78 protein-coding genes, 1 pseudogene and 1 CRISPR repeat array are annotated in these 86027 nt (G+C 62.7%); of the genes and pseudogenes, 37 read left to right on the top strand and 42 right to left on the bottom strand.

The genetic code is table 11. The features are described from left to right. Nucleotides 1-137: 137 nt before the first annotated feature. Nucleotides 138-944, bottom strand: coding sequence for a methyltransferase domain-containing protein (locus tag WD767_13905; protein MEX2617186.1), 807 nt, complete (start codon nucleotides 942-944; stop codon nucleotides 138-140). A 261-nt stretch (nucleotides 945-1205) separates the two neighbouring features. Further along, complete coding sequence (locus WD767_13900; GenBank protein MEX2617185.1) at nucleotides 1206-2177, bottom strand: ABC transporter transmembrane domain-containing protein; 972 nt, start codon at nucleotides 2175-2177, stop codon at nucleotides 1206-1208. A 444-nt stretch (nucleotides 2178-2621) separates the two neighbouring features. On the opposite strand from WD767_13900, the gene WD767_13895 reads away from it, so the two are divergent. Then, entirely contained in the window at nucleotides 2622-4217 is a 1596-nt protein-coding gene (locus WD767_13895; protein MEX2617184.1) for a GMC family oxidoreductase N-terminal domain-containing protein, read from the top strand. Between the two features lie 31 nt (nucleotides 4218-4248). Here WD767_13895 and WD767_13890 read toward each other — a convergent pair whose 3' ends face one another. Beyond that, entirely contained in the window at nucleotides 4249-5445 is a 1197-nt protein-coding gene (locus WD767_13890) for an LLM class flavin-dependent oxidoreductase (protein ID MEX2617183.1), read from the bottom strand. Between the two features lie 333 nt (nucleotides 5446-5778). On the opposite strand from WD767_13890, the gene WD767_13885 reads away from it, so the two are divergent. The 4 genes from WD767_13885 to WD767_13870 all read left to right on the top strand — a co-directional run bounded on the left by WD767_13885 (nucleotide 5779) and on the right by WD767_13870 (nucleotide 9078). Beyond that, a complete protein-coding gene (locus tag WD767_13885; GenBank protein ID MEX2617182.1) occupies nucleotides 5779-6747 on the top strand; it encodes a peptidyl-alpha-hydroxyglycine alpha-amidating lyase family protein in 969 nt (322 codons plus the stop codon). 234 nt (nucleotides 6748-6981) lie between these two features. After that, nucleotides 6982-7191, top strand: a complete 210-nt coding sequence (locus WD767_13880) for a cold-shock protein (GenBank protein ID MEX2617181.1) — start codon at nucleotides 6982-6984, stop codon at nucleotides 7189-7191. A 126-nt stretch (nucleotides 7192-7317) separates the two neighbouring features. Beyond that, nucleotides 7318-7548 carry a hypothetical protein gene (locus tag WD767_13875; GenBank protein ID MEX2617180.1) on the top strand — a complete coding sequence of 77 codons (231 nt, stop codon included), beginning with the start codon at nucleotides 7318-7320 and terminating at the stop codon, nucleotides 7546-7548. A 273-nt stretch (nucleotides 7549-7821) separates the two neighbouring features. Next, nucleotides 7822-9078 (top strand): DEAD/DEAH box helicase, encoded by a 1257-nt coding sequence (locus WD767_13870; GenBank protein MEX2617179.1) that lies wholly within the window; start codon nucleotides 7822-7824, stop codon nucleotides 9076-9078. 16 nt (nucleotides 9079-9094) lie between these two features. Here the strand turns inward: WD767_13870 and WD767_13865 are convergent, their stop codons facing one another. The 3 genes from WD767_13865 to WD767_13855 all read right to left on the bottom strand — a co-directional run bounded on the left by WD767_13865 (nucleotide 9095) and on the right by WD767_13855 (nucleotide 11833). Further along, on the bottom strand, nucleotides 9095-10438 hold the full coding sequence (locus WD767_13865) for an MmgE/PrpD family protein (protein ID MEX2617178.1): 1344 nt from the start codon (nucleotides 10436-10438) through the stop codon (nucleotides 9095-9097). A 64-nt stretch (nucleotides 10439-10502) separates the two neighbouring features. Then, a complete protein-coding gene (gene wrbA / locus WD767_13860) occupies nucleotides 10503-11102 on the bottom strand; it encodes an NAD(P)H:quinone oxidoreductase (GenBank protein ID MEX2617177.1) in 600 nt (199 codons plus the stop codon). Nucleotides 11103-11131: 29 nt separating this feature from the next. Next, nucleotides 11132-11833 (bottom strand): pirin family protein, encoded by a 702-nt coding sequence (locus WD767_13855; GenBank protein ID MEX2617176.1) that lies wholly within the window; start codon nucleotides 11831-11833, stop codon nucleotides 11132-11134. A gap of 134 nt (nucleotides 11834-11967) precedes the next feature. Here WD767_13855 and WD767_13850 point away from each other — a divergent pair, with 134 nt between their 5' ends. Then, nucleotides 11968-12879: a LysR family transcriptional regulator gene (locus WD767_13850; protein MEX2617175.1), complete on the top strand. Its 912-nt coding sequence runs from the start codon at nucleotides 11968-11970 to the stop codon at nucleotides 12877-12879. A 4-nt stretch (nucleotides 12880-12883) separates the two neighbouring features. Here WD767_13850 and WD767_13845 read toward each other — a convergent pair whose 3' ends face one another. Continuing rightward, nucleotides 12884-13900 carry a lactonase family protein gene (locus WD767_13845; GenBank protein MEX2617174.1) on the bottom strand — a complete coding sequence of 339 codons (1017 nt, stop codon included), beginning with the start codon at nucleotides 13898-13900 and terminating at the stop codon, nucleotides 12884-12886. Between the two features lie 59 nt (nucleotides 13901-13959). Then, nucleotides 13960-14880: an SDR family NAD(P)-dependent oxidoreductase gene (locus WD767_13840; GenBank protein ID MEX2617173.1), complete on the bottom strand. Its 921-nt coding sequence runs from the start codon at nucleotides 14878-14880 to the stop codon at nucleotides 13960-13962. 129 nt (nucleotides 14881-15009) lie between these two features. On the opposite strand from WD767_13840, the gene WD767_13835 reads away from it, so the two are divergent. Then, nucleotides 15010-15927, top strand: coding sequence for an enoyl-CoA hydratase/isomerase family protein (locus tag WD767_13835; GenBank protein ID MEX2617172.1), 918 nt, complete (start codon nucleotides 15010-15012; stop codon nucleotides 15925-15927). 38 nt (nucleotides 15928-15965) lie between these two features. Here WD767_13835 and WD767_13830 read toward each other — a convergent pair whose 3' ends face one another. Beyond that, nucleotides 15966-18116: a CoA transferase gene (locus WD767_13830; GenBank protein MEX2617171.1), complete on the bottom strand. Its 2151-nt coding sequence runs from the start codon at nucleotides 18114-18116 to the stop codon at nucleotides 15966-15968. Here WD767_13830 and WD767_13825 point away from each other — a divergent pair. From WD767_13825 to WD767_13810, 4 genes are all read left to right on the top strand, one after another. After that, entirely contained in the window at nucleotides 18115-19467 is a 1353-nt protein-coding gene (locus WD767_13825) for a serine hydrolase domain-containing protein (protein ID MEX2617170.1), read from the top strand. The genes WD767_13830 and WD767_13825 overlap by 2 nt on opposite strands. Before the next feature lie 12 nt (nucleotides 19468-19479). Continuing rightward, complete coding sequence (locus tag WD767_13820) at nucleotides 19480-20493, top strand: 2-dehydropantoate 2-reductase N-terminal domain-containing protein (protein MEX2617169.1); 1014 nt, start codon at nucleotides 19480-19482, stop codon at nucleotides 20491-20493. Nucleotides 20494-20502: 9 nt separating this feature from the next. Next, nucleotides 20503-22038: a carboxylesterase/lipase family protein gene (locus WD767_13815; GenBank protein ID MEX2617168.1), complete on the top strand. Its 1536-nt coding sequence runs from the start codon at nucleotides 20503-20505 to the stop codon at nucleotides 22036-22038. A 296-nt stretch (nucleotides 22039-22334) separates the two neighbouring features. Beyond that, nucleotides 22335-22535, top strand: a complete 201-nt coding sequence (locus tag WD767_13810) for a hypothetical protein (protein ID MEX2617167.1) — start codon at nucleotides 22335-22337, stop codon at nucleotides 22533-22535. A gap of 31 nt (nucleotides 22536-22566) precedes the next feature. On the opposite strand, the gene WD767_13805 is transcribed toward WD767_13810, so the two are convergent. The 8 genes from WD767_13805 to cas9 all read right to left on the bottom strand — a co-directional run bounded on the left by WD767_13805 (nucleotide 22567) and on the right by cas9 (nucleotide 31012). Further along, entirely contained in the window at nucleotides 22567-22740 is a 174-nt protein-coding gene (locus WD767_13805; GenBank protein ID MEX2617166.1) for a DUF3012 domain-containing protein, read from the bottom strand. An 82-nt stretch (nucleotides 22741-22822) separates the two neighbouring features. Beyond that, nucleotides 22823-23176, bottom strand: coding sequence for a DUF1428 domain-containing protein (locus WD767_13800; GenBank protein ID MEX2617165.1), 354 nt, complete (start codon nucleotides 23174-23176; stop codon nucleotides 22823-22825). A gap of 64 nt (nucleotides 23177-23240) precedes the next feature. Beyond that, nucleotides 23241-23714, bottom strand: a complete 474-nt coding sequence (locus WD767_13795; GenBank protein MEX2617164.1) for a VOC family protein — start codon at nucleotides 23712-23714, stop codon at nucleotides 23241-23243. A gap of 31 nt (nucleotides 23715-23745) precedes the next feature. After that, the gene (locus tag WD767_13790; protein ID MEX2617163.1) at nucleotides 23746-24228 is read right to left on the bottom strand and encodes an SRPBCC family protein; all 483 of its coding nucleotides are present in this window, start codon (nucleotides 24226-24228) and stop codon (nucleotides 23746-23748) included. After that, complete coding sequence (locus WD767_13785; protein MEX2617162.1) at nucleotides 24225-24848, bottom strand: TetR/AcrR family transcriptional regulator; 624 nt, start codon at nucleotides 24846-24848, stop codon at nucleotides 24225-24227. The genes WD767_13790 and WD767_13785 overlap by 4 nt, the downstream gene beginning before the upstream one ends. Before the next feature lie 76 nt (nucleotides 24849-24924). Continuing rightward, nucleotides 24925-26604: direct repeats of the CRISPR family, unit length 36 nt; unit sequence GTTGCGGTTTGACCTCGTTTCCCCATCGGCTAAACT. Nucleotides 26605-26675: 71 nt separating this feature from the next. Continuing rightward, entirely contained in the window at nucleotides 26676-27005 is a 330-nt protein-coding gene (gene cas2 / locus WD767_13780; protein ID MEX2617161.1) for a CRISPR-associated endonuclease Cas2, read from the bottom strand. Further along, entirely contained in the window at nucleotides 27006-27926 is a 921-nt protein-coding gene (gene cas1, locus WD767_13775) for a type II CRISPR-associated endonuclease Cas1 (GenBank protein MEX2617160.1), read from the bottom strand. Beyond that, on the bottom strand, nucleotides 27923-31012 hold the full coding sequence (gene cas9, locus WD767_13770) for a type II CRISPR RNA-guided endonuclease Cas9 (GenBank protein ID MEX2617159.1): 3090 nt from the start codon (nucleotides 31010-31012) through the stop codon (nucleotides 27923-27925). The genes cas1 and cas9 overlap by 4 nt, the downstream gene beginning before the upstream one ends. Before the next feature lie 446 nt (nucleotides 31013-31458). On the opposite strand from cas9, the gene WD767_13765 reads away from it, so the two are divergent. After that, on the top strand, nucleotides 31459-32556 hold the full coding sequence (locus WD767_13765) for a 3-deoxy-7-phosphoheptulonate synthase (GenBank protein MEX2617158.1): 1098 nt from the start codon (nucleotides 31459-31461) through the stop codon (nucleotides 32554-32556). A gap of 40 nt (nucleotides 32557-32596) precedes the next feature. Here WD767_13765 and WD767_13760 read toward each other — a convergent pair whose 3' ends face one another. Next, nucleotides 32597-33091 (bottom strand): response regulator, encoded by a 495-nt coding sequence (locus WD767_13760; GenBank protein MEX2617157.1) that lies wholly within the window; start codon nucleotides 33089-33091, stop codon nucleotides 32597-32599. A gap of 254 nt (nucleotides 33092-33345) precedes the next feature. Between WD767_13760 and mscL the strand changes: the two genes are divergently transcribed. Next, nucleotides 33346-33747 (top strand): large-conductance mechanosensitive channel protein MscL, encoded by a 402-nt coding sequence (mscL, locus tag WD767_13755; protein MEX2617156.1) that lies wholly within the window; start codon nucleotides 33346-33348, stop codon nucleotides 33745-33747. Nucleotides 33748-33824: 77 nt separating this feature from the next. On the opposite strand, the gene WD767_13750 is transcribed toward mscL, so the two are convergent. Further along, entirely contained in the window at nucleotides 33825-34571 is a 747-nt protein-coding gene (locus WD767_13750) for a TylF/MycF/NovP-related O-methyltransferase (protein ID MEX2617155.1), read from the bottom strand. A gap of 128 nt (nucleotides 34572-34699) precedes the next feature. Between WD767_13750 and WD767_13745 the strand changes: the two genes are divergently transcribed. Together WD767_13745 and WD767_13740 are read left to right on the top strand one after the other, a co-directional pair. Further along, nucleotides 34700-35614: a hypothetical protein gene (locus tag WD767_13745; GenBank protein ID MEX2617154.1), complete on the top strand. Its 915-nt coding sequence runs from the start codon at nucleotides 34700-34702 to the stop codon at nucleotides 35612-35614. Continuing rightward, on the top strand, nucleotides 35611-36030 hold the full coding sequence (locus tag WD767_13740; protein MEX2617153.1) for a hypothetical protein: 420 nt from the start codon (nucleotides 35611-35613) through the stop codon (nucleotides 36028-36030). Before WD767_13745 ends, WD767_13740 begins: the two co-directional genes overlap by 4 nt. A gap of 20 nt (nucleotides 36031-36050) precedes the next feature. Here the strand turns inward: WD767_13740 and WD767_13735 are convergent, their stop codons facing one another. Continuing rightward, on the bottom strand, nucleotides 36051-37199 hold the full coding sequence (locus WD767_13735) for an MFS transporter (protein MEX2617152.1): 1149 nt from the start codon (nucleotides 37197-37199) through the stop codon (nucleotides 36051-36053). Nucleotide 37200: 1 nt separating this feature from the next. Beyond that, nucleotides 37201-38535 carry a Rieske 2Fe-2S domain-containing protein gene (locus WD767_13730; GenBank protein MEX2617151.1) on the bottom strand — a complete coding sequence of 445 codons (1335 nt, stop codon included), beginning with the start codon at nucleotides 38533-38535 and terminating at the stop codon, nucleotides 37201-37203. A gap of 158 nt (nucleotides 38536-38693) precedes the next feature. Here WD767_13730 and WD767_13725 point away from each other — a divergent pair, with 158 nt between their 5' ends. Further along, nucleotides 38694-39743 carry an Ldh family oxidoreductase gene (locus tag WD767_13725; GenBank protein MEX2617150.1) on the top strand — a complete coding sequence of 350 codons (1050 nt, stop codon included), beginning with the start codon at nucleotides 38694-38696 and terminating at the stop codon, nucleotides 39741-39743. A 214-nt stretch (nucleotides 39744-39957) separates the two neighbouring features. On the opposite strand, the gene WD767_13720 is transcribed toward WD767_13725, so the two are convergent. Both WD767_13720 and WD767_13715 read right to left on the bottom strand, forming a co-directional pair. Next, nucleotides 39958-40269 (bottom strand): hypothetical protein, encoded by a 312-nt coding sequence (locus tag WD767_13720; GenBank protein ID MEX2617149.1) that lies wholly within the window; start codon nucleotides 40267-40269, stop codon nucleotides 39958-39960. Between the two features lie 160 nt (nucleotides 40270-40429). Then, a complete protein-coding gene (locus WD767_13715; GenBank protein MEX2617148.1) occupies nucleotides 40430-41329 on the bottom strand; it encodes a TauD/TfdA family dioxygenase in 900 nt (299 codons plus the stop codon). 136 nt (nucleotides 41330-41465) lie between these two features. Here WD767_13715 and WD767_13710 point away from each other — a divergent pair, with 136 nt between their 5' ends. From WD767_13710 to WD767_13700, 3 genes are all read left to right on the top strand, one after another. Further along, a complete protein-coding gene (locus WD767_13710) occupies nucleotides 41466-42296 on the top strand; it encodes a TauD/TfdA family dioxygenase (protein ID MEX2617147.1) in 831 nt (276 codons plus the stop codon). A 47-nt stretch (nucleotides 42297-42343) separates the two neighbouring features. Next, nucleotides 42344-43171: a universal stress protein gene (locus WD767_13705; GenBank protein MEX2617146.1), complete on the top strand. Its 828-nt coding sequence runs from the start codon at nucleotides 42344-42346 to the stop codon at nucleotides 43169-43171. Between the two features lie 133 nt (nucleotides 43172-43304). Continuing rightward, nucleotides 43305-43694, top strand: a complete 390-nt coding sequence (locus tag WD767_13700) for a DUF6165 family protein (protein ID MEX2617145.1) — start codon at nucleotides 43305-43307, stop codon at nucleotides 43692-43694. Nucleotides 43695-43713: 19 nt separating this feature from the next. On the opposite strand, the gene WD767_13695 is transcribed toward WD767_13700, so the two are convergent. Then, nucleotides 43714-45372, bottom strand: coding sequence for an adenylate/guanylate cyclase domain-containing protein (locus tag WD767_13695; protein MEX2617144.1), 1659 nt, complete (start codon nucleotides 45370-45372; stop codon nucleotides 43714-43716). Nucleotides 45373-45563: 191 nt separating this feature from the next. Here WD767_13695 and WD767_13690 point away from each other — a divergent pair, with 191 nt between their 5' ends. The 7 genes from WD767_13690 (at nucleotide 45564) to WD767_13660 (ending at nucleotide 54927) form a co-directional block, all read left to right on the top strand. Continuing rightward, complete coding sequence (locus tag WD767_13690; GenBank protein ID MEX2617143.1) at nucleotides 45564-46484, top strand: ABC transporter ATP-binding protein; 921 nt, start codon at nucleotides 45564-45566, stop codon at nucleotides 46482-46484. Between the two features lie 39 nt (nucleotides 46485-46523). Then, entirely contained in the window at nucleotides 46524-47237 is a 714-nt protein-coding gene (locus WD767_13685; GenBank protein MEX2617142.1) for an ABC transporter permease subunit, read from the top strand. Between the two features lie 7 nt (nucleotides 47238-47244). Next, on the top strand, nucleotides 47245-49296 hold the full coding sequence (locus WD767_13680; GenBank protein MEX2617141.1) for a Gldg family protein: 2052 nt from the start codon (nucleotides 47245-47247) through the stop codon (nucleotides 49294-49296). Between the two features lie 108 nt (nucleotides 49297-49404). After that, the gene (locus WD767_13675) at nucleotides 49405-51621 is read left to right on the top strand and encodes a mechanosensitive ion channel domain-containing protein (GenBank protein MEX2617140.1); all 2217 of its coding nucleotides are present in this window, start codon (nucleotides 49405-49407) and stop codon (nucleotides 51619-51621) included. 240 nt (nucleotides 51622-51861) lie between these two features. After that, nucleotides 51862-52827, top strand: coding sequence for a tripartite tricarboxylate transporter substrate binding protein (locus tag WD767_13670; GenBank protein ID MEX2617139.1), 966 nt, complete (start codon nucleotides 51862-51864; stop codon nucleotides 52825-52827). Between the two features lie 55 nt (nucleotides 52828-52882). Continuing rightward, a complete protein-coding gene (locus WD767_13665; GenBank protein ID MEX2617138.1) occupies nucleotides 52883-53317 on the top strand; it encodes a tripartite tricarboxylate transporter TctB family protein in 435 nt (144 codons plus the stop codon). A gap of 98 nt (nucleotides 53318-53415) precedes the next feature. Then, nucleotides 53416-54927, top strand: coding sequence for a tripartite tricarboxylate transporter permease (locus tag WD767_13660; GenBank protein ID MEX2617137.1), 1512 nt, complete (start codon nucleotides 53416-53418; stop codon nucleotides 54925-54927). A 21-nt stretch (nucleotides 54928-54948) separates the two neighbouring features. On the opposite strand, the gene WD767_13655 is transcribed toward WD767_13660, so the two are convergent. From WD767_13655 to WD767_13630, 6 genes are all read right to left on the bottom strand, one after another. Continuing rightward, nucleotides 54949-56454 carry an EAL domain-containing protein gene (locus WD767_13655; GenBank protein MEX2617136.1) on the bottom strand — a complete coding sequence of 502 codons (1506 nt, stop codon included), beginning with the start codon at nucleotides 56452-56454 and terminating at the stop codon, nucleotides 54949-54951. Nucleotides 56455-56547: 93 nt separating this feature from the next. After that, nucleotides 56548-57516, bottom strand: a complete 969-nt coding sequence (msrP, locus tag WD767_13650; protein MEX2617135.1) for a protein-methionine-sulfoxide reductase catalytic subunit MsrP — start codon at nucleotides 57514-57516, stop codon at nucleotides 56548-56550. A gap of 86 nt (nucleotides 57517-57602) precedes the next feature. Further along, on the bottom strand, nucleotides 57603-58379 hold the full coding sequence (locus WD767_13645; GenBank protein MEX2617134.1) for a fumarylacetoacetate hydrolase family protein: 777 nt from the start codon (nucleotides 58377-58379) through the stop codon (nucleotides 57603-57605). After that, nucleotides 58376-60400: an elongation factor G gene (locus WD767_13640; protein ID MEX2617133.1), complete on the bottom strand. Its 2025-nt coding sequence runs from the start codon at nucleotides 60398-60400 to the stop codon at nucleotides 58376-58378. Before WD767_13640 ends, WD767_13645 begins: the two co-directional genes overlap by 4 nt. Nucleotides 60401-60578: 178 nt before the next feature. After that, entirely contained in the window at nucleotides 60579-61517 is a 939-nt protein-coding gene (locus WD767_13635) for a 2-dehydropantoate 2-reductase (protein ID MEX2617132.1), read from the bottom strand. Between the two features lie 15 nt (nucleotides 61518-61532). Then, nucleotides 61533-62735 (bottom strand): pyridoxal phosphate-dependent aminotransferase, encoded by a 1203-nt coding sequence (locus WD767_13630; GenBank protein MEX2617131.1) that lies wholly within the window; start codon nucleotides 62733-62735, stop codon nucleotides 61533-61535. Between the two features lie 342 nt (nucleotides 62736-63077). Here WD767_13630 and WD767_13625 point away from each other — a divergent pair. Then, nucleotides 63078-63278, top strand: a pseudogene (locus WD767_13625) (chromate transporter). Nucleotides 63279-63331: 53 nt separating this feature from the next. Beyond that, nucleotides 63332-63958, top strand: coding sequence for a LysE family translocator (locus tag WD767_13620; GenBank protein ID MEX2617130.1), 627 nt, complete (start codon nucleotides 63332-63334; stop codon nucleotides 63956-63958). Between the two features lie 19 nt (nucleotides 63959-63977). Here WD767_13620 and WD767_13615 read toward each other — a convergent pair whose 3' ends face one another. Next, nucleotides 63978-64718, bottom strand: a complete 741-nt coding sequence (locus tag WD767_13615; protein MEX2617129.1) for a sulfite exporter TauE/SafE family protein — start codon at nucleotides 64716-64718, stop codon at nucleotides 63978-63980. Nucleotides 64719-64787: 69 nt separating this feature from the next. Between WD767_13615 and WD767_13610 the strand changes: the two genes are divergently transcribed. After that, complete coding sequence (locus WD767_13610) at nucleotides 64788-65558, top strand: SDR family NAD(P)-dependent oxidoreductase (protein ID MEX2617128.1); 771 nt, start codon at nucleotides 64788-64790, stop codon at nucleotides 65556-65558. A gap of 27 nt (nucleotides 65559-65585) precedes the next feature. Here WD767_13610 and WD767_13605 read toward each other — a convergent pair whose 3' ends face one another. Both WD767_13605 and WD767_13600 read right to left on the bottom strand, forming a co-directional pair. Beyond that, nucleotides 65586-66779, bottom strand: a complete 1194-nt coding sequence (locus WD767_13605; GenBank protein MEX2617127.1) for a mandelate racemase/muconate lactonizing enzyme family protein — start codon at nucleotides 66777-66779, stop codon at nucleotides 65586-65588. Nucleotides 66780-66807: 28 nt separating this feature from the next. Beyond that, entirely contained in the window at nucleotides 66808-67551 is a 744-nt protein-coding gene (locus WD767_13600; protein ID MEX2617126.1) for a sulfite exporter TauE/SafE family protein, read from the bottom strand. A 121-nt stretch (nucleotides 67552-67672) separates the two neighbouring features. Between WD767_13600 and WD767_13595 the strand changes: the two genes are divergently transcribed. Continuing rightward, entirely contained in the window at nucleotides 67673-68488 is an 816-nt protein-coding gene (locus WD767_13595; protein ID MEX2617125.1) for a sugar phosphate isomerase/epimerase family protein, read from the top strand. Nucleotides 68489-68675: 187 nt separating this feature from the next. Beyond that, the gene (locus WD767_13590) at nucleotides 68676-69074 is read left to right on the top strand and encodes a gamma-glutamylcyclotransferase family protein (protein MEX2617124.1); all 399 of its coding nucleotides are present in this window, start codon (nucleotides 68676-68678) and stop codon (nucleotides 69072-69074) included. A gap of 131 nt (nucleotides 69075-69205) precedes the next feature. Here WD767_13590 and WD767_13585 read toward each other — a convergent pair whose 3' ends face one another. Next, nucleotides 69206-70780: a hypothetical protein gene (locus tag WD767_13585; protein MEX2617123.1), complete on the bottom strand. Its 1575-nt coding sequence runs from the start codon at nucleotides 70778-70780 to the stop codon at nucleotides 69206-69208. A gap of 367 nt (nucleotides 70781-71147) precedes the next feature. Continuing rightward, on the bottom strand, nucleotides 71148-72539 hold the full coding sequence (locus tag WD767_13580) for a lipopolysaccharide biosynthesis protein (GenBank protein ID MEX2617122.1): 1392 nt from the start codon (nucleotides 72537-72539) through the stop codon (nucleotides 71148-71150). Nucleotides 72540-72904: 365 nt separating this feature from the next. Here WD767_13580 and WD767_13575 point away from each other — a divergent pair, with 365 nt between their 5' ends. Next, nucleotides 72905-74071 carry an acyl-CoA dehydrogenase family protein gene (locus WD767_13575; protein MEX2617121.1) on the top strand — a complete coding sequence of 389 codons (1167 nt, stop codon included), beginning with the start codon at nucleotides 72905-72907 and terminating at the stop codon, nucleotides 74069-74071. Between the two features lie 37 nt (nucleotides 74072-74108). Here the strand turns inward: WD767_13575 and nadC are convergent, their stop codons facing one another. Next, on the bottom strand, nucleotides 74109-74960 hold the full coding sequence (gene nadC / locus WD767_13570) for a carboxylating nicotinate-nucleotide diphosphorylase (GenBank protein MEX2617120.1): 852 nt from the start codon (nucleotides 74958-74960) through the stop codon (nucleotides 74109-74111). A 180-nt stretch (nucleotides 74961-75140) separates the two neighbouring features. Here nadC and WD767_13565 point away from each other — a divergent pair, with 180 nt between their 5' ends. Beyond that, entirely contained in the window at nucleotides 75141-76034 is an 894-nt protein-coding gene (locus WD767_13565; GenBank protein ID MEX2617119.1) for a tetratricopeptide repeat protein, read from the top strand. 16 nt (nucleotides 76035-76050) lie between these two features. Here WD767_13565 and cysC read toward each other — a convergent pair whose 3' ends face one another. The 4 genes from cysC to WD767_13545 form a co-directional block, all read right to left on the bottom strand. Then, a complete protein-coding gene (cysC, locus tag WD767_13560; GenBank protein MEX2617118.1) occupies nucleotides 76051-76743 on the bottom strand; it encodes an adenylyl-sulfate kinase in 693 nt (230 codons plus the stop codon). Nucleotides 76744-76880: 137 nt separating this feature from the next. Then, nucleotides 76881-77576, bottom strand: a complete 696-nt coding sequence (locus tag WD767_13555) for a glutathione S-transferase family protein (protein ID MEX2617117.1) — start codon at nucleotides 77574-77576, stop codon at nucleotides 76881-76883. Between the two features lie 204 nt (nucleotides 77577-77780). Then, nucleotides 77781-79148 (bottom strand): glutamate--cysteine ligase, encoded by a 1368-nt coding sequence (locus WD767_13550; GenBank protein ID MEX2617116.1) that lies wholly within the window; start codon nucleotides 79146-79148, stop codon nucleotides 77781-77783. Between the two features lie 24 nt (nucleotides 79149-79172). Continuing rightward, nucleotides 79173-79916, bottom strand: coding sequence for a 16S rRNA (uracil(1498)-N(3))-methyltransferase (locus tag WD767_13545; GenBank protein MEX2617115.1), 744 nt, complete (start codon nucleotides 79914-79916; stop codon nucleotides 79173-79175). Between the two features lie 81 nt (nucleotides 79917-79997). Here WD767_13545 and WD767_13540 point away from each other — a divergent pair, with 81 nt between their 5' ends. Beyond that, nucleotides 79998-80471: a GFA family protein gene (locus WD767_13540; protein MEX2617114.1), complete on the top strand. Its 474-nt coding sequence runs from the start codon at nucleotides 79998-80000 to the stop codon at nucleotides 80469-80471. Between the two features lie 25 nt (nucleotides 80472-80496). Further along, the gene (ubiA, locus tag WD767_13535; GenBank protein MEX2617113.1) at nucleotides 80497-81417 is read left to right on the top strand and encodes a 4-hydroxybenzoate octaprenyltransferase; all 921 of its coding nucleotides are present in this window, start codon (nucleotides 80497-80499) and stop codon (nucleotides 81415-81417) included. A 6-nt stretch (nucleotides 81418-81423) separates the two neighbouring features. On the opposite strand, the gene WD767_13530 is transcribed toward ubiA, so the two are convergent. Together WD767_13530 and WD767_13525 are read right to left on the bottom strand one after the other, a co-directional pair. Next, on the bottom strand, nucleotides 81424-82320 hold the full coding sequence (locus tag WD767_13530; GenBank protein ID MEX2617112.1) for a DMT family transporter: 897 nt from the start codon (nucleotides 82318-82320) through the stop codon (nucleotides 81424-81426). Continuing rightward, nucleotides 82321-83046 (bottom strand): hypothetical protein, encoded by a 726-nt coding sequence (locus WD767_13525; GenBank protein MEX2617111.1) that lies wholly within the window; start codon nucleotides 83044-83046, stop codon nucleotides 82321-82323. It abuts the gene before it with no gap. 62 nt (nucleotides 83047-83108) lie between these two features. On the opposite strand from WD767_13525, the gene WD767_13520 reads away from it, so the two are divergent. Next, nucleotides 83109-84623 carry a UbiD family decarboxylase gene (locus tag WD767_13520; GenBank protein ID MEX2617110.1) on the top strand — a complete coding sequence of 505 codons (1515 nt, stop codon included), beginning with the start codon at nucleotides 83109-83111 and terminating at the stop codon, nucleotides 84621-84623. Between the two features lie 12 nt (nucleotides 84624-84635). Next, complete coding sequence (locus WD767_13515) at nucleotides 84636-85976, top strand: amidase (protein MEX2617109.1); 1341 nt, start codon at nucleotides 84636-84638, stop codon at nucleotides 85974-85976. Nucleotides 85977-86027 lie beyond the last annotated feature (51 nt).

Raw genomic sequence — 86027 nt, 5'->3', positions numbered from 1 at the left:
CGGCGGCAAGGAAAAATATTCCCTCTTGCAACTTAACGCCTAATGGGTGTCACCGATTCTCCGATTCTCATGGAGATACTCACTATGTGATGGCCAGGTAGATCAACCGAACCGCCGATTTGCGCCATCAACTGAAATCAAGCGCCCGATGATTTGATGCCCCATGCTCTCGCCTTGAATACTATCGAGCCGTCTTTTGCGCGAGGGAGATCCTCGTTTAATTTATCTTTGAGTTGCTGTCGGGCTGCGGCATCGAGGTTCATGCAGTAACCCGGTGCTGGCCCTGCTCCCAGGGTGAATGGATACCAATAGTCTTCGAAATCTTTGAAAACTGTTGGCACCTCAATCGGCGTACAATTAATTGAAGTCAGGCCTACGCTCTGTACCAAGTCAGTTAAGATATCCGGCGTGCAAAAAGGAAAACGCCTATTCTCGTTAAGGCTCAGCGCACCGGGGTCGAGCGCTGTCGCGGCAGTCCAAAACGCACGCATAAACTCCACGCCGCCGCCGGGATAATCCCAGACGTAGAATCCTATTGTCCCACCGGGGCGGACTACCCGCTTCATCTCCGATAGTGCCAATTCCCTGTCGGGTATAAAATTCAACACTAGCGCAGAAGCAACAATGTCTCGACTCGCTGTCTCCAATGCGAGGGCCTGAGCATCCCCGACTTTGAATACGGCGCGCTCATCCGGCACGTTTTTTCGCGCGGTCGAGACAAAACCTTCGGACGGGTCTATGGAGATCAGGCTACGCGGGTTGCAGCGGTCCACGATCGTCGCTGATAGTGCACCACTGCCACAGCCTACCTCCAGCCAATCCAAATCGTCCGCCGCGCCTAGCCAGTCGAGAAAGAGCGGGGCGATACGTCGGCTCCAACGACCCATATAGGCTTCATAGCTGTCGCCAGCTTGCCATGCGTCGTGACGGGTTAGTTCAGCCATTAGTCGGACCTCCAATTGTGGTGCTCTTCGACCCACTATGCCGGATGCGACGTTACGCCCTTCTTCATGAACTGCACAGCCGATTCCCGTTCGGTATAAAGTCCGCTTCGAGTCAGCCGGTTGTTTGAATTGACGGGAAATACGGTGACGCTGCACCCCTGTAATGAATTTGGTAAACTGGCACTGTATTCTGCCGTTTCGACCATCCAGACCCCGATTACCAATGAGCTTGCGAATCTAGGCTGCGCCTGAGTCGGATGATTAACCGGCGTCGTATACCAGACGGTACTGCACGCGCATCATTGCCAGCCTTCGGTAGAAATTGAGCAGGTCGCGCGCCGGACTGGTCATTCGTTCGTAGCCGGACATGAAGGCGACGATGGTGCCGATCTCGGTCTGGCCCTGAATGACAAGCCAGCCCCCCACCATAAGGACGCTCAGCGGACCCATATGGTTGATCAGATTGTTGAGCCCCTTAGTGGCATGCTTGATCAACGCAAAGCGCAGGCGTAACCGGTATATCCGCTCGATGAAACTGTCTGGATCCGCATCCTTGCCCGCTTCACCGCGGCCGTTGCTGAGAACGCACTGGCCGAGCTCGCGCGCGGCCGTGATTTTCTTCTCCGACAGGCGGTTGAGAACAGGCTGAGACAGGGCGACCACGATCGTCGATGGGACAAGAAATGCGATGGCAACGGCTGCAATGATCGGCTCCACGGCCAGCATGTAACCGCCGACGCTCATAACGATACCGGCTTGCAGCAACGGAAATGCGATGGATTCGGCGACGAAGCCGCCGACCTTCTCGGCTTCTGAGGAAATAATCGACTGCGCCGTACCTTCGTCTGGATCGGCGTTGAAGTCGTCGCTGTGTGCTATCCTGGTGCGGAGGATTCGGGTGACGCCTTCGGCGACGCGGTCAAGATAGATATTGCGCAGGAACTTCAGGATTCCGTGCCCCGCAACGACAGCGAAATAGAGCCCGCCGAGCAGAACCAGCAGGCTCACGTCCTCGCCCGCCACTGCGCCATCGACAATCCGCCGCTGGAGCTCCAGTGGCACCAGCGTGATCGGGAACACCAGAACGGTAAGCAGGCACAATCGCACCTGTTGCTTCGCACTCACTTTGGAAACGTAAGTATAGAGCGACTTTGGCATCGTCTGGAGCGGCTTGTCGCGCACGGAGGGTAAAGCCGCGCAATACAACTCGGACAGCACCGTATTATTTGCCATGGAATTCTCCTCGACATGGGATGGCAGCGCGCGGCGACAGGTCATCTGCGGAGCATGCGCAGGAAGGCCACCGTAGATCGCAGCGACACGCGGTGGTTACCAATTACAGGGGCGCTGCACTATTTTTACTAAGGACAGAAAAATCGATCCATCCCTGAATTGCATACTACCGACTGGCATGGATTATCGGGTCAAACCCGATAATGACTGTGATTGGATATTATGGTGCAAGTTTATTATGCACACGAATTATGCCAAGGATGCAGGCAAGCCGCGTCTCCCCCGCCTTGTCCTGTCCGTCATTTCCTGTCACGTCACCCGGCGCGGGAGCCGGCGTGCGCAATGATACATGCGGATGGAATGGCGCGCCCGCCAGCCTTGTGAAGCCCGCGGCCCGGGCGGTACACTCGCCCGCTTTTCAACGATAACAGGGGATAGCGGTTAATGGCGGCGGATTATGTGATTGTGGGCGCCGGGTCGGCGGGGTGCGTGCTGGCGAACCGGCTGAGCGCGGGCGGCGACCGGGTCGTGCTGCTGGAGGCCGGGCCGAAGGACAGTCACCCCATGATCCATATTCCCGCCGGGCTGCGGTCCCTGCTGGCGCATCCGGTGCTCAACTGGAACTATTCCACCGAAGGCGAGGACGGCACCGGCGGCCGCCGCATCCACTGGCCGCGCGGCAAGACGCTGGGCGGGTCCAGTTCGATCAACGGCATGATCTATGTGCGCGGCAACCCGGCGGATTACGACGGCTGGGCGCAGCGCGGCTGCCGCGGCTGGAGCTTCGATGACGTGCTGCCCTATTTCAAAAAGTCGGAAACCTATCGCAACGGCGGCGACAGGGCGGTACGCGGCGACAGCGGCGAGTTGCAGGTCGAGGATTACCGCACGATCCTGCCGCTGACCCACAAATTCGTCGAAGCGGCGCAGCAGGCCGGTTTCCCGGTAACCGAGGACTATAACGGCAGGCAGCAGGCCGGCGTCGGCTATTGCCAGAACACCCGCATCGGCCGGCGGCGCGGCTCCACGGCCGCAACCTTCCTGAAGGCGGCGAAGAAACGCCCGAACCTGGAAATCGAAACCGGGGCAATGGCGACGAGGCTTCTGTTCGAAGGCCGGCGCTGCGTGGGCGTCGCGTTCCGCCAGCGCGGACAGGACCGTGAAATCCGGGCGGCAAAGGAAGTGCTGGTCTGCGGCGGCGCGGTGAATTCGCCGCATCTGCTGCAGATTTCAGGCGTGGGGCCGGGCGCGCATCTGCAATCCATCGGCGTCGATACGGTGCACGACCTGCCCGGCGTCGGCGGCAACATGTCGGATCATTACATCGTGCGGATTTCGCATCGGGTAAAGGATGCGGTCACGATCAATGAGCTGGCGCGCTTTCCCCGCGTCGTGCCCGAAGTGTTCAAATGGGTGTTCCAGGGCAGTGGCGCGCTGACCTTCGGCGCCACCAGCGCGATGGTGTTCTGCACCAGCCGCGAAGGGCTGGCCAGCCCCGACCTGCAGCTCCTGTTCGCGCCCTGCAGCTTCAGCGGCGAAGCCATCGGCGCCTTCGAGCGCCAGCCCGGCGCCGGTGTCGCGGTCTGCCCGACGCGGCCCGAAAGCCGCGGCAGCATCATGGCCGCCAGCGGCGACCCGTTTCAGGCGCCGCTGATCAGGCCGAACTACATGTCGGCCGAAAACGACAGCCATGTCATGCTGGCGGGAATCCGGCACACGCGGCGGATCCTCGAATCGCCGGCCTTCGCGGCGTTCTCGGGCGGTGAAACCCGGCCGGACCGGCCCATCGAAACGCCCGAAGACGCCAGGCAGTATGCGCGCGAAACCGGCACCACGATCTATCACCCGGTCGGAACCTGCAGGATGGGCGAAGACCCCCTGGCGGTCGTCGATTCGCGCCTTCGGGTACATGGCATGGCCGGAATCCGGGTCGTGGACGCCTCGGTCATGCCGGAAGTGACGACGGGGAATACCAATGCGCCGACGATCATGATCGCGGAAAAAGGCGCGGCCATGATTCTGCAGGACAATGCCGGCTGAACGCCGGTTTCGCGTCGTTGCTGACTGACTGTCAGTCGGCGGCTTCACCTTTCTTGCGCGCCTGATAGCGGTCGATTTCGCTCTGGATCGCGTCGGCCGCCTGTCCGACAAACCTGTCGCGATTGGCGAAGCTGAAATCGTAGCTGTAGTCGCGCATGTCGTTGCTGCGCTGGAAATGCGGAAAGACATACCGCGAGATCAGTTCGTAATTCCGTTTCGTCGCATCGAAATCGGCCCAGTTATGCGCCAGTTGCATCAGCGAGCCGAAGCCGCCGGCGCCCTTCAGCAGGGTTTCGATATATTCGATGGCGTCGTCCGGCGTGCCGATAATCGCATTCTTGGTTTCCATCAGCCATTCATACGGGTCGTCGATGCCGGCCGGAATGATCGGGAAGGTCGCGATGTCGCGGAAATACTGCGCGAAATTTTCCAGCCCGAACCGGACGTTCTCCCGCGCCTTCTCCCGCGTTTCGGCGATATGCATCAAGGTGACCAGCCGCCAGTTCCTGCGATGGACGGTCTTGCCGTTTTCCGTCGCCGCCTCCTCGCACATGCGCCAGTTCTCCGCATGCTTGGTCAGGGCCTCGTCGCCGGTGCCGCCGATCGACAGCATGCCCAGCCCGTGTTTGCCCGCCGCCAGCGCGCCCGACGGCGACCGCGCGCAGGCCACGGCCATTTCGGTCCGCGGCTGCGTATAGGGCCGAAGCTGCAGATGCGCGTCCCTTACCTCGAACCAGTCGGTTTTCTGCGTCACGGATTCCCCGTCCAGCAGCCGCACCAGAACGTCCAGCGATTCGTTCATCATGCGGCGCTGGGCTTCCGGGTCGATCCCCATGCGATAGGCGTCGCCGGTCAGCGCGCCCGGCCCCACCCCCAGCATGCACCGGCCCCGGGTCATGTGGTCGAGCTGCACCATGCGGCCCGCCACCGTGAACGGGTGGTGATACGGCAGCGACACGACGCCCGTACCCAGCCGGATGTGCTTCGTGCGTTCCGCCGCGCCGGCGATGAACATTTCCGGGCAGGCGATCAGTTCGTAACCGCCGGAATGATGCTCGCCGATCCATGCCTCGTGGTAGCCGAGCATGTCCAGATGCTCCAGTAGCTGCATGTCCCGTTCAATGGCCATGGTCGGGTTTTCGTCCATGGCATGGAATGGCGCCAGAAAGATACCGAATTTCAGGTAGTTGTCCGGAATCAGCGAACGTGCGTCTGCGGGGTCGGTCATGTATATTCCTCTTGGGCCCGGCGATTCGGAACCGTATCGTCGTATTTGATGACGCAATCATAGCGCAAAGCGAGGGGGCGCAGCCAGTCCATCTGCAGGGCAGGCGTCTTCTCCCCACGGATGCTCGCAAGCCGGGAAAGGCTGCGTCTCCCCACGGATGCTCGCAAGCCGGGAAAGGCTGCGTCGCGTTGGCTGTATGGGCGCGGGTGCTATATCTTCAACAAGACAGATCGGATTCATGTACCTGATTGGATCGCCAAACGCGATTCCAACCTCGCACGACCTGATCTAGTATCGTCGCGGCTTAAATCAATAATAACGGAGGGAATGGTCATGTCGGTCGTCATCGGAAGCGGCGATTACAGGTACAGGGTCGATACGGAATGGGGGAAACTGCCGGACGGCTGGTCGTTTACCGACGTTGCCGCGGTTGCCGTCGACCACAAGGACAATGTCTACGTCTTCAATCGGGGTGAACATCCGATGATCGTGTTTGACCGCGAGGGCAATTTCCTCCGGTCCTGGGGCGAAGACATCTTCTCCAAGGCGCACGGGCTGCATATCGGTCCGAACGAAACCCTGTACTGCACCGATGACGGTGACCACACGATGCGCGCCTGCACGCTGGACGGCAAGGTGCTGATGACCATCGGTACCTCAAACAAGCCTGCGCCATATATGTCGGGTCTGCCTTTCCACCGCTGCACGCACACGGCCTTGTCGCCGGACGGCGACATCTACGTGTCGGACGGCTACGGCAATCCCCGTGTCCACAAATATTCGCCCGACGGTAGGCTGCTGTTTTCCTGGGGTGAATCGGGGGTCGAGCCGGGACAGTTCAACCTGCCGCATAACATATGCTGCGATGCCGATGGCTGGGTCTATGTCGCGGACCGGGAAAACCACCGCATCCAGGTGTTTGACGGTAACGGCAAGTTCGAAACCCAGTGGCACAACATGCACCGGCCCAGCGGGCTGTGCATGGAAACCTGCTCGGATCCGTTGTGCTATGTCGGGGAAATCGGTCCAGGCATGCAGGTCAATATCGAGGCGCCGAATCTGGGGCCGCGCGTGACGGTGATGACCAACAAGGGCGAGGTGCTGGCGCGGGTCGGCGATATCCGCGCCGGGCGCGAACCGCATCAGTTCATTTCGCCGCACGGGCTGGCCGTCGACAGCCACGGCGATCTCTATGTCGGTGAAGTCGCCTTCACGGCATGGCCGCGCTTTCCCTTCGCCATGGGCAATCCACCGCCGGCCGACCTGCGCAGCATGCGGAAACTGGTCCGGGTCCGCGATTAAAGGGCGCAGGCGGAAAGCGGAAATACGGTTAATGGCGCGAGTTTCGATGGACTCTTGCCATTGACTTCCCACGGAAATTCTCTACATAGCAGGTATACGTGTTGCATTTGTTTTGTGTTACTTGAATAGCCGGTACGCCGATTAGCCTTGTTATCCCCTGACAATGTGAACGTTATGAACGCGTTGAAGCGTGGTGCGACAGCGCAGAGTTGAGACATGTTAGAGGAAATGACTATGGCTACTGGTACAGTTAAGTGGTTCAACCCGACCAAGGGTTTCGGATTTATCGAGCCGGAAGGCGGCGGTAACGACGCATTCGTTCACATCTCGGCCGTTGAGCGCGCCGGACTGCGCACGCTCAACGAAGGCCAGAAGGTCTCCTATGAGCTTCAGGCCGGTCAGAACGGAAAGTCTTCCGCGGAAGATCTCTCCGTCATCGACTAGTTAGGCTTGACGCCGCCTCCTGCTTCGGCGGGGGGCGGCTGTCGCTTGTTACAGTTGTCCTCGCCTGGCGAGGCATGGACCCGGCAATATGCCCGGTCGCTACTCAGATCAGATGGAAACCGGGCAATGGCTCGCAAGAAGCCCAAGGGCAAGGGCGCCGCGTTCATGGCGTTCAATGTTACCTATGAAGACGGTATGGTGACCTCGAACCGACGGATTTCGAGCGATCTGCTGGACCAGTCGTTCGGCGACTCGATCCAGGATCTCGCCCGCACCGCGATCGAGGATCAGGACAATGAAATTGCCCAACGCTCCGGCCAGCGCCGCGCGAAGATCAAGGCTATCGCCCCTGCCTGACGCCGCCGATGCTAAATTTCCAGTCAAACACGATCTGATCTGGCGTCAAAGCAATTTATCTTTACTTTCCAACAACAAAAGCGCTTTAGTGCCCGGAATAATACGCCCGTTCAGGCTAGGTTCAGGTCAGTCTCATTCCGGTACATGGGGGCGTTTTAAACAGACCGGCCTTCGCAATCGGCGGGCCGCGTCGATACAGCACGCATGATGCCTGTCACCGCGCCGCAAGCGACGCGCCGGTCGGGCGGTTCATTCGGGAAAGAACGGCGTTACATGACGGATTTCAAGGGCCTTGAACTGGCCGAACCGATTCTGAAAGCGATTTCGGGCGAAGGATACACATCCGCTACCCCGATTCAGGCACAGGCCATTCCGCCCCTGATGCAGGGCCGCGACCTTCTGGGTATCGCGCAAACCGGAACGGGAAAGACCGCCGCATTCGCGCTGCCCCTGCTGCACCGGTTGCTGCAGAATCCGGGACCGCGCCAGCGCGGCCAGGCCCGCGCGCTCATACTGGCCCCGACGCGGGAACTGGCGAGCCAGATAGCCGACAGCCTGCGCCGCTACGGGCGTCTTGCGCCGCTGCGCGCGGCGGTGGTTTTCGGCGGGTCTCCCAAGCGGGCGCAGATCAGGACCCTGAACCAGGGCGTCGATGTTCTGGTGGCGACACCGGGCCGTCTTCTCGACCTGATGAAACTGGGCCATCTCCATCTCAACGCGGTTGAAATCTTCGTCCTCGATGAAGCGGACCGGATGCTCGATATGGGCTTCATCCCCGATGTAAAGAAAATAGCCGCCGCCCTGCCCAGGCAGCGCCAGACGGTGATGTTTTCCGCAACGATGCCGAAATCGATCCAGGGGCTGGCCGACGGGCTGTTGCGCAACCCCGTCCGGATCGATGCCGCGCCGGCCTCGACGACCGTCGAAAAGGTGACGCAGCAGGTCTATTTCGTTCACAAGGACAAGAAACAGGCGCTGCTTGCCGAAATGCTGAAAGACGCGGCAATCAAAAGGGTGCTCGTCTTCACCCGGACACGGCGCGGCGCCGAACGCCTGTCCAATTACCTGGATAATTGCGGTATCAGGACGGACGCCATCCATGGCGAAAAAGAACAGAGCGAGCGGCAGTTCGCGCTGAGCGGATTCCGTTCCGGACATGTCCGGGCGCTGGTTGCGACCGATGTCGCCGCGCGCGGCATCGATGTTTCCGGCGTGACCCATGTGATCAATTTCGATGTGCCGACGGATTCGGAAAGCTATGTGCACCGCATCGGCCGCACCGCCCGCGCCGGGGCAACGGGCATCGCCATCTCGTTTTGCGACCGCGATGAACGCAAATATCTGCGCACGATAGAGCGCGAGACCAAACAGAACATGTCGGTCATTGCGGACCAGCCCTTCCATGCCGCCGACGTGGCGAAGGGCCCCGGCGATACAAAGCGCCGGCCGCAATCGAAGAAGAAACCGGCCCGGCACTATCGCGCCGCCGCGAAACCGGGTGGCCGGGCAAAGAAAGGCCGCGCCGCCTGACGCGTCGTTACGGCGGTTACCGCAGGCAATCGATCAGCGTGGCGATGTCCGATACCTGACGGAAGTCGTGCAGGATCGCGAGGCTGTCCGCGATCTGCCGGCTGTCCAGCGCATGCGGCGCCAGCGCCCTGTATTTCGTGTCGATATCCGCCCAGTCGATCCCCAGCATGCCCGCGCCGTTCGGTACATGGACGGTATCGGTCACCGACCGGCCGTTTTTTGTTTCGATGGTCACCGTCGCGCCCTGCCGGTAGGCGGCGATATTCTCCGTCGGTTCCGGTCCGACCCGCACCCTGTCGATGACCCGATGGATGGCCGGGTCGGCGATTTTTTCCGGGCTGGCATTGGCCCATCCGAAGGTCCGGTCCACGGCGCCCGCCGCGGTGAAATAGGCCGGGCTATGCGCCATGTCGATCAGGTTGGCCGGGTGCAGTGGCGGGGACAGCGCTTTCATGCCCGGGACGGATACGATGATCGCGGCGATATCGTCCGGCGCGATGTCGCCGGCGCGCGCGGCATTGGCCGCCGCCTCCGCCATGGCATGGTAATGGTGCCCGCCTGGCACCAGCTTGACCGCCATATCGGTAACGATATCCCAGTCCTGGCCCAGATCGCGTGTGATGCCGTCGCTGCTGCCGCCGCCGAAGACGGCGCAGAACCCCTTCGGCGCTTCAAAGATGCCGAGTTCGCCGGTATATCCCTTCTGCGCCGCCATCGCCGCATCAATGCCGGCCATCGTCGCCTGGCCGGCATGGTATTCGCGCGAAATGCTGGTATTCGCCGCCGCCCGCAAACCGCCCATGGAGGTGGATGTCAGCGCCAGCGTATGCGCCATCTGCGCGGCATTGAGTTTCAGCAGCCTGGCCGCCGCCACCGCCGCGCCAAAGGCCGCGCCCAGGCAGCCATGGAAACCGATGTTATTGATACCGTTGGTAACCGAGGCGCCGATTCGCCCGGCGGCCTCGTATCCGATGACCATCGCGGCCAGGATGTCCCTGCCGTTCGCTCCGGTCCGCTCCGCCAGCGCCAGCGCGGTGGCGGTCAGCGGCGTGCCGGCATGGACGATGTTGCGCAGGTCGCTGTCGTCGGAAGCCGCCGCGTCGCTCATCAGCGCGTTGGCGCGGGCGGCATAGATGGCGGGCAGTTTCGGGCCGTCATCGAACCAGACGGAAGCCTCCGGCGTGCCGCCCCGTTCCCGGGCAAGGTCCCGGATGATCGCCGCGGATTCGATATCCCTGCCGCTGGCGGCGCTGGCGATGGTGCTGGCGACCAGCATCGCGGCATGATCGACCGCCTGGTCCGGCAGGTCGCCATAGGTCGTCCGTGTGAGGAAGTTTCCGAAATCCACTGCAACTGTCATCGATACGCCCTTCTGAGAATCGGTTCCGGCGATGCGCCGTGTACGCACGCACCGCCGGATCGTCTCAGGCGGCGAGACGTTTGGCAATCCCGGCCACATGCCGGCCCTGATCGCCGGCCAGTTTCAGTTCGGCGGCCGAGGGTGTCCGCGACCCGTCCGCGCCGGCGATGGTGCCGGCGCCATAGGGCGAACCGCCGCGGGTTTCGCTGATATCGGACAGTTCCGGGCTGGCATAGGGCAGACCGACGATCACCATGCCGTGGTGGGCGAGCGTATTCCAGAAACTCGTGATCGTGGTCTCGTTGCCGCCGCCTGTTCCGGTGGAGGTAAAGACCGAGCCGACCTTGCCGATCAGCTTGCCGCTGATCCATAGTCCACCGGTCTGGTCCAGGAAATTGCGCATTTGCGACGCCATGTTACCGAAACGGGTCGGCGTCCCGAATATCACGGCGTCGTACTCCGCCAGTTCGCCTGGCGTCGCCACCGGCGCTGCCTGATCGAGCTTGAAGCCGTTCTTTTTCGCCGCTTCCTCGGGCACCAGTTCCGGCACCCGCTTGACGGTGACTTCGACGCCATCGACGTCGCGGGCGCCGGCCGCGACGGCTTCGGCCATGGTCTCGATATGGCCATAGGATGAATAGTAGAGAACGAGAAGCTTGGTCATGATGAATTTCCTTTGTGCGTTTGATTGAATCAGGCGGCCAGGTCGAACAGCAGAAATTCTGCCTCGCTGGTTGCGGTAATGGTGATGCAGCCGGGCGTCTCCAGGCCCATTCCGTCGCCGGACTGCAGCGGCTGGACCCCTACGGTAACCGCGCCATTCGCGATCTGGATCCAGGCCTTGCGTCCCGGCTTCAAGTCGAACGTCACCTGCTCGCCGGTATTCAGCAGCGACCCGTACAGGGATACATCCTGATGGATGGTCACCGATCCGTCGCGGCCGTCCCGGGAGCCGAGCAACCGCAACACACCCTGCCGGTCGGTATCGGGGAAGGCCTTCTGCTCGTAGCCGGGCGCCAGCCCCTGCGTTTCCGGTAATATCCAGATCTGCAGCAGCTTCACCTTCTCGCTTTGCGAAGCATTGAACTCGCTATGGCGGATGCCGGTGCCGGCGGTCATGCGCTGCACCTCGCCCGGCCGGATAACCGAACCGGTGCCAATCGAATCCTTGTGCTCCAGCGCGCCGTCCAGGACATATGTGACGATCTCCATGTCGCGGTGGCCATGCGTGTCGAAGCCGGCGCCCGGTTCCACGATGTCCTCGTTGATGACGCGCAATGCGCCGAAGCCCATATGCGCCGGATCGTGGTAATGACCGAAGGAGAAGCTGTGTTTCGTGTCCAGCCAGCCCAGATTGGCATGGCCGCGATGTTCGGAAAGTCGAAGTGTGTTCATGGTCGAAACCTCCGTTACGGGTATGTGTCTCTGTCTCTGTCTCTGTTGGTCACGAATATTGCCCCTACCGGAAAAATCGACAATAAGGATAAATATAGACATATTGTCCTATAAAATAATACAATTGGATTGCTATGGATAAATTTGCGGCGCTGCGTACCTATGTAACGGTTGTCGAGGCGGACGGGTTCGCCGCGGCGGCCCGGCTGCTGGGGCAGTCGCGTTCGGCGGTAAACCGGCTCGTTATCGCGCTGGAAGACGAACTTGGCGTCCAACTGCTGAACCGCACGACCCGCCGGGTTTCGGCGACCGCGAACGGCGTCGCCTTCTATGACCGTGCGAAGGCGATCCTGGCGGCGCTGGACGAAGCCGAACGCGACGTTGCGGAATCCCATGCGGCGGCGGTGGGCCGGCTACGGGTCAATGCGCCGATGTCATTCGGGGTGATGCATCTCGGCCGGGCGGTCGCCGACTTCATGGCGCGGCATCCGGGCCTCACCATCGAACTGAACCTCAACGACCGTTTCGTCGACATCATCGAGGAAGGCTTCGACCTCGCCATCCGCATCGCCGAACCGCAAGAGGAATCGACACTGGTCGATTTCCGTATCTGCGAGACGAAGCGGGCCCTCTGCGCGTCGCCCGAATACCTCGCGGCGCATGGCACGCCGCGGCATCCGTCGGAACTGCGGCGCCATCGCTGCCTGCATTACGGCAACCTTTCCAGTGGCGGGATGTGGCGGCTGAACGGGCCGGAGGGCAGCATCGGCGTCCATATAGACCCGGCGATGGTGTCCAATAACGGGCAGGTGCTGTGCGATGCGGCGGTGCGCGGCCTCGGCATTATCCTGTCGCCGAGTTTCATTTCGGGGCCGGACCTGCAGGCGGGACGGCTGGTGACCATCCTGCATGATTACAGGCCGCCGGAAGTCATTCTGTCGGCCATCTACCCGCCGACCCGGCACCTCTCCGCCAAAATCCGCCTGTTCACCGATTTCCTGATGGAACGCTTCGGCGGGCGGCCGTATTGGGATCTTGTGGAGTAGCGGCTTATCCCGCCGGGACGATGCTGACCCACATCGGGTCCTTGCCGACGGTGGTGCTGCCGGTCTGCTCCAGGCGGCCGTCCTCGCCGATCCGGTAGGTGCGCAGCCGTCCCGAATCCAGCCCGGCCGAGACGAGGAACTTCCCTGCCGGATCGATGTTGAAGGTGCGCGGGCGCGGTTCGGCCTCGACATGGCCCAGCGCCTTCAGCTTGCCCGTGTCGGGGTTGACCGCGAACTGCGCGATGCTGTCATGGCCGCGATTCGGCGCATACAGGAAACGCCCGCAGGGCGTCATGTGGATCTGGGCGCAGGTATTGTCGCCCTTCCAGCCCTTGGGCAGGGTGGTGACGGTCTGGAAGCGGGACAGGGTGCCCGCCTTCGGGTCGAAACGATAGGCGCTGACGCTGCAGCCCTGCTCGTTCGAGAAATAGAGGATGTCCTTCGTCGGATGGAAGGTGAAATGGCGGGGGCCGGTTTTCTTCGGCTGCTTCACTTTCGCCGACTCGTTGGGCGTGATGCGGCCGGTCTTTTCGTCGAATTTGAACTGGTAGATCGTGTTCGGCGCGCCATGCCCGTCGATATGCGGCACGAAGGCGAATTTGTTCGAACGGTCGGTGCGGAAGCAATGCGCGCCCCGCGCCGTGGTCAGCCATTCCACCGGCGGGTATTCCAGCGAACCATCGTCGCCGATGCGGTGCACCCCGGCCTTGTGGCCCAGGTAACAGGCCGAGAGCAGCCATCTGCCGGTCCGGTCGGTGCCCAGGTAGCAGGGGTCGAATTCGACCGGGATAGTGTTGATTTCGGTCAGCATGCCGCTCATCGAATCGAGCGCGTAGCTGGTGAGTTTCAGATCGTCGCGCCGCGCGACATAGGCGAACCTGCGGTCCGGCGTCATGGCCAGCGGCGCCGGTCTGCCGGATGCGAAGGTGTTGCCCTTGAAGCGCAATATCCCGGTTTCGGGATCCATCGAAAAACGGGCGATACGGCCTTCGCCCGAGACAGTGACATAGACGTGATACATGGTATCCTCCCTGTTGCGCGGCGTTGCGCGCCCGTATTCGACGGTATGACCGGTGGCGCCTATTCCAGCGGCGTGCCCGGATGGACCGCGCGGGAATCGCCCATTTCGAAGAAATTGTTCTTCAGCGACGGCATGGCGACCTCGGCGATCGCTTCCGGCGTCCAGCCATACTGTTTGTGCACCATCTTGACCGGACGGGGCTGGCTGTAGAGCGACAGTTCCGAGCCGCGCTGATGGAAGATCTGGCCGTTGACATAACCGGCGCCTTCCGACGCGAGGAAGGTGCAGAGCGGCGCAATCGCGTCGGCGGGGCTGCGGCGCAGGCGCTCTTCACGGATCGCGGCGGCGGCCGGATCCTTCGGCGTCGGCACGGCGCGGGTCATGCGGGTATCCGCCGAGGGGCAGATGACGTTGCAGGTGATATTCTTGCTGGCGTTCTCCATCGCCACGATCCGCGACAGCCCGGCGATGCCCATTTTGGCCGCGCCGTAATTCGCCTGCCCGATATTGCCCAGCAGCCCGGAGGTGGAGCCGACCATGATCAACCGCCCGTATTCCTGATCGCGCAGCAGGTTGATCGCCGAGCGGAAGAAGTTGAAATGGCCGTTCAGATGCACGTCCATCACCGCCTGCCAGTCATCCGGCGACATCTTGTGGAACATGCGGTCGCGCAGGATGCCGGCCGGATTGAACAGGATATGCAGCCCGCCGAATTCGTCGCGCGCCTGGGTGACCATGTCGAGGCAGTCCTCGTATTTCGCGACCGAACCGAAATTGGCCACGGCCTCGCCGCCGGCCGCCTTGATTTCGTTGACGGTTTCCTGGGCCGGATCGGTGCCGCCGCCTTCGCCGCCGCCGCCGACGCCCGGGTCGTTGACGACAACTTTCGCGCCATTCGCCGCGAACATCTTGGCGACTTCCTTGCCCACGCCCCTGCCTGAACCCGTGCAGATCGCGACGCGACCGTCCAGCATGCCCATATGTCTCTTCCTTCCGATTTCACTGATTTTCGAGTGTCGATTCGGTTTCCATCGTGGGGCGGCGTTAAATTACTGTCAACCACACCGCGCCCAGGATGGGGCGGCGGAAAAATGGGGGAGAAGCCGAGCATGAGTATCGATTATGAGAAGCGCGACGGGGTCGCCTATATCACGATCAACAATCCGGAAAAGGCGAATATCCTGGACCACCGGAATTCGGACGAAATCGCCGAATGCTGGATCGACATGTGGGAAGACCGGGAAATTCGCTGCGCCATCCTGACCGGCGCCGGCGACAGGCATTTCTGCGGCGGCCATAACCTGGCGACCCGTCCGGACATCACGGAAGAAGAGCGCGAGTACCTGCGCACCCAGCGAATGTACTGGCCGCTGGCGGGGCATGTGCACGGCGCGAAGATCGGCGCAGACGGGCGCATGGGCGACCACTATCCGCGCGTCTGGAAGCCGGTCATCGCCGCGGTGAACGGCTGGGCGGCGGGGGCCGGGCTCTATATCCTGCTGTCCTCCACCGATATCCGCATCGCCAGCGCGGAACATGCACGCTTCAAGTTTGCGCTGCTCAGCCAGGGCTGGCTCGGCAACGGGCCGGGGGCCAGCCTGCTGACCAAGCAGTTGCGCTACGCCGATGCGATGAAAATCCTGCTGACCGACCTGCCCTTCGATGCAGCGGAAGCATTGCGCATCGGGCTGGTCAACGAAGTCGTGCCGCATGACCGCCTGCTGGCGCGGGCGGAGGAACTGGCCCGGCATATCGTCGAGATGCCGCCGGTTGCAACCCGCATGATGAAGGAATTCGTGGTGCGGTTCGGCGACATGCCAACCGATCAGGCCTGGCATGTACAGAACCTGATGAACACGATGCTGATCCAGACGACATGGGATGGCGAGGAAGGGCGGATGGCGTTCAACGAGAAACGCAAGCCGAACTTTACCGGCGCGCTGCGCAAACGCGGCGAACCCTGGCCCGAACCGTCACCGGCGGACAAGGCGCGGCTGGACGAAATCTACCGCAGCGACGAATACTGACGCCGGTTTCATGACCGTGTCGGGCCCGGATAGACGGTTCAGCCAAAGGCGCCGGTCGTCCGCAATGCGTTGATTTCGGTGTCGTCAAGTCCCAGCACGTCGCGCAGCACCGAATCGGTATCCGCGCCCAGCGCCGGCGCCGGCCCGGTCCGCCGGCCGAAGCTGGCCCGCCAGGGCAGGCCCGGCAGCATTCCGGCATCCGTCTGTTCCCAGAATCCCCTGGCCTTCAGGTGATCGCTGTCGAACAGGTCGCGCGATGTCGCAACGGTGGATGCCGCGATTCCGGCGGCGGTAAGCTGTGCTGCGGCGTCGGCCGATTTGCGCGCCGACGTCCATGCGTCGATGACGGGATCGAATTGCGCGCATAACCGCTGCCGGTCCGCAAAGCCGGACTTCCGGTAAGCGGCAAGCCCTGGAACGATCCGGCACATGTCCCGCCATTGTTCATCGTTATTCACCGCGAGCCCGAGCCAGGCATCCTCGCCCAGCGCCGGATAGACACCGTGCGGCGCATGGTCTGCCGAACTATTCCCGCCCGGCTTTACCCGTTCGCCAAGCTGCGTCGCGAGCAGCGGTTCAGCCATCGTCCACAGCATGGCTTCGATCATCGAAAAATCGATGCGGCAGCCGATGCCTGACTTGCGCCGTCGCCAGATCGCCGCCGCGACAATAAAGGCGAGCTTCAGCCCGCACATCGGGTCCAGCCAGGCGAACCCGATTCGCGGAGTCACGCCGGGATGCGCGTTCAGCCCCGCGAATCCGGCATAGCATTGCAGCAGCGTGCCATAGGCGACCTTGCGCGATTCCGGCCCGGTCCGTCCCAGCCCCGATGCGGACAGATAGATCAGCGCCGGGTTCTTCGCCCGCAGTTCCTCTGCGCCCAGCCCGAAGCGTTCCATGACGCCGGTGCCGAAATTTTCCACCAGAACGTCGCATTTGGCCGCCAGGTCGCGCGCGACCCGGCGGCCGTCTTCCGATTTCAGGTCGAGCGTGATGGCGCGCTTGCCCTGGCCCAGCACCGTGTGCAGTTCCGACGCCCGTCCCGGATCGCCCTTGCCAGGGGCCTCCACCTTGATGACCTCCGCACCCATCGCCGCCAGATAGCGCGTTGCCGTCGGCCCGGCGATGACCCAGCTGAAATCCAGCACGCGGATTCCGGCGAGCGGCATGCGGTGACTGGCGGTCGGTTGCGCGTCGCCGCCCGCGTCGTCCCCTGAAATGCCGAACGCGCTGCCGGGCGCCCGGACGGATTTACCGTCGATTTCGAGGGACCGGAAAAATCCGCGCTGCGCCAGCTGTTCCGAATCCAGCTGTTCATGCGGTTCCTGCAGGGGGAAGCTGGGCACATGGGCGTTCTGCGCCGCATCGGCGATCCGGCGCTTGGCGTGTTTGCGGCTCCAGTCGCACAGCAACGGATACAGCGCATCCCAATTGGCGACCCGGTCTGGTTTCGTCGCAAACCTTGGATCGTCAGCCCAGTCCGGATTGCCCATGACCGTCAGCCATCCGGTCCATTGATGGTTCTCGCGCGGCGAGATGGCGACATAGCCGTCGCTGGCGGGCAGGATGGTGACGGTCGCGCCGTTGCCGTCGGCAAGCCGTCTGCGCTGCCAGCTTCCCCTGCCCAGCCCGGCCCGGACCATTTCGGTCATCGCCAGCGTGGCCAGCGCCTCCTGGGTGGAGACGTCGATGGTGCGGTCGCTGTCGCCGGACAGCAGGGCGTGCATCCCGGCACAGGCGGCAGCGAGTCCGCCTATAAATGCGGACTGACGCCCGGTGGGACGGATCGGCGCCTCGCCCAGATCGTCCACCTGACCGGTGAGCAGATAGGCAATGCCGCTGGCGCAGAACAGGGTCAGGTCGCTGGCCGGGCAATCCGCCAGCGGTCCGGTCTGCCCGAACGGGCCGATCAGCACGACAACCGCATCGGGGGCGTGCGCGCGCAGCGAGGCCTCATCCCAACCTTTCTCAAGCAATTCCTTCGGCGCGCCCTCGCACACGATCAGCGCCGCCGCGACCAGTGACCCGACCGGTTGTTTGCCGTCATCCAGCCAGCGGCACAGTGGCGTTGCCTGCCCTGCGGACAGCGTCTGAACGCGCGCGCCCAGATCCGCCAGAATCCTGCCGCAGACGGCGGCGCCCGGTCCGGGGCCGACCTGCAGCACCCGAAGCCCATTGAGTAACGGCATGGTTGAAATCATCCTTAAGGTCTTGCACGATCCGGCCCGGCAACGCATTGTCGCCCGACCGATGGGCGCCTGTTCCGCGCCCGTTTCACGCCATTTTTCCACACGACCGACGAGGGGACAATCCATGCTGGTGCGCACCGAACCGAATACCGTGGGAATGTCGGCCGAGCGGCTGCGACGGATCGATGGCTGGATGCAGGGCTATGTCGATTCGGGCCGGCTGCCGGGCTGCCTCACGGCGGTGACGCGCAAGGGCCGGATTGCCTATCTGGGTTGCGCCGGCATGGCCGACCCGCAATCCGGCAGGCCAGTCGCCGAGGATACGGTGTTCCGCATTTTTTCAATGACCAAGCCGATCGTCACCGCCGCCGCGATGACGTTTTACGAGGAAGGCCGATTCCAGCTCGACGATCCGATCACGCGCTTCCTGCCGGAATTCAGGGACACGCCGGTGCATGTTTCGGGCGAAGGCGATGCAATGAAAACCGAACCGGTCGCAACGCCGGTCAAGGTCTGGCAGTTGATGACCCATACGTCGGGCCTTGTCTATGGCGACCGGACGGCCAGCCCCGTCGGCACGCTGTACCAGCAGGCCGGCGCGAATTTTTCCAGACGGAACGACGCCGTTCTGGCGGATGTGGTGCGTCTGGTCGCCGCCATACCGTTGCACGCGCAGCCGGGAACAAGCTGGGAATACAGCGTCGCGACCGACGTGCTGGGCCGGATGGTCGAAGTGCTGGGCGGCAAGCCGCTGAACGAGATATTGCAGGAGCGGATTTTCGGCCCGCTGGGCATGGATGAAACCGCATTCCAGGTGCGCACGGACCAGCTGCCGCGCCTGGCCGCGCTGTTCAATGCGAAGAACGGCGGTACCGAACAGATCGATCCGGCGGATCAGGGTTCGTCGTGGGCGCGGCCGGTCACGCTGTTTTCCGGCGGCGGCGGACTGGTGTCGACCGTTGGCGATTACCTTCGCTTTGCCGAGGCGATGCGCCGCAAGGGCGAACTGGACGGCGCGCGTATCCTCGGCCGCCGGACGGTGGAGCTGATGGCCCTGAACCACCTGCCCGGCAATGTGGACCTGACAGCAATGGGCCAGCCGGTGTTCAGCGAAACAAGTTTTGACGGAATCGGATTCGGGCTCGGTTTTTCGGTGGTCATGGATTCGGCGGCGACCAAGGGTGCGTGTTCGGTTGGCGAGCTTGCCTGGGGCGGGGCTGCATCGACCGCCTTCTGGATCGATCCGGTGGAGGAAGTCTCCGTCGTCTTCATGACCCAGGTGATGCCGTCATCATCCTATCCGATCAGGCGCGAACTGCGCGCGCTGGTCTACCAGTCGCTGGTCGACTGAGGCCCGCCGGTCATGCGACTCATCATATACGGTGCGGGCGGGATCGGCTGCGTTCTGGGCGCCGAACTGTTCGAGCGCGGCCATGACGTGGTGCTTATCGCGCGCGGCGCGCATCTGCACGCGATTCAGACCACCGGGCTGCACTACGAAACGCCGCATCGCGCCGTGACGCTGAAGGTTCCGGCCGTCGGTCACCCGACCGAGGTCGATTTCCGCGATGGCGATGTCGTGCTGATGACGATGAAGTCGCAGCACACGCTGGATGCGCTGGAGGAACTGTACAAGGTTGCGGGCGACCGGATTCCCGTCATCAGCGGCCAGAACGGCGTGCGCAACGAAGCCATGGCGCTGCGCCGCTTTGCCCATGTCTATGGCATGCTCGTGCATCTGCCGGCGGATTTCCTGGAGCCGGGGATCGTGCTGATGCATTCGTTGCGGACGCTGGGCATCATGGATATGGGCTGTTATCCGCGCGGCGTGGACGATTGCGTCGTCGATGTCATGGCGGCGCTGACCGATATCGGATGCAGCGCCGAACCTGTCGCGGAGATCATGCGCTGGAAATACGCGAAGCTGGTTTTCAACCTGAACAATGCGCTGGCCGCCGTCTGCCCGCGGGGCAGCAATATGGGGGCGATCCGCGACCGGTTGCGGCGGGAAGGCCAAACGGTACTCGCCGCCGCCGGTATCGACTACGCCACTGAAGCGGAAGTCGATGCCCGCCACGGCGACCTGCTGGAGAACGGCAAGATTCGCGGTATCGGGCGGTCCGGCACGTCGACCCTGCAAAGCCTGAAACGCGGCAACACGGATTCGGAAGTCGATTACATCAATGGCGAAATCGTCCAGCTGGGACGGCTGCACGGTATTGCGACGCCGGCAAACCTGGTCCTGCAACGCCTGGCCAACGGGCTGGCCCGGGGCGAGGGCGAACCCAATGCGATGCCGCCGGATGCGCTTTCGGCGCTGATCGACCGGGCGGCGGCGGAGGTGACGCCGCAATGGTTCCGGCGGCGGGACCGGTGAGGATGATGCATGGCTGACCGGATACCGGATGCGCCCCTGCACGCGCAGGGGCCGGTTCGCGTTACGAACGGGTTGCTGGCGGGGCGCGCCGCGCCCGAAGACGATGGCGTCTCCACCTTCAGGAACATTCCCTTTGCCGCGCCGCCGGTTGGCGCAAGGCGCTGGCGGCCGCCGGTTCCGGCGCCGGACTGGGGCGGGGTGCGGGATGCGACGGCATATGCGCCCGCCTGCCTGCAGCCGGTTGGCGACGGCCTCGCGATGTTCGGACCACCGAAGGACGCTGCCCTGTCGGAAGACTGCCTGTACCTGAATGTCTGGACCCCGGCGCATTCCGCGGGCGAGAAGCTGCCGGTGATGGTCTGGATCCATGGCGGGGCCTTCCGGGTCGGTGCGCCGGACAACCCGATGTATAACGCGGTGAACCTGTCGAAGGCCGGCGTTGTCGTGGTGACCTTCAACTACCGGCTCAACGTGCTGGGCGGTTTCGCCCACCCGGCGCTGACGGCGGCGTCCGGGCATAATGCGTCCGGCAATTATGCGCTGATGGACCAGATCGCGGCGCTGCGCTGGGTCCGTAAAAACATAGCCGGGTTCGGCGGCGATGCGGGGAACGTCACGGTGTTCGGCGAATCGGCCGGCAGCCGCGGCGTCGCCGTCCTGCTGGCGTCGCCGCTGACCGAGGGGCTGTTCGACCGCGGCATCTGCCAGAGCGGCGCGCTGCGCGATGTCAGCCTGCCGCTGGCGGCGCGCGAGGCGATGGGGCTGGAGATCGCGGCGAGGCTGGGTTGCGATTCGGCGGACGATCCGCTGGCGGCGCTGCGGGCGAAACCCTGGCAGGAACTCTGCGACGCGGTGGCGCTGGACAACAATCCCATCGTCGATGGCTGGGTCATTCCGGACGATCCGCGCCGGCTCTATGCGGCGGGGAAGATCCACAAAGTGCCGATGATCACCGGCATCAATGCCGATGAAGGCACGATGTTCACGCAGATGGAAGCGGATCGCTTCGACACGCTGGACAAATACCGTGCGTATCTGGCGCATAAATTCGGCGATGAAGCCGACGCCATCTTCGATCAGTATCCGGCGGCAAGCGACGCGGAGGCGCCGGCCGCCATCGCCCGCCTGTCGACCGATCAGCGCATGGCCCTGCCCGCGCGCAGCCATGCCCGGCTGCTGTCACGGGCCGGGGTTCCGAACTGGTCCTATTTCTTTACCCGCGTGCCGCCGTGGCGCGGCGGCAGGAAGATGGGCGCGCATCACGGCGCGGAGATTCCGTATATCTTCGGCAGCGGCGTCAAATGCGGCCAGTTCGGCCCTTATCCGAACGCGGCGAACCGCAAGCTGTCCGAAACGATGATCGGCTACTGGACGAATTTTGCCGCCAGGGGCGACCCCAACGGGCCGGGCTTGCCGCACTGGCCGGGCTTCGAGCCTGAAACAGGTCCCTATATGGAACTGGGCGATAAAATCATGCCGGGAACGGATTTGTTAAAACCGAAGCTCGATTTCCTTGAATCGCTGCGCACCGACAGGACGGTCTGACAGCCATCATCATTAAATGTGGGCTTTCAACAAGATCGATCAGATTCACGTGATTGTTGGGTCGCCATAGGCGATTCCAACAAACCACGATCTGATCTGGCACGGGCAGCGCCGGAAATTTTACGTGCCGATTAACATCGGTTAACATCGATTAACATTCCTATACATGGCCCCTATCCAGCCGGCAGCGCGGGGTGTCGGCGCGGAAACAAGGAATATAATACTATTTATTTCCGTATCAAGGGGCGACCGCTAAAAATAACCGCGGCGATTCACCAAGACGGCGCGGTATTCCCATGAGCGTCACCCTGACCTGGCGGGGCCCGATCGGGCCGGGGCTGTTTCCGGCGGATCCGCTGATTTTCGATTCGCTGTGCAGCGCCGGCGTCTACCTGCGGATCAAGACCTATACGGACGACCGGATTGTCGCCTATGACGGGCAATCGGTCGCGCTGCTGGCCCGGTTCGACCAGCATCTTTCCGCCATGCTGGCGTAAACCGCGCCGAAGCACGGCAAGCGTTGTCCCCTTAGGGCAATACGCAGTGCTGGGCGAAATCGGTGGCTTCCCGGGCGGTCCAGTCCATCCTGTCCTTTTCCTTCATCTTCTCGCACCAGGCGGCGCTGCCCACTTCGGGCGAACAGGCGCTGGCGGCCGACAGGGCGAGCAGTGCGACAAGGGCTTTCAGCACGGGTCTTTTCATTGCGGGATTCTCCGGTTGGGTGACAACAGGCCCCTCCATATCACCAATCCGCGGCGGCAAGAACAGCTTCGTGAACGCGCCGTCACCCGTCGAGCATGACCTCGAACCCGCCGAAGATCATCCGTTTGCCGTCGAACGGCATGGATTCCATCATGTGCTCCAGGCGCGGATCGGCCATGATCTTCGCATTGCCGGCGTCGCGGGCCTCCCGTGACGGCCAGACAACCCAGGAGAAGACGACGGTTTCGTCCGCATGGCACTTCACCGCCATGGGAAAGGACGTGACCTCGCCATCGGGAACATCGTCGCCCCAGCATTCCACGACATTCAGCGCCCCGTGTTCGCGGAAAATCGCCATCGCCATTTCCGCCAGCGCCCGGTACGCTTCCCTGTTTTTCCGGGGCACGGGAAGCACGAACCCGTCGATATACGTCATTTTCATTCTCCTTCATGCGCCGCGACAAGCGGCCAAAGGTCTTGCGACAGCCGGCGTCGCCATGTCAGCCCTGCGGGACGAACCGGGCGACGGCGTCCTGAATCTCCGCCGCGCTCACATCGCGCACATGGGTGGCGACGGACCAGCGGTGGCCGAACGGGTCCTCGACCACGCCGTAGCGGTCGCCCCAGAACATGTCCTCGACCGGCATCACCACGGTCGCGCCGGCGGCGACCGCCCGCGCAAAGACCGCGTCCACATCCTCGACGAACAGGTGGATGGTCACCGGCGTTCCGTTGAGCGCCTTCGGGCCGATGGCGCCGCAGCCCCGCATTTCATCCATCAGCATGACGGAGCAGCCGCAGATCGTCACGCTGGCATGCAGCAGCGTACCGTCCGGCGCCGGCACGCGGGCCATTTCCACGGCGCCGAAGGCCTGTTTGTAGAAATCGATAGCGGCCGCCGCGCCGGCGCAGACGAGATGCGGCGACAGGGCGCTCATGCCATGCGGCGGGTCGGGTCGGATCGGTTCGGTCATGATCGTGTGTCCTTTCCTTCGTTTATCGTCGTCAGAGCGTAGCGGCGATCTGTTGCAACTGGTCGGCGGCCTTGCCCCAGCCTTCATGGAAGCCCATTTTTTCATGCGCCTCGCGGTCGGCGACCGTCCAGTGGCGGGCGCGCGCGGTATAGCGCGTGCCGCCGGCTTCGTCCGCGAAGGTGACGATCGACGTCATGAACGGCTTTTCAGACGGCTCCCAGGCGGAAATATAGGCATCGGTCATCACAAGCTTCTCGCACGGCGCCACTTCCAGATAGACGCCGGGATTGGGGAATTCCTCCCCTTCCGGGCTGCGCATGGTGACGCAGCAGGCGCCGCCGGGCCGGACATCCAGTTCCGCCCGGACCGTCGTCCAGGGATGCGGCGTGAACCACCGGGTCAGCAGCGCCGGTTCGGTCCAGCAGCGCCACAGCGCCGGCCGGGGAACGGGAATGATGCGGGTCAGCACCAGGTCGCGGTTCGTATCGGTATTGCCGTCGGATTCGGCGGTCATGACACTTGCTCCTTGTCGCCAGGGTTGGTGAAAAGCATTTCGACATAGCGGCGCAGGTGATCGACGCTTTCGGCGGCGACGGCGGGGCCGCTTCGCGCCTTGGCGAGGATGAAGGCGCCCTGCAGCACCGCCTGCGTGTGCAGCGCCAGGCTGGCCGCCGTCCAGTCCGCCTTGACGCCGCGCGCCGCCATGGCCGCGGCGATATCCGCCTCCAGGGTTTTCGCATGGGCGCTGATGCAGCGGTCGCAGGCGTCGCGGATCGCGGGGTGGCTGTCATGGGTTTCCTGCAGCAACGTGCCCACAAGGCAGGTGAATTCCGGCACCGCCCCCTGCAGGATCGCCCGGCGGAAATCGATATAGCCGAGCACCCGGTCCAGCGGATCGGCATGGTCGTGATACGGCGCCGCGGCGAAGAAGGCGCCGGTAACCGCCGACCAGTGATCCGCCGCCGCCACGCCCAGCGCTTCCTTGCTGGCGAAATGGTGAAAGAACGCGCCCTTCGTCACCCCGGCGGCGGCACAGAGGTCATCCACCGTCGTCGCGGCATAGCCCTTCGCGCGGATCACGCAAAGCGCCGCATCGAGAATTCTGGTTTTCGCATCGCCCTGTCGCCCGGCCATCGCCCTTCCCTCTTTCGCCGGAAACATACCAACCGGTCGGTATGTTGTCAATTCCGATTCTCCCCCCCCCCCATGGTTTGCGGTTTGACCTCGTTTCCCCATCGGCTAAACTCCGTTCCGGCAGCGCCTTGCCGAAGATATGGTTGCGGTTTGACCTCGTTTCCCCATCGGCTAAACTTCAGGGCGCGGCCACCGCCAGCGGCGATCAGTTGCGGTTTGACCTCGTTTCCCCATCGGCTAAACTTCTATTATCTAAAGAGAATCCAGCCCAGCCGTTGCGGTTTGACCTCGTTTCCCCATCGGCTAAACTTCTCGCGCCCGTCTCGATTGACGTGACACCGTTGCGGTTTGACCTCGTTTCCCCATCGGCTAAACTGACCTATGCCATCAGGTTGCGCACCGAAGGGTTGCGGTTTGACCTCGTTTCCCCATCGGCTAAACTTCAAACAGCGACGGATGTGTACCCTCTGGAGTTGCGGTTTGACCTCGTTTCCCCATCGGCTAAACTGAAGCGTCACCGCAACGCGTCGGCAATTCCGTTGCGGTTTGACCTCGTTTCCCCATCGGCTAAACTGCTTCACATCTTGCGCAAGCGCCCATGTGAGTTGCGGTTTGACCTCGTTTCCCCATCGGCTAAACTGCCGCCTGCGCCACAAGACGATTGATCGCGTTGCGGTTTGACCTCGTTTCCCCATCGGCTAAACTAATTCATGCGGCATGGCCGCGACCCGATCAGTTGCGGTTTGACCTCGTTTCCCCATCGGCTAAACTTGGCCAGTGTGACGATCGAATGCCTGCCCTGTTGCGGTTTGACCTCGTTTCCCCATCGGCTAAACTAAGACCAACGGCACAATGAAGGCGGTTGGGTTGCGGTTTGACCTCGTTTCCCCATCGGCTAAACTTCGAAATTCCTTTGTTTCGACCTTGTCCTTGTTGCGGTTTGACCTCGTTTCCCCATCGGCTAAACTGATATGAAAGCATGGCTTCCGCCGCAAATGGTTGCGGTTTGACCTCGTTTCCCCATCGGCTAAACTCGCGTTCGGATCGCAACAGGCCCGCTCGCGTTGCGGTTTGACCTCGTTTCCCCATCGGCTAAACTACGATTTCTGTGTATCGTGTGCCGCCGCGTTGCGGTTTGACCTCGTTTCCCCATCGGCTAAACTAACACCTGGACACGTTCAACAAGACAACCAGTTGCGGTTTGACCTCGTTTCCCCATCGGCTAAACTTTTCCGTCTCGAACAGGCGCGCGCGCATTGGTTGCGGTTTGACCTCGTTTCCCCATCGGCTAAACTGGTGCCGCGCCAGCGTCGTCTTGCCTGTTCGTTGCGGTTTGACCTCGTTTCCCCATCGGCTAAACTCCATCGATCAGGGCGCGCATGACAATTGTCGTTGCGGTTTGACCTCGTTTCCCCATCGGCTAAACTGTAACCAAAAGACTATCCATCCAGCCTGGGTTGCGGTTTGACCTCGTTTCCCCATCGGCTAAACTCGCATCGGGTGATGCTTAGCCGGGTAGCCCGTTGCGGTTTGACCTCGTTTCCCCATCGGCTAAACTCACCGTCGCAACCTTAGCGACGAACTGCGAGTTGCGGTTTGACCTCGTTTCCCCATCGGCTAAACTATATCACGGTGACGCTCATCATCCAGCCGCGTTGCGGTTTGACCTCGTTTCCCCATCGGCTAAACTCCTGCCCTGATCGTCGAAACCGGGTCATACGTTGCGGTTTGACCTCGTTTCCCCATCGGCTAAACTACAAACCCTTCTAATGCCCTGTTTTCAGGGCATTTTTTTGCGGCTGCATTTCGGTAAATCCGACCGAAGGATTACAGCAAAAGGTACTGACCGGGATTTTTGCGTTCGGGTTCCTGTTTTCGTCCATCGAAGTTCACGATGTTTTCGTATTGCCGGTCGGTAAAACCGAGAATCGTGACCTTGCCGGTCCGGGGCAGATTCCTGCGAATCCGTTTGGTATGGGCTTCCACCTGTTCCTTGCCGGAACAGAATCGCAGATAAACGGAAAACTGGGCCATCTCGAATCCCTGATCCAACAGGAAATTGCGGAAACCCGACGCCGCCTTGCGTTCGGGTTTGGTCAGAACCGGCAGATCGAAAAGTACCATCATCCACATCAGCCGGTACCCGCTCAGCGCCATTTATCGCACCCGCCCCAGCCATGCCGCGTCCAGCGGTTGCGGCGATAGCGGCAGGTCCAGGCTGCCGGTCCCATCGACGCAGGCCCTCGCCACGGACGTGGCCAGACGCTCGATACAGGTCGCCAGCGGCGTCGTGCCGCGCGGTGACCGCATGTCCACGGACGTCACTGCAGCAAGAACAGCCTTCACCTCCGGGGTCAGTTCGTCGTTGCCGTCGGCAATCAGGCGGAATACCGCCAGATCGATCAGCGGGCGAAACGGTTCCATCAGGTCCGAAGCGAGGCAGAGCGGGTCGGTCCGGGTCCGATGATGCAACCCGAGAGACGGATGCAGTCCCGCCGCGGCCACGGATCGCGCGGTCATCGACCGCAGGATTGTATAGCCGTAATTCAGCAATGCATTGGCGCCTGGCGCGCTACGGTCCCGTCTGAAATCCGGTCCCATCAGCAACGGCCAATAGCGCCGGGCCGCCTGGGCTTCGATGTTTTCCGGATCGCCGGAGCGAACCTTTCGTCCCAGCGCGGCAATGCCGCCTGACGGTTTTCCGGCGATGTCCAGAACCGCCGCCTGTTGCGCAACCTTGGCGACCACGAGTCCCTGCCACAGCCGCTTCGCCAGCGGTTTGCCGATTACAGATTGCGCCAGCATGTTTGCCGTTTGCGCGTGGTGTCCGGCGACCGGCCATAACCATGCGGCGGGCGACTGGTTTGTCCCGCACAGCACCATCGCGACGCCACGGTCGGCGAGCGCGAGCAGCAGGTTATGCGAATAGGATAACCCATGCCCGTTCGCTACGAGTACGCCGATATCGTCCAGCGGAATACGGGCGATTTCGCTGCCTTCCGACCGGACCAGCATGAAGCCGCGCAAGAGCGAAAGGTGCCGGTCGTCGCCGGCTATTTCCACCACCCGCCCGATCATTGCCGGTTTCCGGGATCGTACACCCGGCCGAGTATATCGACCGCCAGGGGGCTGGCGTTCAGTTTACGCAACCCTTCGGGTGAGCGGGTCAGGTACTGGAAGGGATCCTCGTCCACCGGCGCGGCATCGCGCTGTTTCAGTGGGCCGCCTTCCTGGTGTTCCGCAAGGACGATCTGACCCGGACTGAACTTGACGACCCGCATGACCCGGCGGCCGTCGTCACCGTCGATCCCCACGAGGTCGTCCTTGCGCAATCGCATGATTCGCGAAGCGCCATCCGGCAGCGGCGTGCGCCCTTTCGTATTGGCATCGAACGTGCTGAGCACGTCGCCCCGCCAGCCGCCGCCGGAAACGGCAAAAATGTCGTAACAGTAATTGCTGTCTCCCTTGTACGCCTTGTAGGGTTTGCCCTCCCTGTCGCAAATCGGGATAACGGACAGCTTTTCACAGATACGAACCCGGCGAACGCCCTCCCGTTCGGAAAATCGGGCGAGGCTGTCACCCAGGGAAATGCCTGCCGCCGCATCCGCCGCGACGGTCGCTTCTATCCGGTCGCGCAGCGCGTTGTCGCGGATCGCGGACAATTCCTTGACGGATTTGAAACTGCCCAGCGGCTTGCGGTGAACGACTGTCCGCGCGCCACGGGTATCGGGTTCCGATACAAGGCCGTAGGCGGTATCGTTGTGCAATCGCCCCTGTTTGCCGTGATCCGGTCGGTGCGAGACGACGAGCCGGTCCAGCACCGAACCAAGCTGCGCGCGGAACCCGTCCCAGGGATCGGGCATATCTTCGAGGATACGCGAAACACCCGATTCTTCCGCCCGTGCCGCCGCGCGGGCGATACGATTGAGCATACCGCGATCGGTCATGGCGACCACCGCCGCATCGATGGCGTGGTGCCGGTGATCGGTCCGGTTCTTGCGGTTATGGTCCGATAACAGGCTGTTCAGCCCCCATTTTCCGCGCAGCATCGCCGTCATTCTGCCGGGAATTGCGACAACCCTGTCCGGGTCGCAAACAGCCGTCAGGTATTCGCGGGCGATCCGTGAAATGTATTGGGTATCGGTCAGGTGGCGATCCAGAAACCCCGCGTCGAGGTTTTCCATTGCGTCCGGCGCAAATCGCCACCGCTTGTTCTTTGGCAATTCCCACGCCCTCGCGGCAACGCCGCTCCAGTCGTAGCCGTCGGGACTGTGGCCGAACGCGGCGAAAGGCGCTTTATTGCCCTTGTCCCGATTGGCCCGGCGCAGGCAAACGGTCTTGTTGGCGGCGCTGTTATCGAGGGTTTTCGAAAACGGCAGGATATGCTCGATTTCCACATCGTCGCTAAGCAGGCGTCGAATTGAAATCTGTTCACCCGTATATACGCAGCGCCGATCCTGTGGCGGGCCGAGTTCCTCCCACAGGCGCAGTTTCAATCTATTCTCGCCGGTATCCGGCTGCCCGCATTCCGCCAGCCGGAGGCGGCGCTCATCGTTCCGGCGCTGGTTTTCCGCCTGTTCCCGTTCGATATCGCGCTGTTTCTCAATGCTGTTCTTGAGGTCGCGCGCCAGTTCGATATGAATCTCCGTCGGATGGCCGTACACGTCGATGATCGCATTTACCAGGCGCCGAATCTGGTTCAGCCCGATGTGGACAGTGGGATTGGCAATCCTGCCGATGCGCTTTTCCGGCATGTCGCCCGGCTCTCCCGTGCCGAACGCGACATGCCTTTCGAGCCGTTCGCCATAATACGACAGGCGGTCGTGTCTTTCGCCGTCGCGGAAATCGGAATGATGATCGAACCCCGCATCGCGCACTGCATCGCTGTAGACAACCACATCCCGTTCGAGCGCGGGCACCACACGCGCCAACGCCGAACGCCCCAGCCGCGAATGTCCGTCCGGCAGTCGCGCACCGGCAATCCTTTCGGCGGTCTGCGCATCCACGCCTGTTCTTTCGCACAGCCATGCGATCAGCCGCGTCTCGTCCTCTTCGACCAGGAGCCGCTCGACAATTTCGGTTTGCGTTTCCAGATCCCGGGCACGCCAGTAGGGACCGAACAGGTTCTTTCGGGACAGGACACAGGACGTAAGGTCACCGTCGAGGTGTTGGCGCTTGCCGGACTCCGTGTTGAAAACCGTGTCGCCGGCAAACCCGAGCAATCGCCGGATTCCCGTGAACGTGACTTTCTGTTTTTGCAGTAGCGCAAGAACGACCTTGTCCCTTTCTTCCCGGCACAGCGGCCGCGTCATTTCACCAGGGCCGAACGAGACACGCAGATGGTTCACTTCTTCAAGAATGCGCCGACGTTGCGCCAGCGGCAGGGCCGCAGGCGCGCGTTCCTCCGTCGGAATCAGGGTGCATTTTCCCGGTCGCACCGGTTTCAGGGGGCGCTGGAACAGCAGGATGCCCTTGAGTTCGTCACGCCATTGCGGCGAAAGCTCTTCCGGATGATATTGCGCCTGACTTTCCCACAATGCGTCGAATTCAGCTTCAACCATGTCCCTTTGCGGATAAAATTCGTAAACAGCCTGCGCGCCGGCGCCGCTCATCCGCACCCGGACCGGGTCATGCAATTCATGGCGCATCGCAAGAAACTCGCCCAAGGTGCGGGCGCCGGTATCCTGCAGAAGATCGCGCAGCCTGTCGCCACCGGTACGGACCTTCCCCGACTCCGCGTCATCCGTCTTGTCGATTCGGAGATTGCTTCGAAATCCCCGCCGCTGGTTTAAATGAAACAGCGCCCGCCCCAGTTCGAACAACGCCACCCGCTCGTCAAGGCACCGCAGGCGCAGCATATAGGGGTCAAGCCGCTCAAGCGTTTTTCTCGCGGCTTCGTCCTCCGGCATGAGCCCGGCGCGTATCAGCGCGTTCATGAATTTGTCGCGTCTTTGCAGATACCGGTCCCGCTGCCGACGCATCTGGCGTGCCTGCCTGCGGGCCACAGCCAGTGAAGTCCGGTCCTTGGGATTGCGTCCGTCGGAAAATATCCTGACGCCGGCATCGCGAATTGAAGCAGGTTTGCCGCCCGTTTCCAGATCAACAATCGCCCACCCAATCGAATTCGCCCCGATATCGAGGCCCAACCTGAATTCCTGTGACATGACTGGATCTTTCATTGACAATCAGTTGTTGTCACTATTTAATGTTTTTAACGGATTTCGCGCAACCATTTAGCCGATGGGGAAACGTGGTCTTTCCGTTAACAAGTTCATCCGCTTCAGGGCGGCATGAGCACCAAATATGAGGCGGGCTCCGGCCCGTCTCTTTTTGATTCCTGTCCGGATTCCGGAAATGAACGGGACCTGCCGCGTTGCGCATTGTCCGGGGTGAAATCGTTGCGTGACAAACCGGTTCGGCTGTCCTATATCCATCATCATGAACACCGTAACCGCCACGTTTACCTTCTGGTACTTCAGCTATCCGATGCCATCGGCGGCGGCAGGGGTTCGTTCGATCTGAATTTCGATCAGGGACAGTCTCAAAACCGCCACGATGCTGGCGGTTTTTTTATGCCGCCGGCCTGGCCAGAACCAGGGAGATCCGGCACATGTTGGACCATACCGGCGCCATCGCCGCCACAATCGACACCACGGACGATATCCGCATCCGCGATATCACCGAACTGAACACGCCCGCCCAGATCATCGCCCAATACCCGCGCACCCCCCGGGCGACCGGAACGGTGACCGGGGCGCGGCGCGCGCTGCAGCAGATCCTGCACCGGCGCGACGACCGGCTGGCGGTCGTCATCGGCCCCTGCTCGATCCACGACCCGGCCGCCGCGATGGAATACGCCACCCGCCTGGCCGCCCTGCGCGGCCGGTTCGGCGATACGCTGGAGCTCGTCATGCGGGTCTATTTCTCCAAACCGCGCACCACCGTGGGCTGGAAGGGGCTGATCAACGACCCGAACCTTGACGGCAGTTTCGAGATCGAACGGGGGCTGCGCCTGGCGCGGCGGCTGCTGCTGGACATCAACAACCTGGGCCTGCCGGCCGGCTGCGAGTTCCTCGACATGACGATCCCGCAATACATCGCCGACCTGGTGTCCTGGGCCGCCATCGGCGCGCGCACGACGGAAAGCCAGGTGCACCGCGAACTGGCCTCCGGCCTGTCCTGCCCGGTCGGATTCAAGAACGGCACCGGCGGCGACGTGAAGATCGCCGTCGATGCCGCAAGCGCCGCCGCCCAGCCGCATCACTTCCTCGCGGTGACGAAGGACGGCCGTTCCGCCATCGCCACGACCACCGGTAATGAGGACTGCCACATCATCCTGCGCGGCGGCAAGGCGCCCAATTACGACGCGGCCAGCGTGGACGCCGCCTGCGCCGTGGCGCGGAAATCGGGCCTGGCAGCATCCGTGGTGATCGACGCCAGCCATGCGAACAGCGCCAAGAACCCGGAAAACCAGCCGGCCGTCATGGCCGATGTCGCCGCCCGGATCGCCGCCGGCGACGACCGCATTACCGGCGTCATGATCGAAAGCCACCTGGTCGGCGGACGGCAGGACCTCGTGCCCGGCAGGCCGCTGACCTACGGGCAGAGCATCACCGACGGCTGCATCGACTGGGACACCTCCGTCGCGGTGCTGGAAGGCCTGGCGGCGGCCGTCGCGCAGCGGCGCGGCATGCGCGCCGTCGCCTGACCGGAGGACGCGGCAATGACCGGCCGGGGAGCCGGACCGTTCAGCGGTCCGGGTCGTCCCCGCGCTGGTCCTCGCCGTAATAGTCCCGGTCGGCGCGCCGCCGGTCCGGACCGAAGTAATCCGACTCTTCGATAAAACTGCGCGGATGGCGCAGAATCGCGATGATCCGCGCCCGCAAATCCGCCATCGAAAACGGCTTGATGAGAAACTCGGTCACGCCGGCGTCGCGGGCCTCTGTCACCATTTCCCTGGTCGGCATCGCGGTCATCATCAGAATCGCGACATGGGAATTCCCGCTTTTCCCGGATGTCCGGATCGTCTTCGTCAGCGCAATACCGTCCGTCGGCGCCATGTCCCGTTCGGTAATTACGATGTCATAGGCGTTCGCGCGAAGTTCGCCAAACGCCCGCTCGGCGTCACCGACCGTATCGACCTTGGCGATACCGATCGATTTCAGAACATCCCGCGTCAGCGCGGACATGGCCCGGTCCGGGTCCACGACGAGGACCAAAAGCTGCGTCAGGTCGTTTGGCATACGGCGGATTTCCTCTCTGGTGGGCAGGGTACCGTGAATCCGCCTTAAAGAAAATCGTGATTCCGATTAACACGTGAATCTGCTTTTAATTTAAAGTGATAGAGCAGATTCACGCCTTTTATCTGACGCAATTATTGCGTCAGATAAAAGGCGATCTACTCTAGACTGCGCCGCAAGCGGCGGCGTCGCCGTCACCGTATTGCCCAGGCGGCAGGCGCCGTCCGGGGTCAGGCGATTTAACTGGGGACCAGAAGATGCTTAACGAATTCAAGAAATTTGCCATGCGTGGCAATGTGGTGGATCTGGCCGTCGGCTTCGTACTTGGCGGCGCGTTCGGCACAATCGTCAAGTCGCTGGTGAACGATATCATCATGCCGCCGATTGGACTGCTGCTGGGCGGCGTCGATTTTTCCGACCTGAAGATCGTCCTGAAAGACGGCGACGCGGTGGCGAATGTTCCCGAGGTCGCGATCAATTACGGGCTGTTCATCAACAGCGTCATCAGCTTCATGATCGTCGCCTGGGCCCTGTTCATAATTATCAGGGCCATGAATTCGCTGAAAAGGAAAGAAGAAGCCGCCCCCGCGGCGCCGGCCGCCCCGCCCAGGCAGGAAATCCTGCTGGAGGAAATCCGCGACCTTCTTGCCAGGCGCTGAGCACAGCGGGGGGCGATGGCGCCTCAGGTATTTGACGCCGCGCCGGGAAGCCGGACGCCCGCATCCCGGCCCGCGGCCTAACTTTCGGTTTTCACCCCCAGCCGCACCGATTCCTCGACACGGGAGAGGAAAATCCGGACCCTGTTTTCCCGGATATACCTGTCGGTCGCCTCGCGCGCGCCCTCGCACCAGCCGTAGTCGTCGATGATCAGGATGCCGCCGGTGCTGAGCACCGGATACAGATGCACCAGTTCGTGCCAGGTGGAGTTGTACCAGTCCGTATCCAGCCGCAGCAGCGCGGCAATTTCCGGCATGGCGCCGGGGATGGTGTCCTCCACCGGCCCTTTCACGAAGACCAGGTTTTCTTCCGGATAGCCGGTGTTCAGCACATTGGCGCGCACGTCATCGACCGTCCCGCCAAACCCCATGGTCCTGTTCTGCTGCTTCGCCTGGTCCCAGAGCTGCTGGTAGTTCTTGCCGTCCCAGTCCGTGTCGCGGTCGCCCGGGCGGGTCATGCCCTCGAACGTGTCATACAGGTAGATCTTTCGGCTCGTGTCGCCGAAGCGCCGCAGCGCCATCGCCGCCAGCATCACCGAGCCGCCGCGCCAGACGCCGCATTCGACGATGTCGCCGGGGATGCCGTTCTGCACGATATACTGGATCGCCTTGAACAGCTGGTAGGGCGCCTCGATCCCGCGCTCCACCGTCATGGTGAAGGGGGCGATCTTCGGGAAGAGCTGCATGAAGAAGGCGTCGTCCGGGTCGTCGGCGCGGATGTCCCGGTAATCGAGCTCGACCTGCTTTTTGATGCTGACCTTGACCATGCCGCGCCCTTCCGATGCTGTAACAGGAATATGCCGCAGCGGGCGAATCCCGGCAACCGGCGGCGATTCCCCCGCATGGCGATATGCGTTACGTTGACCGCATGCCCCACCCGCAGGAACCATCCCGAGTGACCCGCAAGCCGTCGCTGATCGTTTCGGGCGCCAACGCCCCCTATTTCACATGGCTCCGCGACCTGTGGATTTCCTGGGATTCCTGTGGCGCCGGGGACCTGACCGATTTCGCCGTCATGGATCTCGGCCTGGAGGCGGGCCAGCGCGCCTGGCTGGAGGCGCGCAACGTCGTCGTCACAACCCCGGACTGGCCGTTCGACGGACTGGCGGGCAAGACGCCGGAATGGTTCAAGGCGATGGTCTGCCGGCCTTTCCTGCCGGAAATTTTCCCCGGCTGGGACTACGTCTTCTGGCTCGACGCGGACAGCTGGTTCCAGAACGCCGACGCGCTGAAGCTCTTCGTCGCGGGCGCGGCGCGGGACGGATTCTGCGTCGTCCCGGCGGTCGACCGCGCCTATAAACCCACCTATCGCGGCGGGCACTGGTTCCTCGACTGGCAGAAATCCTGCCTTGAAAAAGGCTTCGGCGAAGACATGGCGGCGCGGCTCTACCGGCACCCGATCGTTTCCGCCGGCGCGATTTGCGGCGCGCCCGACGCGCCGCACTGGAAAATCTGGCAGGACTACGCGGAGATCGCGATCCGGCGCGCCGTCTACCGCGAGGCGGAGCAGTCGGCGCTGAACGTGGCCGTGCATCTCGGCACGCTGAAGACCCATTTCCTGCCCTCCTGGTGCCACTGGGTCTGCAATATGGCCCTGCCGCTGATCGACATGGAACGCGGGCTGTATGTGGAACCCCATCAGCCGCATATGCCGGTCAGCATCATGGGCATGCCGGGCAATACACGGACCGACGAGTTCAACGTGCCGACCTCGCACGGCGACACCGTCCCCTCCACCCTGCGCTACGGCACCGCCGCGAAGGCGGCGCAGCGCCACCGCATCTGGCGGAAGAGCACCGGCGAACCGTGAGCGACGGCATACGCCTGTTCCTCGACCTGCATCTCTGGTTCGCCGCGACCCTGACCAACCCCTACGGGCAGGGCGCGTTTTCGTTGCTGGCGCTGGGCGGCATGGTCTGCCTGATGGTCGGCGCCATGCTGGGTCTCGCCCGACCGCGACGGCGCCTGCTGCTGTTTCTGTTTCCGGTATTGGCGAGCCAGGGATTCGTGCTGGGCGCGGGGCTGCTGCAGGTCGCGTTTCCGGCGGGCGGCGTCTGGCTGGGCCTCGTGTTTGCCAGCCTGCAGATCGCCGTCATCGGCCTCGCGTTTTTCAGAAATCGGGACGTATGGCTGCCGTCACTCTGCCTGTCGGTATTCTGTGCGATATACGCCTGGTACGCCCACTTCGCCGCAGCGACAATACTGAATCGCCTGCCGGTTTCGTGAGGGCCGATGCGGCGCCTTGCTCACGCACCCTTCCCCGCCCGCAGCATGCAGAACGCCGCCAGCGCCGCGAGGCTGAGGCCTGACGAGACATACAGCGCGCCGGTACCGATTTCGTCGATCAGGAAGCCGAACAGCAGCGGCGCGCCCGCCTGGCCGATCCGCGCCGGGGCGCCGAGCAATCCCAGCCGGTAGCCGTAGTTTTCCGGACCGAAGACCGCAAGCGGCACCGTGCCGCGCGCGATGGTCAGGATGCCGTTGCCGGCCCCGTGCAGCACGGCGAAGCCATAGGGAAACGCGCCGCCGAGCAGAAACAGCAGTCCTACGCCCACCGGATGCGCCGCCGCCGCCAGCCGCGCGGTGACCAGCGCATGGAACCTGCTGAGAAAGCCCGCTTCGAGCAGCCGCGCCGCGACCTGCGCCGGGCCGATCATGGCGCCGGCGGCGATGGCCTGCGCCGTGGTCGCCCCCGCTGTTTCCAGGATGCGCGGCAGGTGCACCGCCATCGCCGCCGTCACGATCCAGGCCGAGGCAAAGGCGAAGCCCAGCAGCCACATCGACCGGTCCATCGGGATATGCGGCTTCGGCAGTTTCACGCCATCGGCGGACGCGGCGGGCGGTTCGGTTTTCGGGATCAGAAAGCGGCTCAACGGGAAGCCGATCAGCACATTCGCCGCCGCCCAGGCGAGGCAGGTATCGCGCCAGCCGATTTCCGCCAGCCCCCAACCGGTCAGCGGCCAGCCGACCGTGCTGGCGAAACCGGCGATCAGGGTGATGCCGGTGATCGCCCGGCGCGCCTGGTCGCCATAGATCCGGCCCAGCGCCGCGAAGGCGGCATCGTACAGGCCCAGCCCCATGCCGACCCCGAGGATCAGCCAGGCGGCCCAGACCGTCGCCACCGACTGCGCCATGGCCAGCACGACCAGCCCCGCGGCGATGACCAGATTGGCGGATGACAGCACGCCGCGGCCGCCGAAACTGTCGATGGTCCGCCCGATGCGGGGGCCGAGCACGGCGGAAATCAGCAGCGCGGCGGAAAAAGCCCCGAAGATCCAGTTGCTGGCGAAGCCGATATCCCGCGCGATCGGCACGGCGAGGATGGCGACGAGGTAATAGCTGGAGGCCCAGGTCAGCGTCTGCCCGATGCCGAGCACGATGATGGCGCGGCGCAAGTCAGTCGGCCGCTTCGGCGGAGGGCGGGTTCACGGCGCGGCATACGGTTTCAAGGTGGCTGGCATAGGCCTGCGCGAATTTGACCGATTCGTCTTCCTCGAAATAACCGCTGCGCACGGCAAAGAAGGATTCGGGATCGTCGACGCCCGGCGGGGCTTCGCCGGTCGCACGGAAGGCGCGCGCCGCCAGCAGGCAGCGCCGCCGCGTGCGGGTGATCATCAGGTCGGAGGGGGCGAGGTGCTCGAAGGCATGATCGGTGAGCGGCCCCATGCTTTCGGTCACCGCCTGGTCCTGCTGGTGGATATTGGCGATGCCGGTGAACAGGGCGCCGCTGCGCTGCAAGGCGCGGTCGATCTGCCAGTCGTTGGATTCATTGCCGGTGATGCGCCAGCGGCCCAGCCAGTCGGTGGTGTTGGGCAGGTATTCATGCTGCGCGCGCGGCGCGCCCAGCTTGCCGTTGCGCAGCGGCGGCCGCTCCCGGTTGCCGCCGGAACTGCCCGCCTTCCAGTAGACATAGATGAACATTGTATGGGTATCGTCCAGCGGCACCCAGGCGCGGACATGCACATGGCTGTCGAAGGCGCCCTGCGGCGTCTGCGTCCAGAACGGAAAGATGAAATTGGATATCCGCCAGTAGTTCCGCCCCGGCGCGCATTGCCGCCAGGCGCCGTAGCTGGCGCCCCAGGGCGTATCCGCCACGTCGAAACGCGGCGCGCGGTCGTTGACCGTCTGGTTGAAGGGGTGGTCTTCGGGCACGTCGTCGGGCCCGACATGACCGACATGCAGGAAGCCGAAATGCGAGGTGTCGATATCGCCTTCCAGCGCCTGCATCCAGTTGCAGTCGCGCATCACGAAATTGATCCCGACTTCGCCTTCCGGCACCAGCGTGGATTCCATCGCCGGCAGCGGCGGGGCCTGTTCGCGCGCGCCCATATAGACCCAGACCAGCCCGTTGCGCTCCGCCACGCGGTAGGCCTTCGCGTGCACCTTGTGCCTGAAATCCTGTTCCGGCCGCAGGTTCGGCATGTCGATGCAATTGCCCGCCGCATCGAATTTCCAGCCATGGTAGACGCAGCGGATGCCGCCTTCCTCGTTCCGCCCGAGGAACAGCGAGGCGCAGCGATGCGGGCAGCGGTGATCCATCACCCCGACCCGGCCGTTCGTGTCGCGGAAGGCGATCAGCTTCTCGCCCAGCAGCATCAGCCGCATGGGGTCGCCATCGGCCGCCAGCTCGTCCGATTTCGCCGCCGGTATCCAGTACTGGCGCATGAAATCGCCCATCACCGTGCCCGCGCCGACGCGCGTCAGATCCTCGCTGTCCTGCTGTGCTGTCATGGCGTTGTCTCCCTGCCCGCCATCCTGCCGCGTGGCCGCGCATCCGCCAAGGTGATTTTCATATTCCGCGCGGCGTGCTTATCATGGCGGCAGAGACGAAAAGCAACCGCACCGGCGCCCGGAACCGCGCCCGGAAACCAGCCATAGGGGGAAAGACCATGCCGTTAATTCAAGCCGACCGACTGAGGACCATCGCCGCCAGACTGCTGGAAGGGGCCGGCGCCCCGGCGAGCGAAGCCGCCACGGTGGCCCGCCATGTCATCAACGCCAACCTGGTCGGCCATGATTCGCACGGCATCATCCAGATCCCGTCCTATATCAACCGGGTCGAGGTGAAGCACATCATCCCCGGCGCGCCCATCGACATCATCCAGGAAAGCGACACCACGACCGTGATCGACGGCCATTGGGGCTTCGGCTATGTGGTCAACGAATTCGCAATGAAGAAGACCATCGAGAAGGGCCGCAAACAGAACGTCGCCGCGACCACCGTGTTCCGCCAGGGCCATGTGGGCCGCGCCGCCTCCTACCCGATCATGGCGGCGGAGGAAGGCTTCATCGCCATGATGACGGCGGATTCCGGGCGTTCACCCAAGGCCGTGGCGCCGTTCGGCGGGCGCGAGGCGCGGCTGGGCACCAACCCGATCGCCATCGCCATGCCCTCCAACTTGCCGGGGCCGGTCTTCATCGACATGGCGACCTCGGCCGCCGCGAACGGCAAGATCAAGCTCGCCGAGGCGCGCGGCCAGTCGATTCCCGAAGGCTGGGTGCTGACCAAGGACGGCGAACAGACGACCGACCCGGGCGACCTCAGCAAGGGCGGCGTGCTGCTGCCGCTGGGCGGGCTGGTCGGCTACAAGGGCACGGGGCTGGCCGCGATGGTCGAAATCTTCTCCGGGCTGCTGACCGGGCTGGGCTTCGGCGTGGAACCGACCGGACGGCACAATGACGGCTGCTTCATGGCCGTGTTCAAGGTCGAGGCCTTCCGCCCGCTGGACACCTTCAAGCAGGAAGTCACCGAATTCGCCCGGTACCTGAACGAAACCCCGACCCAGAAGGGATTCGACAAGGTCTATTACCCCGGCGAGATGGAATACCTCACCGAACAGAAGCGCAGCGTCGACGGTATCGATGTCGAGGACGCGACCTGGAAGAAGCTGGGCGACCTGGCGGAGAATTTCGGCTGCGCCAAAGAACTGGACCTGTAACAGGGGCGGGCAAACAAAAGCGGCGGCTCCCGGGGGAACCGCCGTTCTGTGCCTTGATGCCGTCCGCTGACCTTCAGCGGACGGCACAAGGATCGGCGTCATCGGATTCCCCGAGCAGGCGATCAACATGGCTTTCGGCGGCGAGGACCCTGCGCGCCATGCCCGGTACGCGCTACGGCAGGCGCGGCCGGGCGGGTTATCTACGGTTGCAATTCTACCCCTGATGTGCCGGATCGCATTCGTAGCGGAGCGCGGACCGGAAAAACAGGAATGACAGCCAGAGGCTCACGGCGGCGCCCAGGCCGCCGAGCAGGATCTGGGTTTCGATCCCGAGATCCAGGGTCCGGCCCAGCGCCCAGACCAGGGCGCCATCGACCGTCAGCAGCTCGCTGAGGACCAGCGACGTCGGCGTCGCCGCAAACAGCGATGCCGCAAGCAGGCTGCGCCGGGGCAGCCGTTGTTCGCAGCCGGATTGCGCAATCCCGGACGTTATACCGCCAGCAGGGTCAAGCGCGGAACCGATCATGATTTGTTCTCCGAAACCAGCGGATTGCCGCCATGCCCGCCGCATTGACGGGGGGTTCGGCGCTGGTTGCGAAAAAATATATGGGCGCGCCTGCCAGACCTTGTGAGGCCAGCCAAAAAATATATTTGCAGGTCCGAAACCGGCGCAAAACCGGGAAAACTCAGAAGGGTTTCGTTCCCTTCACCACGGTGCGGTGCAGCAGGCGCTTTTCCAGTTTCATGTCGTAATTGCGGACCGCGCGGTGGACCAGGGTGCGGTTGTCCCACATCACCACATCGCCGGGCCGCCATTGATGGGTGAAGACGAATTGCGGCTGCTCCACATGGGCCAGCAGGTCCTTCAGCAGCGCCCGGCCTTCCTCGTAATCCATGCCTTCGACATGCGAGGTATGGGTGCCGAGATACAGCGTCTTGCGCCCGGTATCGGGATGGGTGCGGACCAGCGGATGGGTGACGGGGGGACTGTCGGCAATTTCCTCCGCCGTCGCGGGCACGTTACCGGTGTTTTTCCGGCTCGCTTCCCAGCTGTGCACGACCTGCAGATTCGCGATCCGCTGCTTCATCGCCTCGGGCAGCGCGTCATAGGCCAGCCCCGTGTTGGCGAACTGCGTGTCCCCCCCGGCGGACGGCACCAGCTTCGCATGCAGGATGGTCGCGAGCGACGGGACCGGCCGGTAGGACTTGTCCGTATGCCAGAAATAATTGCCGTGCGTCGGCGGGGTTTCGGTGGGATTGCCGTTATCGTCCAGGTTGGTCACCAGATTGACCAGCGGCGCCAGCACGCCGGGCGCCAGACGCCGGACATTGCCTTCCAGATCGCCGAACTGCCGCGAGAAGGCTTCCTGCGCCGCCGGGTCAAGGTCCTGATCGGGGAAGACAAGGATGTAATGTTCCAGAAACGCCGCGTAGATCGTGTCCTTCACCGCCGGGCTCATCGGCCGTGACAGGTCGATCCCGGTGATTTCCGCGCCGCCGGTTTCCGACAGCCGGCGGATGGAAAACGCGCCCGGCGCGCCGGAAGGCGCCGTGCGGACAGATGTTCCGGTCTGGGTCTGTGCCATGACATTTCCCTCTGGCGTGAATGCAGTACCGCAGAGGCTATCCAAAGATTGCAGACCGCGCAAATGGTCCTACGGAGTCGCCAGCGGCGCGAATTGGCGTTACCGTCGCCCGCAGACGACGATTCAGGAGACACAAATGGCATACGAAACGATCACGGTGACGCCGATCAGCCCGGTGATCGGCGCGGAAATATCCGGCGTCGACCTGACACAGCCGTTGGGAAACCAGGCCTTTGCCGAAATTCACCAGGCGCTGCTGGATCATCTGGTCATCTTTTTCCGCGACCAGGATATCGATTGGGAGCAGCACAAGGCGTTCGGCCGACGCTTCGGCGCCCTGCATATCCACCCGACCGCGCCGGCCCCGGAAGGGCATCCGGAAATCCTCGTCATCCATGCCGATGAGAATTCGAAGACCATTGCCGGGGAAAACTGGCATTCGGATGTGAGTTGCGACGCGGAACCGCCGATGGGCAGTATCCTGCACCTGCACCAGGTGCCCAGCCCCGGCGGCGACACGATGTTCGCCAATATGTATGCGGCCTATGACGCCCTGTCGGATGCGATGAAGGCGCTGCTGGACGGGCTGCATGCGCGGCATGAATCCCGCCATGTCCATCTCGGCCGGCTGGGCAACAAGGGGCGGATGCGCGACGGCACCGACGCCTATCCGGAATCGGTGCACCCCGTGGTGCGGACACACCCGGAAACCGGTCGCAAGGCGCTTTATGTGAATGAAAACTTCACGACCCGTATCGAGGAACTGAAACCGGCGGAAAGCCGGGCGCTGCTGGAATTCCTGTACCGGCACACCGAAACGCCGGAATTTCACTGCCGCTTTCACTGGCGGCCGAAATCCATCGCCTTCTGGGACAATCGCTGTGCGCAGCACCGCGCGCTCTGGGATTATTTCCCGCAGACAAGGCATGGCTATCGCGTCACGGTAGCGGGAACCCGACCCTATTAATCGCGTTAGCATCATACCCTTGGAAACACTTGCATCGGGGGGATGGCATGGCGTTGAAGAATATTCTGGTCTACATTTCCGACTCGGCCCAGTCGCAGCACCGGGTCGATGCGGCCATTGATCTGGCGATGCGGCACGACGCCCACCTGACGGGCATTGACGTCGAGCCGACGGTCCGCATGTCGACCTACGTGGCACCGGAAATTCCGAAAGATGTCCTTCGGGAAATCCAGGCGCAGCATGCGGCGCGGGCCGCAAAGGCGCGTGCGAATTTCGAAACCGCGGCGCAACGCACCGGATGGTTCGACCGCTGCAGTCTGATGACCGAACACGGCGACCCGATCGATGTCCTGTCGTTGCACGCGCGCCATGCGGATCTGACGATTGTCGGTCAGACGCCCCCGCCCAATACGCCCAATGGCGAAATGTCCCTGGCGCATGACCTGGTGCTGCAATCCGGCCGTCCCGTGCTCGTCATGCCGTTTTTCGGCGCGACCGCGCCGATCGGAAAGAATATCGTCGTCGCCTGGAACGGCGGCCGCGAGGCGGCGCGCGCGGTCGGCGACGCGATGTCGCTGCTGGAACGCGCGGATACGGTGTGCGTCCTGTCGATTCAGCCCGAAGGATCAGACGACGCGCCGGGGGCCGATATCACCCATCATCTCGCCCGGCATGGTGTCCGGGCAACCGCAAGGCAATCCGTAGCGAACAATGTCGATACAGGCGACGTGCTGCTCAATTTCGTCGCGGATTCCGGCGCGGACCTGCTCGTGATGGGCGCTTACGGGCATTCACGCATGCGCGAGATGGTCCTTGGCGGCGTCACGCGGCACGTGCTGCAACACGCGGCCGTGCCGATTTTGATGTCCCATTGAACGGAAGGCGCGGCGCGCTTCATCTCGCGGCCGGCATTGCGAAATACAAGAGATTCTTCAGAAACATTCCGTCTCCGCCCATTTGGCGCTAAGCTGCCGCCGCGTCTGTTTATCACAACCGGAATGCATGCACATGACTCTAAAAGTCGCCGTATCCTGGGGCGAGTTGATCGACAAGATCACGATCCTGGAAATCAAGCGCGACCGACTGCGCGACCCGGGGCAGCTTGCCCATGTGGAAACCGAACTTGCCGCGCTCGTCGCGGCGCGCGACGGCGCCCTTTCCGCCGCTGCCGACATTGCGGCGGAAACGGAAAACCTGCGCGACATCAACACGGCCTTGTGGGAAATCGAGGATGACATTCGCGGCCATGAACGGCGCAAGGATTTCGGGCCGGGCTTCATCGAACTGGCGCGATCCGTATACATCACCAATGACCGCCGCGCCGCGATCAAGCGGCGGATCAACGACAGGCTGGGCTCCGACATCGTCGAGGAAAAATCCTACGCGGATTACGGATAGAAGGTGCGGCGACCGGGGCCTATTCCGGCAATTCCCGTGCCGACGGCGCCACATAGACGGTCATCGGTTCGCTGCGTCCGCGGATTGTCACCTCCCGCTTGCTGAAATCCGAAAGGTCCAGCCCGGAACGCCTGACCGTCCAGTCCGAAACGACAAGCTCCGCGCCGTATTCCTTGGTCTGGGTTTCCAGGCGGCTGGCGGTGTTGACCGTATCGCCGATGGCCGTAACCGAAGTGGCGGCGCCATACCCCATCTTGCCGACGATGGTCGGACCGCAATGGATACCGATCCCGATCCGCAGGGGTTCGTCCAGGTCATGGGCCAGCGCCCGGTTCAGTTCCGCCATCCGCAGGCTCATCTGACGCGCCGCCGCCAGCGCCGCGCGGCTGCCCGCTTCGGGACCGCTTTCGATTCCGAACAGCGCCATCACGCCGTCGCCGATAAACTTGTCCAGATGCCCGCCGCTCTTCGTGACCGCCTCGCCCATGCAGTCGAAATACCGGTTGAGCAGAAAGACCACGTCATAGGGGAGCATTTTTTCCGACAGCTTCGTAAAGGCCCGCAAATCGGCGAACAGGATGGCGATTTCCAGCTCCTCGCCCTGCAGGTAGCCGGGCCGGTCATGGCCCTCCTCCGCCCCGGCGGAAACCGGAAATAGCCGCATGACATCGACCGATCCGCCGGTGGGACGGGTCTGGCAGGCCAGCCGCACCTGCACCCCGGCGCGCACACGCTCCAGCAGGTTGCGTTCCTCGGCGCTTGCCGGCGACAGGTTTTCAGCCCCCCGCGTTATCCGTACCCGGCATGTCGAACACCGCCCCCGCCCGCCGCAAACGCTGGCATGGGGAATATCGGCGGCGTGGCTGGCTTCCAGAATGGTCCGCCCCGGCGGAAACTGGATGCTCATGCCGTCGTCATAGGTCACCCTGACAATGCCGCGCCAGCTTTCCCATTTCGTCCGTATCGCCCGCAGGCCCATGGTACAGGCAAGCAGCGCCAGAAAGCTGACGACGAAATAATCCGCCATATAGGCCATCGCCGCCTGTTCCGCGCCATCGGGCCATTGGATCCGGGCCTTGAACGCCTCGAACCAGGCCGGGTCGGCCGCGAGCATGCGGGCGCGCTTCGCCCCCTGCCAGACCCCGATCAGCGCCAGGGCCGGGAGCAGCAGCGCGAAGACGTTCAGCAGGTGCTGCCAGTGCCGGTACCAGGCTTTCAGGTGCAGCCAGTGATACAGTCCGATACAGCCATGCGCCCAGGCAGCGAGCGTCACCGCAACCTGCCGTACCCCGACCCAGGGGTCCACATACCACTGCACCAGCAGAACCGACATATAGTCGACCTTGACGTCGAAGAAATTGAAGGCGACGCGCGTGCCGAGGATATGCCCGACAAGCATCAGAGGGATCGTCAGACCGAGAAACAGCTGGACCCCTTCCGTCGCGGACATCCTGAAGCGGCGGCGCTGGTAGATCGCATAGAAGGCCAGCAGGACATGAACGAGCATCGCGCCGTACAGCAGCACGGTTCCGGGTGGCGACCACCAGGGCGCGTGGATCAGTTCGCGGACGACATTCATCGCCTGTAGCGACCAGAGTCCCGCGGCATGATTGATCAGGTGCAGGGTGACGTAACTGAACAGAATCAGCCCTGAACCGAGGCGTAGCTTCCTGATCAATCGGGATACTCCACGGTCGCGGCGACAGGCGCCCTGCCGGAAAAATCGTACGTTCGTGAAAAATAGCATGCCGCCATGACGATTGCAGCAGAAGAGATCGCATACTATATGTGCTTGCAGAATCGCGACGGCTTCCTACATTGGACCGGGATTGCGCAGGCAAACAGGGGGGGACCGGTGCACTTATGAGCATGGTAGAAATCGAAAACCTGACACGGTCGTTCGGAACGATTACGGCTGTGGATCATGTTTCCTTTTCGGTCGACCGCGGCGAGGTGCTGGGCTTTCTGGGCCCCAACGGCGCCGGCAAGTCCACCACCATGAAAATGATCACCGGGTTCCTGGCCCCGTCCTCGGGTTCGGTGACGGTCGACGGGTTCGATGTCGCCCGCGACCCCATCGCGGTGAAACAGCGGATCGGCTATCTGCCGGAAGGCGCACCGCTGTGGCCGGACATGACGGCCGGCGGCTTTCTCGAATTCATCGCCGGCGTCCGCGGATTCTCCGGCGGCGAGGCGGAAAGCCGGATTGCCGATGTCGTCTCGAAAACCCAGATTTCGTCGATCATGAACCAGCCGCTCGATACCCTGTCCAAGGGCTTCAAGCGCCGCGTCGGCCTGGCGCAGGCATTGCTGCACGACCCCGATGTCCTGATCCTGGACGAACCGACGGACGGGCTGGACCCCAATCAGAAATTCGAGGTTCGCTCTCTCATTTCGGCGATGTCGAAGCAAAAGGCCATCGTCATTTCAACCCATATCCTCGAAGAGGTCGAAGCGGTCTGTACCCGGGCGATCATAATCGCACATGGCAGGATCGTAGCCGATGCAACGCCGGCGGAGTTGCTGTCGCGGTCCGACCGGCACAACGCGGTATCGCTGCGCGTCGGCGGAAATGTCGATGCCGCGCGCAGCATCCTGCTCGACCTGCCGGCCGTTGCGTCTGTCGAACTGGCGCAGGCCGACAGGCTGTTCGTTCGCGCCAGGGGCGGATCGCCCATTCTCGACGAAGTCGGCGAGGCCCTGCGCAAGAACAAGGTCCCGGTCGAAGAAATCCACGTCACGCGGGGCCATCTCGATGACGTTTTCCGAAGCATCACGACAAACAGATAGTCCGGAACAGTGTCCTCCATCAAAAACACATTCTTCGTTATGCGGCGCGAACTCGCGGGATATTTCGCAACTCCCGTCGCCTATGTCTTCATCGTCATTTTCCTGCTGCTGGTGAATGCGCTGACCTTTTTCATGGGTCATTTCTTCGAACGCGGACAGGCCGACCTGGCGTCGTTCTTCCAGTTCCATGCCTGGGTCTACATGCTGCTGATCCCGGCGATATCGATGCGCATGTGGGCCGAGGAGCGCAAATCGGGCACGATCGAACTGCTGATGACGCTGCCGCTGTCGCTGATGCAGGTCGTGCTGGGCAAGTATCTCGCCGCCGTGGTCTTCGCGGCGATTGCCCTGGCGCTGACCTTCCCGATCTGGATCACGGTCAATTATCTCGGCGAGCCGGATAACGGGGTCATCCTTGCCGGTTATCTGGGCAGCCTGCTGATGTCCGCCGGTTTCCTGGCCGTCGGGACGTTCGTTTCGGCGCTGACCAAGAACCAGGTTATCGCCTTCGTCCTGACCGCGGCCGTGTGTTTCGTGCTGATCGCGAGCGGCGCGCCCATCGTGCTCAGCTTCTTTTCCGACTGGGCCCCCAGGGAGGTTGTCGACTTCATCGCGTCGCTCAGCTTCCTGGCGCATTTCAGCGCCATCTCCAAGGGCGTGCTGGACATCCGGGATGTCGTCTATTTCGTCTCGCTGATCGGCGTGTTCCTGTTCGCCAATGCCGTGGCGGTCGAACGGCTGAAGGCGGAGTGAGGCGACGATGATAAATGCATTACTGAACCGCAAGGGCGGATGGATCGCCGGAATCGCCATCGCCATCGCCGTATTTGTCGCCCTGAATGTGGGGCTGTCGGGCGTGACCGGCCTTCGCGTGGACCTGACCCAGGACCGGCTGTTTACGCTGTCCGATGGCACTGAAAAAATCCTGCAGCGCATCGAGGAACCGGTGTCGCTGGACCTCTATATTTCCCAGCGGCTGGTCGAGGAAGTGGCGCTGTACGGGCTCTATGCGACCCGCGTGCGCGACATGGTCAACGAATTTGCCGCCGTGTCGGACGGCATGGTTACCGTTACCGAACACGATCCGGCGCCCTTCTCCGAGACCGAGGACACCGCCGTCAGCGCCGGCGTACAGGGCGTGCCGATCGATACGGGGGGCGAACGGGTCTATTTCGGACTGGTCGCCCGCGCCGGCGACCGGGTCGAAACCGTTCCGTTCTTCCAGCCCACGCGCGAGGCGTTCCTGGAATACGACCTCGCCCGACTGATCGAGGGGCTGACCAGGCAGCGCAAGCCGGTCATCGGCATCGTCACCGATCTGCCGATGTTCGGCGGCTTCGATCCGCGCAGCCAGGAGCAGCGCTGGATGCTGATCGACGGCATCGAGGAAAGCTTCGAAGTCCGCAATATCTTCGACATCGAGGCTGACCTGAACGAGGAAATCGACGTGCTGTTCATGGCCCATGCGACGCGGCTCAAGGACGAGCAGCTTTATGCCATCGACCAGTTCCTGATGCGCGGGGGACGGGCGCTTCTGATGGTCGACCCCTATAGCGAAATCGCGGCGCTGAACACGCTTTCGGGCCGCCCGATCGCGCGGGACTCCACGCTGAATCGCCTGCTGGAGAAATGGGGCGTGTCGATCGAAGAAAAAATGGTCGTGTCCGACATTACCCTGGCGCGGATGGTCAATGCCGGAACGGCGGAGAATATACGGCCCGCGCCCTATCTGCTGTGGCCGTCCTTCAGGGCCGACAACATCAACGCCGACGACGCGGTGACCCGCGACATCACCACCGTGAACATGGGGACGCCGGGTTCCATCGCCGTCGCCGACGATGCCGCGGTAAAGGTCGAAACCCTTCTGGAAACGACTGAACGAAGCCAGCTCTTCGACAGCGAGATGATCAATCCGCGCGAGCCGAATATCCTGGAGTTCATCGAGAAATTTCAGGCGGACGACAAGAAGTACACCACCGCCGTGCGGATTTCCGGCGAGGTCGACTCCGCCTTTCCCGACGGTAAACCGAAACCGGAACCCGAACCCGAAGCCGCGACACCTGACGAAGGCCAGCCGGGCGACGCCGCATCGGACGAAGCGAAGCCGGACGAAGCCAATCCGGATGGCGCCGCGCCGGCCGAAACCGCAACGCCGGCCACGCCGCCCGCCGAACCCGAAGCCGCGGAAGGCGAACCGGAACGCCCGCATGTCGCCCGGTCCCAGCAGCCGCTGAATATCGTGCTGATCGCCGATGCGGACATGCTGGAAACCCGATTCTGGGCGACCGAGCAGGAATTCTTCGGACAGCGGGTGTTGGAGCCCTTCGCCAATAACGGCGACCTTGTCATCAACGCGCTGGAAAACCTGACCGGATCCGGGGACCTGATCACCCTGCGCAGCCGGGGCACGGCGCAGCGCCCCTTTACCCGGGTCGAAGCCCTGCGGATCGCCGCCAACGAACAGTACCGCGCGCGCGAGCAGGCGCTCGCGACGCGGCTGCAGGAGACCCAGCAGAAATTCGACGAGGCGCAGCAGAAAGCCAGCGCCGAATCGCAGGGTGGCGCGGCCGCACCTGTCCTGACGGCGGAACAGAAGACCGCGCTGGAAACCGAACTTGAAACGCTGCGCACCGATCTGCTGGCGATCCGCAAGGAACTGCGGGATGTACAACTCAAGCTGCGCGAGGATATCGAGGCGCTCGACACCACGCTGCGTTTCGCCAATATCGTCCTGGTGCCTGCCCTGGTCGGCGTGTTCGCCATCATCCTGGGCATCGCCCGCATCCGCCGGCGCGCGGCGGCGAACGCCTGATTGAAGTGCCGGACGAACAATTGACGTGACCCTGTTCCGGTAGCAGATACTCTTGGGACCCGGCCCTTCATCCGGCCGCCACGCGCGTCCGGCCATCAGGGATGAACGATGACCCGATTTCTTACCGTCCTGACGATCCTGTTCGGCGTTTTCGCCGCACCGGCGATTCCGGTCGCGGAACCGGCCCCGGAACAGAACGACGTGTCTGCGCAGAGCCTGGAAAACCTGGTCGAGACACTGGAAAGTCCGGAGCGGCGCGATGCGCTGCTGGACGACCTCCGTGCGCTGCTCGAGGCAAAGCGGCAAGCAGAACCCGCGGCGACCGACCCCGGCGCCGGCGCGGAACTGCTGGCCACCCTGACAGCGCGCGTCGGCACGGTCAGCCGGCAGATCGTCGCCGCGGCGTCATTCGTGGTCGACCTGCCGCAACTGGCGGGCGGGATCGTCAACGTTTTCAACGATGCGGAACGGCGCGGCCCCGTGCTGGAGATGCTGGTCCGGATTGTCCTTGTGCTGCTGGCGGGCTTCGTCGTGGCCTTCGTGCTGCGGCGGGCCGTGCAACGGCCCCGCATGGCCATCGAGGCCCAGGCGGATGACAAGGTCGGACTGACGGTCGTCCTGCTGCTGGCCCGGATGCTGCTGGACCTGCTGCCGGTTGCCGGATTCGCCGCAGCCGGACTTGGCGCGCTGACCGTATTCGGGCCGGACGGAAACGGCCGTATCGCAACCGTCGCCCTGATCCACGCCAATGTGATCGTCGGTGTGGTGCTGGCGCTGGCGCGTATGTTCCTGGCGCCTTTCTATACGGGGCTGCGGCTGTTTCCGCTGCAAGACGAAACCGCCCATTACATCTACGTCTGGATCAAGCGGCTGGCGATCCTGTCGGTCTATGGCTATTTCACGATCCAGGCGGCCATGCTGCTGGGATTGCCGCAACCCGCCTATAATGTGCTGCTGAAACTGCTGGGGCTCGCGGTCAGCCTGCTGCTGATCATGGTCGTGTTGCAGAACCGCCGGGACGTCGCGGACGGCATTCGCGGCGAAGGTCGCGGGCCGCTCCCGATTCTGCGCCGGCGGCTCGCCGATATATGGCATGTCCTGTTCATCATGTACCTGGTGTGCAGCTACGCAGTCTGGGCGCTGGAAATCTATGGCGGGTTCGAATATGTCGCGCGGGCAACCGTCCTCACGGTCGTCATCGTCGCGATCGGCAGAATCCTGGAACTGGCGATCCAAAAGGGGGTGCAGCGGGCCTTTACCCTCGGCCACGAACTGAACATCATGTTGCCGGGGCTGGAGGCCCGCGCCAACCGCTATCTGCCCGTGGTGCAGACCGCGGCGCGCACGATCCTGTACCTGTTCGGCTTTCTCGCGATCCTGCAGGTCTGGGGACTGGATGTCTATTCCTGGATCGCCTCCCCTTCAGGCCTTACGGTTGTCGGACGGGTAGTTACCGTGGCGCTGGTGGTGCTGGCCGCCCTCGCCATATGGGAATTTGTCAGCGCGCTGATCGAACGCAGCCTGACAGCGACGGATAGCGCCGGTAACGCCGTCGCCCGAAGCCAACGCATGCTCACCCTGCTGCCGCTGCTGCGCAACGCTTTTCTGGTCGTACTGGTGGTCCTCGTCACCATGACGGTCCTGTCGGAACTGGGTCTGAACATTGCGCCGCTGCTGGCCGGCGCCGGCGTTGTCGGCCTTGCCATCGGTTTCGGCGCACAGACGCTGGTCAAGGACGTAATCACCGGCCTGTTCATCCTGATCGAGGATACAATCTCGGTCGGCGACGTGGTGGAGGTCACGGGGCATGCCGGTCTTGTCGAGGCGGTGACGATCCGCACCATCCGGCTGCGCGACCTTTCCGGCACCGTACATGTCGTTCCTTTCAGCGAGGTTACCTCGATCAAGAACCTGACCCGCGATTTCGCCTTCGCGCTGCTGGATATCGGGATCGCCTATCGCGAGGATGTCGACGCGGTGATCGAGGTCATCAAGACCCTCGGCGCCGAAATGCGCGAGGACGCACAGTTCAGCGACAAGATTCTGGACGATATCGAGATCCTGGGGCTGGACCGGTTCGACGACTCCGCCGTCATCGTCCGCGCCCGGATCAAGACCCGGCCCCTGCAGCAATGGACGGTCAAGCGCGGGTTCAACCTGATGATGAAGCGGCGCTTTGACGAGATGGGCATCGAGATACCCTTCCCGCATCACACGGTCTATTTCGGCGAGGACAAGGACGGCAATGCGCCCCCCGCGCCGGTCCGGCTGATGGACAAGGCCGGGTCGGCGCCCGATGGCGAAACGAAGGACACGCCGGACTGACCGGAACGCCCGCCGGGCCAGCGCATTCCGGCGGATTCCAGCGCAATTCGCCAATAGCGGGAAGAAGCGGAAGACCGCGAGCCTATTGACGAAAAGCCCCGGCGGAGCAAGATCCGCGGGCTGTCAGCCGCTACTTGCAAAGCATTACGCCGACCATTACGGTCGCGTCGAATTCGAAAATTCAAATGGTCGCCTCGGCTCATGAGCCGTGCGACGACCGGTCATCAACGGAGGAAAACCATGAAAAGATCAATCGCCTTGATCGGCATGTTCTGTGCCGCGCTTGCCGTATCCGGGCTTGCCCCGGCGCAGGCGGCCTATCCTGAAAAGCCGATTACCATCATCGTCGCCTATGGGGCAGGCGGCGGCACCGATGTCGGCGCGCGCCTGGCGGTGCCGTTTCTTGAAAAATACATGCCGGAAGGCACCAAGTTCGTTGTCGTCAACAAGCCGGGCGCCGGCGGCGAAGTCGGCGGCACGGCGATCGCCACGGCCGAACCGGATGGCTACACCATCGGCTTCTTCAACCTGCCGAACATGATGATGAAGCCGCATGAGCGCAAGACGCATTACACGGTCGACAGTTATCAGCCGATCGCCAACATGGTGTACGATATCGCGACGCTGGCGACGCTGCCGAACAGCAAGTACAAGACGCTGGCGGATGTCGTGGCGGAAGCCAAGAAGCGCCCCGGCGAAATCACCGTTTCCTCCGCCGGAACAGGATCGAACACGCATCTCGACGTGATTGCATTCGAGAATGCGGCCGGCATCGATCTGAACCACGTCGCTTTCGATGGTGGCGCACAGTCGCGGAATGCGCTGCTGGGCGGACACACGGAACTGTTCGCGACAGCGCTGGGCGATTCCGCGCGGTTCCATGAGGCAGGCGAAATCCGCGTGCTCGGCGTCATGAGCGCGGAACGGTCCGAACTCCTGCCGGAAGTCCCGACCTACAAGGAGCAGGGCTATGACGTACGCGGCGGCTCCGCGCGCGGCCTCGTCGGTCCGAAAGGCATGCCGATGGACGCGGTGAAAATGATCGCGGAAGCGGTCAAGAAGGCCAATAACGATCCCGAAATGATCCAGAAGGCCAAGGACATCGGTCTGCCGCTCAGCTACGCGGGAACCGAGGAATACACAAAGATGATGCACGATTATAATGCCGAGATCGCCAAGATCTGGGCCAATACACCCTGGAAATAGGCGGCTTCGGAACATCTGAACCGTCAGCAGTCATCAACGAGGGGGAGTCACCGGTATGAACCGTGCAGTAGCGAATATCTTCGGTGCAGGCGTATTGCTTGTGGGAGTCGCCTATGCATGGATGCTTACCGGTGACTTCGAACAGGACGCCGCAAAGAACTATCCATACGCCGTCCTGGCCTTTACCGGCGTCGTCGCCACTCTCTGGTTGTTCCGCTCCATCGCGCGGTTGCGCGCCGGGCGTGGCACCGGAAGCGGCGAACCAGCGCTTGGGACGATTGGCGGGTATGCCGCGCTGGCCGGTACGCTGCTGTATGGCGGGCTTGTCGTCTACTTCGGCTATGTCGTGCCGTCGGTGATCTATCTGGCTGTCGCGGCGTATTTTCTCGGCGGGCGGCGCTGGGGACTGATCGGCGCGATTGCCGTACTGTTCCCGCTGGCGCTTTACACATTTCTTGTCTACGGATTCGACCGGCCGCTGCCCTTCTGATCCGTCGAAAAATACTGTCCCGATATAATGTCGCAGGACGGGCCGGATTAGAATGCAGCGCCAGTATTCAACACGAATGGTGAGGTAATTAGACCGAGATGTTCCAACATCTGCCTGACATACTGTCCAATGTCTTTGGCTTTTACAGCCTGACGGCAATGGTCCTGGGCGTCCTTGGCGGCGTTGCCGTGGGCGCGATGCCGGGCGTCAGCGCGACCATGGCGATCGCCATGCTTTTGCCGCTGACATATGCAATGGAACCCATCACCGGTCTCGGCATGATCGCCGGCATTTATGCCGGTGCGATATACGGCGGCGCCATTCCGGCGATCCTGCTGCGCATTCCGGGCACGCCGGCGGCCATCGCGACCACGTTCGACGGTTACCCGATGTCGCAGCAGGGCCAGTCCGGCAAGGCGCTGGAAATCTCCTGTTACTCTTCCGCGGTGGGTGGAATGGTCGGCGCCCTGGCGCTGATCCTGATCGGCCCGCCGCTGTCCCGCATTGCGCTGTCGTTCGGCCCGCCGGAAATGTTCTGGGTCGCCTTCGCCGGCATCTTGTCGCTGGCGCTGCTGCTGGGCGACGATGCGTTGAAGGGGCTGATCAGTTCCGGTATCGGCCTGTTCCTCGCCTGCGTCGGCACGGACCTGACCACCGGGCAGGAACGCTACGCCTTCGGCGCGGTCGAACTGGTCGGCGGGCTGGATATTGCCGTCGTCCTGATCGGCATGTTCGCGATTCCGCCGACACTGGAAATGGCCGAAGCTAGCCTAAAAAGCGCCGACGTCAGGTCGCTCCCCGTCATCAACCGGGCAATCGGCTTCTTTTCCGCCGCGCGTCAGTTCTGGAAAGTCTGGGTGACCGGATCGGTTATCGGCATCCTCGTGGGCATCCTGCCGGGCGCGGGCGGCAACCTTGCGGCGATCATTTCCTACAACGAAACCAAGCGACGGTCGAAAAATCCCGAGGAATACGGCACCGGCAAGCCCGACGGTGTCGCCGCCGCGGAAAGCGCCAACAATGCCGATTGCGGCGCGGCGCTGATTCCCGCGCTGACGCTGGGCGTACCGGGGTCGACCGTGGCGGCGCTGATTATCGGCGCGCTGACGATCCACGGCATGGTGCCGGGGCCGCAGCTGCTGCGCGACCAGCCGGTCATCGTCTACGGCCTGATGTACCAGATGCTGTTTACCGCCTTCCTGATCATCCCGCTGGGCGGTCTGCTGGCGACGCGGGTATTTGCCCGGGTGCTGCTGATCCCGCCCTACATGCTCGCCCCGCTGATCATGGCGCTCACGGTGGCCGGCGTCTATTCGATCAACAACAGCACCTTCGATATCGGCGTCCTGTTTGCGATGGGCCTGCTGGGTTACGTCATGGAAAAGCTGGGCATCCCGCTGGCGCCGGCGTCGCTGGCGCTGATTCTGGGCCCGCTGCTGGAAAAGAACCTGACGATTTCGCTGGTGATATCGCGCAACGATCCGACGATCTTCTTCACCCGGCCCGTCTCGCTGATCATTATCGCGATCATCGTGGTCATGGTCGGCACCCCGCTGATCAAGAAATACGTGCGGTCGCGCAGGCTGAAGGGCACGATGGAGATCGACTGAAGCGAATCGCGCGGCGACGCTTCAGCCGGCGGCGGCCGGGCCGACGGCGTAACCGATCCCGAGATCCTTCACGAAGGCGCGCTGGTCGGGCGACTGCACGTCGACCGCGACCAGTTGCACCCCGGCGTTGCGCCAGACCTGCAGCAATTGCGACACCAGGTCCCGGCCTTCCGGATTGTCGCATAGCCGCTGCAGATAGGTGGCGGTCACTTCGACAAAGGCGCCGTCCAGCGGCGCATCCGTTACCGCGTTGGCGAACCGCGTCAGCCAGACGCTGTGCCCGCGTTGCAGCAGCTTCAGCAGGTTCTGGAAACCGGGCAGCGACTGTTTCGCGAGGTCGAGCGACAGCGCCCGGAAACCGATTGTCGCGGGTGTAACGGCGGCGACCTGCAGCATCTGCGTCACGCTGGGAACGAAGGTGTCGTCCGACAGCGCCGCGGCGTTGACATCGATAATCACCGGAACCGGGGTCTGGCCGGTTTTCCGGGTCGCGGCGATCTCCAGCACGGCCTCGCGCACCATTGCCAGGTCATGCCGCAGCGTCAGGCCGGGATAGTCGCCCAGAATGAGGCGCTGGCTGGCCGCCACCGGCTTACCATCCACGATCAGCGTGCCATGGATGAGGTGCAACGCGGTGACTCCATCGGCCAGGGCGACGACGGGATAATGCGCCAGCGCGATATCGCCGGCGTCCAGCGCCGCCAGAAGCCGGGTCTTGCTGAGCTCGATCTGATCCATGACCCCGGTCAGGCTTGTCGCGCCGCCGCCGAAGTCGTCATCATCGTCATCGTCGCCCAGGAAGGAATTGCGGATATGCGCCAGGGCGGTCCGCACCGATTCGGTTCCCTGCGCCGGCGTATCCAGGGCGAGGGTCCTTGTCCGCAGCCCCAGTTCGTCGGCGCCGATGCCCATGGCCTCCGTCGCGGCGGCGACGTCATCCACGATGTCATCCATATCGCTATCGGCGTCGTAGACAACGGCATAGCTGCTGTTGCCCAGGCGGCCGACATTGCCGTCGATGGCGTGGCCGCTCAGTTTTGCCTCGATCGCGGTACGCAACTCGTCCATGCCGTCCTTGCCCAGGCGCCCGGTCACCGCCGGATTTTCCAGCGCCGCGATGCTCAGCATCATCAGTTCAATTGGCTTTTCTGGTGCGTGGTCAACGAGATAACTGACCGAATCGAAATAATCGACCCAGATCATCGACGGCGGGCGGATCGTTTCGGTCATCGCCGGGACGAAATGGAACCACCAGCGACCCGGCTCGGCCGGCCGGACGGTGAGATGGCATTGCGAACGCCGGCCCCGCAGGCTGACAAGCGTAATCCCGGTGATCCGGCCTTCGGTATTGCTGGCCCCCAGGGAGAGGACTTCGCTGGCGAATTCCTGCTGATCCCTGGGAAACAGGCGGTGGAGGTTGGCGGCCTCGAGATTCAGGGGCAGCATTGAGCGAACGACATCGGGCGCGCCATCCGCCTCAAAGATAGCGCCCGATTTTTCGACCAGAACCGAAAATTCGCCTTCCACCGGCCAAATTCCCCCACGCCGTCGTCTTCGCCACGGGGATTATGCATGGCGATGCGTTAAAGACCAGTTTATCAAGCGTCACGCGGAGCCGCCCTACATGTACAGCTTTTCGCCCTTCATGTCCTTGTACAGGTCGGCGACGAATTCCGTATAGCCGTTATACAGCAGGGTCGGCACCCGTTCGTCGGTGCCCAGCACGCGCTCGTCGGCCTGGCTCCACCGGGGATGCGGCACTTCCGGGTTCACATTCGCCCAGAAGCCGTATTCGGCGCCCTGCAGCTTTTCCCAGTAACCGACCGGCCGTTCGTCGGTAAAGGTGACACGGACGAGCGACTTTATGCATTTGAAGCCGTATTTCCAGGGCGTCACGAGGCGCAGCGGCGCGCCGTTCTGCCGGGGGATCGGCTTGCCGTACAGCCCGGTGGCGATAAACGCCAGCTCGTTGGTCGCCTCTTCGATCGTCAGCCCTTCGGTATAGGGCCAAGGGTACCAGAATTCCTGCAACCCCGGCATGGTTTCCTTGTCCGCCTGGGTCTGCATCGCGACGTATCGGGCGCCGCTCAGCGGCCGGGCGAAATCGACCAGCGCCTTCATCGGGAAGCCGGACCAGGGCACCGCCATCGACCAGGCCTCGACGCAGCGGTGCCGGTACAGGCGCTCCTCCAGCGGCATCCTGCGGATCAGCTCGTCGAAATCGACGGTCATTTCCTTTTCGACCAGCCCGTCGAATGTCACGGTCCAGGGGCGGATTTTCAGCGCCTGCGCGGCTTCTGAAATCTGCTTGTGGGAGCCGAATTCGTAGAAATTGTTATAGGTCGTCGCCCATTTTTCCTCCGTCACCGGGCGGTCGAGCCGGTAGCGCAGGTTCTGCATCACCGGATACAGATCCGCTGTGGGATCGGCGGCGGGGTCGTCCGCGGCGAACCCGGGCAGGCCGGACGCCGCGAGAAAGGCCGGCGCCAGACCCATCGCCTTCACCAGTTCACGCCGCCGCAGGAAAACGGATTCGTCCGTTGCCGCCGATTCCGGCAGTTCCCATCCCTTTTTCCGGATCACATGCATAGCGTTCTCCTTTTCCGTCGGATTGCCCTGTTACCTTAATCTAGGGGCAGTCCGGCCGTGCACCAAATCAAAGAGCGGTGAGGGAATTACGCGAAGGTGATTTCCACCTGTCCCAGCGTCCCGAAATCCGCGACTGCCGTGCTGCCGGCGGGGGCGTTGAAAATGCCCATCGTGCTGCCGGTCGTGACCACATGGCCCGCCTCCAGCGCGATGCCGCGCCCGGACAGGAAATTCGCAACCCAGGTCAGCGAGTTGCGCGGATTGCCGAGTACGGCGCTGCCGACCCCGGTGACGGCGTACTCGCCATCGACCCGCAGTTCGACCTCGCTGGCCGCCAGGTCAATACCCTGCCAGTCTTCGACGCCGGGTCCCAGGGCCAGGGCTGCGTTGGCGCAGAAATCGCCGATAATGCCGCGTGCGCCATGGGCGAATCCGTCCTTCACCCGGACATCGACGACTTCCATCGCCGGATGCATGGTGGCGACGGCCGCCGCGACTTCCGCATCGGTATAGGGTTCGGCGCGCGGCGCCAGCGTCTTCGCCATGCGAAAGGCGAATTCGCATTCGAGGCCGCGACCGGATTCAGCCGGCAGAGCGACGCGCATCGGCGAACTGGCGATATAGGGCTCGAACAGCGGACCGCAGGCCGGCGCGGTCGCGTTCATTTTCTTCATGATCTCGTCATTGGTCAGCGCCGCCTTCCAGCCGACGACCGGCGCGGTCATTTTCGCGGCGATGCGGTCCAGCACCGCATAGGCTTCATCGACATCGGCGGGAAAGCTGCCGCCCGGGAAACTGTCCAGAATCGTGTTTCCCAGTCTTGCGCCGATCAGGGCGGCGGCGGCCTTGTCCATGTCGATCATCCGGTTTCCTTCCTTGCTTCCAGAACCTGGCTGGCTTCGCGCCCGGCCAGTTCGTTCAAATGGTCGAATTGCCATTCATAGGACCCGATCCCCTGCGACAGCGACCGCAACTCGACGATCAGGTCGTGCAATTCGGATTGTGGCATATAGGCATCGATCTCGTCCCAGGATGTCCAGCCTTCTTTTGGCGTAAATCCGAGAATCTGCCCGCGCCGGCGCGATATCACGCTTTGCGCATTGGCGGTGAATTCGTTCGGAATCGACACCGTCACCTTGCAGACCGGCTCCAGCAGGACCGGCGAACACTGCGGCAGGCCGTCCTTCATCGCCAGGATGCCGGCGCGCCGGAACGCCATGTCGGAACTGTCGACCGCATGGGCCTGACCGTCGAACAGGGTGACGGACAGATCGACGACGGGAAAGCCGAGCGGCCCTTCGGTGAGATATTCCTTCACCCCCGCCTCGACCGCCGGAATATAGTTCTTCGGCACCGAGCCGCCATGGATGACTTCGTCGAACCGGAACCCGTTGCCGCGCGGCAGCGGCTTGATTTCGACCTGCACATCGCCGAATTCGCCGTGGCCGCCGCTCTGTTTCTTGTGCCGGGCATGCTGCTTTACCGGCTTGCGGATGGTTTCCTTGTAGGGAACCTTCGGAATTTCCGTCGTCACCGAAACATTGTAGCGGTCGCGCAGTTTTTCCGTCGCGACCTGCAGGTGGATATCGCCCTGGCTGCGCAGCAGCATCTGGTGCGTTTCGGGGTCGTGTTCGACAACCAGCGACGGGTCTTCCTCGACCAGCCGGGTTATCGCCGCCGACATCCTGACTTCGTCGTCACGCTTTTCGGGGTGAATGGCCAGCGCATAGACCGGCTTCAACGGCTCGATCCAGGCCATGGCGCCCGCCGCGATACCGTCCGGGGTCAGCACGTCGCCGGTCCGGACGTTTTCCATCCGGCCCAGCGCCACAATCTCGCCGGCTTCCGCCTGGCTCAGCTTTTCCTGGCTGTAGCCCATCAGGCGGCACAGGCCGCCGACCCGGTTGTCGCCGAAATGCGCGCCGTCGCGGACCGTGCCCCGCCAGATCCGCGCCAGCGACAGCTTTCCGGCGCGCGGCATGTGAAAGGTCTTGAATACCTGCGCCAGCGGATCGCCATCGGCGTCGCCGAGTCGCGCCAGGGTTACCGACGGATCGGGGGTTTCGTGCCGCAGCGCCTTCATCAGCCGCAGCACACCGGCATTCTGCTCCGCCGCGCCGATGAAGACCGGCACCACCGTGTTTTCCTGCAGGTCCTTGGTCAGATAGGCGTAGATCTCGTCCCTGGGCGGAACCGAATCCTCCAGCAGGGCTTCCAGCAGCGGATCGTCGAAATTCGCAAGCTCTTCCAGCATCTCCTGCCGCGCCTCGTTATTGACGTCCTGCATGGCCTCGGGAATTTCGATCAGGTCGGAGCTTTCGCCCGGCTTGTAGGCATAGGCGCGTTCGGACACCAGGTCGACATAGCCTTCGATCCGGTCGTCCTTGCGGATCGGCACATGGCGCAGGATCAGCGGCCGGCTGGAGGCGCCCTGCAGCGATTCCAGCACCGCCTGCACCGGCACATGGGCGTGATCGACCTTGTTGATGAAGATCATGTGCGGAATGTCGTTCGCATCGAGGAAATGCAGCAGCGGCTGGACCGCATGCGCCCGTTCCGGTTCCGGGTCGACGACGACCACCGCGACATCGGCAACCTTCAATGCGCTGTAGGTATCCTGCATGAATTCGATGGAACCGGGGCAGTCGAGAAAGCTCCAGCGTTCGCCCAGAAATTCGGCGGCCGCCGCCGAGATTTCGGTGCTCATGCTGTGTTTTTTCGCTTCCGGCGACGCATCGCCGACGGTATTACCGTCCTTGACCGAGCCTCGGCGGTGAATCGCGCCGCAGGTGTGCAGCAGCGCTTCCATCAAGGTGGTTTTTCCGGTGAGGTAGGGCCCGACGATGGCGGCGCAACGCGGGGCGGATGGCGTTTTTCCAGGCATGACTGACTCCCTTGCGGTTTGTCTCGGCCTTTATGACGCTCCGACACTCCCGAAGCGTCGCTCCCTGAATGTGCTGGTATAATTGTCAGGGGTCGCCATGGTCATGGCAAGGGAAAAACTGTGGGGTATACCCCGCCGGACGCCGCGCAACTGCCCGGAACGGGGCGAAGTCGCGGAATTACCTGTCAGAAACCTGTTTCGGCGGACCGTCCAGATACGGCGTCAGCGCGGCGCACAGGAAGGATTGCGTCGGCGTCGGAATGCCCATTTCATAGCCCAGCCGCACCACGGCGCCGCCCAGCCGCGCCATCTCGATGCGCTTGCCGTTCTCCAGATCATGCGCCATGGAGGCGACCATTTCCGCCGGCATGCCGTCCCACAGTTTCATGCGGTCCTCGACCACGTCATCCGGCAGGTTGACGCCCCTGGCGCGACCGACGGCGGCGGCTTCCTCCATGCAGGCCCGGAACATGTCGCGGGTTTCCGGGGTGGTGCGCAGCGGGCCGTTCGGCAGCCGCGTCAGCGCCGTCATGCTGCTCAGCGCCGACAGGAAAATGAACTTCAGCCAGATATCGACCTCGATATCGTCCGACAGCTTGATGTTCAACCCGGCTTTTTTGCAGGCCTGCTCCAGCGCCACGGCACGATCCGACCGCGTGCCGTCCTGTTCGCCGATGGCCATGAAATGAAAAGCGCCGGTCTGGGTGACGACGCCGGGTTCGCTGATATAGGTGGCGACGCCGACCATGCCCGCCAGCACCCGGTCGCGGCCGAATACGCCGTTCAGGATGTCCACCGCCTCGACGCCGTTCTGCAGCGACACCACCGTCGTGTTCGGGCCGACGAGGGGACGGCAGGTTTCGGCGACCGTTTCCGTGTCGTACAGCTTCACGGCGAACAGCAGGTAATCCGGCGGGTCCAGCGTGGCGACATCGTCCGTCACCCGGGCCGGTTTGATCAGCAGGTCGCCCTCCGGCCGGGCGATGCGCAGACCCTTGTCGCGAATGGCGTCGCGGTGCGCGCCGCGCGCCACGAAGGTGACGTCTTCACCGGAAAGGGCCAGCCTTCCCCCGAAATAACCACCGACCCCGCCGGCGCCAAAGGCAACAATCCGCATCGTTCCCGCCCGCCCTCAGCGCAGCGACGCGCAGGCGCGCTGGATACGCTGGCAGGCGTCTTCCAGCACATCCGTGGCGAGAGCGTAGGATATGCGGAAGAACGGCGACAATCCGAACGCCGCGCCGTGCACGGCGGCGACGCCTTCGCTTTCCAGCATGTAGATGACGAAATCCTCGTCGGTTTCGATCACCTTGCCGGCAGGGGTTTTCTTGCCGATGACCCCGGCGCAGGACGGGTAGACGTAGAATGCGCCGACCGGGGTGCGGCAGGTCAGCCCGGCCGCCTGGTTCAGCATGGAAACGACCAGATCGCGGCGTTCCTGAAAAATCCTGTTGTTCCGTTCGATATGGCTCTGGTCGCCGTTCAGCGCCTCGACCGCGGCCCACTGGCTGATCGTCGAGGTGCTGGTGATGCTCTGCGACTGCAACATGTTCATCGCGTCGATCAGCACCTTCGGCCCGGCGCCGTAACCGACCCGCCAGCCGGTCATGCAATAGGACTTGGAAAACCCGTTCAGGGTCAGGGTGCGGCCGAACAGCTGCGGTTCCACGGCGGCGAGCGTCGCGAATTCGATGCCGTCATAGCGGATATGCTCGTAGATATCGTCGGTCAGCGTCCACACCTGCGGATGCTTCAGCAGCACATCCGCCAGACCGCGCAGTTCCGCCGGCGAATAGGCCGAACCGGTCGGGTTGCTCGGGCTGTTCAGCACCAGCCATTTTGTCTTCGGCGTGATCGCCGCTTCAAGCTGTTCCGGCGTCATCTTGAAGTCCGCTTCGGCGGAACATTCGACAAATACCGGTACGCCGCCGTTCAGCCGCGCAAGGTCGGGATAGGTCACCCAGTAGGGGGCGGGCACGATAACCTCGTCGCCGTCATCCACCGTGGCGGTGAAGGCGTTGAAGATGATCTGCTTGCCGCCGGCGCCGACGGCGATCTGATCGGGCGTGTATTCCACTCCGTTCTCGCGCTTCAGCTTGGCGGCGATCGCGCGGCGCAGTTCCGGCAGGCCGGCCGGCGCGGCATAGCGTGTCTTGCCGGTATCCATCGCCACCTGGGCCCCCTTGCGGATATGTTCCGGCGTATCGAAATCCGGCTCGCCGACCGCAAGGCCGATCACGTCGCCGCCCGCCGCTTTCATTTCCTGCGATTTCGTGTTGATGGCCACGGTCGCGGAAGGGCTGATACGGTACAGGCGCGAAGCGAGAAACGGCATGATCTTTACTCTCGGTAAGTGGGGTAGCGGCCAACCCGGCCACCGGGCAAACGCCGAGGACACTACGCCCATCGGAAATGGGTTTCAACGACGAAGGATCAAATGTGGCCATGTTGTTTTCGCGGCCCTGAATTGCCCATAATCTTTCCGATTTCAGGCCGGTATCCAAATGATAGTCTGCAAAAAGGCGCATACGCATGCGGCGCGGGCGTAATTTGCGGGGGGAAATAGCACAATATGACTGAAATGAATCAAGATAACCCGGGCGCGGCGCGGCAGTCCGTCGCGACGGTCTTCCTGACCTTCCTGGGGCTCGGCTTCACGTCCTTCGGCGGGCCGGTGGCGCATCTGGGGGTGAACGCGGCGGTGGTCGGGCTGCTGCTCGCCGCCCTGTACAGCCCGGTCTGGACCAGCGGCATCCTGTCCGCCGCCGACTTCGCGCTCGGCATGGCGGCATTCACCCTGCTGGTGTTCTGGAAACTGCCGCCCTGGCTGGTCGTCCTGCTGTCGGCGGCCGGGGGATGGGCCCTGCACGCCCTGTAGCGTAAGGTTCCGGTCAAGCATCGTTTCGGAACCGGCAATTCAGAAGGCCACAGATGCCGGAAACAGCCAATCTCCTCGCCTTCATCGCGGCGTCGGCCCTGCTGGGCGTCACGCCGGGGCCGGATATCGTCTATGTCGTCATGCGCGGCGCGGCGCAGGGACCCCGCGCCGGGCTGGCCGCCGCCGCGGGGCTCTGCACCGGCATCATCGGCCATATCGCGCTCTGCGCCGCCGGGCTGTCGGCGATCGTCGCCGGTTCCGCCATGGCCTTTACACTCATCAAGATGGCCGGCGCGGCCTATCTGATCTGGCTCGGGGTTGCGATGTGGCGCTCGCGGGGCAGTATCCACCCCGGCGGCGACGCCCCGGCCCAGCCGGTCGCGGGAATCTACCGCCAGTCCATCGTCATGAACCTGCTGAACCCGAAGGTGGCGCTGTTCTTCCTCGCCTTCCTGCCGCAATTCGTGACGCCGGACGGTGCGCCGGTCGCCCTGCAGCTTGCCGTGCTGGGGCTGATCTTCATGGCCGTGTCGTTCGTCGTCATGGGCGCGGCGGGGCTGGCCGGCGGGCAGGTCCGCCGCCTGCTGGTCCGCGGGGGCGGCGTCGGGCGCTGGCTGGAGCGAGCCGCCGGGACCGTCCTGATCGCGCTGGGCGTCCGGCTGGCGATCCAGAACCCGTAGCGCCTGTCCGCGTATCCACCTATCCGATCAGTCCGATGATCCCGGCGCAGCACAGACAGATCAGGGCGACTCTTCGGTACCACACCTCGCTGGATCCGCGGAACAGGCGCGATCCCGTCCAGGCGGCCAGCATATAGGCGGGCAGCAGGATCGCGGCCGTCAGCAGCGCATTCGCGCTCACCAGGCCGGAAAACAGCATGATCACGACCAGCGCGGCCAGTGTGACCGCAAAATAGCCGGTGACATTCGCGCGGGCGGCGGCGCCGCTGCCCTTTCCCGCCAGCATGTACAGCATCACGGCCGGCATCCCCAGGCTGGTCGCCGCCATCATCGTGCCCGATATCGCCCCGACAAGGGCGGTTACCGGCGCGCGCCGTTCGCCGTGATAGCGCCACCCCGTCGCCAATATGACCACGAAGGCGAGCACCGCCAGCGAAATGGCGCGGGACATGGACGCCGCGTCGACCGTGACCAGCAGCCAGCTTCCCAGCGGCATGAAAAGCGCCGCGACGAAGCCCATCTGCAGGACGAAACGCCATTGCACGTCGCGCCGGACACCCGGCAGCAGCTGCGCGGTCACGACAATATCCAGCAGGATGACGATGGCGACGGTCTGGACGGGGCCGTACAGCAGGGCGAAGACCGGGGCCATCATCATGCCCGAACCGAAGCCGGCAAAGCCGCGCAACAGCCCGGCGGCGATGACGGTCGCCAGCGCGGCCAGCAGGGTGAGGTCGAAAAATCCGGGAAGCATGGGCATGGGATGGCTATAGTCGGTCGCAACGGCTGGGACGCTCAGACGTCCACGGGACGAAACAGGGGATCGGGGATGACGGAATTCAAAGGTCGGTCAGTTCTTATCACCGGCGGCGGCAGCGGGATAGGGGCAGCCACCGCGAGGCTCATGGCCAAAGGCGGCGCTTCGGTCGCGCTGGCGGGCATCCCCGAGGCGGGCATTGCGGCGGTGGCCGCGGAAATCGGGGGTACGGGCGGCAGGGCAATCGCGATTCCGACGGATGTCACCATTGAAGGCGACATCGAAGCGGCGATCGCAGAAACCGCCGCGGCGTTCGGCCGGGTGGACTGCGTCGTCGCCAATGCGGGGATCCAGCGGCACCGGACCGACGTGAATCTGCCGGAACTGGACATGGCGGAATGGGAGCTGACCCAGGACGTCAATCTGCGCGGCGTCGTGCGGACCTGCAAGCACGCCCTCGCGCAGATGCTGCGCCAGGGCGGCGGCGGAGCCATCGTGATCGTCAGTTCGATCACCGCGCTGAGCGGCCGGTCGGCGAATGTGTCCTACATGACCGCAAAAAGCGGGTTGCTGGGGCTGAACCGGCATATCGCGGTGCATTACGCCAGGCACGGCATCCGCTGCAACGCGGTGTGCCCCGGCGCGCTGGAACAGACGCCGGACTGGGACGATCATCCGAACCCGGCCCGCCGCCGGGAGACGATGGAACGCGCGATCCCGCTCGGCCGGCTTGGCACGCCGGAGGATATCGCGCCGATGATCGCCTTCCTGGCCTCGGACGCCGCCCGTTATGCGACCGGCGGGCAGTTCGTCGTCGATGGCGGGATCACCGTCGCCGCCTGACAGTTGTCGCGGCAACAGCTTGCCGGGTTACACGGGACCGGGCTTCGCCGCAATCGGCGGGTGCTCCCTGATGGCGTCCTCATTGACTTCCGCCCCCCAGCCGGGTCCGGTCGGCAGCGTCATGTGCCCGTTTTCGACCACCGGTTTCTCGGTCAGCAGGTCATACGCCCAGGGCACTTGGATGTAATCCATTTCCATGACGCGGAAATTGGGCACCACCGCGCCGAAATGGGCGCTGATCAGCGTACCGACGGGGCCGGCGTAATTATGGCTCGCCACGTTGATGTCATAGGCATCGCTCAGCGCCGCCATGCGCAGCGAATCGAGGATGCCGTTATACATGATGTCGGTGATGACCACATCGACCGACTGGTGGTCCAGGAAGGGGCGAAGCTGCTTCATCCCGGTCAGCGTTTCGCAGGAGGCAATAGGCGTTCGCGTCCCCTGGCGCACCTGGGCCAGCGCGGTGGGATCGAAGTTGTCGACCTCCAGCCATTCCAGGTCCAGCGGTTCCAGCGCCCGCGCCAGCCGCAGGAAGCCTTCCATGCGGAAATTGAAATTGGTGTCCAGATGCAGCCCGACACCGGGCCCGGCCCCTTCACGGAAGGCGGACATATGGTCGATTGCGGCCCGGATCACGGCGCGGGTGGGATTGCGGTCCCGGTCGCCATTGCCGCCGACCCATCCCGGCCCGTACATATAGGGGATGTCGCGGTCGAACATGAGGATATTGGTCTTCAGCGCATGAAAACCGGATTCCTTCACCTTCCGGCCCAGCTTCACGACATCGTCCAGCGACCGGAGCGGTTCCTGCCCGATCACTTCCCAGTTGTTTGCGTGATACGTTCCGCAATGCGACCAGTAGGCGCGGATCGGATTACGGATCGCGCCGCCCAGCATCTCGTATACCGGAATGCCCAGCGCCCTGGCCTTGATATCCACCAGCGCGTTTTCGATGGGGCCCTGCGCCCGCGCCGCCGCGCCAATCGCGACGCCGTAATTGCGCCGGCGGACCTCCTCCATCAGCGGCACGACATTCCGGGGGTCGCGGCCGATCAGGTGCTGCCCCATCATGCGGATCAGCGGCGCGATGATTCCGCCGACATTGCCTTCGGAAAAATCGGCCCAGCCGGTCAGCCCTTCATCGGTGCTGATCTTCAGAAAGTTGAAATTACGCCATCCGGCGCCGGCGACAAGAATGTCGACCCCTGTGATTTTCATTGTGTTTTCCCCCTGAAACAGGCGGGGCTCAGATCAGGGCCCGCCCGGCGATATAGATTCCGAGCGCCAGTAAAGCGCAGAAGAACACTTTACGGAAGACTGCTTCGGACAGGCGCCGCCGAATTCGCTGACCGGCCGCCATGCCGACCAGCGCCGGGATGACGGCGGCAAGCGAGGTTGCGCCCAGCTCCAGGGTGAGAAGCTGCCGGTCGCCGAGGCACAGCGCCAGCGCCACGGTGGAAACCGTGAACAGCACGCCCATCGCCTGGACCAGCACATCGCGCGGCAGGCCCAGCGCCTGCAGATAGGGTACGCCGGGCACCACGAAGGATCCGGTCATGCCCGTCAGCACGCCGTTCACCGCGCCGATCAGCGGAGAAACGACGATTTCCGCTTTTCCCGGCGCCGGCACCTGCGACCGCAGCAGGTTGACGCCGGCATAAAGCGCCAGAACGCCGCCCAGCACGGCCGACATGATTCGCGCGTCCGCCGCCGCCAGCACCGACACGCCGAACCAGGTGCCGATACAGACCATGACCAGCATCAGCCAGAGCCGTTTCAGGATTTCCGTCAGCGCGCCGCCGACCAGCCCCTGCCACAGATTGGTGACGAAGGACGGAAACAGCAGCAGCGCCATCGCCGGCTTCAGCCCCAGGGTCGCGGTCAGGATCGCCAGCGACACGGTCGGCACGCCCAGCCCGATAACGCCCTTGACCAGCCCGGCCAGCAGGAAGGTCAGTCCGATAATGATGGAGGTGTCGATGGTGAGCATGGGCACGGAATATAGGGCAATCCGCCCGAATGATACTTCGTTGCCGACCGAATTGTCACGGGACCATTGATCGCGAAGGGCGAAGCGGTACTATGCATCGCGGCACAGGGGGGGCGGAAAAATGAGCGACATCAGGGACCGGATCGGCATCGACACCGGGAACAAGCTGCCGACGGAAGACGCGGTCGAATGGGCAATCGCGAACGGCGTGCGCTATATCGATACGCGGATCGACATCGCGCCCAACGCGCTGGAGCGGTTTACCGAACCCGCCTGCGCCGCGATCCGCGAACGCTGTGCCGAAACCGGCGTGACCCTCGGCCTGCATACCTTATCGGCGGTCAACATCGCCGAAGTCTCGCCCTTCCTGCGCGACGCCGCGGACGAATACCTGCGCGCCTATATCGATGCGGCGGCGCGGCTGAACGCGGCCTGGGTGGAGGTGCATGCGGGCTATCACTTCACAGACGACAAGCCGCTGCGCATGGCGGCGGGGCTGGAACGGCTGAAGCGGGCCACCGGCTACGCGGAGGAGAAAGGCGTGCAACTGCTGCTGGAAAACCTCAATTGGGAGCCGGACCGGGCGGAAGTGCATTACCTCGCCCATAATGTCGAGGAATGCCTGTACTATTTCGACGCCATCGATTCGCCGGCGCTGCGCTGGTCCTTCACCATCAATCACGCAACCCTGGTGCCGGAGGGCATCGCCGGGTTCCTCGACGCCATGCCGGTGGACCGGCTGGGCGAGGTACGGGTGGCCGACAGCAACGGCGAATACGAACGGCACATGCAGCCGGGCGAGGGCATCGTCGATTTCACCGACATGTTCGCCCGCGTCGAGGCGACCGGCTTTACCGGACATTACATGTGCGCCTTCGGCCCGCTGGACGCGATGCTGCGCGGCCGTGACTGGATGGCGCAACGGTTTCCGAACTGATCCATGTCAGCCATGGCGAACCGGCGTCCGACGTATTGCGCCACCGGATCGAGGAAGAACTGCACTGGTCCTGCCCGGCGCCGGATTATCGCGACCGGGTTATGCTGGACTGCACCGCCCGACGGCGGATAAAAAAGGATATGGGCAGCTTGGCCTGCCGTCCCTATTTCGCCGTGGGGCCGCAACGATGGCTGAACACCTGTTTGTATACGGATCGCTGCGCCGGGGCGCCGGGCATCCGATTCACCGGATACTCGCGCGCCACGCGACGCCGCTGGGCCCGGCGGTCTGGCAGGGCCGGTTGTACCGGATCGGCTGGTATCCCGGCGCCGTGGCCTCGGACAACGCCACGGACGGCGTACGGGGCGACGTGTACCGGCTGCGCGCGCCGCGCCTGACCCTGCCGCCGCTGGACCGTTTCGAGAACTGCGGCCCCGGATTTCCGGTCCCGACCGAATTTGTCAGGGAACGCCACGCGGTGCGCCGCCCGGATGGCGGTTTCCTGTCGGCGTGGATCTACGTGTATCACCGGCCGGTGAACGGGCTACGGCGGATTGCGGGTGGCGATTTTTTAGCGAGGAACTGACGTGAGTGCGTTGCAAACGATACAAGTTCGCTGACTGGGGTGTCCTCTTAACCTTCTTGACCCCGGAGCGGTGACTGTCAGCCGATTACTGTCTCTGTACAACCTGTCCGATTTTCCGAGACCACCTCAGGTTAACTATCCATCCAATCCAAATATTTACTGAAACGAGAAACAAGAAATGGTGCCCATATTGACGAATGGGTATGTTTCCGGACCCCCAGTTTAGTGAAAAAATCATAAAACATGATTTGACGTTTTAAGGTAACGAAAACTTCCTTTGCATCTTTCCGCATTCGAATATTTTTTATCATTAACTCCATATCGGCCCGCTTTTTTGAACGAAAATCCCGAACATATCCATCCGGTACTATTCCTCGAGTCGATGGAATAGCCGCCACTTCAGAATTCATATGTTTTAGACATTCCATCTGCATCCAATTTTCGAGGTAGTATTTAGGGTCGAGTGAAAGGGATTGAATTAATAAGGGGTAATATATATATGGCATACAGGGTACATGACCAAATTTCTTAAAAAGCAAGAACCAACTTCCTATATTTCTCCGGGTATGATTGAAAAGAAAAAAATAAGTCATTCGGTGAGGTGAATTAGGATAAAGCGCAAGTTCCGCACGGACTCGTTCAAATAATGGCGAGGTAACAAGGCGAGAGTCGAGGAAACTTTTTTTCCCACCGCAAATTAGCTGTGCTAAAAAGTCAGTATTTGAGTAATTAGAAATCGCACTTGGGTTATGAACAAAGAAATGTCCATTTATTGTTACATCACCAACGATCCCATCGTAGATCATAGCTCCCTCAGGAATATTGCGCAACAGATGCATAACCCATCCATGATATTGAGATTCATAGGAGATTAAATCATCTTTTAATTCGGTATCTTTCAAAATTCTTTCACTGTTCGGTAACGGGTTAGTGAAAATTTCCTGCCCGAGACGATGTGCTACTTCCTCTGCGATTAACGTATCCTCATCCATCCCGCTATTGTTCAGAGCTACTTGAGTTGCGTATGTTACCGACATATCTATACTATTTGCAGCGACTGCAATCCGGCGAGAATCGTGACCACCTGACAAGAAAATAATTTTTTGCTTCTGGTGGTTTTTAGTAACATTCATCGATTCAATCAATAAATTGTTATTTTCCTTAATATACTGTTTCTTATCAAGAAATAACGGTGTTTCGGGCGACCATATATCAATTGTTTTGACAGTGTTAAATGTTAATAAGAATTTTTGCCCCCATCGCGCACGAGAAATTTGAGTGACGACCGTCTTCGTTCCAAGAATATCTCCGAGAGTTAAAAGTTCATCCCAAGCGTCAAAATTTGGCGTGATGGACTTCAAACAATTCTTGAGTAAATTTAGCGAAGAGGAGAATAAAAAACTACCATTCTCTTGTGCATAATAAAGTGCACAGAAACCAAAACGGTCTGTCCCGATCAAAATTTCATTTTTACCTTTATCAAATAGCACATAAGTGTAGTAACCAAACGCCCTGTCAAGAATGCTCGGATCACTCAGTATTTCCCCATCAGAAAAATCCCATATTACTCCCTCATAAACAATTTTGTATCTTCCATTTTCTAGTACTGTCGCGCAACTGTCATACTGCAGATCAAAATTAGAGAATATCACGCCAAACGCTGATTCGCCACGCTCAAGCGGCCGCCAAGAACCTTTAAAATCCATTTGTCATCTCATTCGATGTAATTTGTCATAAAGACAACTTAGAGCATTATACTAATTATAATGCAAAACTAATTCAATATTTTTTCTAGTGAAGTTTCCAAATACTATAACTTACTTATAATTGTTTTAATTTAATTGATGCAACAAACTTAATAGTAGTCTTTAAATTCAACCGAATAAAAAAGATACCAAGCGAAGTCTATTATGTACCTGATTCCTATGTCTCGTCGCGAAAGTGATGGAAATAACGAATATGGTTCATACCGAATTTATTGCATTGCGTACATAGGCTGTGGGGGTTTTAACCATGATGCGAATGCACTAGTTCTTCGCACCATGATTAAACTATGCGGGGAACGTCTATGTACTATCCGCGCACGAACTGAAACAGCTCCATGCATTTCTGCCTCGCGAGCAACAGGATCAGGATGCTGTAAACGGCCGCACCCGTCAGGACCAGCATCGCACATGCGGCTAAATCACCCAATGGCACGGGAAAATAGCTGCGCGCCGCCACGACCGCCGCATACATGGCGATTGCCGCAAGCAGCGGACGCCACAAGACAGCCAGCAGGTCCGGCAGGCCGAATCCGATTACCGGACGGACCAGCAAAAGATTCATGACCAGGGAAATTGGCGTCGCGACGAGCCAGCTTACACAAACACCGTCAATGCCCCAGTTCGACCCCACCATCAGCGCGACCGCCAGTACGACAATGTTGTTCAGGATCAGCCGGCATGTGAGGAACGGCCTTCCGGTGGCGTTGATGGATTCGAAAATGGGGCCCGTCGCCATGCGCAAGGGCAGCATGATCGGCAGGATGGTCAGCGGAAACAGGGCTGCGGACCATTTGTCGCCCAGTATCAGATGGACGATTTCCGGCGCGATCGCGGAGATGCCGAAAAAGACCGGCACAACGAGAATTAGCAGGTACGATATCGCGGTCCGCAGGTATTTCAGAAGCTTCTCCCGGTCGTCCTGAACCTTGGAGAATCCCGAAAGGGAAACCTGGTTCATGATCTGGCTCAGCTTCTGCTGCGGCATGGAGGCGAGATTGAAGGCGACGGAATAGGCCCCGAGTGTCGCGGTGGAAAAAAGTTTGCCGATGATGAAGACGTCCATATGGCCGAAAAGCCATGCCAGAAGACGCAGGACCAGAATGCCGCCGCCGAAGCGAATCTCCGTTCGCACATTGCGCAGGCGGAACCGCGGCAACCCCCTGTACCGTGACGCGAGGTTCACGCCGATCACGCGGCACGTGACGGCGATGATATTTCCGAAGACCAGCGACCAGACGCCGAAACCGTTCAGCGCAAAAAGCAGCGACCCGAGCCCCGCCGACATTTGCGCAACCATCTCGACAATTGCGAGGCGCTTGAACCGCATATCCCGGATCAGCAGGTTCCGCGGCACGATCAGGAATGCCTCAAGTACGAATACCACGGCGAGAACGGACAGGATGAGTTGCAGCCGGGGCTCGGAAAAAACCGACGAAATGGCCGGCGCGAGAAGCAGAAGGATACCGATGATGGCGACACAGCAAATCACGACCAGACCGTGGATTTCCCGGATCTTGTCGTCTGTCAGCGTTTTCGCCTGAATCAGGGCGGGCCCCAGGCCGCTCTCGCTGACGAGCGTAAAAAAGCTGATAAAGGCGGCGGAAAGGGCAATCAGTCCGTAATCTTCCGGCGTCAGGATCCGGATGACGATGAGCGTCGTGCCCCATGTCACTGCCTGTGAAATTACCCTGCCGAGCAATGACCACCGAAGCGCGCGTGATACATCAGATCCAACAGACAACGGTGTTTCCCCAGAAGCGCACGATTAAAACCAGCAGGCGAGCGGAATTTTCCCAATTCCACCAATGAATTGGCGGGCCTTGCCGAAAGCGTGGCAAATTAATCCCATTGATGCCGTTTCGCCAGAACTATTGTCCTCCTTCCGCAGGACATTTGCCGCGCCGAACGGGACCCGGCGCATCCTTTTTCCATCACGATCGAGAATAAACCGTTAATGCGACGCCCCCCGTTTTTAGCGGCGGCGAAATTCGCCGCACGTTGACAAAGGTCGCGCGGCGGCGACACTGCACCGGTTCAGAATTACCGGTGCAGGAGACAGACCGAATGGATTTCACGCTTCCCGAAGAGCACCAGATGCTCAAGGATCTGGTGGCCCGATTCGTCGATGACGCGCTGATGCCGCTGGAATCCAGTGTTCTCGCGCGTGAAATCAGGGGCGAGGAATGCCGCCTGACGGCGGAGGAGGAAGCCCCGCTGCTGGAAAAATGCCGCGAACTCGGATTATGGGGCCTTGACGTGCCCGAGGAATTCGGCGGCGCGGACCTGCCGGCGGTTGCCATGGTGGGCGTGAACGAGGAAATGGCGCGCACCATCGTGCCGTTCGATTTTCCGCCCGATTCGCCGAACCTGCACATGCTGATGGCGACCTGCGACGAGCGGCAGCGCAAACTGTATCTCGACCCCTATGCCAAGGGCGCGGCGCATTCGGCCATCGCGATTTCCGAGCCCGGCGCCGGCGGCGACCCGCAGGCGATGGCGACCACGGCGGTACGGGATGGCGACGACTGGGTGATCAACGGTCGCAAGATCTGGATCAGCCGGGCGGCGCGCGCCGATTTCATCATCGTCATGGCGGTGACCGAGAAGGGCAAGGGCGCGCGCGGCGGCATCACCGCCTTCGTCGTCGAAAAGGACACGCCCGGCATGATTATCGAACGCGCGATCCCCATGCTCGCCGGGCATATCACCTATGAACTGGTCTTCGACGACTGCCGGATTCCGAATAGCCAGGTGCTGGGAAAGATGGGTTACGGTTTCGCGCCGATGCAGCTGCGGCTGACCGTGCGGCGGCTGCAGATGGGCGCCTGGGGCGTCGGCATGGCGCGCCGCGCGCTGGACATGATGTGCGAGCATGCCTCGCAGCGCGTGACCTTCGGCACGCTGCTCGCCGACCGCCAGGCGGTGCAATGGTGGATCGCCGACGCGGCGACGAAAATCCATGCCTGCCGGCTGATGGTCTATGACGCGGCGGTGAAGCTCGATGCCGGCGAACAGCTGCGCACCGAAGCCTCGATGATCAAGGTCTTCGCCACCGAAATGGCGACCGAAGTGATCGACCACGCCATGCAGGCCTTTGGCGCGATGGGCATGACCAAGGAACTGCCGCTGCAGCTGATGGCGCAGAAGATGCGGCTGATGCGGATGTATGAAGGGCCGAGCGAGGTGCACCGCATGGCCATCGCCCGCCGCACCCTGCGCGGCGAACGGTAAGGCCGGTCGGGGCGGATGGCGCCAGCCTGGCGGCGGCTCACATCCGGCTTTCCAGGATAACGTCCAGCCCGATATCGACGGCGGGCGGCGACTGGGTGATCCGGCCGGAGGAAATGAAATCGACGCCGGTTTCCGCGATGGCGCGGACATTTGCAAGCGTGACGCCGCCGGATGCCTCCAGCGGGACGCGGCCATCCGCCATGGCGACGGCTTCGCGGAGCTGATCCAGGCTCATATTGTCGAGCAGCAGCATGTCGGCGCCGGCGTCGATGGCTTCGCGCGCCTGATCCAGCGTATCGCATTCGACTTCGATCTTGGTCAGCAGCGGCACGCCGCGGCGGGCGCCGTCCAGGGCTTTGGCGACGCTGCCGGCCATGCCGATATGGTTGTCCTTGATCAGCACGCCGTCATCCAGGCGGATGCGGTGATTCCGCAATCCGCCGAGTTGCGCCGCGTATTTCGACAGGTTGCGGTATCCGGGAATGGTCTTGCGGGTGTCGACGATCACCGCCTTTGTGTGTTCGACCTCGCGCACGAAGTCGCGGGCATGGGTGGCGATGGCGCTCAGAAGCTGTAACAGGTTCAGGGCCGTGCGTTCCGCCGTCAGCAGGCCCGGGGCGGGGCCGCTGACCTTCGCGATGGCCGCATCGGTTTCCGCATGCGCGCCGTCCCGTGCAAAGATTTCGATTTCGCAATCCGGCGCCAGCTTTCGGAAGGTAAGGGCGGCGATGTCGATGCCGGCGACGACCAGCGGGTGGCGCGCCCGCAGCGTAAAGGTGCCACGCGTATCGGCGGGGACGGCAACGGCCGTCGTCAGGTCGCCGCGCCCGATATCCTCTTTCAGCGCGTTGGTGACGAGCTGATCGATTTCCGTCCAGTCCAGTAACATGGTGTTTCTCCCCCGGTTTAATCCGATATAGCGCGGGCGACCTCCGGACGCCATGGCAAAGCTTTAACCGTTCATTAGCCATACCGTCCTTAGGATATTGAATGCGGTTGAGCCCGGACCCTGGCGTACGGCATACTCGTATCGCGTTATCAAAGTGCCGGCCTTATTGCGAGGGTTTCAATGCCACGCTTACTTTCTGCAGCTTTCCTGTTCCTTTTCTCCGTCACGACTGCCCATGCCGACCTGGCGTCGGCGCTCAAGGCGCTGGAGGGCGACGACTTTGCGACGGCCCTGGCGGAACTTCAGCCCCTCGCCGAGGCTGGCGACGTTGAAGCGCAATACCGGCTCGGCCTCATGTATGACGGTGGCAGCGGTGTGGAATCCGATCCGGAAACGGCGCTGGACCTTTTTCGCAAGGCGGCCGAACAGGGGCACGCCGAGGCACAGCGTGTCGTGGGCATCTATTACGAGGAAGGCAAGGTCGTCCGGCAGAGTTTTTCCGACGCGGTGGAGTGGTATGCCCGGTCGGCCAAACAGGGCAACGACAAGGCGCAGCGGAATCTCGGCGGGCTGTATCAGGACGGGTTGGGCGTGAGGGCGAACCTCAATACGGCGTTCGATCTTTACAGTCAGGCGGCGGAAAGCGGTAATCTGAAGGCGAAGCGGAACCTTGCCTATATGTATTATTTCGGCGCCGGGGTGCGCCAGGATCATGCGAAGGCGGCCATGATGTTTGCCGAAACCGCCGCCGCCGGATTAGGGGCGGCGGAATACGATCTCGGCCGCCTTTACTACCGTGGGCAGGGAATCGAAAAGGACCTGGAAAAAGCTGCGGAACATTTCCTCGTTGCCGCGAAGCAGGGGCATGGGGATGCGCAGTTCCTGCTGGGTCGGATGCATCTGCTCGGCGAGGGGGTGAAGAAGGATCCGGCGCGTTCGTATTACTGGCTGTCGCTCGCCGTCGCCCAGGGGCAGAAACAGGCCGGCCAGTTGCTGGACAAGGTTCGCAGTCAACTGGATAGCGATGCGCGAAAGAAAACCGAACAGGACATCGCGGCGTTCCGGCCGAAATAGACGGTTTTCCGGACGGTCAGGTCATCCACTGGGTGAATTTCGCGGCGACGAATTCCGTCAGGCTCGTCGCCGACGCATCGATATCGGCGGCGGCGGTGTCGATGGTGAAATCCGGATTCCCGGGTTCTTCGTATGGCGCCGAAATGCCGGTGAAATCCGGTATTTCGCCCCGTCGCGCCTTGCCGTAGAGCCCCTTGGGATCGCGCGATTCGCAGACGGACAGGTCCGCCTTGACGAAAATCTCATGGAAATTGTCGCCGGCGGCCCTGCGCGCCTGGTCGCGGTCTTCCTTGTAGGGAGAGATAAAGGCGGTGATCACGATGAAACCCGCATTGGCGAACAGGGCCGCGACTTCGCCGACCCGGCGGATGTTTTCGGCCCGGTCTTCCGGTGAAAAGCCCAGATCCGATGACAGGCCGTAGCGGATATTGTCGCCGTCCAGCATATAGGCATTGTATCCGGCCTTGAAGAGCCGCCGCTCCAGTTCGACGGCCAGCGTGGATTTACCGGAACCCGGAAGGCCCGTCAGCCACAGCACGCCACCCTTGTGCCCGTTGCGGCTGGCGCGGTCCGGCGGGGAAATGCGGCTGTCGACGGCGGTGATATCGGTCGATCTGACCGTTTTCCCGATATCGGACGCCTGACTGCCCCCCATGTCACGAAAGTCATGCGATACAGCGGCGTAAAGGGCGGTAGATGCGGGGGTCATGCGGCATGGCTCCGGTTTGTTCGTGGTCCGATGATCGTTTGATAGCGCGCGCGGACCCGGGAGCCAGTCCCCCAAACAGGGGACAGTCATGCATATTTAATGCGGCAAATGCCTAGATCAGATCGTGGAACGGTCGGCTACTCCGCCGCCGCCGCCTTTTTCTCGAACAGTTCGGCAACCCAGAAGCCCCGGCGCTTGAGGTTCTTCTCGAACTCCTCGTAGAAGGTATCGACCACGGAGCCCTTGACGACGCTGCTGGCCATCAGGGCATCGGCCCAGGCCTTGACCAGCGGGAACTGTTCCAGCAGTCCGGTCTTCAGTTTGGTATCGACATACATGAATCGCTGGAAGAACGGCGCATAGCCCGCATCGACCAGACATATCTTCTTGCCGTTGAAATAGGGCCCCTTGTTGCCGCGCTCCTTCAGGGCGACTTCCAGCTTGGCGAGGGCCTCGGGGGCTGCCTTGACGGCTTCCGCCGTGACCTTGCGCGATTTCGTGTAGTAGACGGCGCTCAGCGCCGGCGTGAAATCCGGCAGGTAATCCGTCCAGGCCCGGTTGCGCGCCCGCTTGATCGGGTCTTCGGGATGGAGGCGAGGGGGCACGACCTCATCCAGGTATTCGACGATCGCGTTCGATTCGAACAGGACCTCGTCATTGACCTTCAGGACAGGAACCTTGCCGCGCGGCGAGATTTCCATGAACCAGTCGGGGCGTTGCTGCAGGTTGATATAGGTGACTTCGAATTTGACCTTTTTCGCACGCAAAACAATCACGGCGCGCTGTACCCACGGTCAGGTGTAGGAGCTGATCAGATGATACTTATCCGCCATAATCGGCATTTCCTCCGGTTAGAGACAGGGATGGACTGATATCCAGTTACTGCCGCCAACGGTAACCGTTCCGCGCCATTGCGTCAAAGCATGCGTGTTGACACTTGCCGGTCCCGACACGCGCTACAGCGTCTGCAAGAAGATCGATCAGATTCACATGGCTGCTGGATCGCCAGAGGCGAATCCAACAATCCATGATCTGATCTAATATGCCCGCATCTCGAACAGCCGGTCGATATTGCCGCCCCATTCGCCGTGATACAGGGCGAGTTCCATTTCCGCTTCGGTCACGCCGCTTTCGGCGATTTCAGCGATCACGTCCAGGAATCCGCTTTCGTCGTCGCCGCGACCGTTCAGTTGACTTCGCGCCGTCAGCCCGTGCCGCGCGATCTCGATGGTCCGCAGGGCGATGTCCTGCAACGTGCCGCCGCGGAACGGCGTTTTCAGACCCATCCTCGGAACGCCGCCGCGCAGTTTTTCGCGCTCTTCCGCCGTCCAGTCCTTGCACAGATCCCATGCCGCATCCAGCGCCGCATTGTCGTACAGCAGCCCGACCCACAGCGCCGGCAGGGCGCAAAGGTTGCGCCACGGGCCCGCATCGGCGCCGCGCATTTCGATAAATTTCTTCAGCCGCACTTCGGGGAAGGCCGTTGTCATATGGTCGGTCCAGTCGCCCATGGTCGGCAGTTCGCCTTCGTGCCCGGGCAGTCTGCCGGCCATGTAGTCCCGGAAGGACAGCCCGCTGACATCGTTGTACCTGCCGTTGCGATAAATGAAATACATCGGCACGTCGAGGATGTAGTCGACCCAGCGTTCGAACCCGAAGCCATCCTCGAAAATGAACGGCAGCATGCCGCATCGGTCCGGGTCCGTGTCGGTCCAGATGTGGCTGCGATAGCTCAGGAACCCGTTCGGCTTGCCTTCGGTGAAGGGTGAATCGGCGAACAGCGCCGTCGCCACCGGCTGCAGCGCGACGGCGACACGCATCTTTTTCACCATGTCGGCTTCGGACCGGTAGTCCAGGTTCACCTGTACCGTGCAGGTGCGCAGCATCATGTCGTGACCGAGACTGCCTTTTTTCGGCATGTAATCGCGCATGATCTTGTAACGGCCCTTGGGCATCCAGGAAACATCCTCGCGCCGCCATTTCGGATTGAAGCCGATCCCCATCACGCCCGCGTCCATTTCGGCGCAGACGGCCTTGACCTGGGTCAGGTGCTCGCCGACTTCGGCGCAGGTCTGGTGCAGGGTTTCCAGCGGGGCGCCGGACAGTTCGAACTGGCCGCCCGGCTCCAGCGAAATCGAGGAACCGTCGCTGCGTTTCAGCGCGATGGTATTGCCGCCTTCCCGGACCGGATCCCAGCCGTAGCGTTCAAGACCGTTGAGCAGCGCGCCGATACCGGGCCGGCCGTCATAGGGCAGCGGGCGGAGCGTCTTCAGGTCGAAGACGAATTTCTCGTGCTCGGTGCCAATGCGCCAGGCTTCGGGCGGCTTGTTGCCGGATTCGAGGTCGGCGACCAGTTCTGCCTTTCCGGCAATCAGGTTGCTGGCCGATGATGACGGTGCGGACATGCGGTATCGTTCCGTTTCTGAAGTTTATCGGGTCCGGGGAGGCGACGGACGGTTCCAGTCTCCCAGGGCGGTCTGCCAGCACACCAAAGCCGCGAGCGCGGCCGTTTCCGCCCTGAGAATCCGGGGACCCAGACTGACAGGCGAAACAAATGGCAGCTTTGTTAACTGATCAAGTTCGGATGGCGAGAATCCCCCCTCAGGTCCCGTCAGGATAGCCCAGGCGTCGATTGCGGCCTGGTTTTGCAGGACGGAACCCATTGCCGGTACAGCGCCACGTTCGACGCAGACCAGCAATTGGCGATCCCGCGGCCAATTGTCCAGTACTGTACTGTACTTTTCAGGGGCGCGTAAATCGGGAAGTGTCAGGCGCTCGCATTGTTCCGTAGCCTCGACGATATTGGCGGCCAGCCGTTCCATATTGACGCGCCCGGCATTGGTGCGATCGGTCATCACCGGCCACAGGGCGGATGCGCCCAGCTCCACCGCTTTCTGTACCAGGAAATCCAGCGGCCCGCGCTTGATCGGCGCGAAAAGCAGCCACGGGCCGGGTTCACTCCGCTGTTCGTGCGTCTGCCGATCCGGCGACAGCGTACCGCTACCTTTGGACAGGGCGTTAATCCGGGTCTCCCATTCGCCGTCCCGGCCGTTAAAGGCCGCCACAATGTCGCCGGGCCGCGCCCGCATGACATTACGCAGGTAATGCGCTTGATTCGCCGTCAGCGGCACGGCCTGCCCGACCGCGAGGTCATGTTCGGTGTATAATCGCATTCGGTCCGGAACATTGGGTCACTCGCCCGCTTTATACCGGAAATGCTCCGAGCGAAACCTTTTCGATAGGAGAATCGCGAAATGTTACTCGAAGGATCATGCCATTGCGGCGCCGCAAGGTTCAGCGTCGAATCGCCCCATCCCTATCCCTTCAACCGCTGTTACTGCTCGATCTGCCGCAAGGCGGCGGGCGGCGGCGGGTATGCGATCAATCTCGGCGGGCGATACGAGACGCTGAAAGTCACCGGCAAGCGGCATATCCGCGTCTACCGGGTCGATGAGGGCGGCGGCCGGAAAAGCCCGCTGGAGCGCCATTTCTGCGGCAAATGCGGGTCGATGCTTTATGTCTGGGACCCGCGCTGGCCCGATCTGGTGCATCCCTTCGCCTCCGCGGTCGATTCCGACCTTCCCGTACCGCCGGAAACGACGCATCTGATGCTGGATTCGAAGGCGCCCTGGGTCGACCCCGATATCCGCGAGGGTGACAAATGCTTCGACGGCTATCCCGGCGAATCCATTGCGGAATGGCACGAACGGCTGGGGCTGGTCCGCTGAAACATTTCCCGGCTATAAACCCGCCATGACCGATTCCACGAATTCCGCCAGTGACATTGTCCGCGATCACTGGACTATCCGGATGGCCGCGCCGCCGATGCGGCCCTATATACGCCTCGCGCGGATCGACCGGCCGATCGGCACCTGGCTGCTGCTGCTGCCCTGCTGGTGGGGCGTGGCGCTGGCGACATCGGCGGAGCCCGGATGGCGCTGGCCCGATCCGGTCTTCTTCATCCTGTTCGCCATCGGGGCGCTGGTAATGCGCGGGGCCGGCTGCTGCTGGAACGATATCGCCGACCGCGATTTCGACGGCCGCGTCGCGCGCACCGCATTGCGCCCGATTCCCGCCGGCGAAATTTCCGTCAGGCAGGCCGTCGCCTTCATGGGCTTCCTGGCGCTGATCGGCCTCGCCGTGCTGCTGACCTTCAACGGTTACACGGTGTGGCTTTCCATGGCCTCGCTGGTGCTGGTTTTCATCTACCCGCTGATGAAGCGCGTGACCTATTGGCCGCAGATATTCCTCGGCCTGGCCTTCAACTGGGGGGTGCTGGTCGGCTGGACGGCGGTGGCGGGCAGCCTGTCCACGCCCCCGCTGTTGATGTATGCCGCTGGAATTGCCTGGACGCTTGGCTACGACACGATCTACGCCCATCAGGACAAGGAAGACGATGCGCTGATCGGTCTGAAATCCACGGCGCTGAAATTCGGCGACAACACGCGGCCCTGGCTGTGGTGTTTCTATACCGCGACGATAGCGCTGCTAGGCGCAGCGGGCTGGGACGCCGGGCTCGACTGGCCGTATTTTGCCGCGCTGGCGCTGGGCGCGGCGCAGCTTGCCTGGCAGGCCGCGAAGATCGATATCGATTCGCCCCCCGACTGCCTGTCCAAGTTCAGGTCCAACCGCTATTTCGGGCTGATCCTGCTGGCGGGTATGATTGCCGGGTAAGCCGTTTCACTTGACTGGCGGAACAAGGACGGTTTTCGCCTTGTGGGTGTGTTCGCGATAGATCGTATACAGCCCGGTGGCGACGATAATGGCCGCGCCGATAATCGTGTAGGTATCGGGCAGGTCGCCGAAGAAGACAAAGCCGACTACCGTCGCCCAGACCAGCAGCATGTAGCTGAACGGCTGGAGTACCGAGGCCTGCGCGCGCTGCAGCGCCATGATGAGGAAGATATGCGCCGTCGCCGCCATTACTGAAATGGCGGCCATCTGCCCCCAGCCGGCCAGATCCGGCGTGGTCCAGAAGAACGGGGCGAATAGCGCCGCAATCAGAAACCCGGTGAAACCCATATACAGGGTGGACGTTTCCGCCGTGTCGGTCTGCCCGACCAGCCGTGTCAGCACGATATACAGCGCGTAGCCCACGGCGGTGGCCAGCGCGAACAGCGCCGATGGCTCCACAACCCCCGCTCCCGGACGCAGGATGATGAGGATACCGCCGAAGCCGACGATGACTGCCGTCCAGCGCCGTACGCCGACCTGTTCGTGCAGGAAGAACATCGCCATGGCGGTGACGAACAGCGGCGTCGAGGCGATGATCGCATGGGCATCGGCCAGCGGCATGGTCTGTACCGCCAGCACGAAGAAGGCGGATTCGGTGATGACGACGACCGAGCGAACGACCTGCAGCACCGGCCGGTTGCTGCGCAGGCTTGCCTTGAACGTCCCCTTTCGCGTGGCGATCAGGGCCGCGAGAAGCACAAACACCGCGTAGCGGACCATCAGGATCTGCGCCGGCGAATACAGGTTGGAGATGTTCTTGGTGATGCCGTCCTGCACGGCGAAAATCGCCATTGCCGCAACAAACAGCAGGATGCCGCGCCCCGGCGAGGCGTTGGCGTTCATTCAGCCCGCGACAATATGGTAGTGCCGACCGAAGGCGACGGAGTCGGTTGAAAGCGCTTCAATGCAGGCGCGGCGATAGGGCGTATCGGATATCAGTCGCAGGATGAATTCCTCCAGCGCGTGGTCGGGCGCCAGGCGCGCATGCACTTTCTCCAGCATTTCCGCCGTTGTCATCGCCACCCATTGCCGACCCGTTGCCGGCACCCTGGCCAGCGCGACAGCGTTTTCCGCGTGGAAGACATGGCCGCGCCGGCTGATATAGCCATGAACCGAATCGAGGGCGCCGCCGCCTTCCTCCAGCGTCAGGTCGATATCGTCCAGCCGCCCGTAATGGTAATTCTCCGCGCCCAGTTCGGTTGCGTGCATGACGGGAAGCTGGTCTTCGGAAAGCCAGTTCACGAACAGCGTCACCGTGACGCCGGGGGCCGATTGAAGCATCGCCGGAACCGAACCATAACCGGCGACATGCGCGGAATAGACCACGTCGAAATCCCTCAGCGCGCAGCGCTGCACGGGAATCACCGCGTCGGGGTCGGGCCCGAACTTGCGGGTCAGTTGCGCCGGCGCCTGGTTCGAGCCGACGGCGAGCACGGGCGTGCGGCCCCGGGTCAGGTCCGGATCGAAACTGTGCACCGCGCCGCCGCGCCAGGTATAGGACCGGTTCGGCAGCGGGTAGGGGTAGTCCCGCGCGCGGGCCAGCGCCGCGATCCGTTCATTGTCGTTCATGGCAATCCCATAACCTGAATCCGGGCGCTTGTCATTCGGTTCGCGTTGACTACTGTACCGCCATGTCATACGGATCCCTTCGCGATTTCATCGCCCGCCTGGAAGCGGAAAACCGGCTGGTGCGGGTGTCGGCGCCCGTATCGCCGAACCTGGAAATGACTGAAATCCAGACCCGGCTGCTGGCCGGGGGCGGCCCCGCGGTGCTGTTCGAGAACGTCGTGAACGGGGACGGCACGCGCTACGACATGCCGGTGCTGGTCAACCTGTTCGGCACCGTGGAGCGGGTTGCCTGGGGCATGGAACGCGAACCGGGTCAGCTGCGTGAAATCGGCGAAACGCTGGCTTTCCTGCGCCAGCCGGAACCGCCGGGCGGCTGGCGCGAGGCGATGGGCATGCTGCCGCTGGTGAAAACCGTGATGTCGATGAAGCCGCGCACGGTCCGGTCCGGCGCCTGCCAGGAAATCGTCTGGCAGGGCGACGACATCGACCTCGGCAGGCTGCCGATCCAGACCTGCTGGCCCGGCGAACCCGCGCCGCTGATCACCTGGCCGCTGGTGGTGACGCAGGGACCGAACCCGGATGGCCGGCGCGAGGACAGCTTCAACCTCGGCATCTACCGCATGCAGGTGACCGGTCGCGATACGACGCTGATGCGCTGGCTGCGGCATCGCGGCGGGGCGCAGCATCATGCGCGCTGGAAGGCGGAAAAGCCCGAGCCCCTGCCGGCCGCCGTGGTCATCGGCGCCGATCCGGGCACGATCCTCGCCGCCGTAACCCCGGTGCCGGATACCCTGTCCGAATACCAGTTCGCCGGGCTGTTGCGCGGACGGAAGCTGGACCTGGTCGACTGCCTGACCATCCCGCTGAAGGTGCCGGCGGAAGCGGAAATCGTGCTGGAAGGCGAAGTGTCGCTCGATGAATACGGCGATGAAGGGCCCTATGGCGACCATACCGGCTATTACAACGCGGTCGAACAGTTTCCGGTATTCCGGATCAAGGCGATCACCATGCGCCGCAATCCGATCTACCTGTCCACCTTCACGGGCCGTCCGCCGGACGAACCCTCGGTGCTGGGCGAGGCGCTGAACGAGGTCTTCATCCCGCTGCTGCAGCAGCAGTTTCCCGAAATCGCCGATTTCTGGCTGCCGCCCGAAGGCTGTTCGTACCGGATCGCGGTGGTGTCGATGCGCAAGGCCTATCCCGGCCACGCCAAGCGGGTGATGATGGGCGTGTGGTCCTACCTGCGCCAGTTCAGCTACACGAAATGGGTCATTGTCGTGGATGACGACATCGACGCGCGCGACTGGAAGGACGTGATGTGGGCGATCGCCACCCGCATGGACCCGGCGCGAGACATCACCATCGTCGAGCACACCCCCATCGATTACCTGGACTTCGCCAGCCCGGAATCGGGCCTGGGATCGAAAATCGGACTGGACGCGACCAACAAGTGGCCGCCGGAAACCAAACGCGAATGGGGCGCCGAACTGCGCATGACCGATGCGGTGGTCGAGAAGGTGGACGCGATGTGGAGCGACCTTGGGTTGCCCGGCAGCGGGAAACCGATCTGGAAATAGGGAGCGCGATTAATGAATGACGACAAAAAGGCGTGTTTCATCGCCGATCCCGGCCGGGTCGCCGAACTGGCGCGGGACATTCGCGATGGCGCATTGTCGCCGGTCGATCTGGTGCAGCGCTATGTCGACCGGATCGCGGCGGTGAATGGCGCGGTCGAGGCATGGCGCGAACGCGATTGCGAAGCGGCGCTGGTCACTGCGGAAACGCTAGCTGCGGAGGCAAAGGCGGGAACCATCCGCGGGCCGCTGCACGGCATACCCCTGGGCGTGAAGGATATCATCGACGTCGCCGGGCTACCGACGCGGTGCAACAGCAATTCCCTTGCCGATGCCGCGCCGGCGACGGCCGATGCGGAAATCGTCGCGGCGCTGCGGGCGGCCGGCGCCATCATTCTGGGCAAGACGCATACGACCGAATTCGCTCTGCGCGACCCGTCCCCCGCGCGAAATCCGCATAACCTGGCGCATACGCCCGGCGGGTCGAGCAGCGGTTCGGCGGCGGCGGTGGCGTCCGGGATGGCGCCGGTCGCGCTGGGGACGCAGACCATGGCCTCGGTCAACCGGCCGGCCGCCTATTGCGGGATTGGCGCCTTCAAGCCGACGACCCGGGCGATGCCGGGCGCGGGAATCGCGCTGCTGTCCTCGCTCTACGACACTGTCGGCTTCTATGGCGGCCGGGTGGAGGACGCCTGCACGGTGTTCGAGGCGGTCTGTCCGCCGGGATTGCGCGGCGCGGGTGCGGCCGAAGACACGGAGCGGATGCTGAGCGTCACCGTACTGACCGATCCGTTCATCGAAGCTGCCGATACGGAAATCCACCGCGCCACCGCCAATGCGGCCGACCGGATGCGCGACGCCGGGCATGCGGTCGCGGTGACGGCGTCGCCGGTTTCCTTTGAGGCGCTGTTCAGGGCGCACCGTCTGGCGATGGAATACGAAATCGGGCGCATTCGCCGCGCCTTCCTGGACGAACCGCAGGGCATGATCGGCCCGCTGCTGCTGGAAACCATCCGGGACGGGCTGAAGATTACCGACGAGGCCTATTTCGCGGCGCGCCGTTCGATGGATGCGATGCGCGCCGAATTCTTTGCCGCCTTCCCCGCGACCGATGCCTTCCTGTGGCCGGCCACGCCGAAGCCGGCGCCGAAGGGCCTCGCCTGGACCGGGGACGCCAGCTATATCTCGCCGTGGACAGCGCTGGCCGGGCCGGTCGTGACCATGCCGTCGGGCAGGGTGGCGGCGGGCCTGCCAGTCGGCTGCCTGCTCGCCGGCGCACCGGGCGCCGATCTCGCCTTCGCCGGAATTGCGCGCCGCCTGGCCGATGCGGCGGAAGATCATGACACGCTCCTTTAACAGGCTGCGGAAAAACCCTTCCATCTGGTGCGCGGTCGTGATTCAATTCTC

Source organism: Alphaproteobacteria bacterium (assembly GCA_040905865.1).
Classification (GTDB): Bacteria; Pseudomonadota; Alphaproteobacteria; order UBA8366.
The sequence above is the reverse complement of the archived record's forward strand: the minus strand, read 5'-3'. Positions and strand labels throughout refer to the sequence as shown.

What these genes read in the sequence shown, in the direction of transcription:
- WD767_13905 (MEX2617186.1), bottom strand. Translation starts at nt 944, where the DNA reads ATGGCTGAACTAACCCGTCACGACGCATGGCAAGCTGGCGACAGCTAT.
- WD767_13900 (MEX2617185.1), bottom strand. Translation starts at nt 2,177, where the DNA reads ATGGCAAATAATACGGTGCTGTCCGAGTTGTATTGCGCGGCTTTACCC.
- WD767_13895 (MEX2617184.1), top strand. Translation starts at nt 2,622, where the DNA reads ATGGCGGCGGATTATGTGATTGTGGGCGCCGGGTCGGCGGGGTGCGTG.
- WD767_13890 (MEX2617183.1), bottom strand. Translation starts at nt 5,445, where the DNA reads ATGACCGACCCCGCAGACGCACGTTCGCTGATTCCGGACAACTACCTG.
- WD767_13885 (MEX2617182.1), top strand. Translation starts at nt 5,779, where the DNA reads ATGTCGGTCGTCATCGGAAGCGGCGATTACAGGTACAGGGTCGATACG.
- WD767_13880 (MEX2617181.1), top strand. Translation starts at nt 6,982, where the DNA reads ATGGCTACTGGTACAGTTAAGTGGTTCAACCCGACCAAGGGTTTCGGA.
- WD767_13875 (MEX2617180.1), top strand. Translation starts at nt 7,318, where the DNA reads ATGGCTCGCAAGAAGCCCAAGGGCAAGGGCGCCGCGTTCATGGCGTTC.
- WD767_13870 (MEX2617179.1), top strand. Translation starts at nt 7,822, where the DNA reads ATGACGGATTTCAAGGGCCTTGAACTGGCCGAACCGATTCTGAAAGCG.
- WD767_13865 (MEX2617178.1), bottom strand. Translation starts at nt 10,438, where the DNA reads ATGACAGTTGCAGTGGATTTCGGAAACTTCCTCACACGGACGACCTAT.
- wrbA (MEX2617177.1), bottom strand. Translation starts at nt 11,102, where the DNA reads ATGACCAAGCTTCTCGTTCTCTACTATTCATCCTATGGCCATATCGAG.
- WD767_13855 (MEX2617176.1), bottom strand. Translation starts at nt 11,833, where the DNA reads ATGAACACACTTCGACTTTCCGAACATCGCGGCCATGCCAATCTGGGC.
- WD767_13850 (MEX2617175.1), top strand. Translation starts at nt 11,968, where the DNA reads ATGGATAAATTTGCGGCGCTGCGTACCTATGTAACGGTTGTCGAGGCG.
- WD767_13845 (MEX2617174.1), bottom strand. Translation starts at nt 13,900, where the DNA reads ATGTATCACGTCTATGTCACTGTCTCGGGCGAAGGCCGTATCGCCCGT.
- WD767_13840 (MEX2617173.1), bottom strand. Translation starts at nt 14,880, where the DNA reads ATGGGCATGCTGGACGGTCGCGTCGCGATCTGCACGGGTTCAGGCAGG.
- WD767_13835 (MEX2617172.1), top strand. Translation starts at nt 15,010, where the DNA reads ATGAGTATCGATTATGAGAAGCGCGACGGGGTCGCCTATATCACGATC.
- WD767_13825 (MEX2617170.1), top strand. Translation starts at nt 18,115, where the DNA reads ATGGTTGAAATCATCCTTAAGGTCTTGCACGATCCGGCCCGGCAACGC.
- WD767_13830 (MEX2617171.1), bottom strand. Translation starts at nt 18,116, where the DNA reads ATGCCGTTACTCAATGGGCTTCGGGTGCTGCAGGTCGGCCCCGGACCG.
- WD767_13820 (MEX2617169.1), top strand. Translation starts at nt 19,480, where the DNA reads ATGCGACTCATCATATACGGTGCGGGCGGGATCGGCTGCGTTCTGGGC.
- WD767_13815 (MEX2617168.1), top strand. Translation starts at nt 20,503, where the DNA reads ATGGCTGACCGGATACCGGATGCGCCCCTGCACGCGCAGGGGCCGGTT.
- WD767_13810 (MEX2617167.1), top strand. Translation starts at nt 22,335, where the DNA reads ATGAGCGTCACCCTGACCTGGCGGGGCCCGATCGGGCCGGGGCTGTTT.
- WD767_13805 (MEX2617166.1), bottom strand. Translation starts at nt 22,740, where the DNA reads ATGAAAAGACCCGTGCTGAAAGCCCTTGTCGCACTGCTCGCCCTGTCG.
- WD767_13800 (MEX2617165.1), bottom strand. Translation starts at nt 23,176, where the DNA reads ATGACGTATATCGACGGGTTCGTGCTTCCCGTGCCCCGGAAAAACAGG.
- WD767_13795 (MEX2617164.1), bottom strand. Translation starts at nt 23,714, where the DNA reads ATGACCGAACCGATCCGACCCGACCCGCCGCATGGCATGAGCGCCCTG.
- WD767_13790 (MEX2617163.1), bottom strand. Translation starts at nt 24,228, where the DNA reads ATGACCGCCGAATCCGACGGCAATACCGATACGAACCGCGACCTGGTG.
- WD767_13785 (MEX2617162.1), bottom strand. Translation starts at nt 24,848, where the DNA reads ATGGCCGGGCGACAGGGCGATGCGAAAACCAGAATTCTCGATGCGGCG.
- cas2 (MEX2617161.1), bottom strand. Translation starts at nt 27,005, where the DNA reads ATGGCGCTGAGCGGGTACCGGCTGATGTGGATGATGGTACTTTTCGAT.
- cas1 (MEX2617160.1), bottom strand. Translation starts at nt 27,926, where the DNA reads ATGATCGGGCGGGTGGTGGAAATAGCCGGCGACGACCGGCACCTTTCG.
- cas9 (MEX2617159.1), bottom strand. Translation starts at nt 31,012, where the DNA reads ATGTCACAGGAATTCAGGTTGGGCCTCGATATCGGGGCGAATTCGATT.
- WD767_13765 (MEX2617158.1), top strand. Translation starts at nt 31,459, where the DNA reads ATGTTGGACCATACCGGCGCCATCGCCGCCACAATCGACACCACGGAC.
- WD767_13760 (MEX2617157.1), bottom strand. Translation starts at nt 33,091, where the DNA reads ATGCCAAACGACCTGACGCAGCTTTTGGTCCTCGTCGTGGACCCGGAC.
- mscL (MEX2617156.1), top strand. Translation starts at nt 33,346, where the DNA reads ATGCTTAACGAATTCAAGAAATTTGCCATGCGTGGCAATGTGGTGGAT.
- WD767_13750 (MEX2617155.1), bottom strand. Translation starts at nt 34,571, where the DNA reads ATGGTCAAGGTCAGCATCAAAAAGCAGGTCGAGCTCGATTACCGGGAC.
- WD767_13730 (MEX2617151.1), bottom strand. Translation starts at nt 38,535, where the DNA reads ATGACAGCACAGCAGGACAGCGAGGATCTGACGCGCGTCGGCGCGGGC.
- WD767_13725 (MEX2617150.1), top strand. Translation starts at nt 38,694, where the DNA reads ATGCCGTTAATTCAAGCCGACCGACTGAGGACCATCGCCGCCAGACTG.
- WD767_13720 (MEX2617149.1), bottom strand. Translation starts at nt 40,269, where the DNA reads ATGATCGGTTCCGCGCTTGACCCTGCTGGCGGTATAACGTCCGGGATT.
- WD767_13715 (MEX2617148.1), bottom strand. Translation starts at nt 41,329, where the DNA reads ATGGCACAGACCCAGACCGGAACATCTGTCCGCACGGCGCCTTCCGGC.
- WD767_13710 (MEX2617147.1), top strand. Translation starts at nt 41,466, where the DNA reads ATGGCATACGAAACGATCACGGTGACGCCGATCAGCCCGGTGATCGGC.
- WD767_13705 (MEX2617146.1), top strand. Translation starts at nt 42,344, where the DNA reads ATGGCGTTGAAGAATATTCTGGTCTACATTTCCGACTCGGCCCAGTCG.
- WD767_13700 (MEX2617145.1), top strand. Translation starts at nt 43,305, where the DNA reads ATGACTCTAAAAGTCGCCGTATCCTGGGGCGAGTTGATCGACAAGATC.
- WD767_13690 (MEX2617143.1), top strand. Translation starts at nt 45,564, where the DNA reads ATGGTAGAAATCGAAAACCTGACACGGTCGTTCGGAACGATTACGGCT.
- WD767_13685 (MEX2617142.1), top strand. Translation starts at nt 46,524, where the DNA reads ATGCGGCGCGAACTCGCGGGATATTTCGCAACTCCCGTCGCCTATGTC.
- WD767_13680 (MEX2617141.1), top strand. Translation starts at nt 47,245, where the DNA reads ATGATAAATGCATTACTGAACCGCAAGGGCGGATGGATCGCCGGAATC.
- WD767_13675 (MEX2617140.1), top strand. Translation starts at nt 49,405, where the DNA reads ATGACCCGATTTCTTACCGTCCTGACGATCCTGTTCGGCGTTTTCGCC.
- WD767_13670 (MEX2617139.1), top strand. Translation starts at nt 51,862, where the DNA reads ATGAAAAGATCAATCGCCTTGATCGGCATGTTCTGTGCCGCGCTTGCC.
- WD767_13665 (MEX2617138.1), top strand. Translation starts at nt 52,883, where the DNA reads ATGAACCGTGCAGTAGCGAATATCTTCGGTGCAGGCGTATTGCTTGTG.
- WD767_13660 (MEX2617137.1), top strand. Translation starts at nt 53,416, where the DNA reads ATGTTCCAACATCTGCCTGACATACTGTCCAATGTCTTTGGCTTTTAC.
- msrP (MEX2617135.1), bottom strand. Translation starts at nt 57,516, where the DNA reads ATGCATGTGATCCGGAAAAAGGGATGGGAACTGCCGGAATCGGCGGCA.
- WD767_13645 (MEX2617134.1), bottom strand. Translation starts at nt 58,379, where the DNA reads ATGATCGACATGGACAAGGCCGCCGCCGCCCTGATCGGCGCAAGACTG.
- WD767_13640 (MEX2617133.1), bottom strand. Translation starts at nt 60,400, where the DNA reads ATGCCTGGAAAAACGCCATCCGCCCCGCGTTGCGCCGCCATCGTCGGG.
- WD767_13635 (MEX2617132.1), bottom strand. Translation starts at nt 61,517, where the DNA reads ATGCGGATTGTTGCCTTTGGCGCCGGCGGGGTCGGTGGTTATTTCGGG.
- WD767_13630 (MEX2617131.1), bottom strand. Translation starts at nt 62,735, where the DNA reads ATGCCGTTTCTCGCTTCGCGCCTGTACCGTATCAGCCCTTCCGCGACC.
- WD767_13620 (MEX2617130.1), top strand. Translation starts at nt 63,332, where the DNA reads ATGCCGGAAACAGCCAATCTCCTCGCCTTCATCGCGGCGTCGGCCCTG.
- WD767_13615 (MEX2617129.1), bottom strand. Translation starts at nt 64,718, where the DNA reads ATGCCCATGCTTCCCGGATTTTTCGACCTCACCCTGCTGGCCGCGCTG.
- WD767_13610 (MEX2617128.1), top strand. Translation starts at nt 64,788, where the DNA reads ATGACGGAATTCAAAGGTCGGTCAGTTCTTATCACCGGCGGCGGCAGC.
- WD767_13605 (MEX2617127.1), bottom strand. Translation starts at nt 66,779, where the DNA reads ATGAAAATCACAGGGGTCGACATTCTTGTCGCCGGCGCCGGATGGCGT.
- WD767_13600 (MEX2617126.1), bottom strand. Translation starts at nt 67,551, where the DNA reads ATGCTCACCATCGACACCTCCATCATTATCGGACTGACCTTCCTGCTG.
- WD767_13595 (MEX2617125.1), top strand. Translation starts at nt 67,673, where the DNA reads ATGAGCGACATCAGGGACCGGATCGGCATCGACACCGGGAACAAGCTG.
- WD767_13590 (MEX2617124.1), top strand. Translation starts at nt 68,676, where the DNA reads ATGGCTGAACACCTGTTTGTATACGGATCGCTGCGCCGGGGCGCCGGG.
- WD767_13585 (MEX2617123.1), bottom strand. Translation starts at nt 70,780, where the DNA reads ATGGATTTTAAAGGTTCTTGGCGGCCGCTTGAGCGTGGCGAATCAGCG.
- WD767_13575 (MEX2617121.1), top strand. Translation starts at nt 72,905, where the DNA reads ATGGATTTCACGCTTCCCGAAGAGCACCAGATGCTCAAGGATCTGGTG.
- nadC (MEX2617120.1), bottom strand. Translation starts at nt 74,960, where the DNA reads ATGTTACTGGACTGGACGGAAATCGATCAGCTCGTCACCAACGCGCTG.
- WD767_13565 (MEX2617119.1), top strand. Translation starts at nt 75,141, where the DNA reads ATGCCACGCTTACTTTCTGCAGCTTTCCTGTTCCTTTTCTCCGTCACG.
- cysC (MEX2617118.1), bottom strand. Translation starts at nt 76,743, where the DNA reads ATGACCCCCGCATCTACCGCCCTTTACGCCGCTGTATCGCATGACTTT.
- WD767_13550 (MEX2617116.1), bottom strand. Translation starts at nt 79,148, where the DNA reads ATGTCCGCACCGTCATCATCGGCCAGCAACCTGATTGCCGGAAAGGCA.
- WD767_13545 (MEX2617115.1), bottom strand. Translation starts at nt 79,916, where the DNA reads ATGCGATTATACACCGAACATGACCTCGCGGTCGGGCAGGCCGTGCCG.
- WD767_13540 (MEX2617114.1), top strand. Translation starts at nt 79,998, where the DNA reads ATGTTACTCGAAGGATCATGCCATTGCGGCGCCGCAAGGTTCAGCGTC.
- ubiA (MEX2617113.1), top strand. Translation starts at nt 80,497, where the DNA reads ATGACCGATTCCACGAATTCCGCCAGTGACATTGTCCGCGATCACTGG.
- WD767_13530 (MEX2617112.1), bottom strand. Translation starts at nt 82,320, where the DNA reads ATGAACGCCAACGCCTCGCCGGGGCGCGGCATCCTGCTGTTTGTTGCG.
- WD767_13525 (MEX2617111.1), bottom strand. Translation starts at nt 83,046, where the DNA reads ATGAACGACAATGAACGGATCGCGGCGCTGGCCCGCGCGCGGGACTAC.
- WD767_13520 (MEX2617110.1), top strand. Translation starts at nt 83,109, where the DNA reads ATGTCATACGGATCCCTTCGCGATTTCATCGCCCGCCTGGAAGCGGAA.
- WD767_13515 (MEX2617109.1), top strand. Translation starts at nt 84,636, where the DNA reads ATGAATGACGACAAAAAGGCGTGTTTCATCGCCGATCCCGGCCGGGTC.